This is a genomic window from Actinomadura sp. 1N219 (genome assembly GCF_044326405.1).
In the GTDB taxonomy this organism is placed as follows: Bacteria; Actinomycetota; Actinomycetes; order Streptosporangiales; family Streptosporangiaceae; genus Spirillospora.
This window is the reverse complement of sequence record NZ_JBIRAY010000014.1, coordinates 1-115,343: the sequence shown is the minus strand read 5'-3', so window position 1 is coordinate 115,343 and position 115,343 is coordinate 1. Positions and strand designations below refer to the sequence as shown.

Here is a 115,343-nt window from a genome sequence, read left to right as displayed (position 1 = left end):
TCCCATTACTACGCGCAGGCCGGCCTGTTCGCCGGCCGCGCCGGAATGATCCTGTACCTCGCCCGGCACGACCGGGCGGAACCGTGGGTCGCGCGGCACATCAGCGACCTGGCCTGGCACGCGCTCCCTTATGACGACGGGCTGGCCACGCCCGGCGATCACCTGTACCGGCTCTCCATGGACCTGGGGACCGGCACGGCGGGAGTGCTGCTCGCGGTCGGCTCGGCCCTGCACGACCGGCCGGTGGGGCTTCCCTTCCTCCGCCGTCCGCCGTCGTACCGGCCGACCGGAGCCGATCTGGAGCCGTCCGCGGAGTCGTCCGCGGTGGTTCCTCCCGACAACCCTGCCTGAAAGGAGGTGAATGAACATGGCGCTCATGGACCTTCAGGGACTGACGGTCGAGAACAGCGATCACCCTGGCCGCAGCAGCCTCTCCGTGCACTGCGGTAGCCGGGCCAGTGTCACGATCTGCGACAGCTGACGCCCAGCGTTCGACGGCGGCCACGGCCCGGGTCCCCGGGTCGTGGCCGCCCTGGTCGTAAGGGCCGTCCCGGTTCGCGGGGCGGCCCGTTCGGAGGTGGTCATGGCATCCAGCGCCGTCACCCGGTCCCCGGTCTCGCACCGCCGGCGGCGTCTCCAGGACGCGGACCGGCTGCTGCTGCGCACCGCACGGACCGGCGGCTGGTGGAACGCGCTGCTCGCCGCCGCCGCGCTGACCGACGCCGTCGCCGCGACGTTCCTGCCGATCGCGATGGCCGGGGCGGTCGACGCCGCGCTCGGGGGCAGCGGTTCCGGTGCGTATGGAGCGGTCTTGCTGTGCGGGGGGCTGATCGTCGCGTCCGCGACGGCGGAGGTGCTCAGCGAGCTGGCGACGGGCTGCGGCCAGGCCCGCGCGACCGCCTGGCTGCGGCGCCTGCTCGTGGCGCGCGTGCTGGCCGCAGGTCCCGCGCTGCGCATCCGGCCGGGCGACGTGACCAGCCGCGTGGTGACGGGCGCGGCCGAGGCGGGGGTGGCTCCGGTGGCGGCGACGCAGGCGGTCGTCGCGGCGGTGCCGCCGGTCGGCGCGCTCGCCGTGCTCGCCGTCGTCGACTGGCGGATCGCGCTGACGATCGCGGTCGCGTTGCCGCTGGTCGGGCTGCTGCTGCGCGTGTTCGTCCGCGACATCACCCGGACGGTGCACCGCTACCTCGCGTTGCAGGGCACGATCGCCGCCCGCCTCGCCGAAGCGCTGGGCGGCGCCCGGACGATCGCCGCCGCGAAGACCGCCGACCGGGAGCTGGCCCGCGTCCTCGCACCCCTTCCGGAACTGCGGGCCGAGGGCCACGAGACCTGGGACGCACAGGGCAGGATCGCGGCGCGCGGGCTGCTCACCCTCCTCCTGCTCCAGGTGGCGGTGGTCGGCGTGGCGGGCGCGGAGCTGATGGCCGGACGGATCAGTCCCGGGGAGCTCGTCGCGGCCGTCCAGTACACGGGGCTCGCCGCCGGGTTCGGACCGGTCCTGTCGAACCTGGTCCGGCTTGGCCGGGCCCGCGCCGGGACGCGGCGCGCCGCCGAGGTCCTCGCCGAACCCGCTCCGCCCCACGGGACCGGCGACCTGCCGCCGGGCGACGGGCTGCTGGAGTTCCGCGGTGTCTCCAAGGGCGGCGTCCTGCACGATCTCGACCTCGTCATCCCGAGCGGCATGGCGGTCGCGGTGGTCGGACGCTCGGGCACCGGCAAGTCGCTGCTGGCGGCGCTCGCCGGACGCCTCGCCGACCCGGACCGGGGCGAGGTGCGCCTGGACGGCGTCCCGCTCCCCCGGCTCAGCCGGAAGGCACTGCGGCGGGCGGTCGGATACGCGTTCGACCGCCCGTTCCTCTTCGGTGACACGGTCCTGGACGCGATCGCCTTCGGGCCGGACCGTCCGCCGGAGCGGCGGCTGCGCGCCGCGGCCGAGGCCGCCTGCGCGGACGGCTTCATCCGCCGCCTGCCCCTGGAGTACGGCACGCCGCTCAAGGACGTCCCGATGTCGGGCGGGGAACGGCAGCGGATCGGGCTGGCCCGCGCGTTCGCGCACGCCGGGCGGCTGCTGATCCTGGACGACGCCACGTCCAGCCTCGACACCGCGACCGAGCTGCGGATCACCGAGGCGCTGCTCGGCCCGCTCAGCGACCGGACCCGGCTGATCATCGCGCACCGGGCCGGGACGGCGGCCCGCGCCGACCTCGTGGTCTGGCTCGACGGCGGCCGCGTCCGCGCGCAGGGCCCGCACCGCGTCCTGTGGGGGGACCCCGCCTACCGCGCCGTGTTCGGGGTGAGCGGCGCGTGAAGGCCGCGACGACCTCCCGGCGGGGCACCGTCCGGCTGCTGCTCCGGCTCCTGGTCGCGTCGATGCGGGCGCGGCCGCGTCCGACGGCGCGGCTCGCGTTCTGGTCGCTGGCCGAGGCGGTGCCGACGATCGTGTTCGGGCAGGCCGTCGCGCGGGCGGTGGACGCCTTCCGCGCCGACCGCCCGGTGGACGCGGCCTGTTGGCTCGCCGCGCTGGCCGCCGCCGCCGTCGCCGGGGCCGTCGGCGCGCAGCGGCTCTACCGGCCCCTGGCGCAGATCGTCGAGCCGTTCCGCGACGAGCTGGTGCGGGCGGTGGCGGGCGCGGGGCTGCGGCGGTCGGTGCGCGGCGGGCCCGACGCGGGCGCGGTCGCGCGGCTCACCCACCAGGTGGAGATCGTCCGGGACACCTTCGGCGGGATCCTCATCGTCCTGCGGGGGTTCCTGTTCGCGACGGCGGGGGCGCTGGCCGGGATGCTGACGCTGATGCCGGAGGTCGTGCTGCTGGTCGTCCCGCCGCTGGCGGTGGGGCTCGGGCTGTTCACCGCCGTGTTCGGCGCGGCGGCCGTCCGGCAGCGCCGGCTGATCGTCGGCGAGGAGCGGATCGCGGAGCGGACCACGGCCCTCGCCGAGGGGCTCCGCGACGTCGTCGCCTGCGGCGGCGAGGGCGGCCTGCGGGACGGCCTGGGCGCGGAGGTCGACGCGCAGGCCGCGGCGGCGCGGGCGGTCGCGCGCATGGCGGCGGTCCGGGCGCTGGCCCTCGCGATCGGCGGGTGGGGCCCGGCGCTGCTGATCCTCGGCGCCGCGCCGTGGCTGGTGAGCCGGGGCGCCACGGCGGGGACGCTGATCGGCGCGCTGACCTACGTCCTGCACGGCCTGCATCCCGCGCTGGAGAGCATGGTGCGCGGCATGGGCGGCAGCGGCCTGCGGCTGGCCGTCACGCTGGGCCGCATCCTGGAGACGAGCGCGCCGGAGCGCGACCCGGACGATGCGGCCCCGCCATTGGAGGCCGCTCCCGGCGACTCCGTCCTGCGGCCGGCGGTGGAGCTGAACGCGGTGACGTTCGCCTACGGCCCCGCCGCCGAACCGGTCATCCGGGACCTCGACCTGACCATCCCGCCCGGAGAGCACCTGGCGGTGGTCGGCCCCAGCGGGATCGGGAAGTCGACCCTCGCCGCGCTCATCGCCGGGCTGCTGGACCCCCGCAGCGGACGGATCAGGGTGGACGGCCGTCCGGCGGGCGACGCGCGGGCCCGGGTCCTCATCCCGCAGGAGGCCTACGTGTTCGACGGCACCCTGCGCGACAACCTCACCTACCTCGCGCCCGACGCCGCGCCCGCCGCGATCGCGCGGGCCGTCATCGCCGTCGGCCTGGAGGAGCTGACCCACCGGGCGGGCGGCCTCGCCACCCGGCTCGACCCGGCCGCCCTGTCGGCCGGGGAACGCCAGCTGATCGCGCTCGGCCGGGCCTACCTGGCGCCCGCGCCGCTGGTCATCCTCGACGAGGCCGGCTGCCATCTGGACCCTGCCGCCGAGGACGCGGCGGAGGAGGCGTTCGCGCGGCGGCCCGGCGGCACGCTCATCGTCATCGCGCACCGGATGAGCTCCGCGCTGCGCGCCCGCCGGATCCTGGTGCTGGACGGGTCGTCCGCCGACCTCGGCGAGCACGAGGAGCTGCTGGGCCGCTCCCCGCTCTACCGCGACCTGCTCGGCCACTGGACGGCCGGCTCAGAGCCGGGACCGGGATCGGCGGCCTCAGAGCCGGGACCGGGTTCGGCGGGCTCAGAGCCAGCCCTCCTCCTGGGCGATCCGGATGGCCTGCACCCGGTTGCTCGCCCCGACCTTGCGGTTGATGCGGGACAGGTGGTTGCGGACGGTCCCGATCTCCAGCATGAGGTCGGCGGCTATCTGCGCCGCGGTGGCCCCGCGGGAGGCTAGGTCGAGCACCTCCAGCTCGCGCTCGGTCAGCGGGCTGCGGCCGGTGGACAGCTCGGTGAAGACCAGGTCGGTGTCCACGACCCGCTCCCCGTCCGCCACCCGCTGGATCGTCCGGACGAGGTCGTCCAGGGTGGTGTCCTTGAGCACCAGCCCGGCCGCCCGCGCCTCGACCGCCCGCCGCACGTCGCCCGGCCGGTGCCGGTTGACCATCAGGACGGCGACGCACCCGGGCAGCTCATCGTGCATCGCCCGGGTCACGGTGAACCCGTCCTGGCCGGGCAGGTCTATGTCGACCAGCGCGACGTCCGGGGTGCACTCGCGGCAGACGCGCAGCACCTTCTGGCCGGAATCGACGGCGCCGACGACCTTCAGCCCCGGCACCCCGTCGAGAAGGGCGGTGAGTCCGCCGCGAACGAGACCTACACTCTCGGCGATGAAAATGCGAATCATGGCACGGCTCCACCCGGAAAGGGTGAACCAATGTCCGGTCTCGCGTCAATTCGGCCTCGATGTGCGGGGTTGAATCGTCGAGGCGGCGACGTATCTTCCACAGCGCCGGGCCGTGACCGTCCTGATCAGCAGCGCGACCGCCCATGCGGGAGCCCCTTCTAGCCGAACCGAAAGGCGCCCTTGAAAGCCCGTTTCATAGAACGGCTTGGCCGGAACCGGCAAGCCTTTCCCGGTCGGAGCCGAACGTCCCTCGGTACGGGTCTAGAAATCGCGGTTAATTCCCTGAGGTCAGCAGATGACACTTTTCGCGGACGATCTCCGGGCAGACCCGTAACCTCAAGGTCAATGGCGGGTAAAACGGTGCCGCCATTTCCCTAGCGCTCTGGTCGGCTTTCTTCCGCCGCGCCGGCGGGCGTGCGCGCCCGCCCGCCGGGGAAGACCGCGGCCAGCCGGCTCGGCACCTTGCTGCGGTGCTGGTCCGACAGCTCGACGACCGCGTCCCGGTCGCCGCGGCGGAGCGCGTCGACGATCGACGCGTGCTCGTGCACGATCCGCTCCCGCGCCTCGGCCTCGTGGAGGTAGACCGACCGGTACGCCTCGGTCAGCGACCAGATGCGGCGCAGCTCGTCCACGATCAGGTCGAGGCCGGACGCCCGGAAGATGTAGAAGTGAAAGTCGTTGTTGAGCCGCTGAATGGTCAGCACATCGGCGTCTTCACCGGCCTGCTTGATGCGGCCGTTGATATTCTCCAGCTCTTCGAGCTGCTCGTCCGTCAGATCCGGAAGGGCGGTGATGACCTCTTTTTCCAGCACCCGCCGCATCAGATACGCCTGTTCGAGATCCTGGACGGTCAGCCGTTTCACCGAATAGCCGACATTGCGCTGGTAGTCCAGCACGCCCTCGCTCTGCAGGATTCCCAGCGCCTCCCTGATCGGCGCCCGGCTGACGCTCAGCCGCGACGCCATGTCCTCCTGCCGGATCTGCTGGCCCGGCAGGAGTTCCATGACGGTGATCATCTCGCGGATGCGCGCCACCGCCCATCGGACGGAGCCCGCACCGGAGGACGTCGAGGTGGCCATTTCGGGAGCTCTCCGCGTTACCGGAACGCCGAGATACCGGTCACGGAGCGCGCGATGCTGAGCATGTGCATTTCCTCCGTGCCCTCATAGGTCATGACCGTCTCCAGATTGTTCATGTGCCGCATCACGGTGTGGTCGAGCGTGATGCCGGCTCCGCCGAGAAGGCTCCGCGCGGTACGGGCGACCTCAGCCGCGGCTCGGACGTTCGCCAGCTTACCGAAACTGATCTGTTCCGGTTCGATCTCGCCGGCGTCTTTCAGCCGCCCGAGATGGAGCGCGTTCAACGCCGCGCCGTTGACCGCGACGACCATTTCCGCCAGTTTCGCCTGCACCAGTTGGAACGACGCGAGCTGCCGTCCGAACTGCGTCCGCGCGGAGCAGTGGCGCAGCGCTTCGAGGTAGCACGAGCGGGCCGCTCCCACCGCGCCCCACAGGATGCCGAAGCGCGCCTCGTTCAGGCAGGTCAGCGGGCCGGACAGGCCGCGGGCGCCGGGCAGCAACGCGTCGGCGGGGACGCGGACCTCGTCCAGCGACAGCTCGGCCGTGACCGACGCGCGCAGCGACAGCTTCCGCTCGATCTTGGCGGCGGTGAAGCCGGGGGTGTCCGTGGGGACCAGGAACCCGCGGATGCGAACGCCCTCCGGCCCGTCGGGGTCGGCGGCCTTGGCCCACACGACCGCGACGTCCGCGAACGTGCCGTTGGTGATCCACATCTTCGTGCCGTTGATCACCCAGTCGCCGCCGTCGCGGACGGCGGTGGTCCGCATCGAGCCGGGGTCGCTGCCGGCCTCGGCCTCGGTCAGCCCGAAGCACCCGATCAACTCCCCGGACGCCATTCCGGGCAGCCATGTCGTCCGCTGCTCCTCGGTGCCCCAGCGGTGGACGGCGGTCATCGCCAGCGATCCGTGCGCCGACACGAAGCTGCGCAGCCCGGAGTCGACCGCTTCGAGCTCGCGGCAGGCGACGCCGTAGGCGGTGGCGCTCAGCCCGGCGCAGCCGTAGCCGGTCAGGTGCATGCCGAACAGGCCGAGCTTCGCCAGCCCCTTCGCGGCCTCGATCGGCAACCCTCCGGACTCGTACCACTCGCTGACGTGCGGCGCGAGCTCCGCCGCCGCGTACGAGCGGACGGTGTCGCGGACGGCGCGCACGTCGGCGTCCAGCTGGTCGTCGACGGCGAGGAAGTCGCCTGGATCGATCGCCATCTGAGTCGTGTCTCCCTTCGTTCCCGGCGGCCTGGACGGCCCTGGACGGCCCTGGGCGGGCCTAGGCGCCGGAACGTCGCTCGAATTCCTGGAACTGCTTGTCCGCGGCGCGTTCGCACCACTTGCGATATTCGGTGAATCCGCCGGCATAGGCCACCGCCTGCCGTTTGGCGCCGGGGGCGATCCGCGACATCCACCAGCTGTCGGTCTGCGGGATGAGTGTCTGCTCGTATACCCAGTCCACGTGGCGCGACCAGGCGTCCTCGGCATCGGATCTCGGCTCGACCGGAGGCCCGCCGTCTCCCAGGTGCTCGATGAGCCGTCCGATGAATTCCGATTGGTAGTCGGCCAGCAGCGGCGGCGAGAAATGGGCGCACGGGCTCTGGTGGCCGTTGATGAAGAAAAGGTTCGGGAATCGCGTCGTCATCATGCCCAGGTGGGTGCGGACGCCCTCGGCCCAGTGTTCTCGCAGCGGAAGCCCGTCGCGGCCTCTGACGTCCATGCGCAGGACGGCCCCCGCCCCGCCGCTGAATCCGGTGGCGCAGATGAGCACGTCGAGCGGATGCCGTCCGCCGCTGGCCAGCACCACGCCATCGGCGTCGCAGCTCGCGATCGGGTCCGACTTCACGTCCACGAGGACGACGTTGTCACGGTTGAACGCCTCGTAATAGCCGGATTCCCCCGGCGGGCGCCGGGTGAACGGGCGGTAGTCCGGGACGAGCAGGTCCGCGACGTCGGGATCCTTCACCACCGCGCGGATCTTCCTCTCCAGGAAGCCGCGCACCGCGTCGTTGGCCTCCTCCTTGCGCGCGAGGTCGCGGAAGATCCGTCCCCAGTGCGTGCCGCCGGCCTGCCACAGCTCCTCGAAGGCCGCCTCGCGCGCCTCGTCCGAGAGGTCGAGCGCGCCGCGCGTCTCCGGCAGCATGACGCGCTTGCCGACCAGCACCATCCCCGGCCCTCTGGTGGTGTGTTCGAGGCGCCGGATCTCCGCGTAGTTCTCCTTGACGAACCGTTCGTACGCCTCGGGCATCGGCTCGTTCTGCAGCGGCACCGCCCAGCTCGCGCTGCGCTGGAACACGGTCAGCCGCTCGGCCGTCCGCGCGACGGACTGGACCACCTGGACGCCGCTCGCGGCCGTGCCGATGACGCCGACCCGTCCGCCGAGGTCGACGTCGTCGTGCGGCCACGCCCCGGTGTGGATCAACCGGCCCCGGAAATGGTCGAGACCGGGGATGTCCGGCAGTTTCGGCGCGGAGAGGAAGCCGGTCGCCATGACGCAGTAGCGGCTTCTGAGCTGCGCGGGCTCGGCGTCCTCCCCGTCGTCGACGGTGAGCGTCCACAGGCCCGCGCGGTCGTCGAACGCGGCGCTGCGCACGCGGCAGTCGAACTCGATGTCGCGGCGGAGATCGAGCTTCTCGGCCACCCACCGCAGGTACCGCAGGACGTCGTGCTGCGCCGCGTACCGTTCCGGCCAATGCCATTCCTGCTGCAATTCGTCGGAGAACGCGTAGGAGTATTCGACGCTCTCGATGTCCACCCGCGCGCCCGGATACCGGTTCCAGTACCAGGTGCCGCCGACGTCGCCGCCGGATTCCAGCACCTTCGCCCGCAGCCCGCGTCCGCGCAGCCGGTGCAGCGCGTTCAGCCCGCTGAACCCGGCGCCGACGATCAGCACGTCGTACTCGGGAACGGTCATCTCATCGCCTCCGCCGCTCGTCCCGGATCACGAGTTCACCGGCTTCGCCCACTGCAGGAACTCCTGGAGGACGCGGTTGAAGTTCTCCGGCGCGATCTGCGGCATCGCGTTCTCCAGGACGTGGTAGTCCGGCCACGACGCCGGAGTCTCGACGCCCGGCCGCAGCGGGGTGTTCAGGCCCTTGGACGCGATCAGCCGCTGCGCCTCGGGCGTGAGCATCCAGGACGCCCACAGCTTCGCGGCCTCCATGTGCGGGGCTCCCTTGATGACGGCCGAGGAGCCGTAGAGAAGCGACGACAGTCCCGGCACTGCCTTGAAGGCGACCGGAGCACCGGCTTGTTCCTTCCGCAGGTGGCGCATGTAGGACGCCCACGGCATCACCGTCGTCTCGCCCGTGACCAGCCGGTCGTAGTAGGGCCGGGTGGAGTCGACCAGTTTGCCGTGGCGCTTCAGCCCGCGCATCTGGTCGAGGGTCAGCTTGTTCGCCTTGTAGATCGGCATCAGCGACTGCGCGCTGATCACGCCGAGGGCCGGGTCGTCCAGGACGAATCCCCGCAGCCTGCCGGAGACGAGGTCCGCCATGCTCTTCGGGATGTCGGCCTCGGACATCTTGTCCTTGTTGTACATGAATCCGTAGACGTCGCCGTAGGGGACGTAGAAGCGCTGCTTGGAGTCGCGGTAGCGGTTCGGCAGGTCGTCCACGGTCGCCGGCTCGAACGGCTGGAGCAGCCCCTTGTCGGCGGACACGCTCACCGACTCCAGGCCGAGCATCAGCGCGTCACCGACCTGGCGCCCGCTCGACACCTCCGACTGGACGGCGCTCACCGTCGCCCCCGGCGGCTGCACCTTCGGCACGATCTTGATGGACGGGTAGCGCTTGGTGAAGTCCTGCCAGATCGGCCGGAACAGCTCGGCGTACGCGCCGTAGACCACCACCTGGTTCTGGCCCGCCTTCGCGGCGCTCTTGCAGAGTTCGGCCAGCGCGCGGGCGTTCTCGGCGTTCCCCGCCCACGCGGTGTCGCCGGACGCGCTCGACGTGCACTGCTTCGACGCCTCCGCCTTCCCCACTCCGCCGCCGCACGCCGCCGCCGTCGTCAGCGAGAGCACGGCCACCGCCGCGGCACCGGCGACCCTCCGCCGGCCGCCCGGACGGGCTCCTGCGGCGACCCTCCTGCGGCCGCCGGTGCGGTCCGGGCCTGCCGCCGATCTCCAGCCGAATTCAGTCATGGCACTCTCACCTCGACGTTGGGACGGGGTTTCTCCGGGCGGCGCCCGCCGTCACCGTGAGCACCGCGGAGCGGAGCACGAGGTAGGCGATCCCGAGGGCGCAGATCAGCACGGTCAGCAGCACGAGCAGCGCGCACGCCTGCGTCGGCACCGCCGAACTGTAGAAGAGGCTGTAGGACAGCGTGGCGACGTTCGCGTGCGTCGCCGGGAGGAGCATCAGCGGGACGTCCAGCACCCCGGCCATGATCACGCTGCACACCAGCCAGCCGGCGAGGAAGCTGCGCAGCATCAGCGGCAGCACGATCCCGCCGAACGCGCGGAGCGCGGACGCCCCCGACGCGCGGGCCGACTCCTCCAGGTCGGCGCTGATCTGCACCAGCGCCCCGGCCGCCGACCGGCTCGCCACCGGCACCAGCAGGATCACCAGGGCGATCACGCAGAGCCATGTCGTCCCGTACAGCTGGCGCAGCCCGGCCACGGCCAGGTAGCCCCAGGTCAGCGCCGCCGCCAGGACGACGCCCGGCAGCACCAGCGACGCGAGGCTCAGCAGGTCGACGTACCGGCCGAGCCGCCGGCTCGTCTTGGCTCCCGCGTAGACGAGCAGCGTCGCGAACACCATCGTGACGAGCCCCGCCGCGACCGACAGCGACAGCGTGAGCTGGAAGGCCCCGGCCGTCTGCGGGTCGTCGAACACGGCGGTGTAGTTCGCCAGGGTGAAGCGGCTGTACATGCCCAGCACGCTCTGGAAGGACGTCAGCACCACCTGCGACGCCGGGAGCAGCACCCCCACCAGGGCCAGCACGGCGATGGAGCCGGTGCCGAGGTATCCGATGCGCCCCAGCGCCCACCGGGTGGACGCGTAGTCCTTTCCGGTGACGGTCGCGAAACTCCGCTTGCTCGTATATCGCCATTGCAGCCAGATGAGCACGACCATCGCCAGCATCATGATCATCGAGATGCCGCTGGCGGCGGAATAGCGGGCGGGGGTGGACGCCGCGATGTAGAAGAAGATGCGCGTCGACAGCGTGTCGATGCCCGCGTTCTCGCCGATGATCTGCGGCACGTCGAACGTGCCCATGCAGTAGATGCCGACGAGGATGCTCACGCCGAACAGCGTCGGCGCGAGGGAGGGCAGGTCGATGGAGAACAGCGTCCGCCGGCGGCTCGCGCCGGACGTGAAAGCGGCCTCCTCGTAGCTGCTGTTCAGCGTCGAAACGGGCCCGAGCAGCAGGAAATAGCAGAACGATGAAAGCTTCAGGCCCTGGACGAAAATCAGCCCCGGCCACGAGTAGATGTTCAGCGGGGAGGCGCCGAAAAGGGCCTCGAACGGCTTGTTGAGCAGGCCGACTTCCGGGTTGCCGAGCAGGCTCCAGCTGATGGCGTACAGCAGGGTCGGGAGCGCGAGCATGAGCAGCATGACCGGCGTGATCAGGCTTCGTCCCGGTGCCGTGGTGCGCGTGGAGAGAAAGGCGAAGTATCCGCCGATCAGGAGGGCCACTGCGGTGGCGCCTACGGCGAAGAGGATCGAGTTCAGCAGGGCGTCATAGGTGCGGGCGTCGCCGAAGACGTCGGGGAAGGCGGACAGCGTCCAGGAACCGCTCTGCCCTGGCGGCGCGCTCCGGAACGCGCCGACGAGCAGCATGACCAGGGGCCAGCCGAGCAGGAGCGTCGCGAAGCCGACCAGGATCAGGGCGGGTGCGCGGCGGCCCGTGAACCAGGGGCGCGTCCGTATGCCGGTCGCGGCCGTCACGAGACCCGTCCCTTGGCGGCGGCAAGCTCGGCGGCGGCTCGCTCAGCGGTGGCGGGCTCGTCCTTCGCCGGGATCAGCGCGATCTGGTCCGGCTCGATCCAGACGACCGCGTCGGCTCCCTGCGGCGCGGCGGGACGGCCCCCGCCCACGATCTGCTTGGCGACCAGGCGCGAGCCGAACGCGTCGACCTCGTGCTCGGTCGCGGTGCCGAGGAAGGTCGAGCGCAGCACCTTCACGTCCAGCCGATTCGGGCGGTCCACAGAGTCGGAGTGGTCGAAGACGATCGCCGTGCTCCGGATCGCGAGCCAGACGCGGTCGCCCGCCGCGCACCCGGCGGTGCGGGTGCAGGTCAGGCTCGTGTCCCAGCCGTCCGGCCGCACGCGGGCGTGCCCGTCGGCGGCGGCCCCGACCAGGCCCGGCAGGATGTTCTCGTAGCCGAGGAACTCCGCCGTCCAGCGCGCGGACGGGCTGTCGAACACCTCGCGCGGCGTCCCGATCTGGACGGCCCGCCCGTCGTGCATGACCGCGATCCGGTCCGACATGCTGACCGCTTCTTCCTGGTCATGCGTGACGTAGACCATGGTCGACCCGGTCTGCTCGTGGATGCGCTTCAGCTCGCCCCGCATCTGCGTCCGCAGCGCGGCGTCCAGGTTCGACAGCGGCTCGTCCAGCAGGAGGACGCTCGGCTCGCGGACCAGCGCCCGCGCCAGCGCGACGCGCTGCTGCTGCCCGCCGGACAGCGCCGACACCGACCGGGAGGCGTAGTTCCCCAGCCCGACCAGTTCGAGGGCCTCCATCGCCTTGGCTCGGGCGGCCTGCTTGCGCTGCCGCTTCAGGCGGAGCGGGTAGCTCACGTTCTGGATGACCGACATGTGCGGCCAGAGCGCGTAGCTCTGGAAGACCATGCCGATGTCGCGCTTGTGCGGCGGCAGCTCGTAGCGTCGCGACCGGTCGACCACGGTTCCGGCGCCGAGCCGGATGGTGCCCTCGTCCGGCGACTCCAGCCCGGCGACGCAGCGGAGCGTGGTCGTCTTGCCGCAGCCGCTCGGGCCGAGCAGCGCGACGAACTCGCCGCCGCCGATGTCGAGGCTGACCCGGTCCACGGCGATGACGCCGCCGAACCGCTTGGTCAGGCCGTCGATGGAGACGATGCTCATGGCGCACCGCCGATCGCCCGGCGGTCGTCGCCGGTCACGCCGAGGCGTTCCCGCAGCCAGCGGACGATGCGCTCGTTCTCCGCCCGCGCCCCCTCGACCCGCTCCGGGATCTTGAGGAACTCGTGGTCGGCGTTCGGGACGACCGACAGCGTCACCGGCACGTCCGCGTCGGCGAGGCGCCCGGTCATGGCGAGCGAGTGGCCGAGCAGGGCGTCCTCGTCGCCGCAGGAGATGTAGGCGGCGGGCAGGACGTGCAGCTCCGGGCTGTGCACCGGGCTGACCAGGGGGTCGCGGAGCCGTCCGGTGAAGTTCGGGCCGAGGTAGGCGGCGAGCGTGATCTCGGGCTCTCCCGCGTAGTACCGCGGCTCGGAGATCCACCGGTGGGCGTCCAGGAGTCCGAACAGCAGGACGAGCCCGCTCAGCGCGACCGGCATGCCCGCGAGATCACCGCCGCGGACGTCCGTGCGGAAGTTGCCGTGCACGCCGTTGCCGGGGCCGGAGCCGTGCAGGACGAGCGCCGTCCCGGCGGCGAGGTTCGCGCCCGCTGAGCTTCCCGCGATGGCCATCCGCGCCGGGTCGCCGTCGTACGACGACGCGTTCTTCACGGCCCAGCGCGTCGCGTACACGCAGTCTTCAAGCGCGCGCGGGAACGGGTGCTCGGGCGCTAGCGCGTAGCCCACGCTCACCACGAGGACCCCTTCCGCGGCGATGGACGCGCAGTACCGCCGGTCCATCGAGGGAGAGCCGGCGTACCAGCCACCGCCGTGGACGTACATCAGCACGGGATGCGGCCCGGGACGGCGGGGCTGGTAGATCTCCGCCGCGAGCTCGGTGTCGAGGCCGCCCAGTTCGACGTTCTCGTGGAGTAGCACGCGTGCCGCCTCGTCCTCGGAGAGCGCGGTTGGGGCGGGCGCGCGGCGCCTGCTCACCAGTTCCTCGACCGACCGCGCCGGGGGGATGTCCGGCACCGGCTCCCCGCGGAACAGCGACTGCCAGTGGGCCTTACTGGAGTGGGGCATGTCCCTCCTCTGCTCGGGCCGCGGCCTGCGTCGGGCCAGGGGCTTGTGCCTGGCCAGAGGCTTGCGCGGGTTCCCCGGCGGCGACCAGCGCGCCGCGTCCCACCAGGCCGGCGATCGCCGCGTCGTCGTAGCCGAGCTCGCGCGCCACCTCGACGGTGTGCTCGCCGAGACGCGGCGGGTGGCGCAGCGCGGCCGTGGCGCGGTCGCCCATGTCGACGGGGGACCGGGCCATCCGGAGCCGACCGGCGGACGGGTGGTCGACAGATTCGAAGAAGCCGGTCGCGACGAGATGCTCGTCCTCGAACAGGTCCTGAATGGCGTTGACCTTGCTGGACGCGATATCCGCGCGTTCGAAGACCTCCTGCCATTCGGCGGTGGTGCGCCGGGTCAGGTGGGCGTCCATCAACGAGTACAGATCGTCGATGTGCACCGTGCGGGTTCCGATGGTGCGGTAGCGCGGGTCGTCGGCGAGCGCCGGTTCGCCGATGGCGGTGAAGAAAGACCGCCATTGCTCGTCGGTGTAGACCATTACGGCGAGGTAGCCGTCCTTGGTGCGGAATGGCTTGCGGTACGGGGACTCCGTGCGCGGATAGCCGGTCGGGCCGCTCGGCGGATCGAAGATCCAGCCGCCCTGCTGCTCCAGCAGCATGAACGACGCCATCGACTCGAACATCGGCACTTCGATCGCACGGCCGCGTCCGGTGACCGTCCGGCCGTGGACCGCGGCAAGGACGGCGGCGGCGCCGAATATCCCCATCGTCTTGTCGGCGGCGGCCGAGCCCCAGTAGACGGGCCTTTCGCCGTTCACGCCCTGCACGGCCGCCATGCCCGAAGCGCCCTGGATGACGTCGTCGTAAGCGGGACGATTCTCGTACGGGCCGCCCGAGCCGAATCCGCGGAAGGCGCAATAGACCAGCCGCCCGTTCAACTCCAGCATTCGCTCAGGCGTCAGGCCGAGTTTCGCGACCGCGCGCGGACGGAGATTGTGCACGAGCACGTCGGCCGATTCGACCAGGCGGGTGAAGACGTCCATCGCGGCGGGGTCCTTGAGGTCGATCGCCACGCTGCGCTTGCCGCGGTTCGCGTTCAGGAATATCGGCCCCATTCCGGGGACCTTCGCGTCGCCGACGTAGCGGAGGACGTCGCCCGCGGGCGCCTCGGCCTTGATCACGTCGGCGCCCCACTGGGCCAGGAGCATCGCGCAGTAGGGCCCCATGAACGTGGTGCTGAGGTCCACGACCCGGAGGCCGGCCAGCGGGCTCGGCTCGTTCCCCGTCAGGACCACGGCGCCTCCCGGTGCGGGATTGCTTCCCAATATTGGCTCCAATATCGCATGCAGAGCCTGGGCGCACAAGACCCGCTGGGACAACGTGCCTGCTTACGAGGGGTATGGACGGGCGGTCAGCCCCGTGTCAGGAGATCCGGTGTCAGGAGATCCAGCCGCCGTCGCGCGCCTCGTCTAGCGCCTTGTCGGCCTCGCGGCTGTCGAGCATCTCCAGCCCGCGGACCGCCCAGAAGCGGAGCGACTCGTCCGTGCCCTCCAGCTGGTCGCGGAACACGTCCAGCGCCTTCGCGGACCGGGCCTCGGCGATGAGTTCGAGCAGCCGGCAGCGCAGGCCGTGATCGTCCCGCTCGGCGGCGAACTCCGTGATCAGGTCGCCGACGTAGGCGTCGGCGTGCTCGCGGAGGAAGTCGAACGCGTCCTCCCGCACCCGCGGCTCACCGGCCCGCATACGTTGCATAGCGTGCTCGAAACGTCGGCGCGACATGTCCCCGACCTTACTGACGCCTACCGACAGACCTCAATGAAGCAGAAGGAGTCCCGCATTGACCCGCGAATCGTCCTATGACGTCGGCGCCGTCCGGGCGCAGTTCCCCGCGCTGAAGGCCGGGGCCGCCCATTTCGACGGGCCCGGCGGCACGCAGACGCCGCTTCCCGTCATCGACGCCATCGCCGAGGCGCTGTTCGGGCCCCTGTCGAACCGGGGGAACGTCACGCCCGGCGAGCGCAACGCCGAGATGATCGTCGCGGACGCCCGGCAGGCGCTGGCGGACCTCCTCGGCGCGCGCCCGTCCGGGATCGTCTTCGGGCGCAGCGCCACCCAGCTGACCTACGACTTCTCCCGGACCCTCGCCAAGACGTGGTCGCCGGGCGACGAGATCGTCGTCACGCGCCTGGACCACGACTCCAACGTCCGCCCGTGGGTCCAGGCCGCCGAGAGCGCCGGGGCCGTCGTGCGGTGGGCCGACTTCGATCCGGGGACCGGCGAGCTGGGGCTCGACGCCGTCCGCGCGGTCCTGTCCGGCCGGACGCGCCTGGTCGCGGTCACCGCCGCGTCCAACCTGATCGGCACCCGGCCGCCGATCAGGGAGATCGCGCGGGCGGCGCACGACGCGGGAGCCCTGCTCTACGTGGACGGCGTCCACTACGCCGCGCACGTCCACGTCGACGTCGAACAACTGGGTGCGGACTTCTTCACCTGCTCCCCGTACAAATTCCTCGGCCCCCATATGGGCGTCCTGGCAAGCCGACCGGACCTTCTGGAGACCTTGCGGCCGGACAAGCTGCTGCCCTCGACGAACGCCGTCCCCGAACGGTTCGAGTTCGGCACGCTCCCCTACGAATTCCTCGCCGGGGCCCGCGCGGCGGTCGATTTCCTCGCCGCGCTGAGCCCGGACGACAAAGGCACGCGCCGCGAACGGCTGGCGTCCGCATTCGCCGCCCTCGAACGGCACGAGGACGCGCTGCGGCTCCGGATCGAGGAGGGGCTGTCCGCCTTCGGTCAGGTCACCGTCCATTCACGGGCGGCCGAGCGCACCCCCACCCTGCTGCTGACCATCGACGGGCGCAGCACGGCCGACGCCTACCGCCACCTGGCGGAACGCGGCGTCGACGCGCCGTCCGGGTCCTTCTACGCGCTGGAGGCGTCCCGCAGGCTGGGCCTGGGAGACGACGGCGGCCTGCGCGTGGGCCTGGCCCCGTACAACAACACCGAGGACGTGGACCGGCTGCTGCACCACCTGGCGGAATTCCTGACACGACCCGAGTGAGCCTTGAGCGCCGCTAAACCCTTTGCACGATTCCCACAACTCGGGCCGCTCAGCATGCGACGTCTCCGACATGGCGCCGCGGGGGCCCGAGGCGGGAGGGTAAGCATGGTCGGGGGTCCCCCGTGTCCCGGCGCCGACATCGTGGTCTATAGGAAGGCTCGGTCCGTTGTTCAGTCGTGTCGCCATCGTCAATCGCGGTGAGGCCGCCATGCGCCTCATCCATGCCGTACGGGACATCGCCGCGGAGACCGGGACGCGGATCGAGACGGTCGCGCTGCACACCGACGTCGACCGCGCCGCCACGTTCGTCCGCGAGGCGGACCTGTCCTACGAGCTCGGGCCCGCGTCCGCCCGCCCCTACCTCGATCTGGAGGTGCTGGAGCGCGCGCTGGCCGAGACGGGGGCCGACGCCGCCTGGGTCGGCTGGGGCTTCGTCGCGGAGGACCCGGCGTTCGCGGAGCTGTGCGACCGGATCGGCGTCACCTTCGTCGGGCCGAGCGCGGAGGCGATGCGCAGGCTCGGCGACAAGATCGGCGCGAAGCTGATCGCCGAGGAGGTCGGGGTGCCGGTCGCGCCGTGGAGCCGCGGCGCGGTCGAGACGCTGAACGCCGCGCTGGCCGCCGCGTCCGAGATCGGCTACCCGCTGATGCTGAAGGCGACCGCGGGCGGCGGCGGGCGCGGCATCCGCGTGATCACGAGCGCGGACGAGCTGGCCGACGCCTACGAGCGCACCAGCCAGGAGGCCGCGCGGGCGTTCGGCAGCGGCGTCGTGTTCCTGGAGCGCCTGGTCACCGGCGCCCGGCACGTCGAGGTCCAGGTGATCGCGGACGGCCAGGGCACGGCGTGGGCGCTCGGCGTCCGCGACTGCTCGGTGCAGCGGCGCAACCAGAAGGTCATCGAGGAGTCGGCGTCACCGGTGCTGTCCGCCGAGCAGGCCGCCGAGCTGAAGGCGTCCGCCGAGCGGCTGGCCGTCAAGGTCGGCTACCGCGGCGCGGCGACGGTCGAGTTCCTCTACCACCCCGGCGACCGGCTGTTCGCGTTCCTCGAAGTGAACACCCGGCTGCAGGTCGAGCACCCGATCACCGAGTCCACAACCGGGTTCGACCTGGTCAGGGCGCAGCTGTGGGTCGCGTCCGGCGGACGGCTCGAAGGCGGCCCGCCCCCGGAGCGCGGCCACGCCGTCGAGGCCCGGCTGAACGCCGAGGACCCCGACCGCGACTTCGCGCCCTCCCCCGGCCGCATCGCGCGGCTCGACCTGCCCGCCGGGCCGGGCATCCGGGTGGACACCGGCGTCCGCGCGGGCGACACCATCCCCGCCGACTTCGACTCGATGATCGCGAAGATCATCGCCTACGGCCGGGACCGGGACGAGGCGCTCGGCCGCCTCCGCCGGGCGATGGCGCAGACCACGGTGATCATCGAGGGCGGCGCGACGAACAAGAGCTTCGTGCTCGACCTGCTCGACCGTCCCGAGGTGATCGGCGCCACCGCGGACACCGGCTGGATCGACCGCGTCCGCGCCGAGGGCGATCTCGCCGCGCACCGGCACTCCGGCGTCGCGCTGATCGCCGCCGCGATCGAGACCTACGAGGAGGAGGAGCGGGCCGAGCGGCAGCGGCTGCTGTCGACCGCGTCCGGCGGGCGTCCGCAGGTCCGGCACGAGAGCGGACGGCCGCTGGACCTCAAGCTGCGCGGCGTCGCCTACCGGCTGCGCGTCGCGCGGGTCGGCGCGCACCGGTTCCGCGTCGGCATCGAGGCGGGCGAGGACGCCCGCACCGCCGTCGTCGAGCTCGACCGGTTCGACCGGCACACCGGGCAGATCGTCGTGGACGGCGTCCGGTACCGGCTGGTCACCGGCACCCACGGGCCGATCCACATGGTCGAGGTGGACGGCGTCACGCACCGGGTCAGCCGGGACGAGGGCGGCGTCGTCCGCTCGCCCGCGCCCGCGCTGGTCGTCGCGACGCCCGCGAAGGTCGGCGCCGAGGTCGAGGCGGGCGCGCCGGTCCTGGTGCTGGAGAGCATGAAGATGGAGACGGTGCTGCGGGCGCCGTTCAAGGCGCGGCTGAAGGAATGCGTCGTGTCCGTGGGCAGCCAGGTGGAGACGGGCGCGCCGCTGCTGCGGCTGGAGCCGATCGCCGACGACGCCGGGGCCGGGGCGCTCGCGGAGCCGTCCGCGCCGGTCGACCTCGACCTGTCCGCCGCGCCCGGGACGCCCTCCGCGCGGGAGCGCGCCGCCCGCTGCCAGGAGGATCTGCGCAGCCTGCTGCTGGGCTTCGACGTCGACCCGCACGACGAGCGCCGCGTCCTGGACGACTACCTCGACGCCCGCCGGGCGGTCGCGGCGAACGGCCACCGCCCCCTGGCGGACGAGCTGGGGCTCGTCGAAGTGTTCACCGACCTCGCCGAGCTGAGCCGCAACCGCCCGGCGGGCGGCGACGGCACGAGCGGCGACGGGGCCGGCAGCCACGTCCACAGCGCCCGCGAGTACTTCCACACCTACCTGCAGAGCCTCGACGTCGACCGGGCCGGGCTGCCGGACGGTTTCCAGGCCAATCTCGCCAAGGCGCTCGGCCACTACGGCGTCACCGACCTGGAGCGCTCGCCCGGGCTCGAAGCGGCCGTGTTCCGGGTGTTCCTCGCACAGCAGCGGACGTCGGCCGACGCCACGATGATCGCGACGCTGCTGCGGACCTGGCTGCGGGAGCCGCCGCCGGAGCAGGCGCTGCGCGAGCCCGCCGGTCTCGCCCTGGAACGGCTGGTCGCCGCGACGCAGGTGCGCTTCCCCGTCGTCGCCGACCTCGCCTACGGCGTGGTGTTCGCGTGGTTCGCGCAGCCGCTGCTGCGCCGCAACCGCGCCCGCGTGTACGCCGACGTCCGCAGGCACCTGCGCCACCTGGACGCGAACCCCGGCGCGCCGGACCGCGCCGACCGCATCGCCGAGATGGTGCGCAGCACCGAGCCGCTGGTGCGGCTGCTCGGCCGCCGCCTCGTCCGCCAGAACCGCCAGGACCGGGACAACGCGGTCATGCTGGAGGTCCTGACGCGGCGCTACTACGGCAACAAGGGCCTCACCCGCGTCCGCACCGGCGAGGTCGAGGGCTGCTCGTTCGTGATCGCGGAGCGCGCGGGCTCGTCCGTCGTCTCCTCCGCGGTGAGCTTCGAGGCGCTGGGCGGCGCGCTGCGCGGGCTCGCGGAGCTGGCGGCCGCCGGCGACGACGCGGTCGACGCCGACATCTACCTGTCCTGGGAGCGGCAGCCGGAGGACTTCGACGCGATGGCGGCGGCGCTCCAGCAGGTCGTCAACGCGCACCCGCTGCCGCCGCAGGTCCGCAGGCTCACCGCCACGGTCGCCGGCAGCGGCGGCGCGGTGATGCACCACCACTTCACGTTCCGCCCGTCGTCCTGGGGCGACGGCGGGATGGCGGAGGAGCGGCTGATCCGCGGCCTGCACCCGTACATCGCGCAGCGGATGCGGATGGAGCGGCTGCGGAAGTTCGACCTCACCCGGCTGCCGTCGTCGGACGAGGAGGTCTACCTGTTCCGGTGCACGGCGCAGGAGAACCCGTCCGACGAACGGCTCGTCGCGTTCGCGCAGGTCCGCGACCTGACCGGGCTTCGCGACCACGACGACAGGCTGCTCACGCTGCCGACCGCCGAGTACACGATCGCGTCCTGCCTCGACTCGATCCGCAACGCGCGGTCGCGGTGGCCGTCCAAGAAGCGCCTCAGCACCAACCGGATCGTGATCTACGTCTGGCCGCCGAGCGACATCACCCGCGCCGAGCTGGAGATGATCGCCGGACGGCTGCTGCCGATGACGGCGGGCGCCGGTCTGGAGGAGATCGAGATCATCGCCCGGCGGCGGGACCGGACGACCGGCGAGCTGCACAAGATCGCCGTGCGGGTCTCGTTCGACGCCACCGGGGGCACGGAGCTGACCGTCGGCGAGCCGTCCGACGAGCCGGTCGAGCCCGTGGACGACTACCGGCAGAAGGTCCTGCGCGCGAGCAGCCGCAACACCGTCTACCCCTACGAGCTGACCGGCCTCCTCGGCGACTTCACCGAACACGACCTGAACGACGACCACGCGCTCGTGCCCGTCGACCGTCCCAAGGGACGGAACAAGGCGGCGATCGTCGCCGGAGTCGTCACCACGCCGACCCGTCGGCACCGCGAGGGCGTCACCCGCGTCGTCCTGCTCGGCGACCCGACGAAGTCGCTCGGCGCGCTGTCGGAGCCGGAGTGCCGCCGCGTGATCGCCGCGCTGGACCTGGCCGAGCGGATGCGGGTGCCGCTGGAGTGGTACACGCTGTCGTCCGGCGCCCGGATCTCCATGGAGTCCGGCACCGAGAACATGGACTGGGTCGCCGCCGCGCTCAAGCGGATCGTGGAGTTCACCCAGGACGGCGGCGAGATCAACGTCGTCGTCACGGGCATCAACGTCGGCGCGCAGCCGTACTGGAACGCCGAGGCGACGATGCTCATGCACACCAAGGGCGTCCTGGTGATGACGCCCGACTCGGCGATGGTGCTCACCGGGAAGCAGGCGCTCGACTTCTCCGGCGGCGTGTCCGCCGAGGACAACTTCGGCATCGGCGGCTACGACCGGGTCATGGGCCCGAACGGGCAGGCGCAGTACTGGGCGCCGAACCTGGCCGCCGCGCGGGACGTCCTGATGGCCCACTACGACCACACCTACGTCGCGCCCGGCGAGGACGGGCCGCGCCGCACCACCACGACCGACCCCGTCGACCGCGACGTCTCCGACTTCCCGCACGCCGTCGAGGGCAGCGACTTCACCACGGTCGGCGAGATCTTCTCCGCCGAGGCCAACCCGGACCGCAAGAAGCCGTTCGACATCCGGACGGTCATGCGCGCGCTCTCCGACCAGGACCACCCGGTGCTGGAACGCTGGGCGGGCATGGCCGACGCGGACACGGCGGTGGTGCAGGACGTCCATCTCGGCGGCATGCCGGTGTGCCTGCTCGGCATCGAGTCGCGCGCGGTGCCCCGCCGAGGCTTCCCGCCCACCGACGGCCCGGACGCCTACACGGCCGGGACGCTGTTCCCGCAGTCGTCCAAGAAGGCCGCGCGGGCGATCAACGCGGCCAGCGGCAACCGGCCGCTGGTGGTGCTGGCGAACCTGTCGGGCTTCGACGGCTCGCCGGAGTCGATGCGGAAGCTGCAGCTGGAGTACGGCGCCGAGATCGGACGCGCGATCGTGAACTTCCGCGGCCCGATCGTGTTCTGCGTGATCTCCCGGTACCACGGCGGCGCGTTCGTGGTGTTCTCCAAGGCGCTGAACCCGGACATGACGGTGCTGGCGCTGGAGGGCTCGTTCGCCTCGGTGCTGGGCGGGGCGCCCGCCGCCGCCGTGGTGTTCTCGGGCGACGTCAACGCCCGCACGGCGGCCGACCCGCGCGTCCGGGACCTGGAGGCCCGCGTGACCGCCGCGCCCGGCCCGGAACGCGCCGCGCTGATCGCCGAGCTGGAGGAGCTGCGCGCCTCGGTCCGCGCGGAGAAGGTCGGGGAGGTGGCGGCGGAGTTCGACCGCGTCCACGACATCCGCCGCGCCGTCGAGGTCGGCTCCGTGGACGCCGTCATCCGCGCCGCGGAACTGCGCCCGCGCATCATCGAGGCGATCGGATCGCGCGGCCGCTGACCGCCGGGTCGCACGGGCGCTGACCGCGCCGGCGGCCCGACGACCTGCAACGAAACCGGCATAAGCGGCAATCTCGGGCCAATCTCGCTGATCATAACAGATCAGAATCATTGGCTTACTCTGCGTGGAATCTACTACTTTAGGTAGCATTCCCTTCTCATCCGTCACGCATATGCACTAGAGTCCCGTGCCCATGGCGTGCCTTGGACGGCCCGTCTCCCTTGCCCGCTCTCCGACGGCTGCTCCCACGGCCACCTCACGAGGAGGTCACATGCGCGGGGACCTGGAAAACCTCTACGACGCCCACGCACATCGCCTGTACGCGCACTGCTGGTCGCTCACCGGCGACCAGGGCGCGCCCGAGGCATTGAAGGACACGCTCAACGAAGCGGTGCAGCAGCACCCTCCGCCGGGCGAGACAGTGCTGTGGCTGCACCATCTGGCCCGCAGGGTCTGCGCCGACCGGGGGGCGTTCAGCCCCCACAGCCGGCCCGTCTTCGCCGGCGCCGACACCGACCCGCTGCTGGCCGCGGCGCGCAACCTGCCCGCAGACCAGCGCGAGGCGCTGCTGCTGTCAGCGGGCGAGTGGCTGGCGGTCCGCGACATCGCCGGCGTTCTGCGCGTCTCCGCGGACGCCGTGCGCGAGCGGCTGCACGAGGCGCGCACCGCGCTGGAACGGGTCGTCCTGGACGCCCTCATGCGCGGCACCGCCGACCCCGCGAAGCACATGGACGTCATCGAGGCGTTCGAGAAGGGTCGGCTCCCGAACCTCCTGGCCCGCCGCGCGCCCGCCTTCGCACCCGCGCCGCTCCGCGACCACGTCCTGGGCAACGACGTGCCGGACGACGACGAGGTGCGCGACGAGATCGGCCACGCGCCCTCGGTGCCCGTCCCGCCCGCGGTCCCCCCGGACCCGACCCGCCCCCTCGTGGTGATCGGCTCCGGCGCGGCCTTCGCCGACGAGCCCGTCGCCGGCGCCGCCGCCCAACCTCCCGCAGGGCCGCTCGCCGACCCCGACACCTTCGCCGACCCGTTCGCGGACGCCGCGTTCTTCGCCGAACCGGTCCAGGACCGCCCCCGCCGCCGCGGCGCGGCCCTCAAGGGCGTCGGCGGCGTGGCCGGAGTGGCCGCCTCGATCGCGGTCGGCCTGCTGATGACGTGGCCGTCCACCGACGACGGCACGGTGAACGCCCTAGGCCCGCCGCCCGACACCAACACCCGTCCCGGCAGCCAGCCCCCGGGCGGCGTCACCGAGGAGCCGCCGAGCACGCCGAAGCCCCCGGACGGCGGGCAGCGCAACACCGCCCCCGCCCCGGCGCCGACGACCGAGAAGCGCTCCCCCGCGACGCAGAAGCCCGCGGACCCGGACGGCGACCGCCGCACCGACCCGACCCCGCCGCCGCAGGACGAGGGCCCGACCACGCCCCCCAGCAGCCCGCCTCCTTCACAGGAGAACCCGTCCCCGCCGCCGCAGGACCCACCGCCCTCGGAGGACCCGGACGACGAGCGCCCAGGCGGACCGCTCGACCCCATCGGCGACATCATCGGAGGAGTCACCGACCCGATCCTGGGCGGCCTCTCAGGCCGCTGACCGCAAAACAAAAAGGGGACGGACCCACCCGGGCCCGTCCCCTTCCCCATGCCCTCCACCCTCCATTCCGCACGCACCTGACCAGGCGCACCTCAGCCGACCCTCCAGTCAGGGGCGCATAAAAGGCCATAGTTGAAGATGGAGCAGCGCATGGAAAGCAGCTCGGGCAGGGCTGTCACCCGTGAGGCATGCACCATCGGGGACGACAGACGCCGAATCCGGTGGCGAGTCCGATGAGAAGACAGACCGGCAATTGCTGCGCCGCCTCACCGGCGCGTGGGGCACCCAAGCGCTCCGCGCCATGGTCGACCTAGACATCCCCGACCACCTCGCCGAGCACCCCCACACCTCCAAGGAACGCCGACCGGCTGGATTGGCTGCTGCGCGCCCAGCGCCACCCGCGAACTCCATGCGCCATCTCGCCCAGCTGTACGGCGGCCTGTTCTACCAGAGCTTCAGCGCACTGCCGGACGCCTTCAGAGACGACGACACATTGCCTTTCGCAGCGGTGTTCGGACAACCGCCCTGGGAATACTTCAAAGACCATCCGCAGCAGGGACAGCTCTTCAACCACGCGATGGCCGAGGGAGCCTTCTTCTCGGACGTCGCCGCCGCCGTCGACTTCTCCAGGGCCCGCACAGGCGCCGATATCGGCGCCTGTGCGGAAACGGCGAACTGCTCGCGCACCTCTGCGACGCCTACCCGAACCTGAGAGGCGCGCTGCTGGATCGCCCGGAGGTCATCAGCGCCGCACGGGCCAGCCTCGACGCCCGTGGCCTCCTGAATCGCTGCACGTTCCACCCCGGTTCCTTCATCGACAGCCGCGACCTGCCCGCCGACGCGTCTCCCGCATCCTGCACGCGCGAAGCCGGGTTCAGGGTCGCCATCCCCACCCCCACAACCACACCCTCTAACCAGCACCCTCCGGCCTCCTGCTCTTCTTGACGAGCTCACTCACTCCTGGTCGCGACCATCGGTCCAAGCGACAGGGCAGAGGCACATCAGGCGGCGTGCAACTCATCACATAGCAGGTACCTATGCAGGCCACCGTCGATGTGACCTGGCGCGCCGGGCACTGTCGGACGACCAGGTGGCGAGCGCACCATTTCGGTACTGACACGAGAAAACATGCTGGTTTGGGGCCATCCGAAAACGCAGCCAGGCAGGAGCGCGACGCCACCTGCCTCACCTTCGGTTCTCCCAGCCTGCGCCGACATGTGGGGGCCATATCCGATTGCTCGAAATGGGCGGGTTGGAACGTTCCCAGCCGCCGGTAAGGGAGGAGGGATATGTGGACATCCGATTCTTTTCCGAAAGATGCTATTCGGATCCACACGCTGTTAGCCTGCGTCCGACTTCACCCACGGCGGCCTCTTTCCGAATGGGAGCGAGCATGGGCAACCCCGGGGATCAGCCGAAACAGGCGGACCCGAAGCGGATCAAGCAGCACGCCGGTGATCTCAGATCCGATGTCATTCCCTTGGTCAAGAAGGCCGGCGACACGCTCACCAAGGATGGCACCTACAACCTTGAGGGCGGGGATTTCAGCATCACGTGCACGCCGATGGCGCTCGCATACCCCATGGCGATCCAGTTCGCCTTCGAAGACATCAAAATGCTGATGACCACCGCGAAGGACTACGCCGAGAAGATCGAGCGCGCGGCAGGGATTTACAGGCAGACCGAGGTCCAGAACAAGAAGAACGCTACCAGGCGGTGATCGGTGACTAACGAAAGGCATGTAAATGGGTGACCCCAACGGCGGCACCACGGGAAGCCAGAACCAGTCACCGGAACCACGCGCCGCAGCGGTCAGTAACGCGCACTCCAGTGGGGCCAAGCGTGGGGTCGGGGCCGGCGCCGCGGGAATCGGTGGAGCGCTCATCGCCGGAAAGACCGGCGGCTCGATCGTGGGAACAGCCGAAAGCCTGATGGCCGCCGCCACGGACTTGGCGATGGGCGCGGGTCTGCGCCTACCACCGGCACTCATGGTCGCCTTCCTGTTCAAAGAGTCCACCGGCAAGACGACCAAGCTGGAGGCGACCGCACGGAACTGGGCAGAGGCTGCGGAGCAACTCCACCAGGCGGCCAAGGAGATCACCCAGCTCGTCAAGGACATCCCCGGCGAGGCGTGGACTATGGACGACCGGCCTCTCTACGAGAGCCACGTCGAGAATTATCGACAGCAACTCGATTCCCTCGGAACCTATTGCACAGCTGTCGGACACTCGATTATGGGAGTGGCGTGGGCGCTGTTCGCCTACTCTGTGTTCGCGATGGGAATGGCGGTGTACCTGGCCGCACTGGCCACCGCTGCCACGACCGTTGTCCTCACCATTCAGTGCGTAGGGCTCGCGGGAACGGCCCTGGCCATCACCGGCGTGGCGACTGGAGTGCTCATCTCTGCCGCGACGGTGGGCGCGGCTGTGCTGGGAGGCGGCGCGCTGGCCACAGCCAACTCGCAGGAGAACAACGGCGCCGAGAACGCCTTCAGCGCTCTCAAGAAGGCGGCCATCACCGGTTCGGCCGGCGCCGCCGCCAATCTCACCCAGAATGTCGCGAACAGTGGAATCAACTTCGCGAACAGACGTGGCGAAAAGATGATGCCGCTGGCAGGGATAGATCTGGACGCCGACCGGGACATCGACAACACCTGGAATGTCGGAGGCGGCGTCAAAGGGACGACCCCGAGCGGCGCGGGCGAAGGAGAACTCGGGTACCACGCAAAGATTAAGGACGGAAATCTGCAAGGCCAGGAACTCGAAATCAAGGGCAAGGGCGGTCCAGTCGACGTGGGCGCCGCCGGCGGGGGCCTAAAATTCGAGTGGGACGAGAACGAGAATCTCAAGAACGAGTCGTTCAATCTGGGAGCGGAGAGCCCGAAAGTCGGCGTGGCAGGCGACTACGAGGGCACTTTTGATCAGAAGAACGATTACGATGCCAAGTACAACGCCAACACGCCAGTTTTCAACAGAACGGACGACAACTTCGGGAAGAAGAAGGAAGACCCGCCGCCCCCGTGGGATCAGAACCTTTGAACTCTTCTCGGTTCCGGTAGGGCGTCAACACAGCTCACACTGGAATCAGGCGGCCGGAATGTTCGGCCGGGCTAGTTGGTCATCTCCTTTCGGTGCCACTCGATGAATTCCCGCTGGTACTCCATATAGCGGGAATGCACGTCGGCGTATCCCGGGTACGGATCGGGCACGGCCTGGAGTCGTGTCGGAGGGGTGTAGGGGGAGAATCCCCCACGGTGATAGTCGTCGTTGATCGTGTCAGCGATCGCGGACGCGACGATCATCCTCCTGATGGGGTGCGGGGTATCCGGGGAGATCTCCACTAGAGGGCTCTGGCCCCGCCTCCGTGCCCACACGGTCCCGTTCTGGCCCACGAACCTGGTCGTGTCCACGTTCGGGTCGTGGTTCAGCTGCTGGGGCAGCGGCGGCAAGGCGAACCGGGACACGACATCACAGATCGCCGCACCGGTCTGGTCTCGCAAATGGTGTTTACCGCCGACTATCGACATCCCCTCCCCGTCGACGACATCTGCAGTCGGCAACAGGGACTTATAGTGGTCATCGGTCAGGTAGCCTGCCACTCGGCCGTCCGGCTCTATGACGGCGCTTTGCGGAGGGTACGGGTTGCCCGTGATCTTGTCCGCCCGGTCGAGGAACATGACCGGCGAATTCGAGACGTCCGTGACCAGCACCGTGATGCGCGGGACATGGCGCCGAAGATGTGGCCAGCTGGCTAGCTGCCCCAGCATGACGAGCTTGCCCAAGCGTTTGAGAGGGCTCACCTTGGGAGTCTCTCCGACCGCTACCGGGGACACGTTCGCGACGATCTCGCCGGTGTTTGAATCGGTCACCCGATAATGCAGTTCCTGCTCGAGTGAATCTACGCTGACCTTGGATATCTCCAGAAGACCGGCCACCGTCTCTCGTCCTCCTGTCCGTGGGAGCCATGCCCTTCGGCAGGTTATCGTGATCGGGCCGATTCAGAGGCACAAGTTTCGGCGACTGCTCAGTCTCCCCGGATGTGCGCCGGTGGCACCAGAAGTGGCCGCCGTCGCCGAGGCGCAATATTGGTCTTGCCTGTTGATGGAGCGGTATGGGCAGTCTGCGTACTCGGCCAGGATCATCGGCGGCTCACGGTTGATCTGGGTGAGCGACTCGATCTGCGAGAGCGCGGGGTCGCAGTCGCCGCCGTGTAGCTCGAACGTGTAGGAGAAGATGCGCTGGTTCCCCACAGTCACTCGTCCGAGCTGCCGATCTCAGATCCGGTTTCATTCCCTTGGTCGAGAAGGCTGGCGACACGCTCACCAAGGATGGGACCTACAACCTTGAGGGCTCCCATACCCCGCGGCGATCCAGTTCGCGTTCGAGGACGGACGACAACTTCGGTAAGAAGAAGGAAGACCCGCCGCCGTGGGATCAGAACCTTTGAATCCTTCTCGGTTCCGGTACAACGTCGATGGCGGCCGAGTTAGCCGGTCATCGCTTTTCGGTACCATTCGATGAATTCCCGCTGGTACTCCATGTAGCGGGAATGCACGTCGGCGTATCCTGGATACGGATCGGGCACGGCCTGGAGTGGTGTCAGAGGATTCTTGGACGAGGAAGCCACGATTTGATGGTCGTTAGTGATCGTGTCGGCGATCACGGATGCGACGATCATCCTCCTGATGGGGTACGGGGTGTCCGGGGAGATCTCCAGCAGGGGGCTCTGGCCTCGTCTCCGCGCCCACACGGTCCCGTCCTGGCCTACGAATCGGGTCGTGTCCACGTTCTCGTCGTAGTTCAGCGCCCCCGGCAGCGGCGGGATGGCGACCCGGATCACGACATCACAGATCGCCGTACCGTTCTGGTCTCTCAAATGGCGTCTGCCGCCGACTATCGACATCCCCTCCGCGTCGACGACATCTGCCGTCGGCATCGGGGACTTATAGTGGTCATCAGTCAGGTAGCCTGCCACTCGGCCGTCCGGCTCTATGACGGCGCATTGTGAAGCATACGGATTGCCCGTGATCTTGTCTGCCCGGTCGAGGAACATGACCGGCGAATTCGAGGCGTCCGTGACCAGCACCGTGATGCGCGGGACATGGCGCCGAAGATGCGGCCAGCCGGCCAGTTGCCCCAGCATTACGCGTTTACCGAAGCGCTTTAGGGGGCTTACCTGGGGAGGTTCTCCGACCGCTACCGGGGACACGTTCGCGACGACCGTGCCGGTGGTTGAATCGGTCACCCGATAATGGAGTTCCTGTCCGAGTGGCTCTACGCTGACCTTGGATATCTCCAGAAGACCGGCCACCGTCTCTCGTCCTCCTGTACGTGGGAGCCATGCCTTCGGCAGGTTATCGCGAATTAGCGTTGGGGAGCGCGAGAATGGCCGCCTCGCCGCAGGCCGAACGCAACTCACCCGGGTTTCTCGGACGGGCGTCCGAGAAACCCGGGTGAGGCGAGGGTTACCCGCGACCGGTGGCTACGCCGGGGCGCAGTATTGGTCCTGCTTGTTGATGGAGCGGTATGGGCAGTCCGCGTACTCGGCGAGGATCATCAGCGGCTCACGGTTGATCTGGGTGAGCGACTCGATCTGGGAGGGCGCGGGGTAGAAGTTGCCGCCGCCCAGCTCGAATGTGTAGGAGAAGATGCGCTGGTTTCCCCACAGCCAGTCGTCGGAGCTGCCGTCGGTGATGTAGAGGTCGCTCGACTGTTCCGGTGTGTAGCGGTTGAGTCTGGCGACTTCCACGCCGATGGTGCGGTGCGCGGCCTCCTCGTCGGCCGACATCGCGCCTGGGACGGTGTTGGCGGTGGTGTAGCCGAACGGCCACAGCACGAGGTTCGCCACGGAGTGGATGTCGAGGAACATCTTGATCTGCTGTTTCCCGCCGACGACCCGGCTCTTGACGAAGTTCTGCACGGCCTGGATCTCCGGCGTCGACGCCGGCGAGGGGCCGCGGTAGGTCTCGCTGGACGGGGTGCCGGACGAGCCGCCGCAGCATCCCCACTTGTAGTCGTAGTTGCGGTTGAGGTCGACGCCCTGCCGGTTCTTGCGCCACATCCGGCCCGGCTGGGTGTCGCTGGTCATGTCGTAGATCTGGCCGTCGGGGTTGAGGATCGGGATGATCCAGAACTCGCGCTCGTTGACCAGCTTGGTGATCCGCGCCGTGGAGTTGTACTCCTTGGTGAGGATGCCGATGAAGTAGAGCGCCTGCTCGTTGGTGATGCGCTCGCGGGCGTGGATGTTGGCCTGGTAGAAGACCTCGGGCTCGTCCTCGTCCGCCGCGACGTTGTCGCTGATCTTGACGCCGACGATGTCGCGGCCCTCGTAGGAGCGGCCGATGCTGAACTTCTTCGCGATCTGCGGGTAGTTGGCGACGACCTGGTCGAGCTCGGCCATCGTCTCCGCGTGGGTGTGGTAGGACGACGCGGACGCGGGGTGCCTAGGGAAGGCGCCCATCGGGCTGACGGTGAAGCCGAGCCGCTTGATCGCGGCGACCTCGGCCGGGATCGCGCTGATCTCCAGCGCCTTGTCCGGGCGCACCAGGTCGATCGCGGCGCCGGTGCGGGCGACCTGCGTCCGCTGCGCGGACGTCGCGGGGCCCGTGACGAGGAAGCGTTTCGCCGTTTCGGCGGGGGCCGCGGCGACCGTCGTGGGGGCGGCGGACGCGGTGGTCCCGACGACGGTCAGGGCGGCCGCGCCCAGGCAGACCGCGACGAGCGCGGCCTTGAGGTTACGTGTTCTCATCGGTTCGCTCTCCTCAGCCGACCGGCCGGTACGGCGAGTCGGGAAGCGCGGCGCCCTCGGGGATGCCCGCGAGCTTCCACGCCGCGTAGGCCGCGGCGTTGGTGGCGTGGCCCATTACCGGCGACGAGATGTTGTTGATGTCGTCGCAGCGGGCGTGGTAGCAGGGGTCGTCGCCGCTGGCGATGCCGCTGACCTGGATGCCGGCGCTCTTGAACGAGGCGTGGTCGGACCGCGCGCCGATGTTGAACCCCCGGGTGGGAAGGTTCTTGCTGCGGAAGTACTCGGTGAAGACCGCGCTGAGGGTCGAGGAGTCGGTGTAGACGCCCCAGGTCGTGGTGTTCTTCGCGCCGACCATGTCGAAGTTGAGGTAGGCGTTGATCTTCGTCCGCTCGGAGGCGGGCAGGTTCTGGACGTAGTACTTCGAGCCGATCAGGCCGAGCTCCTCGGCGCCCCACCAGCCGAACCGGAGCCGCTTGGTGGGCTTGGCGTTGGCGCGGGCGACGGCGAGCGCGGTCTCCAGGACGGCGCTGGAGCCGGAGCCGTTGTCGTTGACGCCGGGGCCGGCGGGCACGCCGTCGAGGTGCGCGCCCAGGAAGACGACCTGGTTGGGGTCGCCCTGCGGCCAGTCGGCGATCAGGTTCCAGCCGGTGGCGCCCTGGTAGGTGAAGGACTGCAGCGTGGTCTGGAATCCGGCCGCGTCCAGCTTCGCCTTCACGTAGTCGGCGGAGGCGCGGTAGCCGGGCCTGCCGTGCGCGCGGTTGCCGCCGTTGGACGTGGCGATGGTCTGGAACTGCTGGGCGTGGGCCATCGAGTTGGCGGCGGGGATGTCCGGCGACTGGACGGCGACGGCGGCGGGGGGCGGTGCGGACTGCGCGACGGCGCCGCTGGGGAGGCCCATCAGGGCCGCGAGGAGGCCGGCGCCGATGGCGGCCGAGCCGAGGACGCGCTTGCGTTTCATCATGGGGGTTTACCTGACCAATCGGATCTGTGTTCCGGGGAGCTGGAGCGGGGGGGACTGTCCGGCGAGCAGGCATGGAGCCGGGTGGGGTTGCCACCTCGATGGCCCGGGAGCAGTACTGGAACGTGGATCTGAGACGCCCTGTCGCCTCCTGGGGGTGGGCTCCGGCGCGCGCGTGCGCACCAGAGGGGAGGATGACGCTGAACGATATGCGCGCGCATTGGCGTCGTAAAGAGCAATGTGTGACGAACTTCGGGCGCCGTGGCGATTCCGGCGGACGTATCGCGTGGTCATCGGGCGGAGAAGCCGCGGCAAGCGGCCACTACTCCTAATAGAAAGGTGCCCGCCCGTGCCTTGAATGTGAATGAACACGCTTGAAATGGAACGTTTCAAAGCGCCGCTTCGATTTCATGGTCTACGGGTTCGGCGGGGGCCGCGTTCCGCAATCGCCGGCGTCCAGCCTCGACGCGTTCGCCGTGGCAGCGGCCGTGACAGTACAGTCAATGAAACGTTTAAAACCGTGTCATTGCATTGTCAATGGAAATTCGTGCCAGCCTGTTCGCTGGCCGCCTCTGGTCAGAGACTTTAGCTACTCAATGGTTCGGTTAGATCATCTTTCGGTCCCTGACATCTCATCTTGCGGGCTCTGACTCGACCCCGGATGCGATTCGAGCGAATTAATCTGCCTGGGCGGAGCGAAGATGACGACAGAAACCGGTGACCGGACGCTCGCCGTCCCCGGAGAGACGGCGCGGGAGATCACCGCTGATCACGTCCTGGTCGCCGCGGGGCATCCGCGGGACATCCGCTGGCGGGCCGGCGAACGCTTTGAGCACCTGTTCGAGGAGAGGTGCGACCGGCTCCGGGACGAGGGCCGGGGCGGCCATCCCGCCGTCGACGCCGGCGACCTCGTCCTGACCTTCGGCGAATTGGACGAGCGCGCCAACCGGCTGGCCCGCCACCTGCTGGCGGAGGGGGTGCGTCCCGGCGACCGGATCGGGCTGCTGTTCGACGACGCCGTGCACTCCTACGCGGCGACGCTCGCCGTCCTCAAGGTCAACGCGGTGTTCGTGCCGCTCGACGCCGGCTACCCGCCGGAGCGGTTGTCGTACATCGTGGCTGACGCGGGCGTGCGGACCGTCCTGTCCCTGTCGCATCTGCGCGAGCATTTGCGGCAGGCCGGCGCGGACGTGTTGTGCGTCGACGAGGCTGCGGCACTGGTCGACGCGCTACCCGGCCACCGCCTCACCGACGCCGAGAAGGGCCTCCCGGCGGACGACCTGTGCTACATCGTCTACACGTCCGGCTCGACGGGACGCCCCAAGGGCGTGGCGATCGAGCATGCCGCCATCTGCAACTTCGTCCGCGTCGCCGTCGAGGTCTACGGGATCCTTCCGGTGGACCGCATGTACCAGGGCATGACGATCGCCTTCGACTTCTCCGTCGAGGAGATCTGGGTGCCGCTGATCTCGGGCGCGACCCTCGTCCCGAAGCCGAGCGGGTCGGTGCTGGTCGGCGCCGACCTGCTGGACTTCATGCGGGCGCGGCGGATCACCGCGCTGTGCTGCGTCCCGACGCTCCTGGCGACGCTGGACGAGGACCTTCCGGGCCTGCGCTTCCTGCTGGTGTCGGGCGAGGCGTGCCCGCAGGACCTCGTCGCCCGGTGGCACCGGCCTGGCCGCCGGTTCCTCAACGTGTACGGGCCGACCGAGGCGACCGTCACCGCGACGTGGACGCCGCTCGACCCGGACCGCGCGGTGACGATCGGCGTCCCGCTGCCCACCTACTCCGTCGTCATCCTGGACCCGGACGAGGACAGGGCGCTGCCACCGGGCGAACCGGGCGAGATCGGCATCGCGGGCATCGGGCTGGCGCGCGGCTACGTGAACCGCGACGACCTCACCGCGCGTCGGTTCGTCCGCGACTTCATCGGCATCGAGGACAACCCGTCCGGCCGGATCTACCGCACCGGCGACCTGGGCCGGATCAGCGGCTACGGCGAGATCGAGTACCACGGCCGCATCGACACCCAGGTCAAGATCAAGGGGTACCGGATCGAGCTGACGGAGATCGAGTCGGTGCTGTCGCAGACGCCCGAGGTCGCGCAGGTGGTCGTCGGCACCCACGAGCCCGAGCCGGGCGTGACCGAGCTCGTCGCCTACTTCACGCGACGGAACCGCGACACGCCACTGGATCGCGACCGGCTTCGCGCGCAGGCCCGGCAGCACCTGCCGGGCTACATGGTTCCGGCGTATTTCGAGGAACTCGACGCCATCCCGATGCTGCCGAGCGACAAGGCCGACCGCGGGCGGCTGCCTCCGCCGAAGGCGCCGCGCAGGCAGGCCGCGTCCAACGGCCACCTCGCGCCGGAGACCGCGACGGAGCGGGAGCTGGCCGACGCGCTGGCCGGCGTGCTGCGGCTGGAACGCGTGTCGGCCGACAGCCATTTCTTCGACGATCTGGGGGCCGACTCGCTGCTGATGGCGCGGTTCTGCACCGCCGTCCGGGAGCGGACCGACCTGCCGGTGTCGATGCTGGACGTCTACCAGAACCCGGAGGTCAGGGGCCTGGCGGCGGTGCTGGCCGAACGGGCGCCCGCGCATCCGCCCCCGAACCCGGAGACGGAGACGGCCGCGCCCGCCGGGCGATCGGCATCCCCGGAGGCGACCCGGCCGGGGGCGCGGAAGCGTGCCCGCGAGTACGTGGTCTGCGGCGCCCTGCAGTTGCTGCTGTTCCTCGCGACGGTCTACGCGGGCGCCACGGTCGGCGCCGCCGGATACGGCTGGACGTCCGGCGCCACCGGCCTCGCCGACCTTTACCTGCGGAGCGCGGCGTCCGGGTGCGCGTTCTTCGCGTTCATGTGCGCGCTGCCCGTCCTGGCGAAATGGGCGCTCATCGGCCGCTGGAAACCGCGGCGCATCCGCGTGTGGAGCCTCGGCTACGTCCGCTTCTGGACGGTCAAGACCCTCATCCGGTCGAGCCCGATGACGCTCCTGGCCGGATCGCCGCTCTACAACCTCTACTTGAGGCTGCTCGGCGCGCGGATCGGCCGCGGCGCCGTGATCTTCTCCAGGACGGTCGTGTGCACCGACCTGCTCACCGTCGGCGCCGGGACGATCATCAGGGAGCGATGCGCGATGTCCGGGTACCGCGTCGACGGCGGCGTGATCCGGACGGGCGCGATCACGCTCGGGGACCGCGTCTTCGTCGGCGAGAGCACGGTCCTCGACATCGACACCGCCATGGGCGACGACACCCAGCTCGGGCACGCCTCGTCCCTGCACGCCGCGCAGGCCGTGCCCGCGGGCGAGCGCTGGCACGGCTGCCCGGCCCGTCCGACCGGCACCGGCTACCTGCCGATCCCGCCGATGAAGTGCGGCACCGCGAGGCGGTTCCGCTACGGCTTCCTGCAGCTGTTCATGCTGCTCGCGGTCACGATGCCGCTGGGATTCGTCGTCCTGGTCGGCCTGCTCACCGAGTTTCCGATGCTGGCCGAGATCATGCGCGTGGAGTCGGAGGGGCTCGGGCGCGTGTCGCTCTACCGGGACGCCGCCGCGATCTCGGGCGTGCTGTTCTTCGGCGGTCTCGTCGCGGGGCTGGCGTTCGTGCTCACCGTCCCGCGCCTGCTCGGACTCCTCGTCCGGCCCGGCAAGGTGTACCGGCTCCACGGGCGGCAGTACTGGGCGCTCATGACGACCAAGCGCGTGACCAATGTGCCGTTCTTCATGTCCCTGTTCGGCGACAGCTCCTACATCGTCGGGTACCTGCGCGCGCTCGGATACCGATTCGCGCGGCCGGTCGTCCAGACGGGCAGCAATTTCGGCACGGAACTGCAGCACCACTCCCCCACCCTGACCACCGTGGGCAGCGGGACGATGATCTCGGACGCGCTGTTCGTCGCGAACGCCGACTTCTCCAGCACGTCCTTCAGGGCGTCCGAGGTGCGGATCGGGGCGCGTAATTTCCTCGGCAACAACATCGTGTTCCCGGCGGGGGCGACGGTCGGCGACAACGTCCTCCTCGGGACGAAGGTGGCGGTGCCGATCGACGGGCCCGTCCGGGAGAACACCGGCCTGCTGGGCTCGCCGTGCTTCGAGATCCCCCGATCGGTGGAACGCGACCACGCGTTCGCCGAGTTGGAGAAGGGCGACGAGTTCCGCCGCCGGCTGTCGGCCAAGAACCGCTACAACCTCTCCACCATGGGCCTTTTCCTTCTCATCGGATGGTTCCGGGTCTTCGGGGTGACGGCCGTGTGGCTCGCCGTCGAAGACCAGCTCCGCGGAAACGCGACGGCCGCGATCGTCGCCGCCGTCCTGGCGACACTGCTGTTCACGACCGGCTACGGCGTTCTGGTCGAGCGGGCCCTGTTGCGTTTCCGTTCCCTCAAGCCGCGGTTGTGCTCGATCTACGACCCTTACTTCTGGTGGCATGAGCGCCTTTGGAAAATGGGCGGGCGGGCTCCGTTCAGCGGGACTCCGTTCAAGAACGTGGTCTGGCGCCTGCTGGGCGTCCGCATGGGCCGCCGGGTCTTCGACGACGGTTGCGCCATACCGGAGAAGACGCTGGTCACCATCGGTGACGAATGCACGCTTAACGCGGGAAGCGTCATCCAGTGCCATTCCCTCGAAGAGGGCGTCTTCAAGTCAGGCCGGACCCGGATCGGCGCCGGCGGCACGCTCGGCGTCGAGTCGTTCGTCCATTACGACGTGACGATGGGCGACGGAGCCACGCTGGAGGCCGACTCCTTCCTCATGAAGGGCGAGGAAGTCCCGCGCGGCGCAAGGTGGCTGGGAAACCCCGCCGGCCAGTCCCACCAGCCCATCGAGGCGGCCCCTGGCCCGCGCTAGCCGGACCTGGCGGCAGGCCCGCCGCGCACTGGCAGGTCGGGGTGGAGGCGGGCGGCCAGGCCGGGGACGTTCGCGGCGGCCGTCCGGTGCGCCTCGGCCGCCAGTGCGGCCAGCTCGGGGGCGCGGTCGGCGAGCGGGCCGCCGAGCCGCCAGGCGAGCAGGTGCCGCATCCACAGGGTGGGGCACGTCAGGGGGCGGACGACGACGTCCGGGCCGACCGTGAGGGTCGCCTGGCACGGGGCGACCGCGCGGCCCTCCGCCACCAGCGCGCGGATCATGTCGTGCTCGGTCATCATGTGCCGGACGCGGGGCGCGAAGCCCGCCTCCTGGCAGGCGGTGTAGAAGTACTCCGGCCATCCGGCGCCGTCCGGGGGCGTGACCAGCCAGTCCTCGCCGGCGAGCCGGGCCAGCGGCACCTCGTCGCCGGCGGCGAGCGGGTGGCCGGCGGGCAGCGCGACCGCGATCGGCTCCGTCGCGATGACGCGGACGCCGACGCTCGGACGGGCCGGCAGCTCGTGCCCCGGGTAGTCGACCAGGGTCGCCGCGTCCAGCCGCCGGGACGCCAGCAGGTCCAGCAGCAGCCGAGGCGAGTACTCGGTGTGGACGGTGATCCGGGCGCCGGGCAGCTCGAACAGCCGGTGCAGCAGCCCGGTGAGGACGGGCGTGGCGTAGCCGCCGATGCGCACGCCCGCCGCACCGGACTCGGTCTCGATGCCGGTGAGCAGCTCGTCCACGGTGACCAGGACGGACCGGGCCCGGCTCAGCACGAACAGGCCGAACGGCGTCGGGCTCACGCCCTGCCGGCCGCGGCGGAAGACCTGGCCGCCGAGGGCCGACTCGATCCGGTGGAGCCGCCCGGTCAGGGCCGGCTGGGAGACGCCGACCGCCGCGGCCGCGCGGCTCAGGCTGCCGGCGTCCGCGATCGCGCACAGCGTCCGGAGGTGGCGGAGCTCGAGCTGCACGTCACACCGCCTTCCACGCCATTGGCCCTGAAATATAGACGACGCGGAATGCCGCGGCACCGGTTCCGCCGGTTCTGCCGGACACGATCTCAGCGATCCATAAGGCGGAGATTATGAGCAACTGAGATGGGGAAAGGGCCGCCCTTTCCTCCCATACTCGGGGGACCCTCAAAGGAGGCTCCCCCCATGCATATCAGACCTCTGCTCTCCTACCTGACCTGCATAAGCGTAACGGCGTCCGCGCTGAGCGTCGTCTTCGTCACGGAACCCGCCAACGCTCAGCACGCACCGGTCCGTACCGAATGGCGAGAGGTATTCTCACCGGACGGCACCATTCGGCGACTCCGCGTCACCCGCGAAGTCCAGACCGAACCCGCGCCCCGCTCCCGGGTCGCGGCGGCCGAGGTGATCCCGATCGAGGTCAACGGGCCGAGCGAGAGCCGGTTCGACCTGGTCTTCGTCGGCGACGGCTACACCGATTCGGAGCTGAGCGCCTACGGCGGCCATGTGCGCGGCAAATTCGATGAGATCATGGCCAAGGAGCCATTCCGTTCACATCGCAAGCAGTTCAACGTGTGGCAGGTCAACGTCGTCTCGCAGCAATCCGGCGTGGACAATGACCCCACGCAGGGAATCGAGCGCGCCACCGCGCTCGACATGGGTTTCTGGTGCGCTGGAATCCAGCGGCTCCTCTGCGTCAACGAGACCAAGGCCCGGCAATACGCGGCCGCGGCCCAGGACGTCGACCAGGTCCTCGCGCTCGGCAACTCCACCACCTACGGCGGGGCGGGCGGCACCGTCGCCACCGCGTCCGGCGGAAACGCGCAGTCGGGCGAAGTCGCCATCCACGAAATGGGGCACTCGGTCGGCGGCCTCGCGGACGAGTACAGCGACGGCCAGGGCGACGTCTACCGGGGCCCGGAGCCCAGGGAACTCAACGTCTCGACCTACACGCGCGAACAGATGCGGCAGAGCCAGACCAAGTGGGCGCGCTTCCTCGGGCAGCCCACGCCCGACGGCGGCGTGATCGACACCTTCGAGGGCGGCTACTACCACCGGCGCGGCATCTACCGTCCGAGCGAGAACTCGATCATGCGGACGCTCGGCCGCGAGTTCAACCTGCCCGGCCGGGAGGCCATGATCGCCGCCTTCTACCGCGAGAAGGCCCTGCCCACCGCGGGTTGACAGCCGCGGGCGGGAGGCGGAACGCTCCGATCATCTGCGTGCCTGGTGAGGAGAGTGGCGGAATGGCCGTTCACGAGATCCGGATCGACCCCGCCAAGACCCTGCGGGAGGAGCCCGGCACCGGGCACAACCGCTGGCATCCCGGCATCCCGCCGGTGGTGCGCTGCGAGCCCGGCGACGAGGTCGTCATGGAGACGCGGGACGCGTTCGACGGGCAGTTCGGCCCGTCCAGCACGGCGGAGGCGGTCGCCGCGGCCGATCTGGGCATCGTGCACCCGCTGACCGGCCCGGTGTTCGTGGACGGCGCCGAGCCCGGCGACCTCCTGGAGGTGGAGATCCTCGACGTGGCGCCGGACGCGTTCGGGTTCACCGCGCAGGCGCCGGGGTTCGGGTTCCTGCGCGACGACTTCCCTGAGCCGTACCTCGTGCGCTGGACCATCGCGGACGGCTGGGCGACCTCGGACGACCTGCCCGGCGTCCGCATCCCCGGCGCCCCGTTCATGGGCACGATCGGCCTGCCGCCGGGCCCCGCCGCTCTCCGCCGGATCACCGCGCGGGAACAGGCGGCGCTGGACGCGGGCGGCGTCGTGATGCCGCCGTCCGCGGCGGGCGCGGTGCCGTCCGACCCGGAGATCGCCGCCACGGGGCTGCGCACCGTCCCGCCGAGGGAGCAGGGCGGGAACGTCGACATCAAGCAGCTCACCGCCGGGACCAGCCTGTTCCTCCCGGTCGACGCTCCCGGCGCACTGTTCAGCGCCGGCGACGCGCATTTCGCGCAGGGCGACGGCGAGGCGTGCGGGACGGCCATCGAAATGCGGGCGACGCTGCGAGTGCGGTTCGCCGTCCACAAGGGCGAGGCGCGCGAGAAGGGCATCACCTCCCCACGGTTCTCCCGCACCGAGTACTGGACGGCCCCGGAGTACGCGGCCCCGCGCCGGTTCTACGCCACGACCGGCATGCCGGTCAGCCGCGACGGCGGCACGGTGGTCTCGGAGGACGTGACGCTCGCCGCGCGCAACGCCCTGCACAACATGATCGACCACCTGGGGGAACGCGGCTGGACGCGGCAGCAGGCCTACGCCATCTGCAGCGTCGCCGTCGACCTCAAGATCAGCCAGCTGGTGGACGTCCCGAGCGTCCTCGTGTCCGCCTTCCTCCCCCTGGACATCTTCAGCTCTTGAGGAAGTCCAGCAGATCCTGGTTGAACCGCTCCTTGTCGCCGGGGACCAGCGCGATGCCGTGCGAGCTGCCCTCGTACACCTTGAGGACGGCGTCCGGGATGATCTCGGCGGACTTGCGGGCGGTGGCGTCGATCGGGACGATCTGGTCGTCGTCGCCGTGCACCACGAGGGTGGGGATGTCGAACCGGCGCAGATCGTCGTGGAAGTCGGTGCGCGCGAACGCGTCCACGCACTTGACGCCGGCCTGGATGTTCTCGTGCATGGCCATGAGCCAGAACGCGTCCTTGTTGCCCTGGGTGACGTTGTTGCCGGGGCGGTTGGCCGAGAAGAATCCCTCGGCGGCGTCCTTCCAGTACTGCGAGCGCTCCTTGAGGATGCCGTTCTTGATGTCCTCGAAGACCTGCTCGGGGACGCCCTCCGGGTTGCCGGGTCCCTGGATCAACAGCGGCGGGATCGCCGACAGCAGCACCGCCTTGTCGACGCGGCCGGTGCCGTGCCGCCCGATGTAGCGGGCCAGTTCGCCGCCGCCCATCGAGTGCGCCACCAGGGTGACGTGCCGCAGGTCCAGGCCGGTGATCAGGTCGTTGAGGTCGTCGGCGAAGGTGTCGAAGTCGTAGCCGTTGAACGGCTGGCTGGAGCGGCCGTGGCCGCGGCGGTCGTGGGCGATGCCGCGGAAGCCGTTCTCGGCGACCACCTTCATCTGGTCGTCCCAGGCGTCGGCGTTCAGCGGCCAGCCGTGGATGAAGACCACCGGCCGCCCTGACCCCCAGTCCTTGTAGAAGATCTGCTCGCCGTCCCGCGTGCTCACGAGTCCCATCGCGCTGCCCCCGTTTCGCCTTCGGTGTGTTCTGCCGGCTGGGCCGTCTGACCGCCACCGTCGCCGGTACCCGGCAGCCTCAACGTCAGCGCAAACAAAAGGCCCGGAAACCTTTGCCGGACGCGACGGCTCACTACCACCGGCCACCAAGGCACGCTCGGGACTCCATATCCTATCTTCAATAGAATCACCCGCTCGGGGATTGACGCCCGCCGCTGCTCTATACAATATTGATGCCGAGGTGGTGAGATGATGCACGGGCAGGTGGTGGTGGGGCGCTCGGCGGAGCTCGCCGACGGCGATCGGCTGGTCGTCGACGTCGACGGCACCGAGATCGGCGTCTTCCGGATCGACGGCGCGCTCTACGCCTACGGCAACTACTGCGTCCACGCGGGCGGCCCGGTGTGCCAGGGCATGGTCATCAACCGGGTGACGGAGCCGCTCGACGCCGAGAAGCGCAGCCTCGGGGAGGCGTTCTCCGACGACGTGCACATCGTCTGCCCCTGGCACGGCTACGAGTACGACCTGCGCACCGGCGCCCATCCCGGGGACCCGCGGGTCCGGCTGCGCGGCTACCAGGTCTTCGAGCAGGGCGGTGAGATCGTTGTCGAACTCTGACGGCCGGGCGGCGGCCGCGCTGGAGCGCCTCGTCCAGGACCTGGACGACCTGGTCGCGGCCGGTCACCGTCCCGACGACCCGGTGCGGCTGGGCGCGCTCATGACGCTCGCCGTCCGCCTCTACGCCGCCGGCTCGGCGAACCCGTACGGCCCGGCCGCGCTCGCCGAGCTGAAGCTGACGCCGACCGAGGCGTGCACGGCCGCCGCGGCCCTGCTGCACGCCCAGTCGCTCACCCCGTTCGAGTTCGGGGTCTGGTTCTCCAACAGCCGCGTCGACGCCACGAGACGACAGGAGCAAGGACAGGGGCAGGGGCAGGACGGACAGGAGCAGAGATGACGACCGACCCGCGGGTGAAGACCCTCACGCCGCAGTTCGACCGCTTCACCGACACCCGCGAGATGCTCGACCACGCGCGCCAGCAGTCGGTGCGGTTCGGGCTGGACGACTACTTCGTCGTCGACGTGGACTCGCATCGCGAGCCCAACGCCCACTGGCGCGAGGTCCTCGAATTCATGGAGAACCCCGTGATGAGGTCGAACTCGCTCGCCACCCTCGACGCGCGCGGCACCATGATGTACGTCCCGTACCCGGCCCCGGGCGGCTCGGGCGTCAGCTCGCAGTCGATGTTCGGCCGCGTCCCGCATCAGGACCCGCAGGCCGAGGCGGTCGAGGGCGTCACCCGGCACCGCGACATCGAGCTGTCCCGCCGCGCGATGGACGCCATCGGCATCAACGTCCAGGTCATCTTCCCGACCAGCCTGCTCGGCCTCGGCATGTCCCCGCTCGCCGAGGGCGAGGCGCAGGCCGCCTACGCCTACAACCGGTGGATGATCGAGGCGTTCTGCGCCGAGGAACCGCGCATCAAGTTCATGCCGTACCTGCCGCTGCGGTCGCCGGAGATGGCGCTGCGGATCGTCCGGGAGTTCGCTGGACGGCCGGGCGTCGTCGGGTTCCTGGTCACGAGCATCCGGTACTCGCCCGTCCACGACAACCAGTTCATGCGCCTCTACGCCGAGATCGAGGAGACGGGCCTGCCGCTCGCGTTCCACGCCGGCCCGACGTGGGACGACGACTGGATGAAGACCATGAACAGGTTCATCTCGGTGCACGCGCTGTCGTTCGTGCACTGCAACATGGTGCACCTGACCAACTGGATCATCAACGGGCTGCCCGAGCGCTTCCCGCGATTGAAGGTCATCTGGGTGGAGAGCGGCGTGGCATGGGTGCCGTTCATGATGCAGCGCCTCGACCACGAGTACCTGAAGCGGACGTCCGAGGCGCCGCTGCTGACCCGGCTGCCGAGCGAGTACATGCGGGAGATGTACTACACGTCCCAGCCGATGGAATGCGACGACCACGACCTCCTCGAAGCGACGATGAAGGCGATCAACGCGGAGACGCAGCTCCTGTACGCGTCCGACTGGCCGCACTGGGACTTCGACCTCCCGAGCTCGATCCTCGGCATGCGGTTCCTGGACGCCAAGGCCAAACGCAACATCCTGGGCCTCAACGCCGCACGCCTCTTCAACCTCACCGAAGGCCCGGGCACCGGCTGATGGGGCGGACGAGGCGGTTCGCGGCCGAGACGGTCGCCGAGGCATACCTCGCGCTGCTGAAGAACCGCGGGATCGACCGCCTCTTCGTGAACGCCGGAACGGACTTCGCCCCGATCGTCGAGGCGTACGCGCGGCGTCCGGCGTCGGGCCTCGACCTGCCGGAGATCGTGGTCTGCGCGCACGAGAACCTCGCCGTCTCGATGGCGCACGGCGCATTTCTCGGCGACGGACGGCCGCAGGCGGTGATGCTGCACACCAGCGTCGGGACGGCGAACGCGGTGTGCGGCGTGCTCACCGCCGCCCGCAGCCGCGTCCCGCTTCTGGTCACGGCGGGGCGCACCCCACTCTTCGAGGACGGCGCGCCCGGCGCCCGCGACGCGGGCATCCACTGGGCGCAGGAGATGTACGACCAGGCGGGAATGCTCCGAGAATTCGTGAAATGGGATTACGAGCTGCGGGACGGAGTACAGATCGAGACGGTCGTGGACCGCGCACTCGACGTCGCGCACACGCAGCCGGCCGGGCCGGTGTATCTCACCCTGCCGCGCGAGGTACTGGCCCGGCCGGCGAACGGCCTCGACGCCCGCGACGGCCCCACCACCGCCCCGGCCCCCGCATCCCCGGACCCGACCGCGGTAGACCGGCTGGCCGACCACCTCGCCGGCGCCCGCCACCCGGTGATCGTCACCGCGTCAACGGGCGCCGATCCGTGTACGGCACCGCTCTTGGACGACTTGTGCCGCCGCTTCTCTATCGGCGTACTCGAATACAAGCCGCGGTATGTGAACGTCCCGTCCGGGAATCCGCTGCACCAGGGCTACGACCTCAACCCGGCGCTCACCGAGGCGGACGTCCTCTGCTTCCTGGACGTCGACGTCCCCTGGACACCCGTTTCGGCGGAGCCACGAGACGAGACGGTCGTCGTCCAATGCGGCCCCGATCCGCACTTCACCGCGTACCCGATCCGCGGCCACCGCTCCGACCTGTCCATCGTCACGAACACCCGAAGCCTGCTGACCGCCCTGACCTCCGCCCTCTCCGATCGGACGACCGCGATCGACCCCGACCGCCGCGCCCGCCTCACCGAGACGGCGCGCCGGAACCGCGAAAGCCGCCAGTTGACACTCGACACCGCCACCCGCTCACGAGGCCCGATCGACAAGACGTTCATGAACTGGGCGCTGGCCCAGGTGAGACCATCCGACAGTGTGATCGTCAACGAGTACTGGGCACGCCCCGAGTTCCTAACCGACCTGGAGCCGGGCAGCTTCTTCGGCACACCACCCGCAGGCGGTCTCGGCTGGGGACTCCCGGCGGCGCTGGGCGTCCGCCTAGCGAGACCCGACCGAACCGTCATCGCGACGGTCGGCGACGGCTCCTACATGTTCGCCAACCCGGCCGCGTGCCACCATGCCATGCAGGCCCACAACCTGCCGCTCCTGACCATCATCGCCACCAACGACCGCTGGGCCGCAGTCCAGAACTCCGCACTGACCATGTATCCCGATGGCCATGCCGCCGCCTCCGCCGACGAGATCAGCACATTCGCGCGCCTGGACCCCGTACCCGCCTTCGAGAAATACGCGGAGGCGTCCGGCGGCTACGGCGAGCACGTCACCGAGCGCGCCGACCTCGTCCCGGCCCTACGACGCGGGCTCCAGGCGGTTCGCGAGGACGGACGGCACGCGCTCATCAACGTCCACTGCTCCTGAACAATGCACGCATTCGGATTCGGCCTTCACCCCCGGCGTCCCTCACCGCTGCTGAACGTCGACGACTACCAGCGCGCGGCCCGCCGCCGTTTGCCCGCAATGGTCCGCGAATACATCGACGGCGGCGCCGACGACCTGGCCACACTCGCCGCCAACCGGGCGGCCTTCGCGCGCTGGGAGTTCCGCCCCCGCATCCTCACGGGAAACCAGACCCCAGACCTGGCGACCACCGTCGCAGGAATCGACCTCGACCTGCCCGTATTGCTAGCGCCGGTCGGCCTCTCCGGCCTGGCGCACTGGCGCGGCGACGTCGCCGCCGCCCGCGCGGCCGAACGCCAAGGCACCCGCCACATCCTGAGCACCGCATCGTCCTGGACGATCGAAGAGGTCGCCGCCGCCACCGCCAAGGGCCATTTCTTCCAGCTCTATCCCCATTCCGGCGAAACGGCCGCCACCCTCATGAAACGCGCCTGGAACGCCGGCAACCGGATGATGATGGTGACCGCCGACTATCCCGTCCGCGGAAACCGCGAGGGCGAACGCCGCACCGGCATGGGCCCACCCCCAGTCCTCACGCCGTTCCAGGCACTACGCCTGTGCCGCCACCGATCCTGGACGTACCAAGCCCTCCGCCACGGCCGCATCCCCGCCCGCAACCTAGTAGAGGGCACCGGAGTCTCCGCCGCCGTCCGCTCAGTTCAAATCCAAGAACGCCACCTGAGCCAGTCAACGCTCAACTGGGACGACCTGGCCTGGCTGCGCGACAGTTGGCAAGGCCGCTTCTACCTCAAAGGCGTCCTGACCCCCGAAGACGCCGAAAAGGCCACCACTCTCGGCCTGGACGGCATAGTCGTCTCGAACCACGGCGGCCGCCAACTAGATTTCTCCCCCGCGACACTAGACGTCCTCCCCGATATCGTCGCCGCCGCCGGAAACACCGAAATCCTCCTGGACGGCGGCATCCGCCGCGGAACCGACGTAGTCAAGGCCCTAGCCCTAGGCGCCCGCGCCGTCCTAATCGGCCGCCCCTACATCTACGGCCTAACCGTAGCCGGCGAAGAGGGCGTGACCCAGATCCTAGAAATCTTCAAAACCGAAATCGAACGCACCCTAACCCTCCTAGGCGCCCCGTCCATCCACGCCCTAACCCCCACCCACCTACGCCCCCACCCACCGCCCTCGGCCAGATGACCACACGCCGCACGCCCGCCCGGCGCCGATACTGCGCCGCGGCCCGGACCAGCAACGCACCGGGACGCCCCAGATCAGCGGGGTCATGACCAGGTTGAACCAGCCCGTGGCATCGGTGTGGGTCGCGCCGAGGCCGGTCTCGTCCACCAGCCCCACCACGACGGCCAGCTTGATCACCAGCACGGCGAACGGATAGAACGCCTGGAGTCCCGCCGTGCACCCGTCACCGCGCTCGGAAGGCGACCCAGGTGCGGCCCGCCTGCGCAGCCCTGGCCCTAAAACCGCGCGCCTCTCGCGGGCCGTACAGAGACCCGTACTCGCGGAACATCGTCCACAGCGCGCCAAGCCCAGTGACCACGTCGGCCGGAGCAGCCTTCCACCCGGGGTGCACCGCGACGAGCGCCTCTGCTTGCGCCGGGGTGTGCCCCGCCGCGATCAGCCGGGGGACGAACAGCGCGGCATCGATCCACGCCTGCCCACGACAGGCGAACGACCAGTCGATCACGTAGATCTCCCGCCCGTCGCTCAGAAGGTTCCCCGCATGCAGGTCGTAGTGCAGCAGGGTCTCTCCCTCCAGCGATCCCACGGATAGTGCCGCGATCGCCTCGGCGTACATGCCCCACTGAGGCCCGTCGAGCTTTCTAGCCACTAGCGTGGCGGCCCTCTCCTGGAGCATCTCAAGGTTCACGGCGACGCTCGGAAGAGCGCCGCCAGCCCCGCCAAGTTGCGAGAGAGCGTCGAGCACACCGGGCAGGTCCGACGAGTCGGGCGAGAGGTCAGCGTTCCGAGCACCCTCAATGAACTCGAACAAGAGCAGCACCCACCCTCCGGCATCACCCGACCACAGCATCCGCGGAGCCGGGACGCTCGGCGCAAGCGCAAGATTGGCCGCACGCTCACGCAGGTAGGGCCTGACGGCATGGTCGTCGGCCGGGATGCCCTTGAGGAAAACGCTGCCCCAGCCATCGGTGTACAGCCTCGCCGCCACTCCTGGCATGAGGCCGCGCTCTGCCGGCTCGACCTCAAGCACCGTCCCGCACCGTTCCTCAACAGCCGCCCGCGCCGCGCCAGAAAGGTCGTCCCACACATGCCTACGCACGCTCATACGGTCCTCGGGGAGTCGTGACAGCCCTGATGACACTGACTGCAGTCACCCGCCGACGCCCAGAGGTCGATGTCCACCGGCAGACTTGCCGCCCGCATCGCTTCCACCGTGGTGCCGATGGAGGCTGCCTCACCATCGGCCGTCCCATCAGAGGTGTGGTTGTCGTTGGGCGTGTGGTGGATAAAGCGTCCCGCCACGCGGTGGCAGAACTCGGCGTACTCACGGGTGTAGAGGACGAACGTGTGCCATCCCACGTCCACAGTCCGCGACGGGGCCAGTCCGGCACCTGGGTTGAGTGCGCACGCCTTGAGGAAGGCCAGCGTCTGACTCAGAAGGCGTTCTGCGTCCTTGCCGCTCAAGTGCTGTTCGTGGACGATCCGGTCCACGAGCCGACGGAACAGATCAGGGCTGATCAACCCTTCGGGCTCGGTGATGGACGGCGTGGGCTGCTCTGCCGTGATGGTCACAGTCACCCTCCTGGTCGGTTGACGCGGGGCTTCACGCCGCCGGGTCTGAGAGTTCGAGTTCGTGACAAGGACGCTAGAAAGTCGTCCGTCAACCGCGCCAGATCCTTGCGGCAACTTGCACACGACCTCAGAGTGCAGCGATCGCCGCAGTGATCAGCCGACGGGCCTCCTCGCCGCGGACGGCCATCGAGGACAGTTCAGAGAACGTCCTGCGATAGAGGTCCAGTTCGCCCGTCTGCCGCACCGTGATCTTCGCGGAGACGGTCTCCATGACGACCTGCATCCCGTCCAGGATCCAGAAACCCTCGACCGGCCATATGGTCCGAAAAACGGAGAACGGAACTATCCCGAACGAAACCGACGGCAAGGCCATCACATTGAGCAGATGGCCGAGTTGGCCCGCCATTATTTCGGAATCACCAATGTTGGTACGCAATACGGACTCCTCGATCACTACCGCGAAGCGTCGGTCACCCGCATGGAGCAGGCGCTCACGTCCCACCCGCGCCAGCGCCGCGTTGTCGGCATCATCCGGTATTGAGAAGAAGTCGGCTATCCGTGTGAGCAACGCCCCGGCGTAACCCTGCGTCTGAAAGAAGCCCGGAACGACTCCGGGCTCGTAGATCCGGAAATTTGACGTCTGCTCCCACAGCGGAATCACGGCGTCCTGAAGCCGCTTCAGGCCACCCTGCTGCATACGCCGCCACTCGACGTATGCAGAGTCGAGTTGGCGGTTCATCGAAACAAGCTCGGCCACAATCTGCTCAGTCGCACCGCACGCGACGCACCATGCCTTGATGTCAGAGTCCGCGACGGCTTGCCTGCCGCCCTGCATTCGGCTGCATTTGGACTCATGCCAGCCGCATGCGGCCGCCACGTCCCGAGCGGAGAGACCGGAATCCAGACGAATCTCTCGCAGACGGGCGGCCAAGGCGTCCCTGGCCTGCTGAACTGCAGATGAAGGGTGTTCTGGCATGGCCGTGCTCAGGAAGGCCTGTAGTCCCGGTGATCGACCGCCCGTTCCCACACGGCCGCGAATGCACCGGAGCACAACGAGACGAGCGCCGGGTCGCGGGTCACCTCATTATTGGCCCATTCGCCATCACCGGTGAAGTGGTTCCAAACGAGGACGGCGGAATCAAAGATCCAGAAATCTACGGGAGGCGTCACAAGGCCTGCGGTCAGATGACGAGGCAGCCAGCGGACCTGTTCCCCCGCTGCCAGGTTGACCAAGGAGGTGCATTCCCAGAGCCAGCGACTGTAGCGCGATAGCGGTTCGGAGACGATCCGCGCCCTCCGAACTTCGACCCCTCTCGCGACCGCCTTGCCGACTGCGGATATCCACCACTCGTCATCAGCGTCGGCTGTCACGATTCCGGTTTCAATCCACTTTGCGAAAGAGGCGTCCATCATGTAAGCGTCGCGCAACTCCAGGTGGTGGGCCGAATAATCGGCCGCGGCGAGGAGATCTTCAAACTTCTCGTTCGTCAGCGGCGTCCCCATCAAGAGCCTCCAATGCTTTCAAGATCACCGGCTTCATGCGAGCGGGAACGCGCACCGACGACTCGTTGTCGGCCGTGCGGCTGTAGGAGGAGATTTCAGCTAGGACGGCAGCATCGGTCTCCGTCCAACCTTGGAACACGATCTCGCCTCTGGCGCGGTCCACGAAGACCGCGGGAGAACCTTGGTTCTTGCTGGTGTCGTCCTTGCCGTAGAACTCCAGAGCCATGATGACCTCCGGGACGGACGCATGCGCCGACTTGCATGCACTGCACCAAGGTTCTGTCTCATCACACGCATCGTCAAGACGCCGACACCGTATCGATGCCGGGTCGCAAACGGCGGGACTGCAGACCTCGGCTACGGGTCGTAGCGTCCGGCCCGTGCTCGGGCGACGAAGGTGGCCCACGCCTGCGGGGGACGGCTATTCCACGATCATGATGTGAGGGCGGGTTCCGGGTCCGTTTGGGAACGTGCGCGAGCCCGGAGGAGCCAATGCGCAGCCACCAATGGGATGACGCCGATGAGGTACCAGGCGACATCAATGAGGTCGAACTGGGCGCCGAGCATCTGGCGGGCGAGCCAGCTGCGTTGAGAGATGGCCGCGGGTATGGGGGTGAGCTGCGCGAACTCGATGAACCAGCAGTATGCGGTCGCGGAGCTGCCCGCGGGCAGTGGCGAGATCAGCGGCCATATGAAGATCACTATCGTGTAGACGATGGCCGCGGACAAGGCAGCGCCTGAGTACTGTTCGATGGGCCCGTCCATCGCGGCGCGGATCGCGTAGGCCGCATCTGCAAAGCCCGCTGCCGATACGACCATCAGCAGCCGAGTCCAGCGCACTGCGAGCGACATCGCGCAATCATAGGTGGCAGCGCAGCCAAGGTGGCAGCTCTCGGCTCCTCAGCCTGGATGCAGGTCTCTTGCCGCCGCGATCAACGAGGCGGACGCGCTCGGGGCTGAGCTTCCCTGCGCGAAGCCGGCGCTCGGTCAGCGATCGGACGGCCGGGGTCTCGTCTGCCTCGTCGCCCAACCTTTCGTTTCTCGCGTCTGGGATACGGGCTGAAAAGCAAGGAGGTCAGTTGCAGGGAAGGGACCGCGGGAGCCCGAACCATGGAAGGACGCTGTTGTCGAAACGGGTCACGGCGCTGATCCGATCGCCGGCCAAGGTGAGGACCACGAGCCCCGTCCCACGCCGGATGCCATCGCTGCCCGAGCGCAGATAAGTACCGAATGCCGGTTGGCCGTTCGCGCGCGTAGGCACCAGGTGGTACTTCCGGTCGGCGCTCATGAGCGCGGCGTAGAACCCGGAGACGGCGTCGCGGCCGAGGTACTCGAGCGGCATCGGGGGCATGGAGACGCGAGCGTCGTCGGTGAGCAGGCCGACCAGGGCGTCGACGTCGCCGGATTCGTAGGCACGGGCGAACTTCGCCACGAGTGCCTCTTCGGCCGGTGAGGCGGGCGCAGGTGGTGAATCGTCCATCCCGCTCGGCGGGATTCGCCGGTGCAGCGTGGCGCGTGCCCGTTTGAGTGCGCTGTTGACCGAATCGACGGAAGAGTCGAGCATGTCGGCGACCTCGGCCGCCGGGTAGCCGAGCACCTCGCGCAAGATCAGGACGGCACGTTGGCGTGCCGGCAGGATCTGCAGCGCGGTGACGAACGCCAGCGAGATGGACTCTTTCTGCTCATAGCGTGCTTCCGGTCCGAGCGGCACGGCGATCGCACCGTCGAGGAGAGCGTCAGGGTAGGGCTCCAGCCACACGACTTCGCTGAGCCGGCTCGGCTCCGGCGGTTCGATCTCAGGCACATCCCACTCCTTCGCCGGGCGACGGCTGGCCGAGCGAATCGCGTTGAGGCACTGGTTCGTGGCGATCCGGTACAGCCAGGTGCGGATCGAGGCACGCGCCTCGAACCGGTCGAGTGCCCGCCACGCCGCGAGCAGCGTGTCCTGCAAGGCGTCCTCGGCGTCCTGGAACGAGCCGAGCAGCCGGTAGCAATGCATGTGCAACTCCCGGCGATGCGGCTCGGTCAGCTGCCGGAACGCCTCGCCATCGCCGGCCTGCGCCCTCGCGATCAGCTCGCTCGCTGTCACGTCTCATCCCCCACCTGGTGTGTCAGTTCTTGCCGGCCCTTCTCTGGTTCTGACACCGGGCCGGCCGAGAACTGGGCGCACCACGCCCGCCCAATTCCTCCACAGCGTGGTGTCTGCACCATCGACAGCCCGATTCCACCTCATGAGGAGCACACATGACGCTTACGGGCAAGACAGTCCTGGTGACCGGAGCCAACCGCGGCATCGGAAGGGCGCTGGTCGAGGAGGCGCTGGGCAGGGGCGCCGAACGGGTCTACGCCGGCACACGGCAGGCCCTGAACCCTACGGATGAGCGCGTCACGCCCCTGGTCCTGGACCTGACGGACGCCGCCCAGATCAACCTCGCCGCCGAGACCGTTGATTCGCTCGACGTCCTGATCAACAACGCGGGCGTCTACGGCTATGAAGACCTGGCCGATCGAGCCGCCCTCGAACGGCATCTCGCGGTCAACCTCTTCGGGCCCTACGCCGTCACGCAGGCCCTTCTGCCCCGGCTCATCGAGTCGCAAGGCGCGATCGTCAACGTGCTGTCATTGGCTGCGGTGGCTGCCGTGCCCATCAGTCCCGCGTACTCGATCTCCAAGGCGGCCGCCTTCTCGTTGACGCAGTCCCTGCGCGCCACTCTTCGCGGCCAGAGCGTGGACGTCCACGCCGTACTGCCCGGTCCCGTGGACACCGACATGGTGCGCGACCTCGAGATCCCGAAGGCGTCACCGCAGTCGGTAGCCGCAGCCATTCTCGACGCGCTGGACAAGGGAGAGGACGAGATCTTCCCCGATCCCTTCTCACAGGCGCTTGCCGACAGCTGGAACAGCGGAGCGGTCAAGGCGCTCGAACGTCAGAACGCGGCGCTCGTCAGCGCGGCCCAGAACCAGTAGCGGAAGGGCATACCAATGAGTACGAGTCTGCTGCTCCAGGACAAGACGGCCGTGATCTACGGAGCCGGCGGCGCCATCGGCCACGCCGTCGCCAGAACGTTCGCACGCGAAGGGGCACGCCTCCTTCTCACAGGGCGCACCCTGCCGAAAGCGGAGGCACTGGCCAAGGAGATCGCCGCCGGCGGCGGCGTGGCCGAGGCCGCGCAGGTCAACGAGCACGTGCGCGCCAACTTCCTGACCGCACGCCTTGCCGGCCGGCGCATGGTCGCCGACGGCGCGGGCGTGATAATGACCGTGACCTCGCTTCCCTCCCGGATCGCCAATCCCCTCATGGGTGGCGTGGCCTTGGCGGCATCCACGCCAAGGCCCACGGGATCACTCGCGAACAGTTCCAGGCCATGGTCGCCGAGCGGACACACCGCAAACGCCTGCCGAGCCTCCAGGAAATGGCCGAGGTCGTCACGTTCATCGCCTCGGACCGGGCCGCTGGTATCGCCGGAACCATGGCCAACATGAGCCTCGGAGCCATCCCCGACTAAGACGCCGACAGAGCAGGTTGGAGAAGGGTGAGCCGTTAGAGGCGGATGATTGTTGTTTTTAGTTGGGAGTAGTGGTCTATGGCGGCCATGCCCTTCTCCCTGCCCCAGCCGCTTTGTTTGTAGCCGCCGAATGGGGTTTCTACGCCTCCGGCCTGGTACTCGTTGATGAATACCTGGCCTGCTTCCAGGCGGCGGGCCAGGGCGAGGGCGCGGCCTATGTCGCGGGTGTAGACGCCCGCGGCTAGGCCGTAGGCGGTGCCGTTGGCGATTTCTAGCGCCTCGTCTTCCGTGGTGAACGGGAGGACGCAGACGACTGGGCCGAATATCTCCTCGTTGGCTATCCGCATGTTCGGGCTTACGTCCGTGAACACCGTGGGTTGGACGAAGTAGCCGCGGGCCAGGTCGCCGTCTGTGTAGCGGCTTCCGCCGGTCACGGTGGTGGCGCCCTCTTGGGCGGCGATGTTGATGTAACCCAGGACGCGGTCTAGTTGGGTTTGGGAGATCAGGGGGCCCAGCATTGGGTCGCGCATTCCTGGTCCGACGGTCACCTTGGCTAGGGCGGCGGCTACGCGGTCTAGGACGTCATTTAGGGCGTCTCTGTGGACGACGAGGCGGGTCGCGGCGGAGCAGATCTGGCCCGCGTTGTGGGTCATCGTGCGCAGGACGCTGGCGGCGACGGCGTCCAGGTCGGCGTCGGGGAAGACGATGTTGGCTGATTTGCCGCCCAATTCCAGGCCGACGGGGACTATGCGGTCGGCGGCGGTCTTGGCGACCAGGCGTCCTGTTTCGACTGAGCCTGTAAAGGAGATGCGGCGGACGAAGGGGTGCTCGACCAGGGCTTGCCCTGCCTCTTCGCCTAGGCCGGTGACTACGTTGAGGATGCCGGGTGGGAGTCCGGCTTCCAAGGCCAATTTGCCTAGGCGGACGGCCGTTAGTGGGGTCTCCTCGGCCGGCTTCAAGACGACTGCGTTGCCGATGGTTAGAGCGGGGGCCGCGGCGCGGGCGGCCTGGTTCAGTGGCGCGTTCCACGGGACGATGACGCCCACCACGCCGTACGGCTCCTTGGTCGTGACGGCCATGTGGTCGGCATCCAGGGGGAGGTGGCTGCCTTCGACCTTGTCGCAGATCCCGGCGTAGTACTCGAAGTAGCGGGCGGCCAGCTCGACGTCCCGCTTGCCCTGGCTGATCGGCTTGCCCGAGTCGAGGGTCTCCAGCATCGCGAGCTGGTCCATGTCGTCCAGGAGGAGGCGGCCCAGGTGGGCGAGGGCCCGGCCTCGCTCGTGCGGCTTGCGGCGCGACCAGTCCGGTGCGCGGTATGCCTGGTGTGCGGAGGTCACGGCCGCGTCCACGTCGGGGGCGGCGCCGCGGGGGACCTCGGCGAGCGGTTCGCCGGTGGACGGGTCGTAGGTGGTCAGCCACTCGCCCGACCAGGCGGGGACGGCCCGGCCTGCGATGATCATGTTGTGGCGGTCGGGGACGACGGCCTGCGCGGCACTCATCTCGGGCTCCCTAGGGCGGCGTCGGCAGCGGCCATGGCGGCGGTGAACTCCGTGAGGGACGGGGCCGTCGCCAGACCTCGGAGGGCGTCCAGCAGCCGCTCGGCCTGAGCCGCGCCGGTCACGTCGTGGACGCAGTCGCGGAACTTGGCGGCGATGTCGTCCGCCCGCATCGGGTTGCCGGGGCTTCCGATGTTGTGGTGGAGGTGTTCCTCGTGGCGGGTGCCGTCGGCCAATTCGACGCGAACGCCGCCGGGAAATGCGGCTGGGTATTCGGTGTATTCGAGGATTTCGTAGTCGACGCGGCCGGCCACGTCCAGGACGGCGGGGTCGGTTAGGCGCTCGGCGTTGAAGCTGTCCACACCGAGCGCGCCGTCTACGACCGTGAGGGCCAGGGCGAAGGGGAGGCTGAACCGCGCGTCATAGACGGTGCGTGGCGTGTGCTTGTCGGCGAGGGGCTCGCAGACCAGGTGTAGGTAGGCGGAGGGGACCAGGGCGGTGAATCGGCGGACGTCTTCGGGATTGAGGGCCAGGCGGTCGCGGAGTGCACGCCAGGCGTCGACGGTGGCGTGGATGCAGTGTCCGGCCGGATAGGGCTTGGTGGAGACGCCGGTTCCCGTCCATTGTCGGCCGAGTCCCGCGAAGGCGTTGGCCGCGTCGTCCTTTGCTTCGACGGATGCGAACGCCTTGAGGAGACCGGACGGGCCTTCCAGGACGGTGGCCGGGCCTGTGGCTCCGTGCCGGGCCAGCTTCGCGGCGGTGACCGCGCCCTTGGCTGCCCAGCCTGGGTGCATCTGCTTGGCGTCGGAGCCGTCCGAGAAGAACTCCATCAGGCCCGAGGCCATGCTGCCGGCGAGGCCGGCGGCGCTGACGGCTTCGCTTGTTGACAGGCCGAGGAGGCGGGCGGCCACTGCGGTGGCCGGGATGATTCCCAGGACGGACGTCGGGTGGAAGCCGCGTTGCTGAAGGGGTTTGCCCGGTGCCAAGGTGCCCAGGCGGGCGGCGAGTTCGTAGCCGATGGCGGCGGCGGCCAGGACGTCTCGGCCGGACGCGCCCGTTTCTTCGCCGACCGCGAGTGCGGTGGGGACGATCACCACGCTCGGATGGATCATCGAGGCGGTGTGCGTGTCGTCGTAGTCCATGCCGTGCGCGAGCATGCCGTTGGCGAAGCAGGCGTCGGCGGCGCGGGCCTGCCGTCCGCCCGATCCCCAGATCGAGGCGGGACCGGGGGCGGGCTCCTCCAGGGTTAGGCGCGCGGCTGCTACGCCTAGGCCGCGGCCAGCGCAGGCCAGGGCCACGCCGACTGTGTCGGTGAAGCGAAGTGACGTCCAGTCGAGCAGTTCGTCGGGGACGTCGCCGGACGGGTGGTCGAGCGCGAAGTCGAGCATCCGCTCGGACAGAGTCGGTTCCCGGGGGCCGCCCATCAGACGGGTGGGTGCGCTAGGCCGCGCTCGGCGAAGTCGGACGGGTACTTGTAGTGGACGGCCCGGTAGCCCTCGCTCTCCGGGTCGATGTCCACGTCGATGACCGTGGGGGCGCCGCTGTCCAGGGCCTTGCGGAGCGCGTCCTTGATCTCGCCGGGCGCCCGGACGCGGATGCCCTGCGCGCCCATCACCCGGGCCCAGTCCGCGAAGTCGATCTCGTGGCGCTTGCCGTCGCCGGTGTCGACGTAGTCGGTCAGGGAGTGGCGGCCGTAGATCTTCAGCATCTGCTCGCGCTCGATCTGGAGCGTGCCGTTGCTGAGCACGACCACGACGATCGGGACGCCCTGTTCGACGGCCGTGAGCAGGGCCGAGCCGGTCATCGTGAACGATCCGTCGCCGAGGACGGCGATGGTGGGCTGGTCGGGGCGGGCGAGCGCGGCGCCCACTGCGCCCGGCAGCGTCCAGCCCATGCGGTGGAAGAAGCCGGAGTGGATGTAGTGGCGGCTCAGGGCGCGCAGGAACGGCGGGCCGAACGAGAGGGAGTGGCCGGTGTCGAACAGGACGGTGGCGTCCGGGGCCTGTTCGGCGACCACGTCCGACAGGTCGGAGAACACGCGGGCGTAGCCCATCGGGGCGGCGTCGGAGGTGCGCAGTGGTGCGACCTCCGCCTCCCATTTGGCGCGGAGTCGCCCGAGGTGTTCCAGCCAGGCCGTGCGGTCGGCCTGCGGGCGCTCGGCCAGGGCGGACGCGAGGCCGAGGAGGGCCGTTCTCGCGTCGGAGACGATGGCGACGTCGGTCGGGTAGACGCGGGCGAGTTCGCCGTCGTCGATGTCGATGTGGACGAGCTTGGTGTCGCCCGGGATGTCGTGCAGCGTCCAGCCGCCGGTGTCGATGTCGCCGAACCTGGTGCCGACGCCGATGAGGACGTCGCATTCGCGGGCGGCCTGGTTGGCCTGGAGCGTTCCGGCGCGGCCGACGCAGCCGAGTGAGAGTGGGTGGTCCTCGGGGATCGCGCCCTTGCCGGGCGTCGCCGTCTCGACCGGGATGGAGAAGCGTTCGGCCAGGTCGGCCAGTTCCTTCCAGGCGCGTGCGTTGTGGATGCCGCTGCTGACCGACAGGAGGGGCCGTTCGGCGGAGGCGATCAGCTCGGCCGCCTCGTCGAGGGCCTGCGGGTCGGGGCCTGGACGGGCGATCCGCGTCCAGCGGGCCAGGTCGGGGACGCCGCGCACCTCGACCTCGGTGTGCTGGATGTCGAACGGGAGCTGCACGACGACCGGGCCGGGACGTCCGCTGATCGCGGTCTTGTAGGCGCGGAGCACCATTTCGAGCGCGTTGTCTGGGCGAGTGACGCTGAACGACGCCTTCGTCAGCGGCTTGAGCGTGAGCGGCCACTCCTCGGGGCCGTAGCGGTAGACCTCTTCGATGCCGCCGCGTCCGTACCACTGCGTGGCTCCCCCGCCCGCCAGCACCAGCAGAGCCGATGAGTCGAAGAACGCGGACGCCACCGCCGGGGTGATGTTGGCGCTGCCCGGACCGACCGATGTGGTGACGACCGCCATGGGGGGCTCGCGGCGGCTGCGCCAGTAGCAGTCCGCCATGTGGACGGCGTGGTCCTCGCTGCGGGCGGCGATGGTGCGGATCCCGGTCTCGTGGACGAGCGAGTCGAGGAGCTTCCAGTTGCCGTGGCCGTTGTAGCCGAAGCAGAACTCCGTGCCCGCCGACTCCAGCGCCTTCGCGATCACCGTGGCCAGTTGCATCCGCACCGCGACGCACCTCCGCTTCCCGACGTTTAAGCAAACAGAGAATATTGTATAGACAATTGAGCGATCTAGACAGGGGCGCGGGGAAGGACGCGGGCGAGGGCGCTCATCGACGGGAGCGACAGCACTTCGCGAATCGTCTCGACCGCCGCGTCCGTCCCGTCCCAGGCGGGCAGCGCGAACGCCGCGCAGTCCCGGAACTTCGCCGCCACGTCCGCGAAGTCCATCGGGGCCTGGGGATGTCCCTTCACGACCGTTGCCCGCCTGGTGATCGCGTTGCCGTCGCGCAGCCTGATCGTGACGTGCGCCGGCATGGGGAGCGAGCCTCGATTCGTCGCCCGCTCTCCATTTAGGTCGGGCCTGATGACTACGCGGTCTACGACGTCCAGCACTCGCGGGTCGTCCAGTGCCACCGGGACGAAGTGCTCCGGGCCGACGCGGCCGTGCACGGCGGCCACCGCCACCGCGTACGGCATGCTGAACTGCGCCGCCGCCTGGGTGGCCGGACGGCGTTTCGCGTCGTCGGGCGCGCAGGCGAGGTCGTACGCCTCGCGGTCGGTGACGTCCACCTCGATCGAGGCGATCCGGTCGGCCGCCCCTTTCGCGCGACCGTTCAGATCCCGCATCGCATCCAAGGTCGCCGAGATGGACGTGTGCGTGAACTTGCAGCACGGGTACAGCGGCTTGATGCTCGACTCCAGGACCCGCCACTCGGTGCCTAGGCCCGTGGTGATTTCGTCAGGGGCGTACTGGCCCCGGTGGTTGGTGAAGTAGTAGCCGAACCTGCCCTCCAGGACGTCGATGTCCGGTGCCGAGCCGGTGATGCCGCGTTCGGCCATCACCGCCGCCAGCACACCGGCCTGCGCGGAGAGACCCTGTCCCAGGCTCACCGTGTGCGCTCCGGACAGGAACGCCTGCTGCTTTCCGCAGAGCATCGACAATGCGATCCCCATCGCATGACGGGCCCGTTCCTCGGAAAGGCGCATCAGCCGGGCGGACGTCAGAGCGGCGCCGAACGTCCCGCACTCGTACGTCCTGGACGCGCCGGTGACGCTGAACGACTCGCGCGGAGCCAAGGCCAACCGGCACACGGCTTCCGCGCCGATGGCGATCGCGGTCAGGAGTTCGCGGCCGCTCACCGTCCGGCGGCCGGACGCCTCCACCGCCTCCGCGACGGCCAGCGCGGCGGGCACGACGCTTCCGCTGACGTGGCAGAAGGCGTGTTCGAGGACGTCGTCGAGGTCCCACGCGCGGGCGCAGGTCGCGTTGGCCAGCGCGGCATGGTGGAGCGGGACGCGCGCTCCGGTGGCGTGGACCGTGGCCTCCGGACGTCCGCCCCAGTGGGTCACCAGGTCGGCTACCTGACGTGCGCCGTCCGCCGACAGTCCGGCGGTCTGCGCGGCGAGGGTGTCGAGCAGGGCCAGCCGCATCCGGTCCATGACCTGCGGCGGGGGCTTCGTCTCCGGGTCGCGGGCCCAGGCGATCAGTGCGTCGGTCGAGCCCATGGTCACTCCGCGGGGACGAGGCCGTCGGCGATGTCCGCCGCTACGAGGCGCGGGTCTCGTTCTTCCGGGTCTCCGTAGCCGCCGCCTCCGGGGAGCTCGAAGGCCAGCACGTCGCCCGCGGCAAGGGTGACCTGGCTGCCGATGTCGATGCGGTCGCCGTTCAGCTCGACGCGGGCGGCGAAGCTTCCCTCGCCGCCGAGCGCGCCCCGCACGGGGACGCCCAGCCGTCCGCCGCGCAGCCCGGCCAGGACCGTCCCGCGCGGGCCGAGGTCGCCGTCGAGGACCTCGATCTCCACGCGCTGCCCGAGGCCGCCGCGGAACTTGCCGCGTCCGCCCGAGCCGGGCAGCAGCCGTTTGCAGCGGATGAGCAGGGGCGCGTCGCTCTCGATGATCTCGATCGGGATGTTCGCGCAGTTGGCGGGGAACGAGATGCAGCTCAGGCCGTCCTGCGTCGCGAGCGCACCCATGCCGCCGTGCATGGTGACGATGGTGAAGAACGTGCCGCCGTCCGCGCGCTCCCCCACCAGGTTGCAGTAGGCGAGCGGGGTGGCGCCGGACGGTGCGAGGATCCGGTCCGGGACGATCCCGCTGAGCGCCTCCATGATCAGCTCGGGCAGCATGTGCGCGATCATCGTCCGGCCCCAGGTCGCGGCCGGGCGGTACGGGTTCAGCACGCTGCCCTCCGGCGCCACGATCCGGACGGGACGCAGCGAGCCGCCGTTGTTGGGCACCAGCGGGTCCAGCAGGCATTTGAGGATGTAGAAGGAGTACGAGCGGGTCATGTTGAGGGTGACGTTGACGGCCCTCGGCACCTGGGCGGTCGTGCCGGAGTAGTCGAGGGTCAGCTCGTCCCCCGCGATGGTCAGGCGCAGCGCTACTCGCACTGGGTCGGTCAATCCGGGGATGTCGAGGGAGATCTCGCTGGATGCCTCGCCGTCCGGGAGGGCGGTGATGGCGGCGCGCATGCTCGCCTCCGACCGGCCGGTGATCTCGGCGCTGAGCGGCTCCAGCGCCGCCAGGTCGTTCTCGGCCATGAACGCGGCGACCCGCTCCGCCATCAGCGCGTTCGCCGAGACCTGGGCGCGCAGGTCGCCGACGACCTTGTCCGGCTCCCGGACGTTGACGCGGATGAAGTCGAACACCATGGTCGGCTCGCCCCGCTCGTACAGGAGGGTGAGCGGGATCTTCAGGCCCTCCTCGTACATGTCGCGGCTCTCGATCGTGGCGTGCCGTCCGCCGACGTTGAGGTGGTGCGCGGAGCACGCGACGTACCCGGCCAGTCGGTCCCGGTGGAAGACCGGCGCGAGGACGGTGATGTCGATCAGGTGGCCGCTGCCCGTCCACGGGTCGTTGAGGATCAGGACGTCGCCGGGCCGCAGCGTCTCCATCGGGTACTCGGCCATCGCGTTCGGCACCACGAACGGCAGCACGCCCAGCAGGCCGGGCGTCGACCGCGACGAATGGACGAGCATCGTCCCCTCGCTGTCGAAAACGACGCACGCGTAGTCGAGGAAGTCGCGGATGACGCTGGAGAACGACGCGCGCACCAGCGTCGTCGCGGCCTCGTCGGTGATGCTCTGCAGCCGCCGCCACGAGGTCTCGACGCGGACGGGATCCGGCACGGGCACGGCCACGGTCACGCCCCTTTCACATCGATGCTGATGATGCCGAGGTCGCCGATGGTGGCGGTGGCGGCCCGGTCGAGGACGGTGGTCGTCTCCCGCTCCTGGACGAGAGCGGGCCCGGCCACCGTCATCCCGGGCTCCAGCAGCGCCCGGTCGTAGACAGGGCAGTTGGTCTCGCCTTCCGGGAAATGCACTTTGCGGTGGCCTTTCAGGGCTTCCGATACCGCACGTCCGGTGGCGGCGGGTGTCGGGAGGCGGACGGTGTCGTCGTCCTCGCCGGTGAGGGTGGCGCGCAGGCGCAGGTTCATCGTCTCCACGGCCACGTCGTCGTACGAGCGGCGGTAGCGGCTCTCGTACGCGGACTTGAACTGCGCGGTCACCTCGTCCGACGACAGGGCGCGCCAGTCGTCGCCGCCCGGCAATCCGACGCTGACCTCGAAACCCTGGCCCACGTAGCGCATATCTGCCCAGCGCGTGTATGTGACGTGCCCGCCGTCGCCGTCCGGCAGGAATTGGGCCGCCGACTTCTCCATTTGGCGGAACAGGTCGTCGATCAGGTTCAGGTCGAGCCTGTCGGTCTTCACCTTGTAGGTCTGCGACGTCTCGAAGGTGGCGGGGGCGAGGATGAGGCCGAGCGCCGACATCACCCCGGCCGCCGGAGGGATCAGCACGCGCGGGCTGCCCAGCTTCCGCGCCAGGCCCACCGCGTGCACCGGCCCGGCCCCGCCGTAGGCGACGACCGGCAGCCGGGACGGCTCCACGCCCATCTCCGCGAGATGGACGCGGGCGGCGGCCACCATCGACTCCTCCGCCGCCTCCCGGATCGCGTGCGCGGTCGCGACGGCGTCGAGCCCGAGCGGTGCGCCGAGCGCCGCGACCGCGGCGGCGGCCAGGTCGGCGCGCAGCGGCATCTCGCCGCCGAGGAAATGGTCCGGGTCGAGGTGGCCGAGGACGAGGTCGGCGTCCGTCACGGTCGGCCGGTCGCCGCCGCGCCCGTACGCCGCCGGACCTGGCACGGAACCCGCCGAGCGCGGGCCGACCTTGATGAGGCCGAGGCTGTCGATGTGCGCGATGCTGCCGCCGCCCGTGCCGATCTCCAGCAGGTCGAGCACCGGCGTGCAGACCGGGATGCCCGAGCCCGGACGGAAATGGGCGGTGCGCGCGACCTCGTAGTCGTGGGTGAGCGCCGCCTGGCCGTCGACGACCGCGGCGACCTTCGCGGTCGTCCCGCCCATGTCGAAGGCGAGCAGGTCGCCGACCCCGGCCCGCGCGCCGATCCTCGCCGCCGCCATCACGCCCCCGGCCGGGCCGGACTCCACGACGCGGACCGGGAACGTCCTCGCGACCTCCAGCGGGATGACGCCGCCGGTCGACTGCATGACGTAGAAGTTCCCGGCGAAGCCGCGCTCGTCCAGCGCCTTCCGGAGCCGTCGCAGGTAGTTCGCCAGCAGCGGCTGGACGTAGGCGTTCGCGACCGTCGTGCTCGTCCGCTCGTACTCGCGCACCTCCGGCAGCACCTCGGACGACAGCGAAACCCACAGGTCGGGACGCCGCTCCCGGACGATCCGCGCCACCTCCCGCTCGTGGTCGCCGTCCGTGTAGGAGTGCAGGAGGCAGATCGCCACCGACTCGACGTCCTCGGCGGCGAACTCGTCCACGATGGCGCGGACCTGGTCCGCATCGACCGGGACGAGTTCCCGGCCGCTGGCATGCAGCCGCTCCCGGACGCCATGCCGCAACCGGCGCGGCACCAGCGGACGCGGGAACGCCAACTCCAGGTCGTAGGCGTCGTAGCGGACCTCCCGGCGGATCTCCAGGACGTCCTCGAACCCCTCGGTCGTGAGGAGCGCGGTCGTGCCGCCGGTGCGCTCGATCAGCGCGTTGATCACCAGGGTGGTGCCGTGGGTGAGGATCTCCGTCCGCTCCAGCAGGTCGGGGCGCGCGGCGCGGAGCACGTCGATGCCTTCCACGACGGCTCGGGACGGGTCGTCGGGGGTGGTGAGGCGTTTCTCCAGGGTGATCTGGCCTGTCTCCACGTCCAGGACGACGAAGTCGGTGAACGTGCCGCCTATGTCTGTGCCGATTCGGAGGGTGTCGATGCGGGAGGTGTCGGTCATGCGGGTTCTCCGAGGGATCCGAGGCCGTGGGTCAGGGGGGCGAGGTCGGTGAACGCCCAGGCGGCGCGCAGCACCTCCTCGGACCTCGCCGGTCCCAGCACGGGCGCGCACAGGGTGCGGAACTTCGCGTCCAGGGCGTCGTCGTCCAGGGGGTTGGACGGCTCGCCGTAGGGCTGGTCTACGCGGAGGCGCAGGTCGGGCCGCCCGTCCTGGCGGATCCGCACGGCGGTCGGACGTTGCGCGGGGTAGATCCGGTCGAAGTCCTTGTCGGCACTGACGTGGACGGCCGCAATAAGGCGGGTCACGTCGGGGGCGGTGCGGCGGTCGGCCGCGAACTGCGCGAGGCCCAGCTCGCCGTCGCACAGGGCTGCGGCGACCGTGTACGGCATGCTCATCTGCGCGCCGAGCAGCGTCCCCACGTCGGTGCCGTCGTAGCGGGCGGCGATCGAGTACGTCTCCACCTCGACGGCGGTTACGGTCTCGGGTCGGAGATCGTGCTCGGCGCGCAGCTTCAACACGGCGTCCACCGCGCCGTGCACGTGGCGGCAGCACGGGTACGGCTTGACGGACGTCCGCTGCATCGCCCACCACGAACCGAGGCCGCGGAGCAGCACGTCCGGGTCCCATTCGTTCTGGGCGAAGGCGGCGAAATAGCCTTCCGGGCCTTCGAGAACAGTGGGCGGGCCCGCGAGCCCTTCGGCCGCGAGGAGGGCGGAGAGGAGACCGTCGCGGGCGGCCATCCCGGCGTGCAGCCGCTTGACCGGAGAGCCGTGCCGGAGGAATTCCGACAGGCCGCCCGCGTGGGAACCGGCCAGGCCGAGTGCGCTCGCGACGTCCTCCGCGGACAGCCGCAGCAGCACCGAGCATCCGGCCGCCGCGCCGAAGACCCCGGCCAGCGGCGTGTTGTGGAATCCGCGCCGCCACGTCGCCGGGTGCGCGGCGGCGGCCACCCGGCACGCCACCTCGACGGCGACGGCGACCGCCGCGAGCGTCCTGGCGGGCTCGGAGCGCTCCTGCTCGGCCAGCGCCAGCACCGCCGGGAGCGTGGACGAGCTGGGATGGGACGCGCCCGGCGTGTAGCCGTCGTCCAGTTCGAGGGCGTGCGCGGCCGTGCCGTTGGCCATCGCCGCCCCGGCCGCGGAGGCGAGCCCCTCCCCCACGATCGTCGCCTGCGAGCCGGGATAGGCGTCCACGACGTGGCGGCGCACCGTCGCGGCGACCGGGAAGGTGGCGCCGACGACGGTCGCCGCGAGGTAGTCGACCACCAGCCGCCGGGCGGCGTGCGCGACTTCCGCGGGCAGTGGAGCCTCCGCGACGGAAGCCGTCCAGCGGGCGATCTCCCAGGTGGCGCCCTCGGCGTCGTCGGTCATGACGGCACGCGCTGGCTGAAGCGGCGGTCGAAGATGCCCTCGGCGAGCCGGTTCCGCAGCATCTCCACCGTCCCGCCGGCGATCATCCAGCCGCGGATCCTGCGGACCATGTACTCCAGCGGCAGCTCGGTCGAGTACCCGGACGCGCCGAGCATCTGCAGCGCGTCGTTGGCGACCCGGAACGCCGCCTCGTTCGCGTAGAGCTTCGCCATCGTCGCCTCCATCGGGTCCGGGGGCCCGGCCGCCGCCCCGGCGGCCGCGCGGTAGACCAGCAGGCGGGCGGCTTCGAGCTGGACGTACATGTCGGCGAACTTCCACTGCAGTCCCTGGAACTCGCACAGCGGGCGTCCGAACTGCTCGCGGGTCTTGGCGTGCTCCACCGCCCGTTCGAACGCCGACTGCGCCAGCGCCAGCGCGCGAACGGCGTTCCCGACCCGCTCGATCCCGAAGACGGTCATCAGGCGGCGGAGCGCGTCGTGGTCGGCGAGGACGTTGTGCCGGGGCACGCGGCAGCCGTCCAGGTAGGAGGTGCAGTGCGGCTCGCCGGACATGTAGTGCTCGGTCGCCCCGCGCGTGAAGCCCGGCGCGTCGGCCGGGACGACGACCGCGCCGATGTCCCGGCTGGACGGCCCGAACCGGCACCACAGCACGAGATGGGTGGCTTCCGGGCCGTGCGACGTCCAGCATTTCTGGCCGTCGAGGACCACCTCGTCGCCGTCGTACCGCGCGGTCGTGAGCATCTCGGTCAGCGCCGAGCCGGCGCCCGGCTCGCTCATCCCGGCCGAGATGAGCGCCTCGCCGGACAGCAGGCGCGGCAGCAGCTCCGCCTTCAGCTTCGCCGAGCCCAGCATGGCGACCTGGCGGATGGCGCCGAAGTTGGTGGCCTGCACCGCGTCCCCGCTGTGCGGGCAGACCTTGCTGACGGCCTCCATGACGAGGACGGCGTCGAGCAGCGTGCCGCCCTGCCCGCCGTCCCTCTCGTCGATCATGATGCCGGTGAGCCCGGCGGCGGCGAGGTCGCGGGCGCTGTCCCAGGCGTACCCGGTGCGCTTGAACGCCGTCGCGGCGAACCGGTCCTCGGCGAGCCGCCGGGCCGAGTCGCGCAGGGCGCGCTGCTCCGGCGTTAGTGTGAACTCCATGAGCCCTCCCTGAGCTTGCCGGCCGCGCGCACCACGGCGGCCAGGGCGTCCATCGTGCGGTCGGGGGCGTCCAGGACCGGGATCCCGGCGGCGGCGTACGTCGCCATCCCGGCGGGCGCCAGCGAATCGGCGCCGAAGCGGGCCACGTACAGCGGGATCGAGATCCGCTGCCGGACGGCCACCACCACCTTCGCGGTCAGCTCGGCGCCGGGGTCGGCGTTGGTGGTGAGCTGCACCAGGGCGGCGTCGTAGCGGGAGTCGTCCAGGGCGTGCTCCAGCACCTCGCCGAGCACCTCGGGACGCCCGATGATCTGCGCGCTCATGTCGAGCGGGTTGACGGGGGCGACGAAGTCGGGCAGCACGCCCGCGACGCGCTCGCGGACGCCGTCCGGGAACGGGGGCAGCGCGATCCCGCCCGTCTCGGCCCCGTCCGCGATGATCGTGCAGGCGCCGCCGGACGCCGCGACGGCCAGCAGCCGGTTCCCGCGCGGCAGCCCGCCCGACGACGCGAGGATCAGCGCGTCCTGCAGCACCCGGAGGGACGGCACCCGGGTGGCGGACGCGGCGTCCAGGACGGCGGCGCGCAGCCGGTGCGAGCCGACCAGCGCGCCGGTGTGGCTGCGGGTCGCCGCCCGCGCCCCCTGGCTGCGGACCATGTTGAAGGCGAACAGCGGCTTGCCGCGGGCGGCCAGCTCGCGTCCGGCGCGGATCAGCCGGTCGCCGTCGGTGACGTTCTCCAGCAGCAGCCCGACGACCTCCGTCTTCGGGTCGTGCGCGAGCCACTCCAGGTAGGCGGCGACGTCCAGGTCCGCCTCGTTGCCGAGGTGGACCCAGCGCGACAGCCCGACGCCCTGCTCCATCAGCCGGGACGCGACGCAGCTGCCGAGCGCCCCCGAGCTGCTGACCAGCGCGACCCCGCCCGCCGCCAGCTCGTCGGCCTCCAGCGCGCCGGACAGCGACGCCGCCATCCCCGTCTCCGGGACGACGACGCCCATCGAGTTCGGCCCGGCCAGCGGGATGCCCGCGTCATGGAAGATCGCGGCGACCTCGCGCTGGAGCCGCTCGCCGTCCGCGCCCGTCTCGGCGAACCCCGAGCTGTGCACGATCGCGGCGCCGACTCCGAGCGCGGCGGCCTCGCGGGCGACGTCCGGCACGGCCTTGGCCGGGACGGCGATGCTGACCAGGTCGGGGACGCCGGGGACCGCGGCGAGGCTGCGGTGGCGCGGGCGGCCGCCGATCTCGCCGCCGGACGGGTGGACGGCGTCGACCCGTCCGCTGAAGCCCTTCTCGGTCAGGTAGCGGTAGATCCGCGCGCCGGTCTTCGCGGGGTCGTCGGAGACGCCGACGACCGCGATGTGGCGGGGGCGCAGCAGCGGGTCGAGCCGCGCGGGTCCGCCGCCGGGCCCGGCGCGGGCGGCCGGACGGGCGGGCGGCGCGTCGATCGTGGCCATGCGGGCGTCGACGGCGATCACCCCCTCGCCGAGGCGGCCCATCAGCACCGGGTTCAGGTCGAGTTCGCCGATGTCGGGACGCCGTTCCGCCAGGTCTGACAGGGCGACGAGGAGGTCGACCAGCGCGGGGACGTCCAGCGCCGGGGAGCCGCGGTGCCCCGCCAGGAGGCGGTGGAGGGGGTGGCGGCGCACGAGGTCCTCGGCGGCGGCGCGGTCGAGCGGGACGAGCGCGTCCACGGCGTCGGCGATGACCTCGGTGTGGATGCCGCCCGTCCCGACGACGACCACGGCGCCGACGCCGGGCTCGCGGCGCAGGCCCGCCAGCATCTCGTGCCCTTCGTGCTGCCGCTGGACGATCAGCGGCAGCGCCCGCGCGCCCAGCCGGGAGAGCAGGCCGGCGGCGGCCGTCCGCACCTCGCCGGGGCCGCTCAGCCCGAGGACGACCCCGCCGTCGTCGGTCTTGTGCTCCAGGCCGCCCGCCTTGAGCACGAGCCGGGCGCCGGGCAGGGCGCCCGCGGGGGCGCCGAGACCGGCGGCGGCGCGGGCCGCCTCGTCGGCGTCGGCGGCCAGTCGCGACACCGCCACCGGAATCCCGGCCTGAGCCAGCAGCGTGAAGAGCTCAGGCTCGGAGAAGTCGACCATGCGAGGACCTCGTTCTGTGCGCGATGTCGTCTCTAGACTATATTCTATGTGATCGACGCGGGCATGCGTCAACGAGCCGAGCTGGGCGGGGTTCATCACGAAGGAAACGGAAGAGCGCGCCGGGACGTCCAGGGAATGGGCTCGTCTGGACACTCAATAGACTATTATCTAGATAGCTGCGTTGACCCTCGGAGGAAACACGATGTCAAGATCGTCCGAACCGGCGGCGTCCGCGGAAAGCGGCCCCCCGCTGAGCAAGACCGCGTACGTCCTGGAGCGCCTGCGCCGGGAGATCGCCGACGGGGTCATCAAGCCCGGCACGAGCCTCCGCCAGACCGACGTGGCCAAACGATACGGGGTCAGCCCGACGCCGGTCCGCGAGGCGTTCCGCCTGCTGGAGGCGGAGGGGGCGCTGGACTACGAGTCCCACCGCGGCGCCACCGTCAAGGACATGTCGCCGCAGGAGGTGGAGGACCTCTACCTCCTGCGCTCCGAGGTCGAGGGCCTCGCCACCGCGCTCGCCGTCGAGCGGATGGACGACGCGGCGATGAACCGCATTCGCGACGCCCACAAGGAATTGCTGGACGCCATCGAGGCGGGCGACGAATCGCGGCTCTCCGTCCTGAACCGCACGCTGCACTTCGCCATCTATGAGGCGGGGTCGTCGCTGGTGGCACTTCAGGCCGCCTCTCTGTGGGCGTTCATCCCGCCCCGGATGACCATCTGGAAGGACGCGAAGAACGCGCAGTCGCTGTCCGACGACCACGACCGGATCATCGACGCGCTCGACCGCGGCGACCCCTACGACGCGCGCCGCTTCATGGCCGAGCACATCCTGCACGCGGCCCGGCTGCGGCAGAACACCGGCTCGCCGGAGTGATCCCACCGCCGGCCCCGCGCCCCGAGTCGCCGGCCCGATACCCCGCCCCGGACCGGCGACCCGGACCCGCTACCTGAATATCGGGTTGAGCTGCTTGATCAGGCCGCCCTGCGCCTTCGTATACTCCGCCGGCGGGATCTCCGGCCAGAACGTGAACTCGCTCATCGCCGGCATTCCCTTGGGCGGCGCGGCGCCCGGCATCACCGACGCCTTGAACATGTGCTTGGCGATGGCCTTCTGCACCTCGGGCGTGTACCACCAGGAGTAGAACAGCTTCGCCGCCTCCGCGTGCGGGGCGCCCTTGATGATCCCCATGCAGTTCAGGTGCTTGAGGTTGCCGCCGCCGGTCGGCAGCACCATCCCGATCGGCGCGCCCTTCGCCTCCGCCGCCAGGAACTGGTCCGTCGCGGACGGGACGGCGATCGACGCCTGCCCCTGCGCCAGCCGGTCGACCAGCGCCCGGGTGCCGGGCACCAGCGTCGGCTCCTGGGCCGCGAGCCGGTTCACGAAGTCCATGGTGAAGCCGTTGGCCAGCATGTACTGGACGATCTGCGCCCCGTGCCCGGGCTGCAGCGGCGAGTTGAGCGCGATCTTCCCCTTCCACTTCGGGTCGAGGAGCTCGTTCCAGCTCTTCGGGGCCTCGTCCTTCTTCACCTTCTGCGTGTTGTAGCCGATGCCGAGGACCGACAGCTCGCTGCCGAGCGCCTGCCCCTTCTCGCAGGTGAACTCCTCCGGGACGCTCTTCGCCGTCGGCGGCGCGTACGGCTGGAGCCTGCCCTGGCTCGAATGCCGCTCCAGGTCGGTGATCGCGACCTCCAGCAGGTCGCCAACGTGCCGGTTCGCGGCGAACTCGTGGTCGAGCCTCGACGCGAGCTGCGCGCCGAAGCCCGCCTGGGCCTGCACCTCGATCTCCGGGTAGCGCTTCTCGAACAGATCGAGGACGGGCCGCGCGCTGCCGCCGCCGAGGGTCTCGCTGTAGATGACGAGCTTCTTGTGGCCGGCCTTCTTCGCCGCCTCGTAGAGGGCGTCCAGCTGCTGCTGGTTCGCCGTCCCTCCGACGCCGTCCGGGGTCAGCTCGGCGGCGTCGTCGCCGCCGCCGCACGCGGCGGAGGAGGCGGCGAGCAGCGCCGCCGCGATCAGCCCGCCGAGCAGCCGTTTGCTTCTCATGGAGAACCCACTTTGTCGAGATCGTTCAGTTGTCCCCCGGTCGCCGGCTGGGGCGCCTCGTCGTCGGCGTCCAGCACGACGATGCTCTCCGCCGGGATCCGCAGCTCCACCGCGTCTCCCGGGCTCACCGTCCGTCCGGCCGGATCGGGATCGGCGCCGCGCACTCGCAGCACCGTGCCCGCGACCTCCACGAGGTGCTCGATCTGGCCGCCGAGGTACATCGAGTCCCGGACCCGCCCGCTGATCGTGTTCGTCCGGTCCCCGGACGGGTCGCCGTCCGCGGGCAGGACGCTCAGCGCGGTGCTGCGCACGCAGAGCCGGACCCGTCCGCGCCCGGCCGGGCCGCCGAAGCACCGGAGCGCGACCTCGCCGCCGTCGAGGCGGGCGATCGCCCTGTCCCCCGCGCGCTCGACGACGTCGGCGTCGAAGAAGTTCTCGTAGCCGACGAAGTCGGCGACGAACCAGGTGCGCGGACGCTCGTAGATCTCCCGCGGCGTGCCCACCTGCTGGACGCGGCCGTCCTTCATCAGGACGATCCGGTCCGACAGCGACATCGCCTCGACCTGGTCGTGCGTCACGTACACGGCCGTCGTGCCCAGCTCGCGCTGGAAGTCGCGGATCCCGACGCGCATCGTCGCGCGGAGCTTGGCATCGAGGTTGGACAGCGGCTCGTCGTACAGCACCACCCTCGGCCGGCTGACCAGCGCGCGGGCCAGCGCGACGCGCTGCTGCTGGCCGCCGGACAGCCGGGTGACCGGACGGTCCGCCAGCGCGGCCAGCCCCACCAGCTCCAGCGTCTGCTCGACCCGCCGCTGCACCTCCGGGCGCCTGACCCGGCGCCGCCGCAGCGGGTAGGCGACGTTCTGGAAGACGTTCATCTGCGGCCACAGCGCGTAGCTCTGGAACACCATCCCCATGTCGCGCTTCTCCGGCGGCACGAAGATCTGCTCCGGGACGGACGTCACCACGTCCCCGCCGATCGTGATCTCGCCCGCGTCCGGTTTCTCCAGCCCGGCGAGGCAGCGCAGCGTGGTCGTCTTCCCGCAGCCGCTGGGGCCGAGCAGGGTGAGGAACTCGCCCTCCCGCACCGAGAGGCCGACGTCGTCCACGGCCGCGAGCGCGCCGTAGCGCTTGCCGAGCCCCTCGATCTCTATGCCGGCCATGTCGCCTCCCCTGTCGTCGCGTGGTCGTGCGGTTTCATGTGGGCCCCCGTCCGAGGCGGCGGAGGAGCAGGCTCGCGGTCCAGCCGGCGGCGAGGACGACGATGAAGCTCGCCATCATCACGCAGAAGGCGGCGCCCGCCTGTCCCGCGTCGCCGCTCTGGTACAGCGAGTACGCCTTGACCGGCAGGGTCTGGTTGTCGGGCGAGGCGAGCAGGATCGGGACGTCCAGGTTCCCCGCCGACAGCACCGCCGCGACGAACCAGCCGACGAGGAAGCTCGGCAGGATCAGGCGTCCGGTGATGACGACGAGCGTCCGGGTCGCGGACGTCCCGCAGATCCGGGCCGCCTCCTCCAGCTCGGTGCCGATCTGCGCGATCGAGCCCTCGGTCGCGCGGCTGGTGATCGGCACCGCGTGGACGGCGAGCGCGATCACCAGGATCCAGATCGTGGAGTACAGCTCGCGCAGGCCCGGCACGGCCAGGTACGCCCAGAGGATGGCGAGGCCGACGGTGATGCCGGGCAGCGCCATCAGGATCCAGACGCCCATCACCGGGACGCTCCGGAACCGCGACCTGCTGTTCTTGCCGACGTAGGTGACCACCACCGCGATCGCCGTCCCGACGAGCCCCGCGACGCCGCTGACGATCAGAGTCGTGACCAGCGCGGACATGGTCTCCGGGTCGTCCAGCACGGCCGTGTAGTTGGCCGTCGTCAGGTTGCTGTAGACGCCGAAGAACGGCTGCAGCGACCCGAGGACGAGCTGCCCGACCGGCAGCAGCACCGCGAGCAGGCCGTACAGGACGATCACCGCCGTGCACGCGTACTTCCACCGTCCGATGTCCCAGCGGGCGCGGTCGTCCGACTTGCCGGTCACGGTGACGAACGACCGCTGCCCGAGGAGCTTCCGCTGGACGAGGACGAGCCCGATGACGATCGCCACCAGCAGCATCGACAGCGCGCTCGCGCCCGCGTAGTCGGACGGCGTCACCGCCGTGACGTGGGACAGGATCTCCGTCGGGAACACGTGGATGTCCGCCGGGAGGCCGAGCAGCAGCGGGATGTCGAGCAGGCTCAGCCCGGCGGTGAAGCCGAGGATCGCGATCCCGGTGATCGCCGGGGCCAGCACGGGCAGCTCCACGCGCAGGACGGTCTGCAGCCGTCCCGCGCCCGCTATCCGGGACGCCTCCTCCAGGCTCCGGTTGAGGCCCATGAACGAGCCGAGAAAGAGGAAGTAGACGATCGCGGTCAGCTTCAGCGAGGTGACGCCGATGATCCCGTACCACGACTCGACGTTGACGACGGAGTCGCCCGGAAGCGGGAGCGGAAGCTGCCGGTAACCGGCGTTGATCAGCCCGGCGGGGTCGCGGCCCAGCATCCCCCAGCCGATCGTGAAGAAGATCGTCGGGGTGGCGAAGACCAGCACCATGATGGGCGTGACGAGCCGCCGCAGCGGCGTCGTCGTGCGGGTCACCACCCAGGCGAAGAACGCGCCCATCGTCAGGCACAGCACCTGGACGGCGCCGGAGTACAGCGCCGAGTTCTTCAGCGTCCCCCAGACCTTCGAGTCCTTGTAGGCGCCGGTGACGCCGTCCGCCGAGAAGTCGCCCGGCAGGCCGGGCGCGGCGGTGCGGAACGCCCCGAAGACGAGCATCAGGAACGGGTAGATGAACAGGAACCCGACCACCACGACCAGCAGCAGGACGACCAGCGTGTCCGCGGGCAGGAACCGGCGCCGCAGCCGGACGATCCGCCCGGCGCGGGCCGCGCCGCCCGGCAGGGTCCGGGCGGTCACGGGCCGCCCCCCGGCCGGAGGGCCGCCCGGGGGGCCGGGACGGGACGGCCCTCCCGGACCAGCTTCCGGATGTACTCCTCGCGGAGCTCTTCGAGCCTGTCCAAGGCGTCGAACGGCGACCTGGCCTCGGCCACGCAGCCGGGAAGCTCCTCGTACTCCAGGCGGCAGACCCATTCGCCGTCGCGGCCCTGCACGGCGACGACGTCCAGGATGTAGGGAATGGCCAGATAATCGTCCACGTTCATCACGGGACCGCTCTCTCTCGCCGGGCGCCGGTCAGATGCCGCCCGCGACGGACGGGTCGAGCTCGGGGTGCTCGACCCTGGCGCGGCGCAGGTTCCGGGTGCGCTCGACCCAGTCGGCGTCCTTCGGCAGGACGATGCCGCCGGAGCGCTGCTGGTAGACCTCGGGGTCGTCCACGCCGGGCGGGGTGACGCCCTGCTCCGCGAGGGCCTTCGCGGCCGCGATCAGCCGCCGCCGGACGCGGATGATCATCATGTCGGAGCTGCCGAGCCGCTCCTGGGTCCGGTCGTAGATCGGGCCCATGCTCTCCGTCACGGCGACGTCCTGGGTGGAGATGTACTCGATCCCGGTGTAGCTGTCGCCGCGCCGCTGGGCGTCGCGGTCGATGAGGTAGTCGTTGCCGGCGTCCTGCTCCAGGCGGAACCGGCCGAGCCAGCCGGTGGTGTTGGGCTTCTGCGGCGGCAGCTTCCCGGTGATCCCGACGCGCTGGCCGCGCGGCGCGAGGTAGGTGCGCTTGAGGCCGACGCTGAATTGGAGCGTGTGGTGGTCGTCCATCGGAACCCACGCCCGGACGCCGACGCGCAGGCCGAGAACCCCGGTCGGGGTCATCGTGTAGAAGGGGAAGAGGAAATGGCCGATGCGCCAGTAGTAATCGTCGTCGTTTCCGGCCGGACGGTACGCGCCGTACGTCGTCCCGAAGTCGGTGTCGAGCACTTTGTAGCGGGGCGCCTGGTCCTGCAGCGCGAATTGCAGGAACGTTCCTTCACCGACCTCGTCGGGCGAGCCGTGCCCGGTGTGCAGGAAGCCGACGTGCGAGGTGTCGAGGTCGCCTTCCAGGACTTGGAGCCAGTTGCAGTCGCGGTAGCTGGCGAACGACTCCCGGTTCTCCACGTCGTCGTCGAGCTGCTCGAAGTCGGGCAGCGGCGGTGGCTCCTCGCGCGGCCCCAGGTACGCCCACACGATTCCGCCGCGCTCGGCGCACGGATATCCGCGAGGCTTGACCTTCCGCTTGAAGTCGCTTTCGGGCGGCTCGCTCGGCATGTCGACGCAGGCGCCGGTGACGTCGAATTTCCAGCCGTGGTAGACGCAGCGGAGGCCGTTTCCTTCGTTCCGTCCGAAGAAGAGCGAGGCGCCGCGGTGCGGGCAGTTGTTGGGCAGCAGCCCGATCCGTCCGGACGTGTCGCGGAAGGCGATCAGCTTCTCGCCCAGCAGCAGGACGCGGACGGGATCGCCGTCCGGCTCGGGCAGTTCGCGCGACAGCAACGCCGGCACCCAGTACTCGCGCATCAGCGTGCCCATCGGCGTTCCCGGGCCCACGCGGGTGATCAGGTCGTTGTTCTCCTGGCTCAGCACTGCCGCTTCCCTCCCAGAATCCTCCCCCGCGACACTCAATGCACCATAGGCTACAGTATATAGAGTTTGCGAAACAAGACTTCTCCACCGGCGCAGCCGCACGTCAGCGCAGGAACGCGTCGGGCGTGAGCGGGAGGTCGCGGACGCGGACGCCGGTGGCGTGGAACGCCGCGTTCGCGATGGCCGCCGGGACGCCGACAACGCCGATCTCGCCGGCGCCCTTCGCGCCGAGCTCGTTGTAGTGCGGGTCGGCCTCGTCGATCCAGACCGCGTCGACGTCGTGGACGTCCGCGTGCGCGGCGATGTGGTAGTCGGCCAGGTCGCGGGTGACGACCTGGCCCGGACCCGGGTCCATGACGGCGTGCTCGTGCAGCGCCCCCGACAGGCCCATCACCATCCCGCCGACGAGCTGGGAGCGGGCGGTGCGCGGGTTGACGACCCGTCCGATGGCGAACACGCCGAGCAGGCGGGGCACGCGGATCTCCCCCGTGTCCGCGTGCACCCGGACCTCGGCGAACTGGGCGCCGAACGCGTGCAGCGCGACCTTCCCGGCCCCGGGGACCCCCTCTCCCTTTGCCCCGGCCTCGGCACCCTCCGCCGGGGCCGCGCCGTACTTGTCGCGGAAGGCGCGGGCGGCCGCGATGACGGCGGAGCCCCAGCCGCCCAGGCCCATCGACCCGGCGGCGGGGGCGGCGGTGGGCAGCGTGCTTTCGCCGAGCCGCAGGTCGACGGCGTCCAGGGGGACGTCCAGGGCGTCGGCGGCGATCTGCGTCAGGGCCGTCCTGGAGCCGGTGCCGATATCGGCGGCGGCGATCTCCACCCGGTAGCGGCCCGCGGCCGTCGCCCGGATCACGGCGCTCGACGGGCCGATGATCGGATATGCGGGATAGGTGGCGGCGGCCACGCCGGTGCCGACGAGCCAGCCGCCGTCCAGGCGGGCGCCGGGGGTGGGGTCGCGGTCCGTCCAGCCGAAGCGGCGGGCGCCTTCCCGCAGGCAGGCGACCAGGTTGCGGGTGGAGTACGGCAGCCCGGTCTCGGGGTCGCGGCCGGGCTCGTTGCGGACGCGTAGCTCGATGGGGTCCAGGCCGCAGGCGACGGCCAACTCGTCCATCGCCGACTCCAGCGCGAACATGCCCGGCGCCTCGCCTGGCGCCCGCATCACCGTGGGGACGGAGACGTCCAGCGCGGCCAGCCGGTGCGTCGTGCGCCGGTTCGGCGCGGCGTACATGGTGCGGGTCGCGAGCGCGGTCTGCTCCGCGAACTCCACGAGCTTCGAGGTCCCGCCGACCGCGTCGTGGGCGACGGCGGTCAGCCGTCCGCCCGCGTCCGCGCCGAGCCTGATCCGCTGGACGGTCGAGGGACGGTACCCGGACCCCGCGAACGTCTGCCGGCGGGTCGGCGCGAACTTCACCGGGCGGCCCTCGACCGTCCGGGCGGCGAGCGCCACGAGGACGTGATGCGCCTTCGGCCGCAGCTTGCTGCCGAAACCGCCCCCGACGTGCGGGGACACGACCTCGACGCGGCCCGGCGGCAGGCCCAGGACGGCCGCCATGACCTGCCGCATCCGGATGACGCCCTGCGTGGAGTCATACAGGGTGAGGCGGTCGCCGTCGCCGTCCCGGTCCCAGCGGGCGACGGTGGTCTGCGGCTCCATCGGGACGTGGTACTGGATCGGGGTCGTGTAGGTCAGGTCCAGCGCGACCGCCGCTGCCGCCATCGCCGCGTCGACGTCGCCCGCGGCGGTGTCGGTCTCCAGCCCGGTGGTGAGCGTGCCGGGCGCGTAGAGGTCGTCGCGGCCGGGGCCCGGCTCGACGTCGTGCGGACGGGCGTCGTACTCCACCCGCACCAGTCCGGCGGCCTGCGCGGCGATCTCCGGGCCGGACGCGACGACCGCGCCGATGAGCTGGCCGCGAAAGGCCACGTCGGCGGACTGCAGCACCCACAGCTCCGCGTTCTCGTCGGACGCCAGCCGGGGCGCGTTCTCGTGCGTGAGGACGGCGACGACCCCGTCCAGGCGTTCGGCTTCGGCGGTGTCGACCGCGGTGATGCGGCCGCGCGCGATCGTCGCGGTCACGGCGGCGAGGTACAGCGGGGCCTCGACCGGCTGGTCGTAGGCGTACGGGGCCGTGCCGGTGACCTTCGCCCGTCCCTCCAGGCGCGGCACGGACGCGCCGATCGCCCGGCTTCCCGGTGGTGCGCTGGTCATCGGGCGTCCGGCCGGGCCAGCTCGCGCAGCACCGCCGTCAGGGTGTTGCGGGCCATCGGCACCTTGAACGCGTTGCCGCGCAGCGGGCGGGCGGCGGACAGTTCGGCGTCGGCGGCCGTCCGGAAGGACTCGTCGGTGGCGGGGGCGCCGCGCAGCGCCGCCTCGGCCCGCCTCGCCCGCCACGGCCGGTGCGCGAGCCCGCCGAACGCGACGCGCACGTCACGCACCGAGCCGTCGTCGGCGAGGTCGAGGGCGGCGGCCACCGAGACCAGCGCGAACGCGTACGACGCGCGGTCGCGGACCTTGCGGTAGGCCGACCGTCCGGCGGCGGGTTCGGGCAGGTCGATCGCGGTGATCAGCTCGCCGTGCGCCAGGACGGTGTCGCGCTCGGGCTCGTCCCCGGTATAGAGGTCCGCGACCGGAACGGCCCGCTCACCGTCCGGGCCCTGCACTTGGACGACGGCGTTGAGCGCCGCCAAGGCCACCGCCATGTCGGACGGGTGCACCGCCACGCACCGTTCGGACGCCCCGAGGATCGCGTGATGGCGGTTGTAACCGTGCAACGCCGCGCAGCCCGAGCCGGGTTCGCGCTTGTTGCAGGCGAGGGTCACGTCCTGGAAGTAGACGCAGCGGGTGCGTTGCAGCAGGTTGCCGCCGACGGTCGCCATGTTGCGCACCTGCCCGGACGCGCCCGCCAGCAGCGCCCGCGCGAGCATCGGGTAGCGCCGCCGGACCTCCGGGTCGGCGGCGGCGTCGGCGTTGCGGACGGTGGCGCCGATCCGCAACCCGCCGCCGGGGAGCGGCTCGATCCGGTCGAGGGGCAGCGCGGTGATGTCGACCAGGAGGGCCGGGCCCGCGACGCCCAGTTTCATGAGATCGACCAGGTTCGTCCCGCCGCCGAGGAAGGCGGCGTCCGCGCGGGCCGCCACCGTGGCCACGGCCGCGCCCGCGTCAGCGGGACGCTCGTAGTCAAACGGCCTCACCCCGACACCTCGCGGATCGCGGCGACGATGTTGGGGTAGGCGCCGCAGCGGCACAGGTTGCCGCTCATCCGCTCGCGGATCTCCTCGTCGTCCAGGACGATCGGGCCCTCCAGGTCGTCGGTGACGTGGCTCGGCCCACCGGCCCGGACTTCATCGAGCATGCCCGCCGCCGAGCAGAGCTGGCCTGGAGTGCAGTAGCCGCACTGGAAACCGTCGTGGTCGATGAACGCCCGCGCCAGCGGATGCAGCTCGCCGTCCGGGGACAGCCCGGTCGCGGTGGTGATGTCCACTCCGTCGTGCGCCACCGCGAGGGCCAGGCACGCGAGGACGCGCCGTCCGTCCAGCAGGACGGTGCACGCGCCGCACTGGCCGTGGTCGCAGCCCTTCTTCGGGGACGTCACGCCGAGGTGGTCGCGCAGCGCGTCCAGCAGCGTGGTCCGCGTGTCGACGGTCAGCGACCGGTGCTCGCCGTCGACCGTCAGCATGATCGTCCCGGTGGACATAGGAGACAGAATATAGAGCTTCAGTCGGTCGGGTCGAGGGTCTCGTGCCTGTCGTCGTCGGTGCGGCGGGTCAGGCCGCGGGCGGCCAGGAGTTCCAGCAGGGGGACGGCCACGCGGCGGGTGGTGCCCATCGCCTGCCGGGCGTCGCTCAGCGTGAACGGCTGGGGCAGCGTGGTCAGGACGCCGAGGGCGCGGCGGTCGACGTCCGGGAGCAGGACGATCCCGGGCGCGACGCGCAGCAGCCGGCCGACGCGTTCGGCGGCGGCCAGCTCGGCGGTGCCGAGGCCCAGCTCGGCCAGCCGGCCGGCGTTCGGGGCGCCGAACGGGTCGGCGGCCAGGTCGCGTTCCAGCACCTGGACGGCCTTGTCCAGCGCCGGAGGCAGCCCCGGGTCGTGGCCCGGCGGGGTGAGCAGGCCCGATTCGCAGGCGAGGCCCGCGTGCCGGGCCAGCTCGGGGATCAGGGCGGGGTCGATGCCGAGGCGGCGGGCGGCGGCGGCCACCGGCATGCCGGGCTCCAGCGGGTGGCCTTCGCGGTGGCGGCGTTCGGCTTCGGCCAGGTCAGCGGCGTATTCGGCCCAGCGGGCGTCGTCCGTCCACCAGTCGCCGTGGCGGGGGTCGCCCAGCGCGGGCAGGCCCATCGCGGCCAGTTCCGCGCCGCGCCGCAGGCCGCGGCGGAGGTGCCCGGACGCGACGTCGCCCGCCGTGCGCATCCCCGACAGCTCGGCGGCCCGCGCCTTGGCCGCGCCGCGCCTGGCCAGCGGGGGCGGGTCGACGTCGAGGACGACGAGCCCGGCGGCGATCCGGCGGCGGCCGGGGTCGCGGAGGACGGCCCGGTCGCCGTACCGCAGCGGCAGCGGCCGGTCGAACCGCAGGCGGCCGTGCCCGTCCCCGAGCGGGCGGAGGCGGCAGGGCACGGCGGCGGTGCCGATGTGCATGATCAGCCGTTCCGGCGGCGGGGTCGCGGACGCCGGCCGCAGCTCCACGTCGGCGGAGTCCGCCATCCGCCAGGCGCCCGGGGTGAGCAGCGGCAGCCCGCGCGGGACGTCGGCGCGGTCGACGCCGCGCAGGTTCAGCGCGACCCGCGCGGTCGCGGTCACGCGGTCGCGCGGCTCGCCCAGCGCCTCGATGCCGCGCACCCGCACGGACCTGCCCTCGGTGTTGAGCAGCTCATCACCGACCTCGACCGTCCCCGCGCCGAGCGTGGCGGTGACGACGGTGCCCGCGCCGCGGATGGAGAACGACCTGTCGGCCCACAGCCGGACGGGCGCGGCGGCGTCGGGCGCGGGCAGGCCCGCGACCAGGTTCGCGATGGCGGCGCGGACGTCGTCCAGCCCGTCCCCGGTGATCGCGCTGACCGCGACGGCCGGGAGGTCGCGCAGCGTGCTGTCGGCCATCCACTCGTGCGCCTCCTCGATGGCGGGCGCCGGATCGGCCAGGTCGGAGCGGGTGACGACGAGCACGCCGCGGGACACCCCGAGCGCGTCGAGGGCCTCCAGGTGCTCGGCGCTCTGCGGCATCCAGCCCTCGTCCGCGGCGACGACGAACAGGACGGCGGGCACCGGGCCCACTCCGGCGAGCATGGTGGCGACGAACCGCTCGTGCCCGGGGACGTCGACGAACGCGACCTCGCCCGCGCCCGGCAGGTCCGTCCAGGCGAACCCGAGGTCGATGGTGAGCCGGCGGCGGCGCTCCTCGGCCAGCCGGTCGGGCTCCATCCCGGTGAGCGCGCCGACCAGCGTGGACTTGCCGTGGTCGACGTGCCCGGCGGTGGCGATCACGTGCATGTCCTCGTCCTTCCCGGACCCGGGCCCGGTCAGCCGCGCGCGGCGCGCAGATCGGCCTCGATCCCGGCGGTGGCGTCCAGCAGCAGCGGCAGCAGCTCGCGGCGCATCCTGGCGGCGGGGGTGCGGCTGGACGCGGTGGAGAGGTTGGCGGCGGCCACCACCCTGCCGGCGGCGTCGCGGATGGGCGCGGCGATCGAGCGCAGGCCGTCCTCCAGCTCCTGGTCGACCAGCGACCAGCCCTGCTTGCGGACGCGGTCGATCTCGCGGCGCAGCACGGCCTGGTCGGTGGCCGTCCGGCCGGTGAGGGGGCGGTGCGCCGCGCGGCCGAGGCGCTCGTCCAGCTCGGGGTCGGGCAGGGCGGCGAGCAGCACCCGGCCCATGGACGTGGCGTAGGCGGGGAAGCGGGTGCCCACGCTGATCGCGACCGTCATGATGCGCGAGGTCGGGATGCGCGCGACGTAGACGATGTCGTCGCCGTCCAGCACCGACACCGACGACGACTCGTGGACCATCGCCACGAGCCCCTCCAGGTGCGGCTCGGCGACCTCGGGCAGCGACAGCGACGACAGGTAGGCGTAGCCGAGCCGCAGGACGCGGGGCGTCAGCGAGAACCGGCGGCCGTCGCTGCGCACGTAGCCGAGGTCGGCGAGGGTGAGCAGGAACCGGCGCGCGGCGGCCCGGGTGAGGCCGGTGGCGTGCGCGACCTCGCTGAGCGTCAGCTCGGGCGTGGACGCGTCGAACGCCCTGATCACGTTGAGGCCGCGCTCCAGGGACTGGACGAAATGCGGCCCCCGGACCCCGGCGTCCGTCTCCTCGCTCGCTGTCATCGGCTCATCGCAGGGTGGCGGTTCCGTTCGGATGATGAACAAGTGTGCTTGATCCGAACGGTAGCCGGAGGCAGATGTCAGGTCAATGTAGCTGTTGACAACCTCAACACCCCGGCGGAGAATCGCTATGCGAACAACTGTTCTTGATACGAACGATCGCGGCGAGACCCGCAGCTCAGGAGAGATGTCGTCATGGCCGGTAAGATCACGGTTCTCCATCCCGAGGGCAACGCGCCCACCGTCGGCGGCAAGTCGCTCGCCCCGCGCCCCGGCGACCTGGACGGCAGGACCGTGTTCCTCGTGGACGCGGGCTTCGAGAACTCCGGCGACCTCATCGAGCAGCTCGGGGCCTCGCTCCAGGAGCACCGCCCGGACATCACGACGGTGACCGTCCACCTCGCCACGCCGTTCGACCCGGCACCGGAGCTGTACGCGCGGATCGCGGCCGAGGGCGACGCCGCGATCCTCGGCGTCGGTCTTTGAAGCGGCTGCGCGCCGGCGGTCGCCGGCCACGCCACGCGGCTCGAATCCGAGTACCGCATCCCCACCGTCTCCGTCCACGCGGACGCGTTCGCCCGGCTGGTGGCGTCCACCAGCCGGCTGGCGGGCGTCCCCACCCTGCGGCACGCGTTCGTGCCCTCCCCCGTGCCCGGCCGCACCGCCGGCGAACTGCGCGGATACGTCGAGGGTGACAACCCCGTCTCCGGCAACCCGTTCGCCAGGGACCTCCTCGACGGGCTGACCAGGCCGCTGGACGAGGCCGACATGGCCGGGGCGACGTTCGAGCAGGCCAGGTCCCGGCTGCTGGAACCGGCCACCGAGGACGACCTGCACGCCCTCTTCCTGGAGAACGGCTGGACTGACAAGCTGCCGATCGTCCTGCCCACCGAGGAGCGCGTCGCCGCGATGCTCGCGGGCACCGGCCACGCGCCGAGCGAGGTGGTCGGCAGGCTCCGCGCCGCCTCCACCCGCGACTACTGGGAGTTCACCGTCGAGCAGGCCGCGGTCAACGCGGTCATGGCCGGGGCCGCCCCCGAGTACTTCCCGGTGATCCTGGCGCTGCTGGGCAGCGGCTACTCGGCCCGGCACAGCAGCATCTCCTCCATGTCGGAGGCCGTCGTCGTCAACGGCCCGATCCGCGACGAGATCGGGATGAACTCCGGGATCGGCGCGCTCGGCCCGTACAGCAGGGCCAACGCCACCATCGGACGCGCCTACGGCATCGGCTCGCAGAACCTGCAAGGCGGGTCGTCGCCCGGGATCAGCTACATGGGGTCGATCGGGAACCCGTTCTCGTTCACCAACCTCACGTTCGCGGAGAACGAGGAGCACAGCCCCTGGGAGGCGTACCACGTCCAGCACGGGTTCGCGCCCGGCGACAGCACGGCCACCGTCTTCCGCGGCGTCCGGACGATGATCACCGCGCCGAGCGGGATCCGCGACGACTGGCGCGACCACGCCCGGACGATCTTCAACGCGACGCGCGCGTCCGGCGGCGCGGTGCTGCTGCTCGACCCGCTCGCCGCGCAGAACCTCGTCGAGCACCAGGGGTTCGCCCGCAAGGAGGACCTCATCGAGTGGATCTCCGGCGCCGGGCGGCTGCCCGCCCGCCGGTGGTGGGCGCAGGGCCTGCAGGAGCTGTTCTTCGGCTACCGCGCCGAGGCGGGCGAGGAGCCCTGGGCGACCTACCGGGCCGCCGCGCCGGACGAGGAGGTCCGCATCAACGTGCCCGAGGACGTCCACGTCATCGTCGTCGGCGGCCGGAGCGCCGCCACCTGGAGCGTCCTCGAAGGCATGGCCAACGGCACGAAGCTGGACCGCTCGCTGTCCGGCCGGACCGTGTCCGTCGACGAGTGGCGCTGACCGCGGAGGGTGTGCGCCCCCGTGAGAGGCAACCGGCAACTGGGAGGACCAATGGAAGGCAATCGGCGGAGCGGCCGGGGCAGGCGGAGCCTCGCCCTGGTCGCGGGGGCCTCCGCGGTGGTGCTGGCCGCCGGCTGCGGCGGCTCGGGCGGCGGCTCCGGGAACGCGTCGCTGCGGATGTACGCGTCCCCGGCCGTCAAGGACGGGCTCGACCCCATCGTCAAGGAGTTCAACGACGCGAACGCGCCCCGCATCAAGATGACGGTGCAGTACGTCCCGGCGCCGAAGATCGGACCGGCGACGACCACCGAGCTGCAGGGCGGCAACCCGCCCGACGTCCTCAACATCTCCCCCGGGTCGGGCGGCGGCGCGACCGGGCTGCCGCTCCACAAGCTCGCCAAGGCCCGCCGGCTGGCGGACGTCACGAACAAGCCGTGGGCCAAGGACGTCCCGGCGCTGCTGGCCCCCACCGTCACCTACGAGGGCAAGGCGTACGCCCTGGTCGTCGGGGTGTCCACGCACTTCATGGACTACACCGTCACCGAGCTGGAGGACTGGAGGCTGAAGCCGCCGGGCACGTTCGACGAGCTGCTGAAGCTGTGCGGCGAGATCCGCGGGCATGACAAGTACGCGCTGGTCCCGGGCGCGGCCGACCAGGCGGGCAACCGGATGCTGCTGCAGTCGTTCGCCGCCGCGAACGTCTACAGCGACGACCCGAAGTGGGACGAGAAGCGCGCCGCGGGCCAGGTCAAGTTCCAGACCACGCCCGGCTGGCGGCAGACGTTCCAGCAGGTCGCCGACATGATCAACGCGGACTGCTACTACCCGGGCGGCGCGGGCCGCACCACCGAGGAGGGCAAGAACCTCCAGATCAAGAGCGACAAGGCCACGATGGGCATCGGGCCGTCGACCGCCTCGTCCTACGTCACCCGGCGCAACCCGGCGCGGAAGTGGGCGGCGGTCCCGGTGCCGGGACGCAGGCAGAGCATCCTCCCGCTGGAGGTCAGCGGGCTGTCGGTGGCGGCCAAGGGCGACAACGTCGAGGAGGCGACCAAGTTCCTCGACTTCGTCGCGCAGAAACGCGACCTGTACGCCGAGAAGACCGGCGCGTTCTCCCCGGCGCAGATGGAGCGCGGCGAGCTGCCCGACTTCCTGAAGCCGCTGGAACCGCTGGCCAAGCAGGGCCGCTACAGCCTGGGCGCCAGCACGATGTGGCCGTCGGACGCGCCCGCCCAGGCCGCGTACAAGACGATGGCGGGCCTCTACAACAAGACCCGGACCGTGGACGACGTCCTCAAGGCCATGGACGAGGCATGGGAGGCGACCGCCGGCTGACGTCCCGGAACCGCGGTGATCGCCGAGCCGTCCGCGCTGTGGCTCGGCGATCACGGCTGTTCCTCTCTCTCAGCGCCGGGGATCTCAGCGCCAGGGTTCTCAGCGCCAGGGGTCGACCGGGACGGTGGTCTCGTGGCGGGCGGCGATCAGTTTGGACGCGTTCGCGGTCCCGCCGCCGATGACCGCGATGTTGATGTCGGCGGCGTCGTAGATCTCGACGGGCTCGTCGCCGGACGCCTTGAACCTCGTGGCGTGCGGCTCCTCACCCGCCAAGGCCAGCGGCCGGAGGATGGCCCGCACGACCCCGTTCGACCAGTACTCGCCGGCGGACATCCGGCCGTTGCGGGCCAGCCACGCGCGGACGTCGTCCTTACCGGGGAACCCGGCTTCAACGAAGTCCCGCGCCGCGGTCGGGTCCATCACCACCAGCGGCGCGAACGCCGGATCGCAGGCCCGCAGTGCGCCGCGCAGGATCTCCTCCCAGTGTTTGCGGCGCGGCGAGGCACCGGAGATCGTGTACCAGCCGCCGAGGAACAGGCTCACGGCGCTCTCGTCCGGACGGAACCCGTGCTGGACGTGCAGCGGCTCCCACGGGCTGTCCTCCTCGTTCTCGGGGAACGCGGCGGTGTAGGCGTAGGTGTTCCCGAGCGTGCCCATGTAGGTCTCGCCGGGCACCGACCCGCCTTGCAGGTTCTGCGACAGGAGCCCGTAGGCGCGTCCGATGGTCGCGTTGGCCCTGCTGTACGGGCCCATCGCGCCCATGCCGGTGTTCATCCCCGCCTCCAGCCTGATCGGGCCGTTGACGATCGCGATCGCCGCCATCGACGTCAGGCTGCTCATCCGCGCGGTGACCCCGCTGGACGCCAGCGCCAGGACGATCGGGAAGTGCTCCGGCCCGGCCCCGGCCATCACCGCGTTGACGGCGACCTTCTCGACGGTGAACTCCCAGCGCTCCCGGAACTTGGCGGGCGCGAGGCGTCCGACGACCTCGTCCGGGCGGCGGGACGTGCCCGCGAGCATCTCCCGGACCCGCTCCTCGGTCGGCAGGACGATCGGCAGGCCGTCCGTCCAGCGGTTCTCCAGGAACAGCGCGTGCGCGGACTCGGCGTCAGCGGCCTCGACCAGCTGCTGTCTGGGGCGCTCGTAGGAGCTTCCCTTGAGGTCCTCCTCGTCCAGCCGCCCGGCGAGGGCGTCGAGCAGCTCGTCCATGAACGGGCGGCCGGTGACGGCGTCCGTTCCCTCGATGTACCCGGTGAGCTCGGCGGCCGACCGCCCGGAGATCGCGCCCGGAAGGTACGCCTGCCGCATGCGCGGCATGCCCTTCGTCCGGGCGACGTTGGCGGCGATCCTGCGGAACTGCCGCGCGTGGACGCCGACCGTGGGCACTCCCGAGCGTTCGAGCTCCGCCGCTATCCCGACGACCGTCGGGGCGCAGGTGCTTCAAAGGCCGAGGCCGACGACGGCCGCGTCCCCGGCCGCCTCGATCTCCGCCCGCATCGCCGGGGAGTCCTGCCCGAACGCCTCGGTGGCCACGATCCGCGTCTCGACCTGCGGCCGGTTCTCCCTGAACCAGGCGGCGAGTTGCTCCATGAACACGTCGGTGTTGTCGAACGGCGCGATCACCAGATAGACGACCTTGCCGTCGAGGGTCTCCAGCCTGGGCGCGAGGGACCGTCCCTCCACCTTGGGCGGGTACCCGCGCGGGTCGTACACGCTGATCGTCATGCGGTGGCTCCTCTCGGCTGGGGGACCGGCCAGGCGCGGCCGGGGTCGGCGAGGTAGCGGTGCGCGGCCAGCGCGGCGGTCGCGCCGTCACCGGCCGCCGTGACGGCCTGCGCCGCCGAGTCGGTCCTGATGTCGCCTGCGGCGAACACGCCGGGGAGGACGGTGCGCATCGCGCCGTCCGTGGGCACCCGGCCGTCGCCGTCCAGTGTCAGCAGGTCGCGCAGGACGTCGGTACGCGGACGCAGACCCACATACACGAACACCCCGGTGACCTTCTCCTCTGCGGTCTCGCCGGTGCCGGTGTCCTTGACCCGGACGCCCGAGACGACCGTGTCGCCGAGGATCTCCTCGACGACGGTGGAGTACCGCACCTCGATCGAGGCGTGCTCCAGCACCCGTTTCGCGTAGGTGTGCTGCCCGTCGAGGCTCTCGCCGCGATGCAGCAGCAGGACCTTGCCCACATGGGTCGTCAGCTCCAGCGCCTCCAGCAGCGCGGAGTCGCCGCCGCCGACCACGGCGACGGTGTTGCCGCGGTGCAACGGCCCGTCGCACGTCGCGCAGTCGGACACGCCGTGTCCGCGCAGCGGGGCCTCGCCGGGGACGTCCAGCTCGCGCAGCGCCGACCCGGTCGCGACGACGACGGCCCCGGCGCGGGTCTCGCCGTCGCCGGTGGTGGCCGTCCATGCGCCATCGGACGAAGCCAGGCCCGTCAGGCCGGTCGTCAGGAACTCCACACCCGCGTCCTGCGCCTGCTCCTGGAGCATCGGGCACAGGTCGAAGCCCGCCACGCCCTCGGGGAACCCGGGGAAGTCCTCGATCTTGCCGACGCTGAGCAGGTGGCCGCCGCCGATGTCGTCGCCGAGCAGCAGCCCGGCCCGGCGGCCCGCGCGGGCGGCGAACAGCCCGGCGGTCAGCCCGGCCACCCCGCCGCCCGCGACCAGGACCTCGAAGTCGTCGCTCGTCATCGGATCGCCTCACCGGTCTCGGGGTCGAAGAAGTGCAGGTCGGACGGGTTCACCGGGATGTCGACGGTCTCCAGCGGCTTCACCGTGGACGACGGCGAGAACCGCGCGTAGACGACGGCCTTGCCCGGCGCGGACGCCCCGGACTTCTGGCCGTTCTGGGGCCGCCGGATGTTCTCCAACTCGGGGTCGGCGGCGACCGGCTCGCCGGGCACCTCGACCTGGATCAGCCGCTCGTGCCCGAGCATCTCCACGACGGTGACCTCGCCGCGCAGCCGTCCGGATGCCGCCCCGTCCCCGTGCCTGGCGTGCACGGGCGCGTCGGTGAGCTTCTCCGGACGGACGCCCACGACGATCTCCGACCCGGCGAAGCGCTCCAGCGCCCCGTGCAGCTCCTTCGGCGCAGGTATCCGCTGGTCGCCGACCACGCAGTGCAGGTCGCCGGGGCCGTCGGCGACGAGCGGGCAGCTCAGCAGGTTCATGCCGGGCGATCCGATGAACGTCGCGACGAACATGTTGCTCGGACGGTCGTACACCAGCTCCGGGGTGCCCTCCTGCTGGAGCAGCCCGTTGCGCATGACGGCGATGCGGGTGCCCATCGTCATGGCCTCGACCTGGTCGTGGGTCACGTAGACGGTCGTGACGCCGAGCGTCCGCTGGACGGTGGACAGCTCGGCCCGCATCTGCATGCGGAGCTTGGCGTCCAGGTTGGAGAGGGGCTCGTCCAGCAGGAACGCCTGCGGCTTGCGGACGATCGCCCGCCCCATCGCGACCCGCTGCCGCTGCCCGCCCGACAGCGCGCGCGGCTTGCGCTTCAGCAGCTCGCCGAGGCCGAGCAGGCGCGCGGCCTCCTCCACCCGGTCCTTGATCTCCTGCTTGCGCTTGCCTTCGCACTGCAGCGGGAAGGCGATGTTGTCGTAGACGGTCATGTGCGGGTAGAGGGCGTAATTCTGGAACACCATCGCGACGTCGCGCTTCCGGGGCTCCACCCGGTTCACGACCGTCCCGCCGATGCTGATCTCGCCCTCCTCGATGGTCTCCAGCCCGGCGATCATGCGCAGCGCGGTGGTCTTGCCGCAGCCGGACGGGCCGACGAAGATCATGAACTCCCCGTCGGCGATCTCCAGATTGAGATCGCGGAGCGCGCGGGTACCGCCGGGGTACACCTTGCCGAGCCCGCGAATGTCGATCGTTCCCATATTCAGCCTCGAATTCCGCCGGCCAGGCCCCGGACGAACTGCCGCTGCGCGACGACGAAGACGCACAGCATGGGGAGAATGGCGATGGTCGCGCCCGCGAACACAAGGTTCCACTGGGTGTAGTTCTCATTGACGAACGAATTCAGCGCGATCGGCAAGGTGCCGATCGAGCTGCCGCTCATGAAGATGAGCGCGAGGAAGAAGTCGTTCCACACGATCAGGCCGGACAGCATCGCCACCGTGGTGGTGATCGGTCTGAGCAGCGGGATGACGACCTTGAAGAACGTGCGGAGCATCCCGGCGCCGTCGACCTGCGCCGCCTCCTCGTACTCGGTGGGCAGCGCGCGGATGAACCCCACGTACAGGAACACCGCGAAGGGCAGGATGCCCGCCGTGTGCAGGATGATGATCCCGTGGTAGGTCGCCAGCAGCCCCGCGCTGCGCATCACCACGTAGATCGGCACCAGCCCGAGCGTCGCCGGCATGATGAACCCGATGACGAACAGCACGTAGAGCCCGTTGCTCAGCCTGGACGTCCGCCGCGCGATCACGTACGCCGTCAGCGACGACACCAGGACCAGGCAGACCACGCTCCCCACCGTGATGATCAGGGTGTTGAGGAACGCGCGTCCCATGCCGCCCGTCGTGCCGCCGCTGGACCACGCGTCGGCGTAGTTGCCCCAGTTCGGGTCCGCCAGCGGCGGCTTCATGGGCTCCAGCGTGAGCTGCTGGTCGGTCTTGAGCGAGATGGCGATCAGGAAATAGAGCGGCATCGCGAAAAGCAGCGCCGCCAGAATCATCACGACCTCTCGGACGAACGACCGCGACGTGTACCGGAAGGCACCCATTCACAACCGCCTTTCCCGGCTTCGCTGATACATCATGTTGGCGATTCCCAGAACGGAGATCAGCACGGTCATCACCATCGCGATGGACGCGCCGAACCCGAATCGTCCCTCGACGAACGTCTGCTGGTAGACCTGCGTCGCGAGGGTCTCGGTGGAGTACACGGGGCCGCCCCCGGTGAGCGCGAACACCTGGTCGAAGACCCGCAGCCCGGAGATCAGCATCAGCGTGGAGACGATGGTGAACGCGGGCGCCAGCAGCGGCAGCGTGATGCGGCGCAGCCGCATCCACAGGCGCGCCCCGTCGATGACCGCGGCCTCCTCCAGCTCGTCGGCGACGCCCTGCAGCCCGGCCAGGTAGATGATCATCGCCTGGCCGGCGTGCTGCCACACCATGACGACCAGCACGCACCAGATCGCCGTCGACGGGTCGCCCAGCCACTCGCGGCGCAGGCCGTCCAGGCCGATCCCGCCGAGCATCCGGTTGATCGCGCCGTCGTAGGTGAACATGTACTGCCAGATGTAGGACACGGCCAGCGGGCTGAGGACGGCGGGCGCGAAGAACACCATCCGCAGGAAGTTGCGGGACTTCAGCGTCCTGTTCAGCGCGAGGGCCAGCACCAGGCCCACCACGTTGACGAGGACGAGGTAGGACCCGGCCAGCACGAACGTGTGCAGCAGCGCGCCGCGCTGGACCGACGAGTCCATGATCTCGCGGAAGTTGTCCCAGCCGATGAACGTCGCCGTGTTGAAGCCGTCCCAGTCGGTGAACGCGTAGACGCCGCCGGACAGCGGGGCGATGAAGTGCATCCCGATCAGGAGCGCGATCCCCAGCATCGCCAGGAACCAGGGCGGCTTGCGCGCGCCTCCCGCGGGCCCGGCGTCCCGGCGCCGCCGCCACCAGCTGGCAGGGTCGCCTTCGGGATCGTCGGCGGCCACCAGGGGCGGCAGCGCCGACGTGTCCGCGTGCTTTTTCGTGGTCCTTTCCGTCATTTGCCGTTGTCCCACGCCTGGTCCATGGCCTTCAAAATGTCGTCGACGGTCCGTGTGTTGTTGTGCAGGCCCGTCATGTTCTTGTAGGCGACCTGGGCGGGGGCCTCACTCGGCCACATGGTGCTCGCGGCGAGGCTGAACCTGCCCTGCTTGGCCAGCGGTTCCAGCGGCTTGAGGAAGTCGGGCAGCTCGCCCTTCGCCATCATCGCCGGGGAGAACGCGCCGCTGTTCTTGGAGTAGACGTCGCGGTGCGCGGCCAGGTAGTCGAGGAACGTGATCGCCTCGGCCACGTTCTTACCGCGCTTGGCGACCGAGATCCCGGAGACCTCCAGCGGCAGGTTCGGGGTGGCGGTGTCCCCGGCGGGCACCGCGGCCGCCGCCCACTTGCGGTCCGGGTTGGCCTTGGACAGGTACGCCGCCGCGATCGACGGGCCGATGCCCATCGTCGTCTTGCCGGACGCGCCGAGCTTGCGCGCCTCCTCCGTGGTGCGCCCGGCCGAGCCGGGGTAGTAGCAGTCGTGCGTCACCAGGTCCTGGACCTGCTGGAACGTCTTCTTCCAGCCGGGGGACGTCTGGAACCTCACCTGGCCCGCGGCCCGCTTCTTGTCCCAGTCCGGTTCCAGTGCGTAGACGTTGGCGGCGCTGAACACCTGCATCCGCATCCGGTTGCCCGCCATGTCGGCGGCGCCGGACGCCATCGCGTACATGCCCTTCGACTTGATCATGGCGCACATGTCCAGCAGCCCTTTGAACGTCCTGGGCGGCTCGACCTTCCACTTCTCGAAGTCGGTGGTCGTGTAGTTGAGGAACTGCGTGGAGACGCCGAGGATCAGGCTGTAGGTCTTGCCCTCGAACTGCGCGGTCGGCTTGAGCAGCTCGGGCAGGTCGGCGGCCCACGGACGGGCGGACAGGTCGGCCAGCCGGTTCGCCTCGGCCAGCCGGTGCACCGACAGCCCGTTCGAGCCGCCGCCCGAGCCGGGGCTCGCCACGATGAGGTCCGGCGGGTTGCCGGCCTGCATCATGGTGGTGGTGACCTGGCCGACCTTGGCCGACGGGATGAACTCCGCCTTGACCTTGATCTTCGACTGGCTCTTGTGGAAGCCGTCGATGAGCGCCGCGAAGGCGGGCTCGGTGGTGGTCGTCGAGTACATCCGCAGGGTCACCGCGCCGCCGGACGAGCCGCCGTCCCCTCCCCCGCAGGCGGCGGCCGCCAGGAGCAGCGCTCCGGCACCGGCGCCGGCCGTCCAGCCGAGCCGTGTTCGTCGGTGGTGTCTCATCTTCCTTCACCTTCCGTGCGGGGTGGGCGCCGGTCGTTCAAAAGGGGTCATCGCCAGGGGTCGATCGCGAGGGTGCGGCCGGAGAGGGCGCTGCCGAAGCGGCGGTTGGCCCACCCTTCGAGCACGCTCCAGACCGCGACGGTCCGTCCGCCGGCCACGACGACGTGGACGTCCTCGGGCTCGTTGACCGGGATCAGCTCGTCCGGCCCGGCCTTGAGGTAGGTGGCCCAGGGCTCGACGCCGTCACGGGCGCGGTTGCCGTAGAAGATGTCCTGCAGCGCCTGCCCCCACCAGCGCCGCGCGGGCATCCGCGCGTTGGCGGCGATCCACTCGATCAGCGCCTTCTTCTCCGTGAAGCCCTCGCGCTCCGCGAGGGCGCGCGCGGCGAGCGGGTCGGCGAGCAGGATCGCGCCGCCGCCCGCCCGGATGGAGCCGAACAGCACCGACGCGCGTTCCCGCCAGTCCTCGCGCACCCCGCTCGGCGCGGTGATCAGCGACCGGACGGGCGCGAAGATCGTCACCGCGCTCTGGCCGGGCTCGAAGCCGTACTGGACGTGGTAGGGCTCCCACGGGCTGTTCTCCTCGTCCTCGGCGAACGTGAGGCTGGTCAGCGAGAAGGGGCTGCCGATCGTCCCGACGTAGCTGACGCCCGGGACCGAGCCGCCTTGCAGGTTCTGCGATCCGAGCCCGAACGACCTGCCGATCGTGGAGTTGGCGTGGTTGTACGGGCCGAGCGCGCCGATCCCGGAGTTCATCCCGAGCTCGCGCCGGACGGGTCCGTTCACCATGACCATCTGGCCGATCGACGAGATGCTGCTGTGCCGCGCCGTGTAGCCGCTGGCCAGCAGGGCGAGGATCACCGGGAAGTACTCCGGGCGCGCCCCGGCCATGACGGCGTTGACCGCGGCCTGCTCGACGGTGAACGACCAGAAGTCGCGCGACGTCGCCGCCCGGATCTTGCCGACCACCTCGTCGGGGGCGTGGCTCGTCCCGGCGAGCATGGCCGCCACGCGCTCCTCGGTCGGCAGCACCACGGGCAGCGAGTCGGTCCAGCCGTTCTCCTGGAAGAGCCGCTGCAGGTTCTCCTCGGTGCCGGGCTCGATCAGCCGGTCACGTGTGCGCTCGAAGGCGACGCCGTCCATGTCCTGCTCGCTGAGCGGCCTGGTCAGGCCGTCGATCAGCGCGCGGGAGACCTGCTCGCCCGACAGCGGGTCGGCGCCCTCGATGTAGGCGCGCAGCTCGGCCGGGGTGCGGCCGGGAACCGGCGCGGGCACGAACGCGTGCCGCAGGCCCGGGACGCCCGCGAGCCTGCTGGTCGAGGTGACCAGCCGGGCGAACGACTCGGCGTGGACGCAGACGGTGGGGACGCGGTACTCGGACTCGAGGCGCGTGGCGTGGCCGGCGACCGCCGGCGCGCACGTGCTTCAGAGGCCGACGCCGAGGATGGCGGCCGAGCCCTCGTTCCTGATCCGCTCGTACACGTCCGGGACGGGGTCGAACGGCGTCCGCAGGTGGACGATCTCCGTCGCGACGCCGGGCCGGCTCTCCCGCAGGGACGCCTGGAGCTGGCCCATGAAGTCGCCCGAGTTCTCGAATCCGACGTCGACGAGGAAGACGGTCGTGCCGTCGAGGCCGGCGGGCCTGGGGGCGAGTGACTTCCCGTCCACCGTGGGGGCGCTGCCCTCGGGGTTGAGAACTGTGATCTTGCGGCTCATCTGAGCTCCTCCGTCCGGAGTCTGCTGTCAGTGGCTCTGCTTCTCGGTGGCGGAGGCGGACGGGAATCGAACCCGCCAGGCCCGGTGGTCCGGGCCTCTGCGGTTTTGAAGACCGAGCCGGTCACCAGACCGGATTCGCCTCCCAGGCGCATCGGACCCAGGATCATATACGAAATCATCCATGTCAATAGAAAATAGAGTATGTCGTATGTTGATTCTGTGACCCGGGTGGATTCGTGTTCCGATGTCCGGCGACCGTGGGTCGTCACCGCCGTCCTGCTCTTCGGCACCTACGCGGTGGCGATGAACCTCACCGTCCTCGGCATCGCGCTGCCGCCGATCGCCGCCGACCTCGGCGCGGGCGCGCGGATCAGCCCCGACTGGGTGATCGGCGCGTACTTCGTGGCGATCGTCGTCGTCCAGCCGGCGGTGGGCGGGCTCGGCGACCGGTGGGGACGGCGCCGCGTCTACAACCTGTCGATCGCGGCGTTCGCCGCGGGCTCCGTCCTCTGCACGGTCGCGCCGACGATGACGCTGCTGATCGGCGGACGGGTCGTGCAGGGCCTCGGCGGCGGCGCGATCATGCCGCTGGCCACCGCGATGGTGTACGAGATGTTCCCGCCGCACCGCCGCGGCCTGGCGCTCGGCGTCTGGGGCATCGCGATGATGGCCGCGCCCGCGCTCGGGCCGCCCGTCGGCGGCTGGGTGGTCACCGCCGCGAGTTGGCGCTGGATCTTCCTGCTGCTCACAGCGGTCGCGTTTATCGGGCTGCTGCTCGGCCTCGCCCTGCTGCAGGACGACGCGGGACGGCGCGCCGCGCGTCCGCTCGACTGGGGCGGGTGGGTGCTCGCCGCGGCGGGCGTGATCACCCTGGTGGTGGTGTCCCGGCACGTGCCCGAGCACGGGCTGACCGCCACCGGCCTGGTGACGGCGGCGGCCGCGGTCGCGACGCTCGCCGTCCTGGTGCGCCGGTCGCTGCGGCGGCCCGACCCGCTGATCGACTTCCGGATGTTCGCGTTCCCGATCTTCACCGCGGCGATGATCGTGATCTTCATCAACGCGCTCGCGCAGTACGCGAGGCTGACCTACCTTCCGGTCGAGTTCCAGGTCGTCCGGGACATGACGGCGCGCGACGTCGGCCTGCTGCTATCCCCCGCCGCGGTCGCGGTGGCCGTGACGATGCCGCTCGGCGGCTGGCTGGCCGACCGGATCGGCTCCCGCGTCCCGGTGCTGGTCGGCCTGGTGGGCATGGCCGTCCCGACGTTCGCCCTGGCCCGGCTGAGCCCGGACACGCCGGTGCGCTGGATCCTGGCCGTGCTGGTCGTCCAGGGGCTCGGGATGGGGATCTCGATGATGCCGACCACGGTCGCGGCGATGAACGTCCTGCCGGGACGGTTCGTCGCGCAGGCGTCGTCGCTGACGGCCCTCAACCGCCAGGTCTCCGGCGCCGTCGGGACGGCCTTCCTCGCCGCGCTGCTGGTCGCCGCGCTGGGCTCGGTGTCCCCCGAGGGCCCGCACTCGGCGGCCGAGATCGCCAGGGCGCAGGACGCCTACAACCACATCTTCCTCGCCACGACCTGCGCGCTCGCCGCCGCCGTCGTGCCCGCGCTGTTCCTGCCCGGCCGCCGCCGCATGCGCTGCCTCCAGCGGCAGCGGGCAGCCGAGCAGGAACCGGCGGCCGGCGGCTAGCTGATCGCCCAGAGCAGGGCGCCCGCGAGCAGCCCGCACCCGGCCACCGAGGCCGCCATCGCGAGCGTGACGCGCCAGGACAGCGCGCGTCCCACCATGACGATCGACACCAGGCTCAGCGCGGGCAGCGCGATCAGCAGCGCCCCGGCGGCGCCCGCGCCCACGCCGAGCAGCGTGAGGCCCTGCACGATCGGGATCTCGCCGGCGGTCGGGATCACCGCGAGCGTCCCGACGACCGCCGCGAGGACGACGGCCAGCACGCCCCACTCGGCGGCCGACCCGTCCAGCGGGAACAGCCAGCCGCGGAACGCGCCGAGCGCGAAGACCACGACCAGGTATTCGGGGACCAGCGTGACCGACATCCGCAGCAGCGCCCGCCCGAACCGGCGGGGCGCCTCGCGCAGCGCGACGTCGCCCGCCTCCTCGTCCGCCGCGCCCGGGACGGGCACGTCGGCGTCACGCGGCGCGAGCCTGCTCACCAGGGCGGTCACCACGAACACCAGCAGGGCGCCGACGGCCAGGCGGGTGAACGTCCACTGCCACGGCGCGACGAACGCCAGGAACACGAGCACGGCCGGGTTGAGCGTCGGGTTGCCCACCCAGTAGGCGAGCGCCGCCGGGGTGGACGCCCCGCGCCGCCGCAGCGCGGTGACCACCGGCGCGGTGCAGCAGGTGCACATCATGCTCGGCAGCGACAGCAGCCCGCCGACGAGCGAGTCGCGGTACGGGCCGCGCCCCCTGCCGAGCAGGCGGAGCAGCCAGCGGCGGGTGACCAGCGCCTCCACCGCCGCCGCGACGATCAGGCCGACGACCACCGCCTTCCACACCGAGGCGAAGTAGGACTCGGTGAACTCCCAGCCCCCGGACAGCGAGGGGCCCGCGCCGGCGTCCCCGGCCTTGTCGAGGATGGAGCCGCCCGACCATTCGGGGGCGTCCAGCAGGCCGCCGACCTTCTCGGTGTACGGCAGCCATTTCGCCCACAGCAGGCCCACCGCGACGACTGCGCCGAAGAGCGCGAGCGCCGCCCAGGGATTCCACCGTCCCGGAACCCGTACCGCTTCCTGACCGGCCAACTGGCACCTCCACAGGGGGATTGTTCGTACAGCGCACGTGTGAACGAGTGAAGAACCGCGGCGGGGCTCAGCGGACGACGAGGCTGCGGTCGCCCGCGGCGACCAGCTCTCCCACGATCGGCGCACCCGGCACCTCGCCGGCGACCAGCAGCCCGCCGGACGTCTGCGCGTCGGCGAGCAGCAGCCGGGTCTCCTCGCCGGCGGAGCCGAAGTCGGTGTGCGGCGCGACCCAGTCGAGGTTGCGCCGGGTGCCGCCGCTGACGAAGCCGTCGCGCACCGCCTCCCGCGCGCCGTCGACGTACGGGACGGCCCCGGCGTCGATCACCGCCGAGACGCCGGAGGCGCGGGCCAGCTTGTGCAGGTGCCCCAGCAGCCCGAACCCCGTGACATCGGTCGCGCAGGCGGCGCCGGCCTTCAGCGCCGCGGCGGCGGCGTCCCTGTTCAGCTCGGTCATGACGGCCACGGCCTGCTCGAACACCTCGCCGGTGGCCTTGTGGCGGTTGTTCAGGACTCCGAGCCCGAGGGGTTTGGTGAGCGACAGCGGGACGCCCGCGCGCCCGCGGTCGTTGCGCAGCAGCCGCCCGGCCTCGGCGATGCCCGTGACCGCCATGCCGTACTTGGGTTCGAGGTCGTCCACGCTGTGGCCGCCGCCGAGGTGGCATTCGGCGAGGACGGCGACGTCCCGCCCGCCGCGCAGCACCTCGCGCGCCAGCTCGAACGGCAGCACCTCGCGCGGCCAGGCCAGCAGGTTCACCGCGACCAGCGGGCGGCCGCCCATCGCGTACACGTCCGACAGGGCGTTGGCGGCGGCGATCCGTCCCCAGTCGTACGGGTCGTCGACGACGGGCGTGAAGAAGTCCGCCGTCGCCACCACCGCCGTGTCGCCGGAGATCCGGACGACGGCGGCGTCGTCCCCGGAGTCGAGCCCGACGAGCAGGTCCCCGTCCGCGTCGCCGTCCCCGCCGGCGGCCGCGCCGAGGCCGGCCACCACCTCTTCCAGCTCCCCCGGCGGGATCTTGCAGGCGCAGCCGCCGCCGTGCGCGTACTGGGTGAGCCGCCGTCCGAACCGCATCGTCCCGCCTTACATCGTCTGCAGGAAATATTCGATACAATCCTGCACAGGTTACCGCATCCGACCGCCGCCGCCAGGTCTCGCACCAGGACGCTTCCCCGGCCCGGCCGCTCGACTCGCCCCGTCCGGCGACATTCACGTCACGCCGCCGGCCGCGCACGCCGCCCCGGACGGTCCGCGCCGGCCCTCCGGCGCTGACCAGAAGCGGACGTAACGGCACAGGCCGGGCGGTCTGCCGGGCCCCGGACGCGCGCGCCGCGATCGGCCCGCGCGCCTGCGGATGTCCGTGCCGCGAAGCTCCGCGGCGCGGACGCGGACCGCTCGCCGGCGGCCCCTCGGACGGTGATTACGGAACCGCCATATAGGCCGACACATCATGATTTTTACCAAGATCGACCTCGCTGCCGTGTTATACAAAGGTGGAGCCGCGACACGGGGACGCGGACGGGGTGCGGAAAAACGTGGGTTGACGATGGCGGACGAGAAGCCCGACCATGCCGGCGAGACGGTTCGCTTCGAGGTCCTGGGTCCGATGCGGATCGAACGCGGCGGGGGCGTGGTGGCGCCGCCCCGCTCGCCGATCCTCCGCGGGATCCTCGCCGCGCTGCTCGTCGCCGGGGCCCGGCCCCTCACCGCCGCCCGGCTCATCGACCTCGTCTGGGAGGACAAGGGCGAGCGGGTCGCGCCCGGCGCGGTGCAGGTGGCGGTGTCGCGGTTACGCGGCTGGCTCCGCCGCACCGGCCCGGCCGGGGAGTCGTCCTGGACGCTCGCGCACGACGGCAACGGCTACCGGCTCACGGTCCCGGACGGGACGGTGGACCTCGGCCGCTTCCGCGCCTCGGTGAAGCGCGCCGCCGCCGCGGGCGACGTCGCCGAACGGCTCGGCCTGCTCACCTCGGCCCTCGCGCTGTGGCGCGGGCCGGTGCTGGCGGACCTGGACGCGGTCGACCTCGCCGACCCGCTGTTCCGCGCGGTCGACGACGAGGTGCAGACGAGCGCGATGGCGCTGGCCGACGCGGCGCTGGCGGCCGGGCGGCCCACCGGGGTCATCGACCGGCTCTCGGCGCTCGCCGAGGCCTACCCGCTCCACGAGGGCATCGAGGGCAGGATGCTGGAGCTGCTCGCCCACGACGGCCGCGCCGCCGAGGCCCTCGCCCGCTACCGGATGTTCCACGACCGCGTGGTGGAGGAGCTCGGGGTCGAGCCGGGCGAACGCGTCCACCGCGCCTACCTGTCGGCGCTGAGCCGCGACCATGGGCGGCCGCCCATGCCGGACGCCGCCGCGGACACCGGCACCGAGGCCGCCTCCGTGCCCGTGCCCGCGCAGCTCCCGCCGGACGTGTCCGACTTCGTCGGCAGGCCCGAGCAGGTCGCGACGCTGTCGCGGGCGCTGGCCCACCGCCGGGCCTCGTCGCTGACCACCGTCTCCGGGATGGGCGGCGTGGGCAAGAGCGCGCTGGCCCTGCACGTCGCGCACCGGATGAAGGGCGAGTTCCCGGACGGCACCCTGTACGCCCGGCTGCGGACCGCCAACGGCGACGGCGTCGGCGCCGCCCGGATCCTGGAGGGGTTCCTGCTGGCCCTCGGCGTCGCCGGACGGGACGTCCCGCACTCGGCCGAGCACCGCGCCGCGCTGTGCCGGAGCCTGCTCGCGAACCGCCGGGTCCTGATCGTCCTCGACGACGCGCTCTGCGAGCGGGACGTGCGCCCGCTGCTGCCCAGCTCCCCCGGCTCGGCCGTCATCGTCACCAGCCGCGTGCCGCTCACCAGCCTGGAGGGCGCCGTCCCCGTCGACCTGGACGTGCTCACGCCCGAGCAGGCGCTGGAGCTGCTCGGCGCGATCGTCGGGTCGGCGCGGGTCGCGGCCGAGCCGGAGGCGGCGGCCGAGATCGTCCGGCTCTGCGCGTACACGCCGCTGGCCGTCCGGATCGCGGGCGCCCGGCTGTCCGGCCGGCGGCACTGGCCGCTGACCCGGCTCGCCGCGTCGCTGCGGGACCGGCGCCGGCGGCTGGACGAGCTGGCCGTCGGCGACCTCGCGGTGCGGGCCTGCTTCGAGCTCAGCTACGCCAGGCTCCCCGCCGCGACGCGCCGGCTGTTCCGCCACCTGGCGCTGCTGGAGGCGCCGGACGTCAACGACTGGGTCGCGGCGGCGCTGCTGGACGTCCCCCTGGACGTCGGCCGGCACCATCTGGAGGCGCTGGTGGACGCCCAGCTCCTCACCGTCGCGGGCACCGGCCCCGGCGGCGCGATCCGGTACCGGTACCACGACCTCGTGCGGATCTACGCGCGGGAGCTCGCGGCGGAGCACGACCACGCCCTGACCCGCACCGCGGCCGTCCGGCGGGCGCTCGGCGCCTGGCTGGCCCTCGCGGAGCGCGCCGCCGAGCGGGTGCCGGGACAGTGCTACGCGCTGATCCACGGGACCGCGCCGCGCTGGCCGCTGCCCGAACCGGCCGCGGCCGAGCTGCTGGACGACCCGATGGCCTGGTTCGACGGCGAGCGCGACGCGCTGGCCGCGGGCGTGTTCCAGGCGTGCGCCCTCGGCCTGGACGAGTTCGCCTGGGACCTCGCCGCGTCCCAGGAGAAGTACCTCGATCTGCGGGGCATGGCGGCGGACTGGCGGCGGATGAACGAGCGGGCCCTCGACGCCTCCCGCCGGGCGGGCAACGTCCTCGGCGAGGCCGTCATGATGCGCGGGCTGATCGAGGTGAAGACCTGGCTCTCCTCCGACCAGTCGGGCGAGGCCATGGTCAACCTGTTCCGGCACTCGCAGGAGCTGGTGGGGCTGTTCGAGCGGGCCGGGGAGCCGCGCGGCGTCTCCGACGCGCTGGTGATGCGGAGCTGGGGCCTGCTCGCGATGGGCGAGGACGCCCGGGCGATGGAATCGGCGCGCGACGCGCTGGATCTGGCGAAGGAGAGCGGCCACCCCGGCGGCGAGGCCCGCGCCCACCACATCATGGGGCTCACGCACGGCGTGCGGAACGTCGACGCCGCCGCGGCCGAGCTGACCCGGAGCCTGGAGCTGGGGCGGCTGCTCGGCAACCCGCGGGTCGAGGCGACGGCGATGCAGTTCCTGGGCGTCGCGCGGTGCCTCGGCGGCCGCGTCACGGAGGGGCACGACCTGCTCGTCCGGTCGCTGGAGATCTGCCACAGCCTCCAGGACCGGTACTCCGAGGCGTTCTCCCTGCTCTATCTGGCCAAGCTCTACAGCGCGACGGGCGACGAGCGGGCCCGGCCCGCCGTGGAGGCGGTCATGTCCATCAGCCGCCGGTTCGACATGGTCCACCATCTCGCCGACGCGCTGCACGTGCTCGGGGAGCTGGAGCTGGCGTCCGGCCGTCCCGCGTCGGCGGTGGAGTGCCTTGAGGAGTCGGTGACGCTGTGGCGCAAGCGCGGCTGGCAGTCGTTCCTCGCGGGCGCGTTGCGGGCGCTGGGGCACGCGTGCCGGGCCGACGGCGACGAGGACGCGGCGCGCAAGGCGTGGCGGGAGGCGCTCGGGCTGTTCGAGCGGCTGGACGACGCCGGCGCGACGGCCGAGGTCGGCGCGCTGCTCGACGGCGGCTGACCGTCCCGGGGGTCCGTGTAAGCGATCGGTAAGCGGCCGCCGCGATACTTGATCTCGTGTCCTCCGCCAACGACTCCACCGTACGGGTGCCCGCGCGTCACAGCCGCGGCGCCGACGGCCGCGGCGCGACGGTCCCGCCTCCGGAATCGAGCATTTCCGGCTGATCAACCTGCCCCGCACATCGCCGTCCGCATGCCCGCAGAAAGCGGCCGGACGAGTTTCGCGACCCCGTTTGCATTTCGCATTCCTTTGTGTCCGACGGGGCGCCGGTCAGTGCTGTCGCGAATGATGTGAACATTACTCAAATTACTGCCGACAGTTCGCCGTCGTCCGCGCCGCCGCGCCGTGCGCCGGGCCCGGTATTGAAGCTTTCGTGATTGGCGTCCGGCCGTTTCCGGCCGTTTCCGGCCAACCTCGCTACTCGGCCGTAGCCCGCGAGACCTGGGCACATGTGCGGAAATTGTAAACGCGCCGCCACTTCCCGTGATCGGGATCATGCTATGCGCGCACGCATCGAGAATGGCCCCTCACAGCGCGTCATGAATGGCTTCCGGTTGCCCGGAACGGGCGGTGGCGGGTTCCGTAAACAACCATTTCAAAGTCATGAACAAAACCCCTATAGGGGTCTAGGGGTGTTCCCAACATAGCGCCGCCAGAATATGCTGCGCGACGAACGACAAGGAAACGCAAATACCGTAGCTTGCAAGGGGGAAGCGCAACGGTGTTGGTGGAGAGAGAAGAGACACTCACCCTGCTCGACGATCTGCTGATCGAGTCGGCACACGGAAAGGGGGTCGTGGCCGCGATCAGCGGGTCGATCGCGATGGGGAAGACCTCCCTGCTCAACGCCATGATGGGGCGGGCGGAGCGGGACGGCGGGCTGGTCCTCGGGGCGGTCGGCTCGCGCGACGAGAACAGGAGGTCCTACGGCGTGCTGGGCCAGCTCCTGCACGCCGTCGAGCCGGACCGGCTCACCGGCGACCATCTGCCAGGGCTGCGCTCGGGGGCGGGGCCCGACCTGGACCCGGCGACCGTGCACGGCCGGCTGCTCGCCGTCGCGCGCGAGCTGCACGGGCTGGTCATCGAGCTGGCCGCGGACCGGCGGCTGCTCATCGCCGTGGACGACATCCAGCACGCCGACATCGCCTCGCTCTGGTGCCTGCGCCATGTCGCCGAGCGCCTGACCTCGGCTCCGGTGACCCTGGCCTTCACGCGCGGGGCGCTCATCGACGAGCGGCCCCCGCCGATCCTGCACGACCTCCTCTACTGGCCGAGCGTGCGGCGGATCCACCTCGAACCGCTCTCGCCGGACGGGATCGCGGACCTGCCCGCGGCCCGGGAGTCGTGCGTCCACTCCGACCGGCTCATCGCCGAGATCCACTCGCTCAGCGCGGGCAACCCGCTGCTGGCGCGGGCGCTGATCGAGGAGCACAGGTTCTGCGCCGACTTCGCGGAGCCGGGCGTCCGGCCGCGCGCGGCCGGCGCGGCGCCGGGCGAGCTGCCCACCGGGCACACCTTCCACCAGGCGGTCCTCGCCTGCATGCACCGGCTGGGCCCGGGGGCCGTCCGGCTGGCCCGCAGCATCGCGCTGGTGGACGGCTCGGCCAGCACCCTGCTGCTGAGCCGGCTGAGCGGCATCGACGCCGAGCTCGTCGAGCGGTTCGTCCGGGCGCTGACGACGATCGGGGTGCTGCACCGGACGAGGTTCCGGCACCGGGCCATCCAGCAGTCGATCCTCCAGGAGATCCCGCTCGGCGAGGGCGCCGCGCTGCGGCACTGGACGGCCCGTCTCCTGCACGAGGACGGGGCCCCTCCGCACACGGTCGCCCCGCTCCTGCTGGACGCGGGCCCGCTGCGGGAGGACTGGGTGCCCGCGGTCCTGCGCGCCGGCGCGCGGCAGGCCCTCACCGACAACGACGTCGCACGGGCGCTGCGGTACCTGGAGCTGGCCGGCGAGTGCTGCGCGGACGAGGCCCGGCGGATGTCCGTCCGGTCGGAGTTCGCCGGCGTCCAGTGGCAGCTCAGGCCCGCCACGTCCGACCGGCACTTCCTCGCCCTCAAGGGCCCGATCCTCGACGGGACGCTGACCGGCGCCGACGCCCTCCAGGCGGTCCGGGGCATGCTGTTCGGCCTCGACGTCGACGACGCGCTGGAGGCCGTCGACCACCTCAACGTCCAGGACGGGCAGGACGGGAAGGACGCCGTGCTGGAGGCCGAGCTGCGCGGCACCCGGCTGTTCCTCGCCACGGAGTTCCCCGGCGCGCTGGACCGGACGGCCCGGCCGCTCCCGGCCGCCGCCGTCTCGGTGACGGCGCCGTCGGAGGTGCGGGCCGCGCACGCTCTGGCGCTGGTGCTGGAGCGGGGCGCCGACGAGTACGCGGTGGCGCTCGCCGAGCAGGTGCTGCAGAGCGGCCGGATACGGCCGTCCTGGGTCGTCAAGGCGTTCCCTCCGGCGCTGATGGCGCTGGTGTACGCCGACCGGCTGGAGGCGGCCTCGGACTGGTGCGAGCGCCTGATGGCGGAGGTCGAGGAGCACGACGTGCCCGCCTGGCGCGCGGCCGCCGAGGCGCTCACCGCGGTGGTGGCGCTCCGCCGGGGACGGCTCACCGACGCGGTCGAGCACGGCGAGGCGGCGTTCGGCGCCCTGGTCGAGCACAAGTGGAACATCGGCGGGGCGATGGCCCTCGCCACGCTGATCGAGGCGCACACCGCGCGGGGCGACCACCAGGCGGCGGCGCGCTACGCGGCCCTGGAGGCGCCGCCGGCGCTGTTCCTCAGCCGTGCCGGGCTGCACTACCTGTACGCGCGCGGCCGCCACCATCTCGCGACCGCCAACAACTACATGGCCCTGTCGGACTTCCTGGAGTGCGGCAAGCTCATGCGCCACTGGGACATCGACACGCCCGCGCTCGCGCCGTGGCGGCTCGGCGCCGCCGAGGCGTGGCTGGAGCTCGGCGACCGGCCGCAGGCGGCACAGCTCATCGACGAGCAGCTCTCGCGGACGGACCCGGCGCTCCCCCGCTCACGCGGGATGGTGCTGCGCGGCCTGGCGTCGGTGCGGGCGCCAGCGAAGCGGCCCACCATCCTGCAGGACGCGCTGCACCTGCTGGAGAGCAACGGCTCCTGGTACGAGGCGGCCTGCGTCCTGGCCGACCTGAGCGACGCCTACCAGTCGCTCGGGGAGAAGGCCAAGGCCAGGACGATCGCGCGGCGGGCCTGGCGGATCGCCAAGAGCTGCCACGCGGAGGCGATGTGCCAGACGCTGCTGCCGACCTACTCCCCGGGCGGCGCGGGTGCGGGGGAGCCCGGCGGTGGCGGCGCCGACACCGACTACACGACGTTCGCTCGGCTGAGCGACTCCGAGCGTCGCGTCGCGGTGCTGGCGGCGCAGGGCTACACCAACCGGGAGATCGCAGACAAGCTCTTCATCACCGTCAGCACGGTGGAGCAGCACCTGACGCGGGTCTACCGCAAGATGGACATCAGGAACCGGGAGCAGCTGCTGACCAGGATCCACCTCGACAGCAGTTCCAAGGCCGTGTCCTGATCCGTTTGTTCGGCTCTCTTTGAACCGTCCGCCTCCAGGGGCGCGGGCCCTCCGGCCCGTGTCTCCCAGGGGGCGGACGGTTTCCGTTTCCGCCCCACCTGCGGCCCGTGCGCGGGACCGGGGGCGATCAGGAGTCCGCGCGGCGGCGACGGCGGCTGATGTCGATGACCTCGGCGCCGAGCACCCGCTGCAGGAAGCCGGTCACGCTGGTGACCACGTCCGCGAGGTTGTCCTCCAGGAACAGCGCGCCGCCCGGAAGCATCTTGATCTGGAACTCCCGCTCGGTGTGCTCCCGCCACACGAGGACGTCGCTCACGTCCGCGCGCGCGTCGTCCTCGCCGCCCAGCGCGAAGATCGGGACCCGCACCCGGACGCGCTCGTCGCAGTCGCAGCCCGCGTCCGCGCCGGGGGCGGGCGGGACGCCGTCCGCGCCGCCTCCGAGGCGGCACGGCGCGGGGCAGCCGGAGGCGACCAGCGCCATCGGGTCGATGCCGTGCTCCCGCTCCAGCCTGACCGCCATCTCGAAGCCCAGCACGGCGCCCGTGCCGTGCCCGAAGAGCAGGACGGGGCGGTCGGTCCGGCCGCGGACCTCGTCCACGAGGGGGGCGGCCCGCTCCCGCAGGCCCTCGCGCACCGGCGCCCAGGGCCGGACCCACCGGTCCGGGTACTGGACGGCGAGGACCTCGATCGACGGCGCCAGCGCCTCGGCGAACGCGCCGAAGTACCCGGCCGGACGGTCCGCGTCCGGCAGGCACACCATGAGCGCTCTGCTCCGCGTGCTCGGCCGGAACCGCAGAAGGGTCGGGTCCGCGGGCGTGTTCCCGGACATGGGGAGTTTCCTCACGTGTGGACGGTCCGTGCGATGGCCGGTCAGCGGGAGGTCCAGGCACGCGGCGAACGGTACGGGCGCGGCGACCAGACCGGCGCGGGCCGCGCCCGTAACGGTTCCGCGGCGTCGGCGTCGGCGGCGCGTCGCCTGCCCGCCACGGCCAGCAGCGCCACCACGACCGCCGCGATCTCCTCGTCGCCGGGTTCTCCGCGCACCACACGCAGGACCGGGTTCCTCGCCGTCTCCATGCCGGCCGTCACATCGGGAGGTTGCCGTGCTTGCGGGACGGCAGCCGCGCCTCCTTGCCGCGCAGCATCGCCAGCGCGTCGACGAGGACGGCACGCGTGTCGGCCGGGTCGATGACGTCGTCGACCAGCCCCCGCTCGGCGGCGTGGTAGGGGTGCATGAGCTCCTGCCTGTACTCCTTGATGCGCTGCGCCCTGGCCTCGTCGGGGTCGGGCGCGGCGGCGATCTCCCGCCGGAACACGACGTTCGCGGCGCCCTCGGCGCCCATGACCGCGATCTCGTTGGTCGGCCACGCGAACGACAGGTCGGCGCCGATCGACCGGGAGTCCATCACGATGTACGCCCCGCCATAGGCCTTGCGGAGAATCACCTGAACGCGCGGAACGGTCGCGTTGCAATACGCGTACAACAGTTTCGCGCCGTGCCTGATAATTCCGCCGTGCTCCTGCTCCTTGCCCGGGAGGAACCCCGGGACATCGACCAGCGTGACCAACGGAATGTTGAAGGCATCACACGTCTGCACGAATCGCGCGGCCTTTTCCGACGCGTGGATGTCCAATACCCCGGCCATCGCCGACGGCTGGTTGGCGACGATCCCGGTGACCTGGCCGCCGACCCGGGCCAGGGCGCAGACGACGTTGGCGGCCCACCGGGAATGCAGCTCGAAGAACTCGCCGTGGTCGACGATCTCCTCGATCACCGCGCGCATGTCGTAGGACCGTTTCGGGTCCGGCGGGACGAGGTCGAGCAGCGCCTCGGTCCGGCGGTCCGGCGGGTCGTCCGCCGGTCCGGGGGGCGGCAGCTCGCGGTTGTTGGACGGCAGCAGCGACAGCAGGTACCGGACCTCCTCCAGGCACTCCTCCTCGTCGTCGCAGACGATCGTCGCGGCGCCCGACACCGACCCGTGCACGTCGGCGCCGCCGAGCCCGTCATGGGACACCGCCTCGCCGGTCACCGCCTTCACCACGTCCGGTCCGGTGATGTACATCTGCGAGGTGTCCCGGACCATGAACACGAAGTCGGTGAGCGCCGGCGCGTAGGTCGCCCCGCCGGCGCACGGCCCGAGGATCACGCTGATCTGCGGAATCACGCCCGAAGACCGGACGATCCGGCGGAAGATCCCGCCGTATCCGGCGAGCGCCGTGACGCCCTCCTGGATGCGGGCGCCCGCGCCGTCGTTGAGGCCGACCAGCGGCGCGCCGGCCGACTCGGCCAGGTCCATCACCTTGTGGATCTTCTCCGCGTGCGCCTCGCCGAGCGATCCGCCGAAGATCCGGAAGTCGTGCGCGTAGGCGAACACGGTGCGGCCCATGACCCGCCCCCACCCGGTCACCACGCCGTCGGTCGGGGGGCGCCTGGCCTCCAGCCCGAACCCGCTGGAGCGGTGCCGGCGAAGCTGCTCGATCTCGCGGAAACTGCCGGGGTCGAAGAGCCGCTCCAGGCGCTCGCGGACGGTCAGCTTCCCGCGGGCGTGCTGCCGCTCGGTCGACTCGGGCGAGGGGCCCTGCGCGGCGGCGTCCTTGACGCCGTGCAACTCGGCGACGCTCGACCGCATATCGAGAGGCCGTTCCGCCGCCGCGGCCCCGGCGATGTCCGGGGCGCCGTGCACGCCTGCCGAATCCGCGTCCGCAACTATGGTCATACAACCTCTCCTCGACGGTCACTTTGGCCGGGGAACTTCGGGCCAAGGCGTATCCAGCCGATTCCAAGGTCACCCGGCGGCGCCCGCGAATTCAACCCCGTGGATTCTCTTAGGGGAGCTTAGGGGTTGGGCGGAATACCGCCCGGCGGCATGATGATCCGATGCCACCCTCCTTTCATTCGCGGGAGAAGAACGGGAGAAGATGACGACGATGGCGCATTCGAGCACGGTCGGCGACACGTGGGTCCGGCGGTTCCACGAAGACTCCGGCGCGGCGGCGCGGCTGGTGTGCTTCCCGCACGCCGGCGGTGCGGCGAGCTTCTACTTCCCCGTCTCGGCGGCGCTGCGGCCGCGGACGGAGGTGCTGGCCGTCCAGTACCCGGGCCGCCAGGACCGGCGCGCCGAGGACCCGATCACCGACATCGGGACGCTCGCGGACCAGGTCTTCGACGCGCTGCGCCCCCGGCTCGACGACCGTCCCGTCCACTTCTTCGGCCACAGCATGGGCGCGATCGTCGCGTTCGAGGTGGCGCGCCGGATGGAGCGGGAGGACGGCCGCTCCCCGGCGGCGCTGGTCGCCTCCGGGCGGCGCGCACCGTCCAGGCGGCGCGCGGAGAGCGTCCACCTGCGGGACGACGACGGCCTGATCGCGGAGCTGAAGCGGCTGAACGGCACCGGCGGCGCACTGCTGGAGGACGAGGAACTGATCCGCATGTTCCTGCCGGCCGTCCGCGGCGACTACGAGGCGATCGAGACCTACGTCTGCCCGCCGGGCCCGCCGCTCGGCTGCCCCGTCACCGTGTTCGTCGGCGACGACGACCCGCACGTGACGCTCGACGAGGCGCGGGCATGGCGCGAGCACACGACCGGCCCGTTCGACATTCAGGTCTTCGAGGGCGGCCACTTCTACCTGACCGCGCGCCCGCAGGAGACGCTCGCCCGGCTCGCCGACGTCCTGTCGGCGCACTCCTGACGCAGACGCACTCCAGATCACAGGTCACAGCCAGGTCCGTTCACAGTGAGGGAGGCGCGCGGCGCCATGACGAGTCATTCCGGCCGTGCCCCGTCCACCGTTCCCGCGGCGGAGCACGAGGCGATCGCGATCATCGGCATGGCGTGCCGGCTCCCCGGGGCGCCCGATCCGGGCGCGTACTGGCGGCTGCTCCGCGCGGGCGCCGACGCCGTCACCGAGGTTCCGGCGGACCGCTGGGACGCGGCCCCCGAGGAGCGGGCACGGCCCGGCGTCCGGTACGGCGGGTTCCTCGATGACGTCGCGGGGTTCGACGCCGGCTTCTTCGGGATCTCGCCGCGCGAGGCCGCCGCGACTGACCCGCAGCAGCGGCTGACGCTGGAGCTCGCCTGGGAGGCGCTGGAGGACGCGGGCATCGTCCCCGCCACGCTCGCCGGCAGCGGGACCGGCGTGTTCGTCGGCGCGATGTCGAACGACTTCGCGGCGCTCGTCCAGGACCCGGAGTCGGTGACCGCGCACACCCTCACCGGCACGCAGCGCGGCATCATCGCCAACCGCGTCTCCTACACGCTCGGGCTGCGCGGGCCCAGCCTCACGGTGGACTCCGCGCAGGCGTCGGCGCTGGTGGCGGTGCATCTGGCGGCCGAGAGCCTGCGGAGCGGCGAGTCGGACCTCGCGCTCGCGGGCGGCGTCAACCTGAACCTGGTCCCCGGCGGCGCGGTGACGGTGGCCGAGTTCGGCGGGCTGTCGCCCGACGGCCGGTGCTTCACCTTCGACGCCCGCGCCAACGGGTACGTCCGCGGCGAGGGCGGCGGCGTGGTCGTCCTCAAGACGCTGGCCCGTGCCGTGGCGGACGGCGACGACGTCCACGGCGTGATCCTCGGCAGCGCAGTCAACAACGACGGCGCGACCGAGGGGCTGACCGTGCCGAGCCCGGCGGCCCAGGCGCGCGCGATCCGGCTGGCGTGCCGCCGCGCCAGCGTCGGCCCGGCCGCGCTCCAGTACGTCGAGCTGCACGGCACCGGCACCCCGGTCGGCGATCCGCTGGAGGCGGCCGGTCTCGGCAGCGCGCTCGGCGACGCCGCGGACCGCCCGGCCGTCGCCGTCGGCTCGGCCAAGACGAACGTGGGCCACCTGGAGGCGGCCTCGGGCGTCGCCGGGCTGATCAAGGCGGTGCTGAGCATCCGGCACCGGGAACTCCCCGCCAGCCTCAACTTCGCGACGCCGAACCCGCGCATCGACCTGGACGCGCTCGGGCTGCGGGTGCAGCGCGAGACCGGTCCGTGGCCGCGTCCGGACGAGCCGCTGCTGGCCGGGGTCAGCTCGTTCGGCATGGGCGGCACCAACTGCCATGTCGTGCTCGGCGACCCGCCGCCGTCGCCGCCCCCGGCCGGCTCCGCGACGGGGCTGGGCGAGCCCGGCGCGGTCGCCGCGTGGCCGGTGTCCGGACGGACCGAGGCTGCGCTGCGCGCCCAGGCCGGGCGGCTCAGGGCGCATCTGCTCGACGGGCCCGCCGACGCCGACGACCTGGGCGACGTCGGCTGGACGCTGGCCGCCGGACGCACCCACTTCGAGCATCGCGCCGTCGCGCTAGGCGCCGGCCGCGAGGAACTCCTGGCCGCGCTGGACGCGATCGCGACCGGCGCCGACTCCGCCAACGTGGTGCGCGGCACGGCCGACGACCACGAGAAGGTCGCGCTGCTCTTCCCCAGCGTCGAAGACGTTGCCTGGCGGGACGGGACGGCGCGTGACCTGCTCGCTTCGTCGGACGCGTTCCGGGAGCGGATCGAGGCGTGCGCCGCCGCGCTGGAGGTCCACACGGGCTGGTCGCTGCTGGACGTTTTGAACGGCGTCCCCGGAGCGCCGTCGCCGGACGACGACGCCGTCGCCGAGCCGGTCCTGTTCGCCGTCACGGTCGCGCTGGCCCGGGTGCTGGAGTCGCTGGGCGTGCGGGCGGACGCCGTCCTCGGGCACGGCCGGGGCCGGATCGCCGCCGGGTGCGCCGCGGGCACGCTGACGCTCGACGACGCCGCCCGGCTCGTGGCGACGGGCGGCGACGCGCCGTCCGCGCCCGTCCCATTCGAGGCGGCGGTGCGGGACCTGGCCCGCGACGGTCACCGGACGTTCGTCGAGGTGAGCCCGCGTCCCGTCCTGGACGCGATCGTCCGGCAGGCGCTCGACGGCGTCGCGGACGAGCACGACGCCCTCGTGGTGGGTTCCCTGCGCCACGGCGAAGAGTCCTGGCGCGCGCTGCTGGAGACGGTGGCCGCGCTGCACGTCCGCGGGGTCCCGGTCACCTGGCCTGCAGTGTCTGCGGGACGGCGGGCCCGGCGCGTCGCGCTGCCCACGTACGCCTTCCAGCGCGAACGGCACTGGCCCGGCGAACGCGCGGACGGCGTCGTCGGCGTCTCCGGCGCGGAGTGGACCCCGGACCCGTCCGATGCCGAGGAACGGCAGGCGATGCTCGACCTCGTCCGGACGCACGCGGCCGACGTCCTCGGCCACGCCGCCGCCGGCGCGGTGGGCGCCGGGCACACCTTCAAGGACCTCGGCGTGGACTCCGCGCTCGCCGTCGAACTCGGGGAGCGCCTGGCCGAGGTCACCGGGCTGCCGCTGCCCGCCACGGCCGTCTACGACCATCCCACCCCGGCGAAGCTCGCCGAGCACCTCCGCGACCGGCTCGGCGCGGACGCGGGACCCGTCGCGGCGCCCGCCGCCATGAGCGCCGACGAGCCGATCGCGATCGTCGGGATGGGCTGCCGCTACCCCGGCGGCGTCACCACCCCGGACGAGCTGTGGCGCCTGGTCGCCGGCGGCGTGGACGCGATCACGGAGTTCCCGGACGATCGCGGCTGGAACCTCGACGACCTGTACGCGCCCGAGCCCGGCGTCCCCGGGAAGAGCTACGTCCGGCGCGGCGGTTTCCTCGACGGCGCCGACCGGTTCGACGCCGCGTTCTTCGGCATCGGCCCCCGGGAGGCGGCGGCGATGGACCCGCAGCAGCGGGTCCTGCTGGAGGTCGCCTGGGAGACGCTGGAGCGGGCGGGCATCGACCCGCTGACGCTGAACGGGACCCGGACCGGCGTGTTCGTCGGGGCGACGTCCCAGGAGTACGGGCCGCGCCTGCACGAGCCGTCCGAGGGCGGCGGCTACCTGCTCACCGGCAACACGGCGAGCGTCGCGTCCGGGCGCATCGCGTTCGTGCTCGGGCTGGAGGGCCCGGCGCTGACCGTGGACACGGCGTGCTCGTCCTCGCTCGTCGCGATCCACCAGGCCGCCCAGGCGGTCCGCAACGGCGACTGCTCGATGGCGCTGGCGGGCGGCGTCACGGTGATGGCGACCCCGGGCATGTTCGTGGAGTTCAGCCGGCAACGCGGCCTGGCCCCCGACGGGCGCTGCAAACCCTTCTCCGCCAGTGCAGACGGCACCGCCTGGAGCGAGGGAGCCGGACTCGTCCTGCTAGAGCGCCTCTCTGACGCCGAGCGCAACGGCCACCCCGTGCTGGCGGTCATCCGGGGCAGCGCCATCAATCAAGACGGCGCGTCCAACGGGCTGACCGCGCCGAACGGGCCCGCCCAGCAGCGCGTCATCCACCAAGCCCTCACCAACGCCCACCTCACCCCCCACGACATCGACGCCATCGAAGCCCACGGCACCGGCACCACCCTCGGCGACCCCATCGAAGCCCACGCCCTCCTCAACACCTACGGCAAACACCGCCCCATCCACCAACCCCTCTACCTCGGCTCCCTCAAATCCAACATCGGCCACACCCAAGCCGCCGCCGGCGTCGGCGGCATCATCAAAATGATCCAAGCCATGCACCACGGCCACCTACCACCCACCCTGCACGCCGACCAACCCTCACCCCACATCGACTGGACCACCGGCACCCTCACCCTCCTCACCCAACCCACCCCCTGGCCCCACACCCACCACCCACACCACCCTCGCCGCGCCGCCATCTCCTCCTTCGGCATCTCCGGCACCAACGCCCACATCATCATCGAACACACCCCCACACCCCCCACCCCAACCACCACGGCCACCACCCCGACCCCACTCCTCATCACCGCCAAAACCCCGGCGGCGGTGCGTGCTCAGGCCGGGCGGATCGGTGACGCGCTCGCGGCCGATCCCGAGCTGGACACCGCCGCCGTCGCCGCCACCCTCGCCACGGCCCGGTCCACGTTCGAGCATCGCGCCGCCGTGACCGGTGAGACCCGCGCGGAACTTCTCACCGGGCTCCGCGCACTCGCCGACGGCCACACCACCCCCACCCACGTCCCACAACCCGGCAAACTCGCCTACCTGCTCACCGGCCAAGGAGCCCAACGCGCCGGAATGGGCCGCGAGCTCTACGACACCCACCCCGCCTTCGCCCACGCCCTCGACCACGTCTGCGAACACCTCGACCCCCACCTCCCCCACCCGCTCAAGCCGGTGCTTTTCGCGGAAGCCGACACGTCCCAGGAGGACCTGCTCGACCAGACCCTCTTCACGCAGACGGGTCTGTTCGCCCTGCAAACGGCGCTCCACCACCTGCTCGAAACGTTCGGCGTCAAACCCGACTACCTCCTCGGACACTCCCTCGGCGAACTCACCGCCGCACGCCTCGCCGGAACCCTCACCCTCACCGACGCCGCCACCCTCATCACCACCCGCGCCCGCCTCATGCAACAGACCCGACCCGGCGGAGCGATGCTGGCGGTCGAGGCGGCGGAGCAGGACGTCCTGCCGCTCCTCGACGAAGGGACGTCGGTCGCGGCGGTCAACGGCCCGCGCGCCACCGTCGTCTCCGGCGACGCCGAAGGCGTCGAGCGGATCGGACGGGAATTCGAACGGCGGGGCGTCAAGACGCGCAGGCTGCGCGTCGGCCGTGCCTTCCACTCCCCCCACATGGACGCGATCCTGGACGAGTTCCGCGAGGCCGCCGAGAGCGTCGCGTTCCGGGAGCCGGACGTCCCGATCGTGTCCAACCTGACCGGCGCCGTCGCGGGCCCGGAGATCGCGACCCCCGGCTACTGGGTGCGGCACGTGCGCGAGGCCGTCCGGTTCGGCGCGGGGCTCGGCGCCCTCCGCGACGAGGGCGTCACCGCCTACCTCGAACTCGGACCGGACGCGGTGCTGACCGCGCTCGCCCAGTCCGCCCTGCCCGGCGCCACCGCCGTCGCGGCGATGCGGCGCGGACGGCCCGAACCCCGCACACTGACCGGCGCGCTGACGAGCCTGCACCTCGCGGGCGTCCCGGTCGACTGGACGCCTCTCTTCCCGCCCGCGGCCCGCCGTCCGGCCCGCCCCGTGGAGGTGCCGACGTACCCGTTCGAGCGGCGGCGCTACTGGCTCGCCGCCGCCCCGGCGGGCGCCGCGTCCGGCGATCACCCGCTGCTCGGCCCGGCCGTGTCCCTGGCGGACGGCCGCACGGTCCGCACCGGACGGATCTCCACGCGCACGCACCCCTGGCTCGCCGACCACGCCATCGCGGGCGCCGTCCTGCTGCCCGGCACGGCGATCGTCGAGCTGGCGCTTGAGGCGGGACGGCTTCTCGGCTGCGACCGGATCGACGAGCTCGTGCTGCGGGCGCCGCTGCCCGTCCCCGACCGTGCCGGGGCGGACGTGCAGCTCATGGTCACCGAGTCGGCGTCCGGACGGCACGAGTTCAGCGTCCACTCGCGCCCGGCGCCCGGGGACGGCGACGCCCCGCCGTGGACCCTCCACGCCACCGGCTCCCTGAGCCAGGCCGCCGCGGACACCGCGGACGACCCGCAGGCCGGGCTCGGTTCTTGGCCGCCCGCCGACGCCGAGCACGTCGACCCGGACGGCGTCTACGAGCGTCTCGCCGCCCGGGGCTTCGGCTACGGGCCCGCCTTCCGCTGCCTGTCCTCGGCCTGGCGGCTGGGTGACGAGGTGTTCGCCGACGTGGCGCTTCCGGACGGGCCGCACGCCGACGCGGGCCGGTTCAACGTCCACCCGGCGCTGTTCGACGGCGTCCTGCACGCGGTCCTGGACGCGGACGGGACGGCCTCGCTCCGCCTGCCGTTCTCCTGGTCGGGCGTCCGCCTGCACGGCACGGGCGGCGACCGTCCGGGAGCGGAGCGGCCAGCGCGGGCGCGGGTCGCCCGCACCGGCCCGGACACGGTGTCGGTGACGATGACCGACGCCGCGGGCAGGCCGATGATCTCCGTCGCCGAGCTGGCGCTGCTTCCGGCCTCGGCGGAACGGCTGGCGGCGGCCGGCGGCGCGGCCGCCCGCGAATCGCTGTTCGAGGTGGAGTGGACGGCGATCGACGCCGACCTGGGCGGCGCGCCCGACGAGGCGGACGCCCCCGCCACCGAGACCCATCCCGACCTGGATTCCCTGCGCGCCGCTCTCGCGGAAGGCGGCACGGTCCCCGCCACCGTCGTCATGACACTGCCGGCCGGCGGCACGTCCGACGTCGATCCGGCGGGGGCGGCCCGCGACGCCGCGCACTGGGCGCTCGGCCTGGCGCAGGACTGGCTCGGCGACGACCGCTTCGCCGCGTCCCGGCTGGTCGTCGTCACGCGCGGCGCGGCCGGGCCGCACGGCGAAGGCCGCGGCGAAGGGCCCGGCGACCCGGCGGGCGCCGCCGCGTGGGGGCTGCTGCGGTCGGCGCAGACCGAGCACCCGGACCGGATCGTCCTGGTGGACGTCGACGGCGACCCCGCCTCGCACCGCGCGCTCGCGGCGGCCGCGTCCCAGGACGAGCCGCAGCTCGCGCTGCGCGCCGGACGGGCGCACGTCCCCCGCCTGGCCAGGCGGACGGCGCCCGGCGACGGCGGCCCGGCGCTGGACCCGGACGGGACCGTCCTCATCACCGGCGGGACCGGCGGCCTCGGCGGCCTCGTGGCCCGCCACCTCGTCGCCGCGCACGGCGTCCGCCGGCTGCTGCTGGCGAGCCGCCGCGGCCGGGACGCGGACGGCGCCGCGGACCTGGCGGCCGAACTGGCGGAGCGGGGTGCCGAGGTGACGATCGCCGCGTGCGACGCCGCCGACCCCGCCGCGCTCGCCGGCCTGCTCGCCGCCGTGCCCGCCGCGCACCCGCTCACCGCCGTCGTGCACGCCGCCGGGGTCCTCGACGACGGCGTGATCGAGACCCTCACCGGCGACCGGCTCGACGCCGTGCTGCGCCCGAAGGCGGACGCGGCCTGGGCCCTGCACCGGCTCACCCGCGACCTGGACCTGGCCGCGTTCGTCCTGTTCTCGTCCATCGCCGGGACGATCGGCAGCCCGGGGCAGGCGAACTACGCCGCCGCCAACGCGTCCCTCGACGCCCTGGCCCTGCACCGCCGCGCGCTCGGCCTGCCCGCCATCTCCATCGCGTGGGGCCTGTGGTCCGGCGGGATGGGGGCCGAGCTGGCCGAGTCCGAGAAGGCGCGCTGGACGCGCGGCGGCATCGTCCCGCTGCCCGCCGAGGACGGCCTGGCGCTCCTCGACGCGGCCCTCGGCGCGGACCGCGCGACCGTCGTCGCCGCACGCCTCGACCTGGCCGCGCTCGGCCGTGCGGGCGATCCCGCGCCGCTGTTCCGCGGCCTCGTCCGGGCGCCCGCGCGGCGCCGCCCGTCCGCCGCCGGGTCCGGCTCGACGTTCGCGGGCTTGGACGGGCTGCCCGCGGCGGAGCGGCGCGCCCGGATCCTGGACCTCGTCCGGACGAGCACGGCGGCGGTCCTCGGGCACGACGACGCCGGCGCCATCGACACCGAGCGCGCGTTCAAGGAGCTGGGCTTCGACTCCCTCGCCGCCGTCGAGCTGCGCAACAGCCTGAACGCCGCCACCGGGCTCCGGCTGCCGACCACGCTCCTGTTCGACCATCCGCGGCCCGCCGTCCTCGCCGACCACCTGCATGACGAGCTGTTCGGCGCGGCGGAGGTGCCCGCCGCGTCCCCGGCGCCCGCCGCGTCCATGACGCCGCGCGACGACGACCCGATCGTGATCGTCGGGATGGGCTGCCGTTACCCCGGCGGCGTCACCACCCCGGACGAGCTGTGGCGCCTGGTCGCCGGCGGCGTGGACGCGATCACCGACTTCCCGGACGACCGCGGCTGGAACGTCGACGAACTGTACGACCCGGACCCGGACCACATCGGCACGTCCTACTCCCGCGAAGGCGGGTTCCTGCACGACGCCGCCGACTTCGACCCCGCGTTCTTCGGCATCAGCCCCCGCGAGGCCCTGGCCATCGACCCGCAGCAGCGCATCCTGCTGGAGGTCGCCTGGGAGACGCTCGAACGGGCCGGGATCCCGCCCGGGACGCTGCACGGCAGCCGCACCGGCGTCTTCACCGGCGTCATGTACGACGACTACGGCTCCCGGCTCAACCCGGCGCCCGGCGAGTTCGAGGGCTATGTCGGCAGCGGCAGCATGGCGAGCGTCGCGTCCGGACGTGTCTCCTACACCTTCGGCTTCGAGGGCCCGGCGGTGACGGTCGACACGGCGTGCTCGTCGTCGCTCGTCGCGATCCACCTGGCGGCGCAGGCGCTGCGGAGCGGCGAGTGCACCCTCGCCCTCGCGGGCGGCGTCACCGTCATGGCGACCCCCGCGACCTTCGTCGAGTTCAGCCGCCAGCGCGCCCTGGCCCCCGACGGACGCTGCAAGCCCTTCTCCGCCAGCGCCGACGGCACCGCCTGGAGCGAAGGAGCAGGACTCGTCCTGCTAGAACGCCTCTCCGACGCCGACCGCAACGGCCACCCCGTGCTGGCGGTCATCCGAGGCAGCGCCATCAACCAAGACGGCGCCTCCAACGGGCTGACCGCGCCGAACGGGCCCGCCCAGCAGCGCGTCATCCACCAAGCCCTCACCAACGCCCACCTCACCCCCCACGACATCGACGCCATCGAAGCCCACGGCACCGGCACCACCCTCG

The 115,343-nt window shown here is 71.4% G+C and carries 86 protein-coding genes, 1 tRNA gene and 1 pseudogene (1 of these 88 running past the window's edge); 30 read left to right on the top strand and 58 right to left on the bottom strand.

Annotated elements, in window-relative coordinates:
- The 4 genes from lanKC to ACH35V_RS34325 all read left to right on the top strand — a co-directional run.
- Window positions 1-351, top strand: the 3' end of a protein-coding gene (gene lanKC, locus ACH35V_RS34340) for a class III lanthionine synthetase LanKC (RefSeq protein WP_395979024.1). Its footprint begins 2,235 nt before the window's first position; only the last 351 of its 2,586 coding nucleotides appear in the window; its start codon lies beyond the left edge, outside the window; the stop codon is at window positions 349-351.
- Window positions 352-361: 10 nt separating this feature from the next.
- Window positions 362-481: a SapB/AmfS family lanthipeptide gene (locus ACH35V_RS34335; protein ID WP_395979023.1), complete on the top strand. Its 120-nt coding sequence runs from the start codon at window positions 362-364 to the stop codon at window positions 479-481.
- Window positions 482-583: 102 nt separating this feature from the next.
- Entirely contained in the window at window positions 584-2,308 is a 1,725-nt protein-coding gene (locus ACH35V_RS34330) for an ABC transporter ATP-binding protein (RefSeq protein WP_395979022.1), read from the top strand.
- A complete protein-coding gene (locus tag ACH35V_RS34325; protein WP_395979021.1) occupies window positions 2,305-4,242 on the top strand; it encodes an ATP-binding cassette domain-containing protein in 1,938 nt (645 codons plus the stop codon). Before ACH35V_RS34330 ends, ACH35V_RS34325 begins: the two co-directional genes overlap by 4 nt.
- Here ACH35V_RS34325 and ACH35V_RS34320 read toward each other — a convergent pair.
- The 10 genes and pseudogenes from ACH35V_RS34320 to ACH35V_RS34275 form a co-directional block, all read right to left on the bottom strand.
- Window positions 4,168-4,692: pseudogene (locus ACH35V_RS34320) on the bottom strand (response regulator); the annotation flags it as partial. The gene ACH35V_RS34325 and the pseudogene ACH35V_RS34320 sit on opposite strands and share 75 nt — an antisense overlap.
- A 374-nt stretch (window positions 4,693-5,066) precedes the next feature.
- Entirely contained in the window at window positions 5,067-5,771 is a 705-nt protein-coding gene (locus tag ACH35V_RS34315) for a GntR family transcriptional regulator (protein WP_395979020.1), read from the bottom strand.
- A gap of 17 nt (window positions 5,772-5,788) precedes the next feature.
- A complete protein-coding gene (locus ACH35V_RS34310; protein WP_395979019.1) occupies window positions 5,789-6,973 on the bottom strand; it encodes an acyl-CoA dehydrogenase family protein in 1,185 nt (394 codons plus the stop codon).
- 61 nt (window positions 6,974-7,034) lie between these two features.
- Window positions 7,035-8,669: a flavin-containing monooxygenase gene (locus tag ACH35V_RS34305; RefSeq protein WP_395979018.1), complete on the bottom strand. Its 1,635-nt coding sequence runs from the start codon at window positions 8,667-8,669 to the stop codon at window positions 7,035-7,037.
- Window positions 8,670-8,696: 27 nt separating this feature from the next.
- Window positions 8,697-9,896: an ABC transporter substrate-binding protein gene (locus ACH35V_RS34300; RefSeq protein WP_395979017.1), complete on the bottom strand. Its 1,200-nt coding sequence runs from the start codon at window positions 9,894-9,896 to the stop codon at window positions 8,697-8,699.
- 7 nt (window positions 9,897-9,903) lie between these two features.
- The gene (locus tag ACH35V_RS34295) at window positions 9,904-11,646 is read right to left on the bottom strand and encodes an ABC transporter permease (RefSeq protein ID WP_395979016.1); all 1,743 of its coding nucleotides are present in this window, start codon (window positions 11,644-11,646) and stop codon (window positions 9,904-9,906) included.
- Window positions 11,643-12,803: an ABC transporter ATP-binding protein gene (locus ACH35V_RS34290; protein ID WP_395979015.1), complete on the bottom strand. Its 1,161-nt coding sequence runs from the start codon at window positions 12,801-12,803 to the stop codon at window positions 11,643-11,645. Before ACH35V_RS34290 ends, ACH35V_RS34295 begins: the two co-directional genes overlap by 4 nt.
- Complete coding sequence (locus ACH35V_RS34285) at window positions 12,800-13,822, bottom strand: alpha/beta hydrolase (RefSeq protein ID WP_395979014.1); 1,023 nt, start codon at window positions 13,820-13,822, stop codon at window positions 12,800-12,802. Before ACH35V_RS34285 ends, ACH35V_RS34290 begins: the two co-directional genes overlap by 4 nt.
- Window positions 13,806-15,107, bottom strand: a complete 1,302-nt coding sequence (locus ACH35V_RS34280) for a CaiB/BaiF CoA transferase family protein (protein ID WP_395979012.1) — start codon at window positions 15,105-15,107, stop codon at window positions 13,806-13,808. The genes ACH35V_RS34285 and ACH35V_RS34280 overlap by 17 nt, the downstream gene beginning before the upstream one ends.
- 142 nt (window positions 15,108-15,249) lie before the next feature.
- Window positions 15,250-15,591, bottom strand: a complete 342-nt coding sequence (locus ACH35V_RS34275) for a hypothetical protein (RefSeq protein WP_395979010.1) — start codon at window positions 15,589-15,591, stop codon at window positions 15,250-15,252.
- Between the two features lie 58 nt (window positions 15,592-15,649).
- Between ACH35V_RS34275 and ACH35V_RS34270 the strand changes: the two genes are divergently transcribed.
- From ACH35V_RS34270 to ACH35V_RS34240, 7 genes are all read left to right on the top strand, one after another.
- Window positions 15,650-16,873 (top strand): cysteine desulfurase-like protein, encoded by a 1,224-nt coding sequence (locus ACH35V_RS34270; RefSeq protein WP_395979008.1) that lies wholly within the window; start codon window positions 15,650-15,652, stop codon window positions 16,871-16,873.
- Between the two features lie 166 nt (window positions 16,874-17,039).
- The gene (locus ACH35V_RS34265; RefSeq protein WP_395979006.1) at window positions 17,040-22,538 is read left to right on the top strand and encodes a carboxyl transferase domain-containing protein; all 5,499 of its coding nucleotides are present in this window, start codon (window positions 17,040-17,042) and stop codon (window positions 22,536-22,538) included.
- 271 nt (window positions 22,539-22,809) lie between these two features.
- Window positions 22,810-24,129, top strand: coding sequence for an RNA polymerase sigma factor (locus ACH35V_RS34260; protein ID WP_395979004.1), 1,320 nt, complete (start codon window positions 22,810-22,812; stop codon window positions 24,127-24,129).
- A 181-nt stretch (window positions 24,130-24,310) separates the two neighbouring features.
- Window positions 24,311-24,841: a hypothetical protein gene (locus ACH35V_RS34255; RefSeq protein ID WP_395979092.1), complete on the top strand. Its 531-nt coding sequence runs from the start codon at window positions 24,311-24,313 to the stop codon at window positions 24,839-24,841.
- A complete protein-coding gene (locus ACH35V_RS34250) occupies window positions 24,787-25,074 on the top strand; it encodes a methyltransferase (protein WP_395979088.1) in 288 nt (95 codons plus the stop codon). Before ACH35V_RS34255 ends, ACH35V_RS34250 begins: the two co-directional genes overlap by 55 nt.
- Before the next feature lie 448 nt (window positions 25,075-25,522).
- Entirely contained in the window at window positions 25,523-25,849 is a 327-nt protein-coding gene (locus ACH35V_RS34245) for a hypothetical protein (protein WP_395979002.1), read from the top strand.
- Window positions 25,850-25,874: 25 nt separating this feature from the next.
- Entirely contained in the window at window positions 25,875-27,167 is a 1,293-nt protein-coding gene (locus tag ACH35V_RS34240) for a hypothetical protein (protein ID WP_395979000.1), read from the top strand.
- Window positions 27,168-27,238: 71 nt separating this feature from the next.
- Here ACH35V_RS34240 and ACH35V_RS34235 read toward each other — a convergent pair whose 3' ends face one another.
- From ACH35V_RS34235 to ACH35V_RS34220, 4 genes are all read right to left on the bottom strand, one after another.
- Entirely contained in the window at window positions 27,239-28,063 is an 825-nt protein-coding gene (locus ACH35V_RS34235) for a hypothetical protein (RefSeq protein WP_395978998.1), read from the bottom strand.
- Between the two features lie 551 nt (window positions 28,064-28,614).
- Window positions 28,615-29,439: a hypothetical protein gene (locus ACH35V_RS34230; RefSeq protein ID WP_395978996.1), complete on the bottom strand. Its 825-nt coding sequence runs from the start codon at window positions 29,437-29,439 to the stop codon at window positions 28,615-28,617.
- A gap of 171 nt (window positions 29,440-29,610) precedes the next feature.
- A complete protein-coding gene (locus ACH35V_RS34225) occupies window positions 29,611-30,876 on the bottom strand; it encodes a M14 family metallopeptidase (protein WP_395978994.1) in 1,266 nt (421 codons plus the stop codon).
- 13 nt (window positions 30,877-30,889) lie between these two features.
- Window positions 30,890-31,837, bottom strand: a complete 948-nt coding sequence (locus ACH35V_RS34220; protein WP_395978992.1) for a M28 family peptidase — start codon at window positions 31,835-31,837, stop codon at window positions 30,890-30,892.
- 698 nt (window positions 31,838-32,535) lie between these two features.
- Between ACH35V_RS34220 and ACH35V_RS34215 the strand changes: the two genes are divergently transcribed.
- On the top strand, window positions 32,536-36,681 hold the full coding sequence (locus ACH35V_RS34215; protein WP_395978990.1) for a Pls/PosA family non-ribosomal peptide synthetase: 4,146 nt from the start codon (window positions 32,536-32,538) through the stop codon (window positions 36,679-36,681).
- On the opposite strand, the gene ACH35V_RS34210 is transcribed toward ACH35V_RS34215, so the two are convergent.
- The gene (locus ACH35V_RS34210; protein WP_395978988.1) at window positions 36,678-37,643 is read right to left on the bottom strand and encodes a LysR family transcriptional regulator; all 966 of its coding nucleotides are present in this window, start codon (window positions 37,641-37,643) and stop codon (window positions 36,678-36,680) included. The genes ACH35V_RS34215 and ACH35V_RS34210 overlap by 4 nt on opposite strands.
- Window positions 37,644-37,829: 186 nt before the next feature.
- Here ACH35V_RS34210 and ACH35V_RS34205 point away from each other — a divergent pair, with 186 nt between their 5' ends.
- Window positions 37,830-38,828: a M64 family metallopeptidase gene (locus ACH35V_RS34205; RefSeq protein ID WP_395978986.1), complete on the top strand. Its 999-nt coding sequence runs from the start codon at window positions 37,830-37,832 to the stop codon at window positions 38,826-38,828.
- A 62-nt stretch (window positions 38,829-38,890) separates the two neighbouring features.
- Window positions 38,891-40,009, top strand: coding sequence for an acetamidase/formamidase family protein (locus tag ACH35V_RS34200; RefSeq protein WP_395978984.1), 1,119 nt, complete (start codon window positions 38,891-38,893; stop codon window positions 40,007-40,009).
- Here the strand turns inward: ACH35V_RS34200 and ACH35V_RS34195 are convergent.
- Entirely contained in the window at window positions 39,999-40,826 is an 828-nt protein-coding gene (locus tag ACH35V_RS34195) for an alpha/beta fold hydrolase (RefSeq protein ID WP_395978982.1), read from the bottom strand. The genes ACH35V_RS34200 and ACH35V_RS34195 overlap by 11 nt on opposite strands.
- Before the next feature lie 249 nt (window positions 40,827-41,075).
- Between ACH35V_RS34195 and ACH35V_RS34190 the strand changes: the two genes are divergently transcribed.
- The 5 genes from ACH35V_RS34190 to ACH35V_RS34170 are packed head-to-tail and all read left to right on the top strand — an operon-like array spanning window position 41,076 to window position 45,904.
- Complete coding sequence (locus ACH35V_RS34190) at window positions 41,076-41,444, top strand: Rieske (2Fe-2S) protein (RefSeq protein WP_395978980.1); 369 nt, start codon at window positions 41,076-41,078, stop codon at window positions 41,442-41,444.
- Complete coding sequence (locus ACH35V_RS34185) at window positions 41,431-41,781, top strand: hypothetical protein (protein ID WP_395978978.1); 351 nt, start codon at window positions 41,431-41,433, stop codon at window positions 41,779-41,781. Before ACH35V_RS34190 ends, ACH35V_RS34185 begins: the two co-directional genes overlap by 14 nt.
- Complete coding sequence (locus ACH35V_RS34180; RefSeq protein WP_395978976.1) at window positions 41,778-43,001, top strand: amidohydrolase family protein; 1,224 nt, start codon at window positions 41,778-41,780, stop codon at window positions 42,999-43,001. The genes ACH35V_RS34185 and ACH35V_RS34180 overlap by 4 nt, the downstream gene beginning before the upstream one ends.
- Window positions 43,001-44,713 (top strand): thiamine pyrophosphate-requiring protein, encoded by a 1,713-nt coding sequence (locus tag ACH35V_RS34175; protein ID WP_395978974.1) that lies wholly within the window; start codon window positions 43,001-43,003, stop codon window positions 44,711-44,713. Before ACH35V_RS34180 ends, ACH35V_RS34175 begins: the two co-directional genes overlap by 1 nt.
- Window positions 44,714-44,716: 3 nt before the next feature.
- Window positions 44,717-45,904, top strand: coding sequence for an alpha-hydroxy acid oxidase (locus ACH35V_RS34170; protein ID WP_395978972.1), 1,188 nt, complete (start codon window positions 44,717-44,719; stop codon window positions 45,902-45,904).
- On the opposite strand, the gene ACH35V_RS34165 is transcribed toward ACH35V_RS34170, so the two are convergent.
- The 8 genes from ACH35V_RS34165 to ACH35V_RS34130 form a co-directional block, all read right to left on the bottom strand.
- Complete coding sequence (locus ACH35V_RS34165) at window positions 45,872-46,087, bottom strand: hypothetical protein (RefSeq protein ID WP_395978970.1); 216 nt, start codon at window positions 46,085-46,087, stop codon at window positions 45,872-45,874. The two genes, ACH35V_RS34170 and ACH35V_RS34165, sit on opposite strands and share 33 nt — an antisense overlap.
- A gap of 40 nt (window positions 46,088-46,127) precedes the next feature.
- Entirely contained in the window at window positions 46,128-47,009 is an 882-nt protein-coding gene (locus ACH35V_RS34160; RefSeq protein WP_395978968.1) for a phosphotransferase family protein, read from the bottom strand.
- A complete protein-coding gene (locus tag ACH35V_RS34155) occupies window positions 47,006-47,476 on the bottom strand; it encodes a glycine-rich domain-containing protein (protein ID WP_395978966.1) in 471 nt (156 codons plus the stop codon). The genes ACH35V_RS34160 and ACH35V_RS34155 overlap by 4 nt, the downstream gene beginning before the upstream one ends.
- 127 nt (window positions 47,477-47,603) lie before the next feature.
- Window positions 47,604-48,407 carry a helix-turn-helix domain-containing protein gene (locus ACH35V_RS34150; protein WP_395978964.1) on the bottom strand — a complete coding sequence of 268 codons (804 nt, stop codon included), beginning with the start codon at window positions 48,405-48,407 and terminating at the stop codon, window positions 47,604-47,606.
- 53 nt (window positions 48,408-48,460) lie between these two features.
- Window positions 48,461-48,979 (bottom strand): DUF6879 family protein, encoded by a 519-nt coding sequence (locus tag ACH35V_RS34145; RefSeq protein ID WP_395978962.1) that lies wholly within the window; start codon window positions 48,977-48,979, stop codon window positions 48,461-48,463.
- Window positions 48,948-49,205 (bottom strand): hypothetical protein, encoded by a 258-nt coding sequence (locus tag ACH35V_RS34140; protein WP_395978960.1) that lies wholly within the window; start codon window positions 49,203-49,205, stop codon window positions 48,948-48,950. Before ACH35V_RS34140 ends, ACH35V_RS34145 begins: the two co-directional genes overlap by 32 nt.
- Window positions 49,206-49,411: 206 nt before the next feature.
- Complete coding sequence (locus tag ACH35V_RS34135; RefSeq protein ID WP_395978958.1) at window positions 49,412-49,831, bottom strand: DUF2809 domain-containing protein; 420 nt, start codon at window positions 49,829-49,831, stop codon at window positions 49,412-49,414.
- A gap of 223 nt (window positions 49,832-50,054) precedes the next feature.
- On the bottom strand, window positions 50,055-51,068 hold the full coding sequence (locus tag ACH35V_RS34130; RefSeq protein ID WP_395978956.1) for a sigma-70 family RNA polymerase sigma factor: 1,014 nt from the start codon (window positions 51,066-51,068) through the stop codon (window positions 50,055-50,057).
- 155 nt (window positions 51,069-51,223) lie between these two features.
- Between ACH35V_RS34130 and ACH35V_RS34125 the strand changes: the two genes are divergently transcribed.
- Both ACH35V_RS34125 and ACH35V_RS34120 read left to right on the top strand, forming a co-directional pair.
- A complete protein-coding gene (locus ACH35V_RS34125; RefSeq protein ID WP_395978954.1) occupies window positions 51,224-51,946 on the top strand; it encodes an SDR family NAD(P)-dependent oxidoreductase in 723 nt (240 codons plus the stop codon).
- Between the two features lie 15 nt (window positions 51,947-51,961).
- Complete coding sequence (locus ACH35V_RS34120; RefSeq protein WP_395978952.1) at window positions 51,962-52,462, top strand: SDR family NAD(P)-dependent oxidoreductase; 501 nt, start codon at window positions 51,962-51,964, stop codon at window positions 52,460-52,462.
- Between the two features lie 58 nt (window positions 52,463-52,520).
- Here the strand turns inward: ACH35V_RS34120 and ACH35V_RS34115 are convergent, their stop codons facing one another.
- From ACH35V_RS34115 to ACH35V_RS34075, 9 genes are all read right to left on the bottom strand, one after another.
- Window positions 52,521-53,984 carry an aldehyde dehydrogenase family protein gene (locus ACH35V_RS34115; RefSeq protein ID WP_395978950.1) on the bottom strand — a complete coding sequence of 488 codons (1,464 nt, stop codon included), beginning with the start codon at window positions 53,982-53,984 and terminating at the stop codon, window positions 52,521-52,523.
- The gene (locus ACH35V_RS34110) at window positions 53,981-55,405 is read right to left on the bottom strand and encodes an MmgE/PrpD family protein (protein WP_395978948.1); all 1,425 of its coding nucleotides are present in this window, start codon (window positions 55,403-55,405) and stop codon (window positions 53,981-53,983) included. Before ACH35V_RS34110 ends, ACH35V_RS34115 begins: the two co-directional genes overlap by 4 nt.
- Complete coding sequence (locus ACH35V_RS34105; RefSeq protein ID WP_395979087.1) at window positions 55,405-57,162, bottom strand: thiamine pyrophosphate-binding protein; 1,758 nt, start codon at window positions 57,160-57,162, stop codon at window positions 55,405-55,407. The genes ACH35V_RS34110 and ACH35V_RS34105 overlap by 1 nt, the downstream gene beginning before the upstream one ends.
- Window positions 57,163-57,233: 71 nt before the next feature.
- Window positions 57,234-58,670: an MmgE/PrpD family protein gene (locus ACH35V_RS34100; RefSeq protein WP_395978946.1), complete on the bottom strand. Its 1,437-nt coding sequence runs from the start codon at window positions 58,668-58,670 to the stop codon at window positions 57,234-57,236.
- A gap of 2 nt (window positions 58,671-58,672) precedes the next feature.
- Complete coding sequence (locus ACH35V_RS34095; RefSeq protein ID WP_395978944.1) at window positions 58,673-60,304, bottom strand: hydantoinase B/oxoprolinase family protein; 1,632 nt, start codon at window positions 60,302-60,304, stop codon at window positions 58,673-58,675.
- 2 nt (window positions 60,305-60,306) lie between these two features.
- Window positions 60,307-62,412, bottom strand: a complete 2,106-nt coding sequence (locus ACH35V_RS34090) for a hydantoinase/oxoprolinase family protein (protein ID WP_395978942.1) — start codon at window positions 62,410-62,412, stop codon at window positions 60,307-60,309.
- Window positions 62,409-63,782: an MmgE/PrpD family protein gene (locus ACH35V_RS34085; RefSeq protein WP_395978940.1), complete on the bottom strand. Its 1,374-nt coding sequence runs from the start codon at window positions 63,780-63,782 to the stop codon at window positions 62,409-62,411. The genes ACH35V_RS34090 and ACH35V_RS34085 overlap by 4 nt, the downstream gene beginning before the upstream one ends.
- Window positions 63,779-64,921 (bottom strand): acyl-CoA dehydrogenase family protein, encoded by a 1,143-nt coding sequence (locus ACH35V_RS34080; protein WP_395978938.1) that lies wholly within the window; start codon window positions 64,919-64,921, stop codon window positions 63,779-63,781. The genes ACH35V_RS34085 and ACH35V_RS34080 overlap by 4 nt, the downstream gene beginning before the upstream one ends.
- Window positions 64,906-67,014, bottom strand: coding sequence for an acetate--CoA ligase family protein (locus tag ACH35V_RS34075; protein ID WP_395978936.1), 2,109 nt, complete (start codon window positions 67,012-67,014; stop codon window positions 64,906-64,908). Before ACH35V_RS34075 ends, ACH35V_RS34080 begins: the two co-directional genes overlap by 16 nt.
- Window positions 67,015-67,216: 202 nt before the next feature.
- Here ACH35V_RS34075 and ACH35V_RS34070 point away from each other — a divergent pair, with 202 nt between their 5' ends.
- Complete coding sequence (locus ACH35V_RS34070) at window positions 67,217-67,894, top strand: GntR family transcriptional regulator (RefSeq protein WP_395978934.1); 678 nt, start codon at window positions 67,217-67,219, stop codon at window positions 67,892-67,894.
- 69 nt (window positions 67,895-67,963) lie between these two features.
- Here ACH35V_RS34070 and ACH35V_RS34065 read toward each other — a convergent pair whose 3' ends face one another.
- The 10 genes from ACH35V_RS34065 to ACH35V_RS34020 form a co-directional block, all read right to left on the bottom strand.
- Complete coding sequence (locus ACH35V_RS34065; RefSeq protein ID WP_395978932.1) at window positions 67,964-69,061, bottom strand: ABC transporter substrate-binding protein; 1,098 nt, start codon at window positions 69,059-69,061, stop codon at window positions 67,964-67,966.
- On the bottom strand, window positions 69,058-70,224 hold the full coding sequence (locus ACH35V_RS34060) for an ABC transporter ATP-binding protein (protein WP_395978930.1): 1,167 nt from the start codon (window positions 70,222-70,224) through the stop codon (window positions 69,058-69,060). The genes ACH35V_RS34065 and ACH35V_RS34060 overlap by 4 nt, the downstream gene beginning before the upstream one ends.
- 34 nt (window positions 70,225-70,258) lie before the next feature.
- Window positions 70,259-72,016, bottom strand: a complete 1,758-nt coding sequence (locus tag ACH35V_RS34055; RefSeq protein ID WP_395978928.1) for an ABC transporter permease — start codon at window positions 72,014-72,016, stop codon at window positions 70,259-70,261.
- Window positions 72,013-72,255: a type II toxin-antitoxin system HicB family antitoxin gene (locus ACH35V_RS34050; protein ID WP_395978926.1), complete on the bottom strand. Its 243-nt coding sequence runs from the start codon at window positions 72,253-72,255 to the stop codon at window positions 72,013-72,015. Before ACH35V_RS34050 ends, ACH35V_RS34055 begins: the two co-directional genes overlap by 4 nt.
- Before the next feature lie 37 nt (window positions 72,256-72,292).
- Complete coding sequence (locus ACH35V_RS34045; RefSeq protein WP_395978924.1) at window positions 72,293-73,612, bottom strand: Rieske 2Fe-2S domain-containing protein; 1,320 nt, start codon at window positions 73,610-73,612, stop codon at window positions 72,293-72,295.
- Window positions 73,613-73,715: 103 nt separating this feature from the next.
- The gene (locus ACH35V_RS34040; protein ID WP_395978922.1) at window positions 73,716-75,818 is read right to left on the bottom strand and encodes a xanthine dehydrogenase family protein molybdopterin-binding subunit; all 2,103 of its coding nucleotides are present in this window, start codon (window positions 75,816-75,818) and stop codon (window positions 73,716-73,718) included.
- A complete protein-coding gene (locus ACH35V_RS34035) occupies window positions 75,815-76,801 on the bottom strand; it encodes an FAD binding domain-containing protein (protein ID WP_395978920.1) in 987 nt (328 codons plus the stop codon). Before ACH35V_RS34035 ends, ACH35V_RS34040 begins: the two co-directional genes overlap by 4 nt.
- Window positions 76,798-77,304: a 2Fe-2S iron-sulfur cluster-binding protein gene (locus tag ACH35V_RS34030; protein ID WP_395978918.1), complete on the bottom strand. Its 507-nt coding sequence runs from the start codon at window positions 77,302-77,304 to the stop codon at window positions 76,798-76,800. Before ACH35V_RS34030 ends, ACH35V_RS34035 begins: the two co-directional genes overlap by 4 nt.
- A 20-nt stretch (window positions 77,305-77,324) precedes the next feature.
- The gene (gene selB / locus ACH35V_RS34025; protein WP_395978916.1) at window positions 77,325-79,088 is read right to left on the bottom strand and encodes a selenocysteine-specific translation elongation factor; all 1,764 of its coding nucleotides are present in this window, start codon (window positions 79,086-79,088) and stop codon (window positions 77,325-77,327) included.
- A gap of 29 nt (window positions 79,089-79,117) precedes the next feature.
- The gene (locus tag ACH35V_RS34020; RefSeq protein WP_395978914.1) at window positions 79,118-79,915 is read right to left on the bottom strand and encodes an IclR family transcriptional regulator C-terminal domain-containing protein; all 798 of its coding nucleotides are present in this window, start codon (window positions 79,913-79,915) and stop codon (window positions 79,118-79,120) included.
- Between the two features lie 192 nt (window positions 79,916-80,107).
- Here ACH35V_RS34020 and ACH35V_RS34015 point away from each other — a divergent pair, with 192 nt between their 5' ends.
- The 3 genes from ACH35V_RS34015 (at window position 80,108) to ACH35V_RS34005 (ending at window position 83,113) form a co-directional block, all read left to right on the top strand.
- Window positions 80,108-80,398: a hypothetical protein gene (locus ACH35V_RS34015; RefSeq protein WP_395978912.1), complete on the top strand. Its 291-nt coding sequence runs from the start codon at window positions 80,108-80,110 to the stop codon at window positions 80,396-80,398.
- Between the two features lie 99 nt (window positions 80,399-80,497).
- Entirely contained in the window at window positions 80,498-81,778 is a 1,281-nt protein-coding gene (locus ACH35V_RS34010) for a UGSC family (seleno)protein (RefSeq protein ID WP_395978910.1), read from the top strand.
- Between the two features lie 51 nt (window positions 81,779-81,829).
- Window positions 81,830-83,113 (top strand): ABC transporter substrate-binding protein, encoded by a 1,284-nt coding sequence (locus ACH35V_RS34005; RefSeq protein ID WP_395978908.1) that lies wholly within the window; start codon window positions 81,830-81,832, stop codon window positions 83,111-83,113.
- A 99-nt stretch (window positions 83,114-83,212) separates the two neighbouring features.
- Here ACH35V_RS34005 and ACH35V_RS34000 read toward each other — a convergent pair whose 3' ends face one another.
- The 10 genes from ACH35V_RS34000 to ACH35V_RS33955 all read right to left on the bottom strand — a co-directional run bounded on the left by ACH35V_RS34000 (window position 83,213) and on the right by ACH35V_RS33955 (window position 91,972).
- Window positions 83,213-84,499 carry a UGSC family (seleno)protein gene (locus ACH35V_RS34000; RefSeq protein WP_395978906.1) on the bottom strand — a complete coding sequence of 429 codons (1,287 nt, stop codon included), beginning with the start codon at window positions 84,497-84,499 and terminating at the stop codon, window positions 83,213-83,215.
- Window positions 84,500-84,553: 54 nt separating this feature from the next.
- Window positions 84,554-84,838, bottom strand: coding sequence for a hypothetical protein (locus ACH35V_RS33995; RefSeq protein WP_395978904.1), 285 nt, complete (start codon window positions 84,836-84,838; stop codon window positions 84,554-84,556).
- The gene (locus ACH35V_RS33990; protein WP_395978902.1) at window positions 84,835-85,803 is read right to left on the bottom strand and encodes an NAD(P)/FAD-dependent oxidoreductase; all 969 of its coding nucleotides are present in this window, start codon (window positions 85,801-85,803) and stop codon (window positions 84,835-84,837) included. Before ACH35V_RS33990 ends, ACH35V_RS33995 begins: the two co-directional genes overlap by 4 nt.
- Complete coding sequence (locus ACH35V_RS33985; protein WP_395978900.1) at window positions 85,800-86,999, bottom strand: ABC transporter ATP-binding protein; 1,200 nt, start codon at window positions 86,997-86,999, stop codon at window positions 85,800-85,802. Before ACH35V_RS33985 ends, ACH35V_RS33990 begins: the two co-directional genes overlap by 4 nt.
- 2 nt (window positions 87,000-87,001) lie before the next feature.
- Complete coding sequence (locus ACH35V_RS33980) at window positions 87,002-87,847, bottom strand: carbohydrate ABC transporter permease (protein WP_395978898.1); 846 nt, start codon at window positions 87,845-87,847, stop codon at window positions 87,002-87,004.
- A complete protein-coding gene (locus ACH35V_RS33975; RefSeq protein ID WP_395978896.1) occupies window positions 87,848-88,837 on the bottom strand; it encodes a carbohydrate ABC transporter permease in 990 nt (329 codons plus the stop codon).
- Window positions 88,834-90,114, bottom strand: coding sequence for an ABC transporter substrate-binding protein (locus ACH35V_RS33970; protein ID WP_395978894.1), 1,281 nt, complete (start codon window positions 90,112-90,114; stop codon window positions 88,834-88,836). The genes ACH35V_RS33975 and ACH35V_RS33970 overlap by 4 nt, the downstream gene beginning before the upstream one ends.
- A gap of 47 nt (window positions 90,115-90,161) precedes the next feature.
- Entirely contained in the window at window positions 90,162-91,388 is a 1,227-nt protein-coding gene (locus tag ACH35V_RS33965) for a UGSC family (seleno)protein (RefSeq protein ID WP_395978892.1), read from the bottom strand.
- A 150-nt stretch (window positions 91,389-91,538) separates the two neighbouring features.
- Window positions 91,539-91,829, bottom strand: coding sequence for a hypothetical protein (locus ACH35V_RS33960; RefSeq protein WP_395978890.1), 291 nt, complete (start codon window positions 91,827-91,829; stop codon window positions 91,539-91,541).
- 47 nt (window positions 91,830-91,876) lie between these two features.
- Window positions 91,877-91,972 (bottom strand) — tRNA-Sec (locus tag ACH35V_RS33955).
- A gap of 76 nt (window positions 91,973-92,048) precedes the next feature.
- Between ACH35V_RS33955 and ACH35V_RS33950 the strand changes: the two genes are divergently transcribed.
- Entirely contained in the window at window positions 92,049-93,518 is a 1,470-nt protein-coding gene (locus ACH35V_RS33950) for an MDR family MFS transporter (RefSeq protein ID WP_395978888.1), read from the top strand.
- Here ACH35V_RS33950 and ACH35V_RS33945 read toward each other — a convergent pair.
- Entirely contained in the window at window positions 93,515-94,591 is a 1,077-nt protein-coding gene (locus ACH35V_RS33945; protein ID WP_395978886.1) for a permease, read from the bottom strand. The two genes, ACH35V_RS33950 and ACH35V_RS33945, sit on opposite strands and share 4 nt — an antisense overlap.
- Before the next feature lie 67 nt (window positions 94,592-94,658).
- Window positions 94,659-95,663 carry a selenide, water dikinase SelD gene (gene selD, locus ACH35V_RS33940; RefSeq protein WP_395978884.1) on the bottom strand — a complete coding sequence of 335 codons (1,005 nt, stop codon included), beginning with the start codon at window positions 95,661-95,663 and terminating at the stop codon, window positions 94,659-94,661.
- Between the two features lie 472 nt (window positions 95,664-96,135).
- Here selD and ACH35V_RS33935 point away from each other — a divergent pair, with 472 nt between their 5' ends.
- Together ACH35V_RS33935 and ACH35V_RS33930 are read left to right on the top strand one after the other, a co-directional pair.
- On the top strand, window positions 96,136-99,228 hold the full coding sequence (locus ACH35V_RS33935) for a BTAD domain-containing putative transcriptional regulator (protein ID WP_395978882.1): 3,093 nt from the start codon (window positions 96,136-96,138) through the stop codon (window positions 99,226-99,228).
- A 727-nt stretch (window positions 99,229-99,955) separates the two neighbouring features.
- Window positions 99,956-102,775, top strand: a complete 2,820-nt coding sequence (locus ACH35V_RS33930; protein ID WP_395978880.1) for a LuxR C-terminal-related transcriptional regulator — start codon at window positions 99,956-99,958, stop codon at window positions 102,773-102,775.
- Window positions 102,776-102,902: 127 nt separating this feature from the next.
- Here ACH35V_RS33930 and ACH35V_RS33925 read toward each other — a convergent pair whose 3' ends face one another.
- The 3 genes from ACH35V_RS33925 to ACH35V_RS33915 are packed head-to-tail and all read right to left on the bottom strand — an operon-like array spanning window position 102,903 to window position 105,405.
- Window positions 102,903-103,604 (bottom strand): thioesterase II family protein, encoded by a 702-nt coding sequence (locus tag ACH35V_RS33925; RefSeq protein WP_395978878.1) that lies wholly within the window; start codon window positions 103,602-103,604, stop codon window positions 102,903-102,905.
- Between the two features lie 41 nt (window positions 103,605-103,645).
- Window positions 103,646-103,852: an acyl-CoA carboxylase epsilon subunit gene (locus tag ACH35V_RS33920; RefSeq protein ID WP_395978876.1), complete on the bottom strand. Its 207-nt coding sequence runs from the start codon at window positions 103,850-103,852 to the stop codon at window positions 103,646-103,648.
- A gap of 8 nt (window positions 103,853-103,860) precedes the next feature.
- Window positions 103,861-105,405 (bottom strand): acyl-CoA carboxylase subunit beta, encoded by a 1,545-nt coding sequence (locus ACH35V_RS33915; protein WP_395979086.1) that lies wholly within the window; start codon window positions 105,403-105,405, stop codon window positions 103,861-103,863.
- A gap of 298 nt (window positions 105,406-105,703) precedes the next feature.
- Between ACH35V_RS33915 and ACH35V_RS33910 the strand changes: the two genes are divergently transcribed.
- Both ACH35V_RS33910 and ACH35V_RS33905 read left to right on the top strand, forming a co-directional pair.
- Window positions 105,704-106,465, top strand: a complete 762-nt coding sequence (locus ACH35V_RS33910; RefSeq protein ID WP_395978874.1) for a thioesterase II family protein — start codon at window positions 105,704-105,706, stop codon at window positions 106,463-106,465.
- Between the two features lie 66 nt (window positions 106,466-106,531).
- Window positions 106,532-115,343 (top strand): SDR family NAD(P)-dependent oxidoreductase (locus tag ACH35V_RS33905; RefSeq protein ID WP_395978872.1); only part of this gene is annotated, 8,812 nt, incomplete at its 3' end.

Bases quoted from the DNA above. Each gene is read 5' to 3' on its own strand.
- ACH35V_RS34335 (WP_395979023.1), top strand. From the start codon at position 362: ATGAACATGGCGCTCATGGACCTTCAGGGACTGACGGTCGAGAACAGC.
- ACH35V_RS34330 (WP_395979022.1), top strand. From the start codon at position 584: ATGGCATCCAGCGCCGTCACCCGGTCCCCGGTCTCGCACCGCCGGCGG.
- ACH35V_RS34315 (WP_395979020.1), bottom strand. From the start codon at position 5,771: ATGGCCACCTCGACGTCCTCCGGTGCGGGCTCCGTCCGATGGGCGGTG.
- ACH35V_RS34310 (WP_395979019.1), bottom strand. From the start codon at position 6,973: ATGGCGATCGATCCAGGCGACTTCCTCGCCGTCGACGACCAGCTGGAC.
- ACH35V_RS34305 (WP_395979018.1), bottom strand. From the start codon at position 8,669: ATGACCGTTCCCGAGTACGACGTGCTGATCGTCGGCGCCGGGTTCAGC.
- ACH35V_RS34300 (WP_395979017.1), bottom strand. From the start codon at position 9,896: ATGACTGAATTCGGCTGGAGATCGGCGGCAGGCCCGGACCGCACCGGC.
- ACH35V_RS34290 (WP_395979015.1), bottom strand. From the start codon at position 12,803: ATGAGCATCGTCTCCATCGACGGCCTGACCAAGCGGTTCGGCGGCGTC.
- ACH35V_RS34285 (WP_395979014.1), bottom strand. From the start codon at position 13,822: ATGCCCCACTCCAGTAAGGCCCACTGGCAGTCGCTGTTCCGCGGGGAG.
- ACH35V_RS34275 (WP_395979010.1), bottom strand. From the start codon at position 15,591: ATGTCGCGCCGACGTTTCGAGCACGCTATGCAACGTATGCGGGCCGGT.
- ACH35V_RS34260 (WP_395979004.1), top strand. From the start codon at position 22,810: ATGCGCGGGGACCTGGAAAACCTCTACGACGCCCACGCACATCGCCTG.
- ACH35V_RS34245 (WP_395979002.1), top strand. From the start codon at position 25,523: ATGGGCAACCCCGGGGATCAGCCGAAACAGGCGGACCCGAAGCGGATC.
- ACH35V_RS34240 (WP_395979000.1), top strand. From the start codon at position 25,875: ATGGGTGACCCCAACGGCGGCACCACGGGAAGCCAGAACCAGTCACCG.
- ACH35V_RS34225 (WP_395978994.1), bottom strand. From the start codon at position 30,876: ATGAGAACACGTAACCTCAAGGCCGCGCTCGTCGCGGTCTGCCTGGGC.
- ACH35V_RS34220 (WP_395978992.1), bottom strand. From the start codon at position 31,837: ATGATGAAACGCAAGCGCGTCCTCGGCTCGGCCGCCATCGGCGCCGGC.
- ACH35V_RS34215 (WP_395978990.1), top strand. From the start codon at position 32,536: ATGACGACAGAAACCGGTGACCGGACGCTCGCCGTCCCCGGAGAGACG.
- ACH35V_RS34205 (WP_395978986.1), top strand. From the start codon at position 37,830: ATGCATATCAGACCTCTGCTCTCCTACCTGACCTGCATAAGCGTAACG.
- ACH35V_RS34200 (WP_395978984.1), top strand. From the start codon at position 38,891: ATGGCCGTTCACGAGATCCGGATCGACCCCGCCAAGACCCTGCGGGAG.
- ACH35V_RS34195 (WP_395978982.1), bottom strand. From the start codon at position 40,826: ATGGGACTCGTGAGCACGCGGGACGGCGAGCAGATCTTCTACAAGGAC.
- ACH35V_RS34190 (WP_395978980.1), top strand. From the start codon at position 41,076: ATGATGCACGGGCAGGTGGTGGTGGGGCGCTCGGCGGAGCTCGCCGAC.
- ACH35V_RS34180 (WP_395978976.1), top strand. From the start codon at position 41,778: ATGACGACCGACCCGCGGGTGAAGACCCTCACGCCGCAGTTCGACCGC.
- ACH35V_RS34175 (WP_395978974.1), top strand. From the start codon at position 43,001: ATGGGGCGGACGAGGCGGTTCGCGGCCGAGACGGTCGCCGAGGCATAC.
- ACH35V_RS34170 (WP_395978972.1), top strand. From the start codon at position 44,717: ATGCACGCATTCGGATTCGGCCTTCACCCCCGGCGTCCCTCACCGCTG.
- ACH35V_RS34160 (WP_395978968.1), bottom strand. From the start codon at position 47,009: ATGAGCGTGCGTAGGCATGTGTGGGACGACCTTTCTGGCGCGGCGCGG.
- ACH35V_RS34145 (WP_395978962.1), bottom strand. From the start codon at position 48,979: ATGGGGACGCCGCTGACGAACGAGAAGTTTGAAGATCTCCTCGCCGCG.
- ACH35V_RS34140 (WP_395978960.1), bottom strand. From the start codon at position 49,205: ATGGCTCTGGAGTTCTACGGCAAGGACGACACCAGCAAGAACCAAGGT.
- ACH35V_RS34135 (WP_395978958.1), bottom strand. From the start codon at position 49,831: ATGTCGCTCGCAGTGCGCTGGACTCGGCTGCTGATGGTCGTATCGGCA.
- ACH35V_RS34125 (WP_395978954.1), top strand. From the start codon at position 51,224: ATGACGCTTACGGGCAAGACAGTCCTGGTGACCGGAGCCAACCGCGGC.
- ACH35V_RS34120 (WP_395978952.1), top strand. From the start codon at position 51,962: ATGAGTACGAGTCTGCTGCTCCAGGACAAGACGGCCGTGATCTACGGA.
- ACH35V_RS34115 (WP_395978950.1), bottom strand. From the start codon at position 53,984: ATGAGTGCCGCGCAGGCCGTCGTCCCCGACCGCCACAACATGATCATC.
- ACH35V_RS34110 (WP_395978948.1), bottom strand. From the start codon at position 55,405: ATGGGCGGCCCCCGGGAACCGACTCTGTCCGAGCGGATGCTCGACTTC.
- ACH35V_RS34105 (WP_395979087.1), bottom strand. From the start codon at position 57,162: ATGCAACTGGCCACGGTGATCGCGAAGGCGCTGGAGTCGGCGGGCACG.
- ACH35V_RS34100 (WP_395978946.1), bottom strand. From the start codon at position 58,670: ATGGGCTCGACCGACGCACTGATCGCCTGGGCCCGCGACCCGGAGACG.
- ACH35V_RS34090 (WP_395978942.1), bottom strand. From the start codon at position 62,412: ATGACCGACACCTCCCGCATCGACACCCTCCGAATCGGCACAGACATA.
- ACH35V_RS34085 (WP_395978940.1), bottom strand. From the start codon at position 63,782: ATGACCGACGACGCCGAGGGCGCCACCTGGGAGATCGCCCGCTGGACG.
- ACH35V_RS34080 (WP_395978938.1), bottom strand. From the start codon at position 64,921: ATGGAGTTCACACTAACGCCGGAGCAGCGCGCCCTGCGCGACTCGGCC.
- ACH35V_RS34075 (WP_395978936.1), bottom strand. From the start codon at position 67,014: ATGGTCGACTTCTCCGAGCCTGAGCTCTTCACGCTGCTGGCTCAGGCC.
- ACH35V_RS34070 (WP_395978934.1), top strand. From the start codon at position 67,217: ATGTCAAGATCGTCCGAACCGGCGGCGTCCGCGGAAAGCGGCCCCCCG.
- ACH35V_RS34065 (WP_395978932.1), bottom strand. From the start codon at position 69,061: ATGAGAAGCAAACGGCTGCTCGGCGGGCTGATCGCGGCGGCGCTGCTC.
- ACH35V_RS34060 (WP_395978930.1), bottom strand. From the start codon at position 70,224: ATGGCCGGCATAGAGATCGAGGGGCTCGGCAAGCGCTACGGCGCGCTC.
- ACH35V_RS34040 (WP_395978922.1), bottom strand. From the start codon at position 75,818: ATGACCAGCGCACCACCGGGAAGCCGGGCGATCGGCGCGTCCGTGCCG.
- ACH35V_RS34030 (WP_395978918.1), bottom strand. From the start codon at position 77,304: ATGTCCACCGGGACGATCATGCTGACGGTCGACGGCGAGCACCGGTCG.
- selB (WP_395978916.1), bottom strand. From the start codon at position 79,088: ATGCACGTGATCGCCACCGCCGGGCACGTCGACCACGGCAAGTCCACG.
- ACH35V_RS34020 (WP_395978914.1), bottom strand. From the start codon at position 79,915: ATGACAGCGAGCGAGGAGACGGACGCCGGGGTCCGGGGGCCGCATTTC.
- ACH35V_RS34015 (WP_395978912.1), top strand. From the start codon at position 80,108: ATGGCCGGTAAGATCACGGTTCTCCATCCCGAGGGCAACGCGCCCACC.
- ACH35V_RS34005 (WP_395978908.1), top strand. From the start codon at position 81,830: ATGGAAGGCAATCGGCGGAGCGGCCGGGGCAGGCGGAGCCTCGCCCTG.
- ACH35V_RS33995 (WP_395978904.1), bottom strand. From the start codon at position 84,838: ATGACGATCAGCGTGTACGACCCGCGCGGGTACCCGCCCAAGGTGGAG.
- ACH35V_RS33990 (WP_395978902.1), bottom strand. From the start codon at position 85,803: ATGACGAGCGACGACTTCGAGGTCCTGGTCGCGGGCGGCGGGGTGGCC.
- ACH35V_RS33985 (WP_395978900.1), bottom strand. From the start codon at position 86,999: ATGGGAACGATCGACATTCGCGGGCTCGGCAAGGTGTACCCCGGCGGT.
- ACH35V_RS33980 (WP_395978898.1), bottom strand. From the start codon at position 87,847: ATGGGTGCCTTCCGGTACACGTCGCGGTCGTTCGTCCGAGAGGTCGTG.
- ACH35V_RS33975 (WP_395978896.1), bottom strand. From the start codon at position 88,837: ATGACGGAAAGGACCACGAAAAAGCACGCGGACACGTCGGCGCTGCCG.
- ACH35V_RS33970 (WP_395978894.1), bottom strand. From the start codon at position 90,114: ATGAGACACCACCGACGAACACGGCTCGGCTGGACGGCCGGCGCCGGT.
- ACH35V_RS33960 (WP_395978890.1), bottom strand. From the start codon at position 91,829: ATGAGCCGCAAGATCACAGTTCTCAACCCCGAGGGCAGCGCCCCCACG.
- selD (WP_395978884.1), bottom strand. From the start codon at position 95,663: ATGCGGTTCGGACGGCGGCTCACCCAGTACGCGCACGGCGGCGGCTGC.
- ACH35V_RS33935 (WP_395978882.1), top strand. From the start codon at position 96,136: ATGGCGGACGAGAAGCCCGACCATGCCGGCGAGACGGTTCGCTTCGAG.
- ACH35V_RS33925 (WP_395978878.1), bottom strand. From the start codon at position 103,604: ATGTCCGGGAACACGCCCGCGGACCCGACCCTTCTGCGGTTCCGGCCG.
- ACH35V_RS33920 (WP_395978876.1), bottom strand. From the start codon at position 103,852: ATGGAGACGGCGAGGAACCCGGTCCTGCGTGTGGTGCGCGGAGAACCC.
- ACH35V_RS33915 (WP_395979086.1), bottom strand. From the start codon at position 105,405: ATGCGGTCGAGCGTCGCCGAGTTGCACGGCGTCAAGGACGCCGCCGCG.
- ACH35V_RS33910 (WP_395978874.1), top strand. From the start codon at position 105,704: ATGGCGCATTCGAGCACGGTCGGCGACACGTGGGTCCGGCGGTTCCAC.